Here is a 103,854-nt window from a genome sequence, read left to right on the forward strand (position 1 = left end):
AATCGACAGCCCCATGCCAATGCCATCCCGCTTGGTCGTGAAGAACGGATTGAAGATCATATCGAGATGATCGGGGTCGATACCCACCCCCGCATCTTCGACGGTGACGCAGACCTCTCCCAATGGATCCATCGCCGACACGACAGTCACACGCCGTTGTTGATTCTTCGATGAATTGATGGCATCGGCCGCGTTGGACACCAGGTTCAACATCACCTGTTGCAACTGCACCCGATCGCCAACGATCGACGGCTGGTCAGGCTGAAGATCAACGTCCAGCGCAATTTCCTGTCGCGACAGTTCCGGCTGCACGATCAAAAGAACGCCTTCGATCATCTCATTGAAGTCGAGCGGCTCGGACACCACTGGCGCGTTGCGCGCAATCGCGCGGACGCGCTGGATGATCGCTCCGGCGCGATGCCCCTCCGCGATGGCTCGCTCCGCGGCAGCGCGGGCTTCGCCGACATTGGCCTTCTCGCCCTTGAGCCATTGCACGCAGGCCTCGGCATTCATGACAACGGCCATCAGCGGCTGATTGACTTCATGCGCAATGGACGCGGTGAGCTGTCCCATCGTGGTGATCCGCGACATGCGCGCCAGTTCCGCCTGCGCGACCTGAAGCGCCGCCGTGCTCTCGCGCAGCTTGCGGTCGGCGCGGTCCTTGTACAAGGCCATTTCGATCACGGTGCGCAGTTGCAGATCCTCGAACGGCTTGAGCAGATAGCCGAATGGCTCGGCCTGACTGGCGCGCCTGACCGTCTCGTCATCGGCATAGGCCGTGAGGAACACTACCGGAATTTGGCATCTGGCGCGGATCTGCCGGGCGGCATCGATGCCGTCTATATCGCCTTCCAGACGGATGTCCATCAGCACCAGATCGGGGCGATTGCTGATCGCAAGCTCAACGGCCGCCTCGCCGCGGGCCGTCACCCCGATCACGGAATGACCGATCCGGCCGAGTTGCTCGCTGATATCGCGGGCAACTATGCGATCGTCCTCGACGACCATCACGCGGGCGCGCGTTGTCATGGCGCGAGCCTCGCGCGACGACCAGCCTGGAATGTAAGGGTACAAGTCGTGCCGCCGGTATCGTCGACAGAGAACGTGCCATGCAGCTGCTCGACGAGATCGCGCACCAGCTGCAGACCGAGTGATCTGGTTTCGATGAAGTCGAACTGCTCGGGCATTCCGATGCCGTCATCCGCGACGGTCAGAATGCATGTCCCGTCGTCGCGGCTGCCGAACCGAACCTTGATATATCCGCTGCGTTCACCGGGAAAGGCGTGTTTGAACGCATTGGAGACGAGCTCGTTGATGATAAGGCCGCAGGAGACAGCGCGATCCATATCCAGTGTGACGTCATCGCTTTCGGCCGTGATCTCGACGCGAGCCCGCCCATAGGCGCGGCGCAGATGCGTGCACAGACTGAGCACATGGGTCTGCATCTGGATCTCAGCGAAGTTGCCGGCACGATACAGATTTTCATGCACCAGCGCCATCGACCGCACGCGGTTGCGGCTATCTGCAAACAGCGCCGCGGTGATCGGGTCGGTGATGCGCGACGCCTGCAGGTTCAGGAGACTACTGATAAGCTGCAGGTTGTTCTTGACGCGGTGATGCACTTCCTTGAGCAGCGCTTCCTTTTCGTTCAGCGATGCTTCCAGTCTTTCCCGTGCAGCGTTTCCGGTTGTGATGTCCATCATCGCGCGGCGGAGCTCGAGCTGGTTCATGATCTGCCGCGCGAGCGCCTGCAGCGTGAAGCGCTGGCGTGTCGACAGACCATCCGGGCGCGGCGTGTGATCCAACACACAAACGGTACCGATCGGCAGTCCGTTCTGTGTTTCCAGCAGCGCGCTGGCATAGAAGCGGAGCCTGGGACCCCCGCTCACCAATGGATTATGCTGGAAGCGTGTATCCGAAGACAGATCGGGGATCACGAAAAGATCCGTCTGGCGGATCGCCTGCGCGCAGATCGAATGATCGAGCGGCAGTTCCCGATCGCCGTGCCCGATACCGGTAAGGGTCCAGTGCCGGTCGCCATCTATCAGATTGATGGCCGCGATCGGCGCATCGCAGATATCCGACGCGATCTGCACGAAGTCTGCGAAATCCACATCAGATGCAGAATCGAGAATATCGTATCGATGCAAGGCCGCGATGCGATCGCGTTCATTCCACATGTCAGGCACTTATGTCGGCGTCATCCGAACCATCACGCCAAAACGGGACCGATGGCGGGCGAGCGTGTAACCTATTCCGCCGCGGCACAAAATGAAACCACGCCCCATGGCCTCCGGAGGTCCGGTTACCACCCATATTTGAGCTCTAAACCCAGATAATTGCAGTCGTGCCCGCCGACGTTCCGCACCGTGTCGCCAATGGCGTAATGCACCGCCTCCACGGCTCCCGTCAGGTTGGCGTTGAAGACGTAATCCGCTCGAAGCTGCGAATAGACCCCCGTCCAGCGGCTGCCCTGCCCAGCCGTGCCCGCGACGGCAACGTTGGGCTGAACATAAACGGCATCGGCAACCGTCTGGCGCCACTGCATGCCGAGCCCGGCGGTCACCGTCAGATTGGCAATGGGCTTCACCGTCAGTGTCGGCTTGAGATGGATCAGGTTGGCGTAGCCGGTATAGCCTGCCAGCGAGAAATAGTAGCCGTTCGGGAACAGCGGATTGAACGTAGCGATCGTGTTGTCACCCGCACGCCCGTCACCTGACGCCGCATCCGCCTGCAAGCCGATCCTTGGCGTCCATGCGGCGTTAGAGAATGTGTAACCGGTGCGGCCGCCCAGTGCCCAGGCCTCGATCTCCTTAGGCCCGACATGCCCTGTCTGCCCCATCGCCTCGAGATCCCAATCGAAGCCATTGGCATTACCGGCAAAGCGGACGTCGAAGATGTGCCGCGTCTCTTCGCCCAAGGCGTCGAGATAACGCGCAGACGACCGCTCGAACAGGGAGTAGTAGCCGGAGAGTTCGTTGTCGCCGAACACCTTGCGTTCGATACGCGCAGTGCTGAAGCGGAAATTCTGGCCGGAGAAGTCGTCGAACACATCGCCAAAGCGATATTGCACCGGCTGGCTGACAAAGCCGATGAAACGCCACAACCCGGTCTCGTAATCCGCCCACACCGCATCGAAGGACTGCCGCACATTCGGCCCGTCGCGCGAGGACACAAAGCGTTGCAGATCGAAGGCAAAATCCTGCCGGCCGACGCGCGCCTTGAAGATGCCATCACCCAGCGCACCGCTATAGGCGATAAATGCCAGTCTCAGATCGAACTGGTTCTGGTCGCCCGGCGAGACGCTCGCCTTGTCAATGGTGCGGACATCCTCCAGCTGCGTGAAGATCTGCCAGTTCTCGTTCAGCCGGATGTCGACATGCATCTGCAGCCGTTGCAGCAGATAGGAATCGCCGCGCGTATTGCCGACGCCGAAATTCGGAGCGTCGTTGAACTCAAATCGCTCGCGCAGACTGGCACCTAGCGAGATATAGCTTTTCGGATCGGTGACAAAGAGCGGGATATATTTCAGAGCGTCGAATGGCTCGGTGCGCAACGCCGAAGTGGCGAGCGCAGACCAGTCTTCCTGCCAGCGATTGGTTAGAAGCTTCGGGCGCGCTGGCGTTAGCGCTGAATCGTCTGCATGCGCAGGCGGCAGCAGGACCGCGCTAAAGGCCAGCGCGGTCGCGGCTATCCAAGCCTTACTTGCCGACGGCAGAGTGAATCTCGGCAACATAGCCTCCGGGGAATTTTACCAGCGCTGCGCGGCGCGCATCCGCGACATAGGGCTCGACCAGCACCGTGGCACCGACCGTCTTCGCCTTGGCCAGCGTCTCGTCGAGCGACGGCACTTCATAGCCGGTCAGCTCATGGCCATAAGGATAAGGAAGCACGCCGTCGGTCACCAGCACAGTCATCTTGCCGAACTTCGACGTGATGCGAACCCGACGGTAGGTATCGTTGGGGCGGCCGATCTCGATGCCCGGCGCCTTCGCCGTGTCGGAGACAACGTTGCCTTTCGAGAAAGCGACAAAGCTCTTCACGAACTGGTCGGCCCGGCCGGCCGGAACGTAGACGCGATTTTCCGGGACCGTCTGCAGTTCCGGATAGGACGGCGCCGTCGTGTGCCAATAGAGCTGCATGTTGATGCCGCCCGGCCATTGCACAACGACGTCGCGGCCGATCGGATCGGGAAACGTCTTGACCAGCACGTCGGCGCCCGCGCCTTGCGCGGCTCTGACGGCGGCATCGATATCTGTAACGAGATAGCCGGTGCGCTCATGGCCGAATGGATAGGGAATCGGAGTCTTGAAGCCAAACACCGAGACCGACCCTGCCGGGGTCAGCAGAAGCTGCGACGTCGTGCTGCTCGGTGTCGGCGTCACTGTCGCAACTACCTGTTTGGTGCTCTTGCCACCAAAAGTCGCGATGAAGCTTTCGACAAAGCGATCGACCTCGTCCGGCGCAACATAGACGTGCGTCGTGTCATACTGCGCGCCGACGGCAAAGCCGACCTTCGCCGGCGCCTCGCGCGACCATGCATCTTGCGGCGCGGCCGATAGCAACGCGATGGAAAGAATGGCGGCGGTGAATTTGAACAAACGCATCACGGCAGTCCTTGTGGCGACTAGTGCTGATCGACCAGTTCGGGCTTCGACGTCGGGTTTTTCAGATCCAGCGTCAGAAAATGCCGGACCACGGGGGCGTCGGGCCCGATGTGATATTGCGTCATCTCGCGCTGCACATCGGCATCAGCCTTCGAGACGCGGTGATGCTGCCGCAGATGCTCCGCCCATGATTCCACCAGGAACCATTCGACGATCTTCTCCGGATCGGCGGCATCCTCGGTGATGCCCCAGCCATAAGCGCCGTCGCGACGACGCGCTTCGGAGAGGCGCTTGAGCCCGGTGAAGAACGGCGCGCGGTTTTGACGCGCGATTCGATATTCAATCAGGATCAGGACGGGCCCGCGGTCATGTTCGACCTCGTCCGACGTCAGCGGCTCCGGCCAGTAATTGGACGGCGCGAGATCGGCTTCGCCTGTCGGCAGCTTCACCCGGTGCATGATGAAGGCGGCGACAGCGAGACCGCATGCGCTAACCAGCAGCGTCGCCGGCAGGCTCAGCGCTTGGGCCACCGCGCCCCAGCCGAGGCTTCCAGCAGCCATGGCACCGTTGAACACCATCAGATAGACAGCGAGACCGCGACCACGCACCCAGTTCGGCAGCACCGCCTGCGCGACGCCACTGAACGTCGTCAGCGCCGTGATCCACGCAGAACCGAGCAGCAGCAGAACCGGCAGCCCAACCCATTTCGGCGGCGCGAAGGACAGTACAGCCATCACACACGCCGACAACAGCGCGGCGATCAGCAGCAGCGCGTCGGAGTCGAGCTTCGCGCGGAGCCGCGGCAGCACCAGCGCGCCACCGATCGCGCCTGCACCAACCGCACCAAGCAGCACGCCGTAAAAACTGGCATCGCCACGCAGCAGAATACGCGCCACCAGCGGCAGCAGAGCCCAGATCGAGCTGGAGAATGCAAAGAAGATCGTTGCCCGCAGCAGCACGATGTGCAGTTCACGGCTAGAGCGGGTGTAGCGCAATCCGGCCCGGAACGCGCCGAAGAACTTCTCTGACAACACGTCATTCTCGGCCTTGGCGCGCGGCCACCACAGCAGTGCTGCGATGACGAACATGTAGCTGATGACATCGGCGCCATAGGTGACGGCGGCGCCGAATGTCGCCAGCAGGATGCCGCCGGCGGCCGGGCCGATCGAGCGCGAGACATTGATGCCCAGTGAATTCAGCGCGACCGCGCTCTTGATGTCCTGCCGCGGCACGAGCTCCGGCACGATCGCCTGCCATGTCGGCCCGACCAGTGCGGCGCCGATGCCGCCGATGAAGGTCAGCCCGATCAGCAGATTGACCGTCAGCAGCCCGTAATAAGACAGCATCATCAGCGTCGCGCTCACCAAGGCGAGCAGCACCTGCACCGCGATCAGGAATTTACGGCGATCGAGAATATCGGACAGCACCCCGGCGGGGATCGCAAACAGGAAGATCGGAAGCGTGCCCGCGGCCTGGATCATGGTGACCGCTGCGGGCACCGCCGACAGGTCTGTGACGAGCCAGGAGCTCGCCACGTCGCGCATGAAGCTGCCGGTATTGCCCATCACCGTCGCGACCCAGATCACCGCGAAGATGGATTGGCGGAATGGCGCGAAGGCGCTGGTTGCCTTGGCCGGCTCGGCGGCTCCGCTCATGGTTTTGCCTTCCTGGCCCGGTCATTAAGGTCATGCCATGCGACGAGCAGGAAGCCGCCGCACAGGCCGATATGTTCGAAAAACGAATTGGCGCTCATAAAGCGCTCTGGCGGAGCCAGCTCCCAGAACCGATTCGCCAGAAATGTCGCGATCAGCGTAAAGCCTGCCAGCGAGAGTGCACCGAGCCAGCGCCACACGCCACCAAGAATCAATAGCGAGGCAACCAGTTCGAGCCCAATCGTCGCCAGCGCGAAGGGCGCCGCCGGCTGCAGTCCGAAATGGTTCATCTCGGCAATCGCCCCCGGAAGGTCGAACGCCTTGACGAGCCCGCCCTGCAGATAGGCCGCACACAGGCCGAGCAAACCCAGCCAATGCATAACGGGTGCCCCGATCACGCGACGTGCGAGATTCGTGATCATACCGCCCAGCACGCGCAGCCGAGTGCGCCCCAGAAACTTTTGAGATCGGCGATGGGCAGCCTGCTGGACCACGCTGTCGCGTGATCGTGGCCGTGCACGCCGCAGGAATTGGCGCAGCCGCAGGTCATCGCCATCTTCTGCGCGACGACCTGTCCATTCGCATCGGGTGCAGCCCATGCGCCGTAGCCGCCGAAGGTGCGTACAGGTGACCAGTCCGGCATCGCCGGCGGCGGCGCATTCTCGTCGAGCTTGGCAAAATCACCGACGGCATAGACAACCTTTCCGCCGACGATTGTCAGCACTGCGCTCGTGTCGGCAATCTCGTTCTCCGCGCAGGAGAAGAAGTCACGATCGGGTACGACGATATCGGCGAGCTGGCCAACCTGGATGCGGCCCTTCTTGCCTTCTTCGTTCGAGAACCACGTTACGTTTTCGGTCCACATGCGCAACGCCGTTTCGCGGTCGAGGCAGTTGCGCCGCGGATAGAGCTGCATGCCGCCGACGGTACGGCCGGTGACCAGCCAGGACAGCGACACCCACGGATTATAGGAGGCCACGCGCGTGGCATCGGTGCCGGCGGAAACCTTGACGCCCTTGGCGAGCATCTTCGACACCGGGGGCGTCGCTTCTGCGGCGCCATGGCCGTAGCGCTCGACGAAATATTCGCCCTGATAGGCCATGCGGTGCTGCACGGCGATGCCGCCACCAAGGGCGGCGATACGGTCGATCGACTGATCCGAAATCGTTTCAGCGTGGTCGAAGAACCAGTTTAGCCCTTCCAGCGGCATCTCCTGATTGACGCGCTCGAACACATCCAGCGCACGGCTGATGGTCTCGTCATAGGTCGCGTGCATACGCCACGGCCATTTGTTCTGGACCAGAACGCGCACAACATCCTCGAGCTCGCCTTCCATTTCCGGCTCCATATCCGGGCGCGGCTGGCGGAAATCCTCGAAATCGGCAGCAGAGAACACCAGCATTTCGCCAGCGCCGTTATGGCGGAAATAGTCGTCGCCCTGCTTGTATTTGGACGTCTTGGTCCAGTTCAGGAAGTCGTCCTTCTCGCCCTTCGGCTTTTGGGTGAAGAGGTTATAGGCGAGACGGATCGTCAACTGATTCTCGTCATGCAGCTTCTGGATGACGGCATAATCCTCGGGATAGTTCTGGAAACCGCCGCCGGCATCGATGGCGCCGGTGACACCGAGGCGGTTGAGCTCGCGCATGAAATGGCGGGTGGAGTTGACCTGATAGTCGAATGGCAGCTTCGGCCCCTTGGCCAGCGTCGCATAGAGAATGCCGGCATTGGGCTTGGCCAGCAGCAGCCCGTTCGGATTGCCGTTAGCGTCGCGAATGATCTCACCGCCTGGCGGGTTTGGCGTGTCCTTCGTATAGCCGACGGCGCGCAGCGCGGCGCCATTGAGCAGTGCGCGATCATAGAGATGCAGCAAGAATACCGGTGTATCCGGCGCGACGGCATTCAACTCGTCGATTGTCGGCAACCGCTTCTCGACGAACTGATGCTCGGTGAAGCCACCGACAACGCGCACCCATTGCGGCGGCGGGGTGATGGCGACCTGACGTTTCAGCATGTTCATGGCCTCGGAAAGCGAGCGCACGCCATCCCAGCGTAGCTCCATGTTGAAGTTCAGGCCGCCGCGAATGATGTGCAAGTGATTGTCGATCAGGCCGGGCAGCACGCGCTTGCCCTTGAGGTCGACGACCTTCGTCTTCGGTCCCGCCAGGGGCAGAATGTCCGCGTTATGGCCGACATGGGTGAAGCGACCATCCTTGATGGCCACCGCGCTGGCGACGGGATTGGAGCGATCGAGCGTCGTGAACAGGCCACGATGGAGAATGAGATCGGAGGTCTGCGGCTCGGTCATGGGGAGTTCCTTCGGCGATAGTGAATTGAACAGTCGATGTGATCGTGAGGCGGGTGCCGGAGACTAACCGCCGGCGGGCGGCTGCGGCGCCTTCTCGGCCACGACACGCGTATCGGAGCGCTGGCCCTTCGGCAGATGGCCGAACATGTGTGGCTTCACCTGTTCGAGCCAGGACTGCACCACCGGCTCCTTCTGCCAGAGGCTGCGTACCAACGGCGGCAATTGCTCGCCGACGAGAATGCCGAGCAGGCCGACCAGCGCCACCACCGGTGGCGCCGGAGAGCGCACATTGATCAGACTGTAGATGACGCCCACCAGCAGGCCTGCGCCCAGCGAGATCATGTGTGCTTTCATATCGTTGTCCTCGGTTGTGTGACGTGACGGCTTACTTGGCCGGGCCGCCTTCGGAAGCGTGCTCGCCGAGCGCCCACTTCGAGAAGCGGATCTGGATGCCGTAAGGCGAATGCGCGCGCTGGATGTCCATCATGCCCTCATAGGTCTCGCTGCGCGCCCAATCCTGCTGCAGCTCATAAGCGTATTGCGAAGACGTGATCGGCACCGCGCCAGCCTGGATGGCGCGCTGCATGGCGCGCTCATGCGCTTCCGGCGAGAGATCGCCGCAGGCGTCGGCAGCAATGTAGATTTCAAAGCCTTCGCGCAGCATGTCTAGGGTCGGGAAGATCACGCAGGCTTCTGTCCACAGACCGGCGATCACGAATTTCTTGCGGCCGGTGGCGGCGACGGCCTTGCGGAAGTTCGGATCGAGCCACGAATTCATTGAGGTGCGATCGATGATCTCCTGTCCTGGAAACAGCGACACCACCTCGGGGATGAACGGGCCGGAAAACGACTCTGCCGCAACGGTTGTCAGAACGGTCGGAATCTTGAAGAGCTTCGCGGCTTTTGCAAGAATCTGGACGTTGTTCAATGTGACAAGGCGATCGTGCGACTGGACGCCCTGGAACATCGCGGGCTGAAAATCGATCAGCGCGATGGCGCTATTCTGCGGGGTCAACATTTCCTGAAATGACATTCTGGTTCTCCGTGAAAGGATTGTGACGATTTCAAACTCGCGCACGCCGCAGGCGAATTTTCTTCAGCTGATGACGGGCGCTACTTCTGGTTTTACGAGCGACCGGTCTGGACCGCGAAGTCTCCACGCTATGTGCGCGAGAATGGCGGACAGCGTCTTGTCTGGAAGTCATCGACTTTGAATGATCGGTCACGGCACTATGTCGTAGACGACTTACTGCGGTCTATCGTGTCTCGCCAAACCGCGCGAACAATTACCACCAAAGTTGTGCCAACTCCAGGATAGCTCGAACCTCGCGCCGAGGCCTCCGCTTCCTTCAAATGAATTCAAGACGGATTGAGCTGCATCCCCGTCTTGATTCACAAGCGACTATTTCGTAGTGGCTGCTTCGCGCCAAAAAAGGCGCGTCACTGCATGATGCGCCTTAGATCCCTTTAGAGGTCCACCTGCTCAGACATGACAAGTGCATCATCTACCTCAATTCCAAGATACCGCACCGTACTTTCGAGTTTTGTGTGGCCTAAGAGCAATTGCGCCGCTCGAAGATTGGCGCGACAGCCGGTCGAGACGGCGCGCGAACGCCGCCTCGCGCCGATCCTCCCCATCCGGAGACAGAAACGAGGTGACCGCCGCTTCCATGATCGCCGATCGGGAAAGCTTCTTGCGGTCGGCAAGATCGGCGATCTGCTTCAGAAGGTCCGGCGGGAAATACACATTCATCCGGTCCCGCATGGTCTCACAACTCCATACCGTCATTCGGGTCGAGCGAGACCTGGCGGACGATGCCACGCATCTGCTGGTGCAGGATGCGAGCCTGACGGGCGGCATCGTCCGACTCGTCGTCGAGCACAGCGGCGAACTCTTCCGCAGGCCTCGGATCAGTCGCCTCCTTGGCAATGGCGACATGGTCGGGAAGCTCGGGTTCGCGACGCAAGCCGCGATTGGCGGCATCCTGTTCCGCCTTCTGGATCTCACCAAGCAACACGGCGTCCGGTGCCTGCGGCGTTAGAGCTGACCACCCATCCGTCCGTGACGACCGGCCAGACTTCGCCGGATCGGGCGGCGTCAGCACTCGTTCGGTGAAACGGTAATCCTCGTAATAGCGAGCTTTCTTCGCCCGGATCGGGGGCGTGCCGGCAACCATGACGATCTCGTCAGTGGGCGGGAGCTGCATCACCTCGCCCGGCGTGAGCAGCGGCCTTGCCGTCTCCTGCCGCGAGACCATGAGGTTACCAAGCCACGGATTCAGCCGGTGACCGGCATAGTTCTTCATGGCGCGCATCTCGGTTGCTGTCCCCAGCGCATCGGAGACACGCTTCGCCGTGCGCTCGTCGTTGGTGGCAAAGCTGACGCGGACATGGCAGTTGTCGAGGATCGCGTTGTTGGGCCCGTAGGCTTTCTCGATCTGGTTCAGCGACTGCGCGATCAGGAAGCTTTTGATGCCGTAACCTGCCATGAAGGCCAGCGCGGATTCTAAGAAGTCGAGCCGGCCGAGCGCGAGCCGGGTGCCGAGATCGACTTCCATTTGCCGGGCGAGATCGCGCGTGAAGGCTTTGAGATCGGTCATCTCGCCGGCGTCCTCGGGCGAGGCGATGAAGCGGAAATGATGCCGGTCGTCCTTGCAGCGATCCGCAAAGGCGGCATCGTCAGTGCGGTCATAGCCGGCATCGAACATCACCGCCTTCTCGCTACCGCGGGTGACGCCGTCGCGCTTCAGATAGGAAAGATGAGCGGTCAGCGGCGCGGAACGAAACGAAACGGCCCTGATGGCGGACGACGCGCGCCTTCACCACCACGCGCCGCGCCGGGCTGAACAGGCGGTTGCGGCCAAAATTGATCCGGCCGCGCCCGAAGGTCGAGCGCCCGTAGCTTGAGGAGCGCTTCCCCGCAGCCGCAAGACTGGAGGTGGGACCGGACTTCTTCGCCGCGCGCAGCACCTGGTTGATGAAGCTCTTGGGCTTTGCCGCTCGCGTGCCGCGGATGCGGCCAGGCCGGATGCGTAAATCGCTGTCGCCTACGCTCACAGCAATCGCTCCACGGGCAAGGAATGGGGAGCAGTGCCGAAAACACTTTTGAATTCATTAGCGAAAGCATCAGGCGCGGCACGCGCCCCGACCGACCGGCACGGCCGAACCCAAGCCATTCCAATGGCTTGTGGTTCGAGCGGCGAGCCGCTTTTATCTCGCCGTCCCGCTGTCGCGCTTCCCTGCTGCTCTCGCCTTCCCAGCCATTCTATCCCGGAGCACGCCATGGCGCGCCCGACTGCACATACCGTCATTGGGGATCTCCCACACTAGATCGAACAATAAACAAGCTGCGCGCTTGCGGCACGAGCGCAGAGATATTGCGCGTCGGATCGCTCGCCGGAACGTGGTTCGATCGACGTTCAGCCGACACACGATCGGCAGCGCTTGCCCCTTCGGGTCGCCCGATGAACAGCGGCGCCTCGGTCCATAACCTCGAATGACCAACTGCGACGGAGATCGGACCGGCGAATTCACCGCCACCGAACAAAGGAGCAAGCGCTGGCATCACCGGACGCGCTGGCGACGACGCGCTTAGCTTCCAGCTGGGTAGATTTTGGAAAAGTGAGGTTCTGGATGACATCCTGTCGGAAGGGACCAAAGGTCAACATCCCATCCCGGGCTGAGTGTCGAAAAAACTGCGGAAAACACCGCAAAGCCCCGATAACATGCTGATTTTATTACGGTAGGTGTCGCCATCACACGCGAGAGGTCCAAGGTTCGATCCCTTGTGCGCCCACCATTTAAGCCCGTGATTGCTGAGCTTTTTTCGCTCCCAACTTTTCCTGATAAATAACTCAGCACAGAACGATGCGCGGACGATGCGCAACGATCCGTGGAATGTGCTCCCCTCTCGTTCGCTCGGGGGCCGGGATGAAGATCGCGTGGGATGAATAGTGCGGCTCGTTTGCTGGCCGCCCGTCGATGTTGATCAAGCGCCTGCTGGATCGCTGGGGCTGGCGTGTGTGGGAACAGAGCACGTAGACAGATAAGGGCGGTGGAAGAAAGTCGGTGAACACCTCGCCCAGCGCGTTTTTCGGCGAGCTTGCCCAGGTAAGATCTCCGACATGCTCGGGAATATCCGCAATCCGCACGCGACCTCATAAGGCCAAGTGGCCAACCGGGATGGCACGTCGGAAAAGTGCGCTGACGCGACCCATTCAAGTCTGGATTACCGCAATTGCCGTGCGCGTCGCGTTGCAGCTTCATGTTAAAATATCGGTGTGGATTCGCGATGCAGCCTTTCACCCTGTACCTACGAACACTTAAGCAGACGAGCTCATGAGCCCGCTTGACAGCCCCAATTCCAGGCCAGCGCGTCTGGCAGCGCAGTCATCACCGCAAGGAATTGCGGCTGATCTTGTTGCGGTGCTGGTAGCCGTGACCTCGGGTGAGCCTCGTGTTCTAACGATCCAGGATCAGCGCGCCCTGCCCTCCGGGCCTTTCGAACTCGCCCATCGTTCGCTGCAATCGGGGCTGCGTGCCTGGGTCGAACGGCAGACACGGTTGCCGCTCGGTTATGTCGAACAGCTTTACACCTTTGCCGATCGTGATCGCGCTGGCGCCACTGGGCAGCATGTCATCTCGATCAGCTATCTTGGCCTGACACGAGAACAACCGGCATTCGGCGAACACGAGGCCAGATGGCGCGGCTGGTATGATTATTTCCCCTGGGAGGATCATCGTGACGGCCCACCGCCGCTGATGGAGAAAGCTCTGCAGCCAGGGCTCAAAGCCTGGGCTTCTGCAGCATCCGATCGGGCGGCACAGCGCGCTCGTCGGCAGCGCGCCGCAATGCTCTTCGGTTTCGAAGAACACAGCTGGAACGAGGAACTGGTTCTGCAGCGATACGAACTATTATACGAGGCAAAACTGATCCCCGAGGCGACACGCGGAAATTCCTCAACATCCACGTCGACCCATGCGGCTTTATCGAACACGCCGGGTCACCCCATGATCCTGGACCATCGCCGGATTCTGGCCACCGGGATCGCAAGACTCAGGGCCAAGATCAAATACCATCCTGTCGTGTTTGAATTGATGCCGGACACATTCACGCTGCTGCAATTGCAACGCTGTGTTGAGGCGCTGGCGGGACGGCAAGTGCACAAGCCGAATTTCCGCCGCCTGATCGAGCAGCAGGAACTCGTTGAGGAAACTGGCGAAACCAGCCAGGACACCGGCGGACGCCCTGCAAAACTCTTCCGCTTTCGCCGCGCCGTACTTGCGGAACGCGCCATCGCCGGAACCAAACTTCCCGTCTCGGGGGCTTGACAAGACTTATACTCGATTACAGTATAATATATGCTCAACGAGAGTATATGTCATGCTGTCGATACCTGAACTGCGTCCTTCGGAACATCTCTATGCGAAAGTGCGCCACGCGATCCCCGCGATCGAATGGTCGATGCTGTCAAAAGATATCGATGCGATCATCGCGTTGAAGAAAAGCCGCAACGCCGTCATCCTAGCCCACAATTATCAGACACCGGACATCTTCCACTGCGTCGCGGACATTGTCGGCGACAGCCTCGCTTTGGCGCGCGAAGCGATGCACGTGGAGGCCGACGTCATCGTTCTCGCCGGCGTTCACTTCATGGCCGAGACGGCCAAATTACTCAATCCGTCGAAGACCGTGCTGATTCCCGATCGCGGCGCCGGCTGCTCGCTTGCCGACTCCATCACGCCCGAGGACGTGAGGCTGCTGCGGCAAACTTATCCCGGCGTCCCGATCGTGACTTATGTGAACACCTCGGCCGCGGTGAAGGCCGAGTCGGATATCTGCTGCACCTCAGGCAACGCCAAGGCGGTGATCGAGTCGCTTGGCGTTGAACGCGTGATCATGCTGCCGGACGAATATCTGGCCAGGAACATCGCTGCCGAGAGCAATGTTAAAGTGATTACCTGGACCGGTCATTGCGAGGTGCACGAGCGCTTCAGTGCCGAAGAGGTGCGGCAATTGCGCGAGAACCACCCCGGTGTTGTCGTATTGGCGCACCCGGAATGCCCGCCGGACGTCCTGGCGGAGGCCGATTTCTCCGGCTCGACAGCCGCCATGTCGTCCTACGTCGCAAGCAAGCGACCACCGCGGGTCGTGCTTCTGACGGAATGCTCGATGAGCGACAATGTCGCCATCCAGTACCCGGACCTCGAATTCATTCGTCCGTGCAATCTTTGTCCACACATGAAGACAATCACGCTCGGCAACATCCGTCACGCGTTGGAGACGATGCAGCACAAGGTCACGATCGACGACAGTGTCGCAGCGCGCGCACGCCTCGCGGTCGAACGAATGCTGGCCGTCACATGACAGCATTACACGATACGAACGGCGCTCCCGTCATCGTCGGCGGCGGCATCGCCGGCCTCATGACTGCTCTGGCGCTAGCTCCGCAACCGGTACTGCTCCTGACCGGCGCGCCGCTGGGCTCGGAATCGTCGAGTGCGCTTGCGCAAGGTGGTATCGCTGCCAATATCGGGGCGGATGATAGTGCTTCGCTGCATCAGGCAGACACACTCGCCGCCGGTGACGGCTTATGCGATGAAACCATCGCGGCCTCAATCCTCGCTGCAGCGCCCGCCGCGATCGAACAGTTGGTGCGGTTCGGCGTCATGTTCGATCGGGATGCCAGCGGCAAGATCATCCTCGGCCTCGAGGCCGCGCATTCGCGCCGCCGGATCATTCATGCCGGAGGTGACGCAACAGGCCGCGACGTCATTCGAGCCCTGGTTCGCAAAGTCCGCGAGACGCCTTCGATCACGGTGATCGAAGGCGCTACGGCACAGCGCCTGGTCGTCGAAGACAATGCGGTGGTGGGTCTTCTTGGCCATACCGGCCCGGGACCCGTGCTCTTTGCCACCGATCGTGTCGTCATCGCGACCGGCGGCATCGGAGGTCTGTTTCTGCACGGGACGAATCCGGCTGGCTCCTTTGGCCAGGGCCTCGCGCTCGCAGCACGCGCCGGCGCCGTCATGGCCGATCTTGAATTTATCCAATTCCATCCGACGGCGCTCGACAGCAAGTCCTCTCCACTGAAGCTCATCAGTGAGGCCGTACGCGGAGAAGGCGCGATCCTGGTCGATGGAAATGGCGATCGCTTCATGGGCGGTGCCCCTGGCGCCGAGCTTGCGTCCCGCGATATCGTTGCACGTGCCGTCTGGCGGCACATCGCGGCAGGGCATCGGGTTTTTCTCGACGCAAGGGGCGTGAAGGGACTGGACTTTGCGCGGCGTTTCCCGGCCATCACGGCACTTTGTCGCGACGCAGGAATCGATCCGATTATGCAGCCGATCCCCGTCCGCCCCGCTGCGCACTACCACATGGGCGGCATACTGGTTGACCGGACCGGGCGGAGCTCCGTCGACGGTCTGTGGGCCTGCGGCGAGGCTGCCTGCACTGGCCTGCACGGCGCAAACCGGCTCGCCAGTAATTCACTCCTCGAGGCGGCCGTGTGTGGCGGCTGGGTTGCCCAGAATATTGCCGCAACGACCTCCATCCGGCGGCGGCAGCCACTGTTGCCCGGTGGAGTAACAGACAGCGACCCAAGTTTGGTGCGCCCTATTCTGTCGCGTGCCGCAGGCGTATTACGCGATGGCGAAGGCCTGCGTACCGCCGCTCGCGCGCTCTATCCCCTCGCGATCTCGCAGCAAGCTGCAAGCGACCCCGCAATTGTCGGCCTGATGATCGTGATCGCTGCCTTGCGCCGCCAAGAAAGCCGCGGCGCGCATGCACGCACTGACTTCCCGAAGCACACAAGTCTGGCACAGCGTTCGACGCTGCGCCTTGATGATGCGCTTCAAGCCGCGCGAGACGACATCCCGGAACTCGTCGCCTAACCTAAAGGATCGCCATGACGCCCTCGCCGCTCCCCCATGTCATGATCGAGCCATTGGTTCGCATGGCGTTGCTTGAAGATCTCGGACGAGCTGGAGATCTCACGACCGATGCGATCGTGCCAGCCGGCCGACGCGCCACGACACTTCTTGTTGCGCGCCAGCCCGGCGTGGTGGCCGGGCTCGACCTCGCTCGACTCGCCTTTCAACTGATCGATCCCGCGATCGAGATGCATATCGAGCGCAACGATGGCGCAGTTCTGGCGCCCGGTGACGTGATCGCTACGATCACCGGCCCCGCGCGAGGTATTTTAACTGCTGAACGGGTTGCATTGAATTTTCTGTGCCGCCTGAGCGGAATCGCAACGGCAACGGCATCTGTGGTTGCAGCGGTCCGCGACTACCAGACGAAAATTGTTTGCACGCGCAAGACAACGCCAGGGCTGCGCGCCATCGAAAAATATGCGATCCGCGTTGGCGGTGGCAGCAATCACCGGTTCGGCCTCGACGATGCCGTGCTCATCAAGGACAATCACGTCGCCATCGCCGGCGGCGTAACCGAGGCGTTGAAGCGGGCGAAAGCCGGCGTCGGCCACTTGGTCAAGATCGAACTCGAAGTCGATACGCTCGATCAGCTGCGCGAGGCGCTCGATCACGGTGTAGACGCGGTACTCCTTGACAATATAGATCCACCGACGCTCACGGAAGCCGTCGCGATGGTCGCAGGTCGGGCGGTCACCGAAGCCTCTGGCCGCATCACACCCGCGACAGCGCCGCACATCGCTGCGACCGGCGTCGATCTGATCTCAATCGGCTGGCTCACCCATAGCGTCGGCGTTCTCGACATCGGGCTCGATTTCAAACGGGATGATTTCAAGATGTGAGTCAGGTTGTTGACGTTGCTGCGGTCAAACTCAGTATCAATAGAAAGCCTCAGCAAATGAACGGCGGACTAGACGAGCGGCCCGATTGGGGACACTCGTCCAGGTCCGTTGCTCGCGAAGTGGGGCGTCATTCCTCGATCAGTTGTCGTCGCTGTTCGCCGTTCAGCGGGCCGGCTCCCACATACTGCACCGCGCTGTTCGGATTATAGCTTCGTCGATCCCGCAGCGCGCGGCCTCCGTCCTCTTCCTGGCGAGTTGAACCGCCGTCTCCCCCGTAGCCAAGCACCTCGACGATGATGACGGAAGTCTGCTGGGCTTTACCGGGCTGCGTTACATCCTTCGCCGCGTCGGTAGCTGCTTTGCTTGCGTCGCCGCCCTCGAGCTTCAAGGGAGTGATCGAACTTTCTTTCGGAGGCAAACCTTTGATCTCACCAGAGACCTGGAAGTTGTTTGCGTTCAGCACAAAGAGGGCCGCAATATTGAGGTTACCGCTAACCCGCACGCCGGCGTCGCCGGCATTGACCGTGCCCCGCGGCGCGATCAGGTTGACGTCGCCCTCCTCGACGCCCGTGAAGCCGACGATCGTGCCGATGCCGCTGCCGGAAATGTCCGCCTTCTCCAGTACTTTCGTCACCGCATTGACGTCGGTCAGGATCTCCGGCGCCGACGGCACGCGTGTCGTCTTGGCGCCGCGCCCGGCATCGATATCGCCCAGCGTCGACCAGATCGTCTCGTCGCCGCCGGCGAAGGTCAGGATGCGCGAGCGGTTCACAACGACATTGTTGCGGGTGAAGATGTTGATGTCGCCATAGCCGAGAGTGACCAGGCCGTAGCCGGCGCCTGCGTCCGTCCCCAGCGCCGCAACCTGCAAACCGCCCCCCGGCGTCAGCACCTCGATGTCACCACCGGCCATGGTGCGGAACAGCCCGTTACCCATGGTCACGTCACCCTTCCAGTCGTGGCCGGGGAACAACTTATCGATCGCCGCATAACCGCGGTTGTAACCTTGATTGCGCGGCTGACCATCTTCGCCGGGCGATTTCTGGTCTGACCCCGCCTCCCGCAACTCCTGCATATAGACCTGACGCAGGAAGCGTTCTTGCGTGAATTGCGGCAGCGTCCGGAACCGCGTCCAGGCGCCGAGCGGTGTCAGCTTTTCACCAGTAATCTCCTCAACAAAGGAGACGAGGCCATTGCGTACGGTCTTCACCGTACCGCTCTTGCGGGTCTCGGAGGCGTCGGTGAGATACAGCGGCACCACCGTGCCATCGGGCAGCGTCGTCTTGAGATAGTCCGGCATCGCGGCGACATTGGCGGGATCGAGATAGGCCGCCATGAACGCTGCATAGGACGGCTGCTTGCCCTTGAGCCCCGCCATCACGGTGATCGCCGCACCCTCGTCGGGAAGACCCGCGACCTTGGTACCGGGAATGACGCGGTTGTTGGTGTCGTAGCCCTGATTTCCACGGCTGTAGAGCGCAAGATCAGTGCCATAGACATCGCGTCCCGCCGAGAGCACGAGCGCGCCCGGCCCCAGGATCTCGGCCTGCCCGCCATAGCGCCCGCCGAGCATGGATGAGGTGTACGGATTGGTGCCGCCGATGATATCGTTGCCCGCTTCGAGCAAGGAGACGTCCGTCGCTCGAATATTGCGCAGCGCATAGTCGATGTTGCGGATATCCATGCCTGCCCGGAACCACGTTGCCTCGTTCGTTACGATGGCCGGCGGCGTCCCGCCCCCTTGCACAGGTCGCGGTGAGCCCATGATCGACCCGGACAGCGCATAGATGCGACTAGGTTCGTAGTCGTTCTCATTCGGCAGGTGTTCGGGATTGCGCAGGCCGTAGAGATGCAACTGGTGACCGGACAGATTGCTTGGGGGAGCGACGATGTCGTTGTAGAGAACGGTGTGGAAATCATACCAGTTCGGTAACTGGATCAGTGAACCGTCGCCCCCTACCGGCTCAAACGGAGACGGGATCATGGCCGGCGTCGCCCGGGACATGAGGATTGCCCCTGGATAGACGTCGTTTCCAGCCAGGATTCGCAGCTCCGGGCGACTACCTGGTAGAGTGTAGATCACACCGGCGTTGGCGACAGAGCCATTCAGCGCCGTGATGCGAACCCTGGACGGATAGAGGTTTCCGGCGAGACTGTTCACCTTGGAATAGTAACGTGCGGCGGTCGGGGAGGCCACCCAGTCCACATCCTTCGACAGATAGTCGACCTGACCGACAATCATGACATCGCCGCCGGTCGAGGTGAGGCTCAGCGCCGTGCGATCCGTCTGGCCGCTCATATAGGCCAATTCACTGGCCTCACCCTTGCCGACCAGCAACGGATCGAGCAAGGTTTGCAATATGAGATCCCCGGCCGTGTGCACATCAAGCGTTGCGTCGCCGAGAGACAGGATCGGTGCGATCGCATGGGTCGTCAGCTGGTTCTGCCCAATGCGGACGTTGACCGACCGGCCAAAATCGAATTCAGCCGCTTCGATCGTACCGGCGCCGCGCCCGACATAGTAATAGCCGGCGCGGATCGCCCCGCCTGCCTCGATTGACATCGATCCACCATTGCGCAGCTCCAGCAGTTTACGCTCGTCGACAGAGCGTCCGCCGCGCACGCGGCCATTGGTCGGAAGTGCAACCGTCAGATTGACCAGATCGCCGCCGGCGCTGACCGCGACGTTTCCGCCGCCAAGCGCCCCGACACCGCGCTCGAAATTGCCGTAATCGATCCACCAGGCACTTTGCCTGGCCGGCTGGTTACCCAATGCGGAATGCCTGTAGGGCCCAAATACGTAGGATGCATCGGTGGCCCCCTGCTTCTTCAGCCACTCGGTGTAGTGCTGCATCTGGGTGGGGTCGGCCGGAAGTGTCACCTCGATACTGCCGCCAGCCGCGACCTGAAGATGTCCGCCTCCGACGCCGAATGTCGCGCTGTCGGGTGCAGTGGTGAAATCGTCGAGCCGCGCGAGATCCCGCCGGCCGGCGGTATAGATCGACGCCGCGCCGTTCAGCCTGATGTCGCCGTTTGCGGCAACCGTGATGTCACCCGTTCCGGTGCGCACGGCCGTGATGGGCGTCATCGCGATCGTAGTCGTGCTGGGCTGAACCGACGAATAAAGGAGCGCGATGGCGCGCAGGTTGGGGAGAATCTGTGTCGTATAGAAATCGGCGAAGGTTGAGTACTTCGTTACGACATTGACCCGGCTGCTGGCCGTGATGAGCTTATAGTCGGTTACTCCCTTCGCTGCTGCGTAAGCCGTCCACAAGTTCATCAGATATGTGTAGCCCGCTTCGCCGGTCGTCCCCAGATTGATGACTGCGCTTGAATCGGCATTCAGGCGCGTGCCTGCCGCAGCCTCGAGGGTCGAGAGCCAGAACGTCGGGCTCACTGCGCCCGCTGCGTTCGGCTTCAAGAGAGCGCTGTAGCCCGGATCCACGTCCACGAGAGTTATGTCGGACACGGTCGTCCCACCGCTGACATAGGAGATGGGCGATTGGGCACTCAGGATGATGCTGCCGGCGGCGCCGGCGGCGCGACGCGTCGGGTCGGCGCTCTGGCCCACCGGTGCTGCGCCGGCGACAATAGTTTCGCTCCAGGACGTCGCGGCCACGGTGGTCCCGTCAACCCTTGTGATCGAGGGCAACAGCACCGCATTGCCGAGCGCATTGGGCGATGCGGCGGCGGGCGTATTCGCTGTTGGATCGAAGGGGACCGCGGTGCTCCCCGTCACCGGGGTCTGCGTCTTCAAAATGCCCTGCGTCGAGAAGTTGATGCCCGCATAGACGGCAGGAAGGGCCGTCAGCGCGTTGCTGTAGGCCGTAAGGTTGTTGCTCGTGTTGTTGCGCCCGCCGTTGAGAACGAGCGTCAGCGCCGAGCCAGTCGTTTTATTGATCTCGATGTATTTGCTGTCGAGTGTATTGCCGAACTGGAAGAAGCCGTCGCTGATACTGCCTTTGAGATCGATATTGCCTTCGGCACGCAATGTCAGCACGCCGGACTCGCCGAGGATACTGCCGCCGGTGCGATAGACCATCGTCGTGTAGTCGCGCAGGAGCGCGCCTTCCTGACCTGGAACAACGTAAGCCTTACCCAATAGCGGGTCGATGGCCATGACGCCGGCCGCCATCGCGGCGGCCTGATTGACGGTGCCAGCACCAAGGTTCCAGTTGGACTTGAGTACGATATCGCCGGCGTAATTGAGCTCCATCCCGGGGCGTGCGTGGAAGTTCGACTGGTTGGCTAGGCCGCCGAGACTGGCGTAGGCGGCGGAGATGTCAAAATCGCGCACGAACTCGACCAGCGTGCCGGCGCCGTAATCTGCCAGCACGTTGAGCTTGCCGGCGGCCGTCGCGGCAAGATCGAGCTCCGCCTGGCCGCTGCCGTTGATCTTCACACCAACGAAGTTGGGATTGCTTGCAAGGCTCGCGAGGTCGAACTGCCTGAATCCTTCGAGCACGATCTCGCGCGCGCCGGCGATGCTGCCGGCAAAAGCGACGTTCACAGTGTCGGCGCCCGGCTGCACGATCACCGGCGCCCGCAGGGTGACCTTGCCGCCCTCGCCGCCCGCCACGTCGATCAGGCCACCCTGAACTGCGAGTGTGCCGTTCGAGATGCCGAGGGTCACACGGCCGGAGCCGAGCTGATCCATGCTATTGGTCGCACCTGCCCGCAGCACGGCGGTGCTGGTCATGGTGAGACCGTTGCCGCCATAGATGGCGATCGAGCCGCCGTAGCGGGCACGCGCATCGATCGTGCCGGCGACGGTCACGCGGCCATGGTCTGCTGCCAGCGTGAACGATTCCGTCACCGTCGTGCCGTCCACCGTGATGTCCCCGGTGCGGATGCGGAACCCACGTGATCTGGAGAAGCCTGCCTCGTTCAGGCGCTGATTCAGCATCGCGAAGTTCGGCAGTTGCGCGACGTCGAGCGAGAACGCGCTGCCACGCTGGCCGGCCGCTGCTTGCGCCTTGATTGTGCCGTCGAGCACCACCTGGCTGCCATCCGATGTGATGGCGAGCGAACCCGCACCGCCACCGCCCGGCTGCGCAGCGAGGTCGAGCACAGCACCAGCGGCCATCCGCACAGAGCCCCCAGCAGCCGTCAGCGCAATGCGCCCTGCATCTGTATATTCCGCGACGTCGAAGAATTGCTTGCCAAAGCCGCCAACATCGATCAGCGCGCCCGCCGTGAGGGTCACATCGCCATGCGTGGCGGTCAGCTCGACAGCGCCGCCCAAAGCGTTGGCGCGTCCGCCGAAGAGAATAGAACTGCCCGCCAAGCTCCAGCGTGCGCCGAGGCTGCCCTGGTCACGCGCCGGTATTGTCGTCCCATGCGCCGCAACGGTGAGCCCACCAGTCGTGGTCAGCGATTGCGCAGCGCCGCCGCGGCCGGTCAGAAGCGGCGCGAACAATGTCAGTGCCGCGTTGCCGGCATCGAGCGATCCCTTGCCCTCACCGATGATGCGCGTCGTGCCGGTCAGCACTGCCGTATCGAATCCGCGCAGCGCCTTGGCACCCTGACCGAAAGCCAATTCCTCCGCGACGAGATTCAGGCGGCCATGACCGGCTCCGATCGGCTCGCTGAAGGCGCTCGTCGAATTCTCCAGCACCAGCCGGCTGGCGACGACATCGATATTGCCCGTGCCATAGCCGGCGAGAACTGCCGCATCGAATGTCACCGCGCGCAGGCCGGACAAGTCCACTGCATTGTAGAAGTCGATGCTTGTATAGCTGCGCAAGACGAGATTCTCAGTGTTGCGCAACATCGCCAACGCCGCCGGATCAAGCACCAGGCCGCTGCCGCCGCCAAAGCCGATGCGGCCGGACGCCACCGACAAGGTTGCGCCCGAAAGCTGCGCGCCAGGCCTCATATAGGTGTTGCGCGTAGCGTCAATCAGCAGGGCGTTGCCGCCCGCAAGCGTCGCACCCGCGCCGATTGTCACCACTCCGCCGGCAGCGAGGTCCACGTTCTCGCGGATTGCACGCACCGCATCACCGTTGGACAGCCGGATCAGTGCCCCCCAATCCCGCGATGGCGCCGCGGAAGCGTCGCCCGCCACTTGCGGCGCCACCACGAGGTCGCCCGCTCCGCGCGGGGCTTCGCCGTTCGCGGCGATGACACTGCCAGCGCCGATGTCGATCGTCTCGCTCGCGGCCAGGATGATCTCCGGTCCCGTCAACGCCGAGCCGCTGCTGTTGCGCACGACGATGTCGTCGGCGGTCACGTCCACCCGCAAACCGCGTGGATCGCCGCTGCGCATGCCGCCAAGCAAGAGACTGCCGGCGCCAAAGTTCGACAGACTGGTGGCGTCGAGCACAAGATATCCACTGGATCGCAGATCGCCTGCATCCTGGTCCGCCCCGACGACTGCGATCTTCGCCGCCGCGATATCCACCAACCCACCGCGACCCCCGGCCGCCGCCTGCGAGCGCAATTGCCCGTTCAGGATCAGGTCCCGCGTCGCCTTGAACACCACCGCGCCACCATCCATTGGCAGCCTTGGCGTGACGATTTCCTTTCCGGTCAGGCGATACTGCGTCAGCTTGAATGCGTTGGAAGCAAAGAACGTATTGGCGAAGGCTTCGTTGTATTCGCTGTACTTGCGGACGACGTCCCCCGACATCACGCGCCAGGACGACGGCAACTGATCGTGACTGCCGTCGAGCGCATTGCCGCGATAGCCGTTCATGATCGCGGAGCCGTCGGCCAGGCCCACGGATCCCCGAATCGACCCGCCTTGTGAGCCGCCCATCATCTGGACGGCGTAGGCGCCGGGCAGCAACGCGTAGCGTGCCGGCAGAAGCGTGTACCAGCCGGCGGGGATCCCGTTGCCGCCGGCGAGCCAGATGCGCTCACCGATCGCTGTCACCGCGCCCATTGCCGGCATGATCGCGTACATTCCCGGGCGCGCCAGCACGTCATGCGAACCACCGGGACCCGGTACATGCTCCCAGGCATACAGATCGCCGCCACCGCGGATATCGACAACCGATCCGGCCGCAAGATCGACGCTCGGCGCCTCGAGCGTGATGCGCTTCTCCGGTGGGGTCGTGATAATGGCCGGCGAGCTGCTACCGGTGGGCACGGTCCAGTTCTCGTTGTTGCTGAGATTGCCATAAGGCAACAGCAAACCGTCGCCGGTAACAGAGGTGACGCTGCCCGCGCCAAGGGTCAACTTGTCGGTGGCCTTCAGAACGATCTGGCCAAACGGTGCACGCAGCGTGCCGCCCTGCTCAATCACTGGCGCCTGCAGGGTCAAAGAGCCGCCCGCCGACAGCGCCACGCCAGCGGCGCCGTTCTGCTGCACGATGATCTTCTCGCTCGCCTTGATCGTCGCACTCGTTTGCGAGGCTGGATAGATTTGAGCAGCCCTCAAGACCAAAACGCCAGCCATGTCGAGCGACGCCGGCTGCGCGGCACTGTACGGGACGAGCTGAATATCGGTCGCTTCCAGCACCGCCTGCGCGAAGCCGCGGATGGCCGCCTGCTTCACGTCGATCACGGTGGCAGCGAGCGTCAGTGTGCCGTTCTGCGCGGGCGCGGCGGCAGATGTTCCGTACAGCGAAATGTAAGATGCCGACAGGCGCGAATCGGCGCCGTTACCATTGACCAGCGCGCCGCTGATCGAGATCGAGCCCCCCATCGTGAGGTTGACACCGTCGAGCCGAACGTTACCGGCTGCAGTGAGAGTGAGATCGGCGAAACCGGACGATTGAAGAATGGACGGACGGAAGACCAACCCCGCTTGCGTGGCCGCGCTGTCAGACAGGATCAAGGACGCCGTGGAGGACAACGATACGGCACCGCCGCGCGCGCCGCTGCCGCCGGCCTGGCCGCGCCATGTTCCATCAATCACTCCCTGGCCCTTGACAGAAATGGAGCCGCCATTGCTGGCGAGTGTGACCGGCACGCTCCTGCGCGATCCGAGCGCCTCCCTCACCGGTACGTCGATTTCCCCGCTGGCGCCCGAGACGTCGATCATCGAACCCAATTCCAGTACGACAGAACTCGCATCCAAGGTCACTGAGCCGCCGCCGAGCACAGCGCCACCGCGCGCTCCCCGGCTATCCATTTCGATGACCGGCACACCGCTCGCCACGAGCGCAGCCGTGCTGGCGACGGTGACCATCCCCGACCCCGCCAAAACGTTGATCTTTCCGGCCAGCGCCTCAAGCCGGCCGTCGATCTTGATCACGCCGCCGGCTGTACTACTCGGAACCGCGACGGTGATGCTGCCGCCGACATCGGTCGCAACCGTGGCCCCGGCTCCGATCGTCACATTGCGGCCCGTAAGCGAGAGCGACGTCGGCAAAAGGTCCGCGCGCTGCGACAACGGGAGCACGACAAGCGAGCCCATATCGGTAATCGATGTGCCCGAATCGAAGCGGGCGGTATCCGTCACCTCGACGCTGCGCGGGAGTTGCCTGATGGTGGCCCCGTCCGCAACGGTAATGTCGCCGCGCGACGTGACCTGAACCGAACGGAAACCAAGGTCGGAGTACAACGTCTCCGCCAGACGGACGGCGTCCACGGGCACCGAAGCCGCGCCCCCGATCTGGAGGGACGAATTCGTGGTCACGGAAAGACTGCCGCCCGAGCCAGCCGCATAGCCACGCAGGTCGGCCTTCAAGAGTTCCGCAGCGTCGATGCCGGCAAAGGTGATCGTACCTGCGTCGCCCACTCGCAACTCGCGCTTGCCCTTCTGCAGTCTGTACCAGCCGCCGCCGGAGACATCGAGGACGGCGCCCGGCTCGAACCGCGCATTCATGACCTCGATGCTGCCGCCGCCGATAATCGGCGCCACTACCGTTGCAGCGTCCGCCCGTTGATTGATCCATTGACCGCTGACGTCGATGGAGGCGCCGGCGCCAAAATAGACGTTCTCCGCCTGATTGAGCTTGACGGTGCCGCCGGCAGCACGGATCACTCCGTCGATCTTGAAGTTCTGGGTGTAGGCGTCCGTGGTGTTGGCTTGAACTATAAACGAGCTGCTTGGCGCCAACTCAAGCGTCGTGCCCTTCTCAAGCGTGAAGCTCTTCGAGACATAAAGTTCAGTCGTGCCGAAGCCCGCGGCAGCCAACACATCGGAATCGAGATAGGTCGTGCGGCGCAGGAACGAGTCGTCGTTAGGCGGCGAAATGACACCGCTGAGGCCGCTATACCAGAACGATGAGAGCGGCGTCGTCGCGCCGAAGTCTGCCGGTAACTGAACCGGGCTGTTCGATATGATCAGGTTGGCCAGCAGCCACTGCCGATCGTCATCTCCCGTGCCGCCGAACTTCATGCTACCAGCCTGCGCCAGCTTGCCCGAGGCCGCCTGGCGCTCGCCAACGACGACGCCGCCCCAATAACCGCCTTCGAGCACGACGCCTTCGGCCGCATAGAATTGGATGGAGCCGGCGTTGCGGCCCTCCATGTAGCCGCGCTCGTAGCGAGCGCCCCCCCTGTCGAGCGGGCTCGTCCAGATCTCCGTGACACCCGCGCGGCCGTGCGAACGGGTGAAGCCACCGGCGAACGCCACATAAGCCTGGTCTGGTCTTGCTTGTCCGATGTCGTAGACGCGCCCGTCGGCGCCGATCAGCTTGGTCGTTTTGATCCAGCCATCCGAATAGCGAATCGAGCCGCCCGAGACATCTAGGAGCGAGCCCGATCGCGTGATCAGTGAGCCGGCCGACTTCAGGGTGATAGAACCGCCCTGCGTCGATAGTTCGGCGATGGTCGTCTTACCCACGCCAAGCCATGCCGACACGTCGGCAAGCGGCGTTCCTTGCCAGACTCCCGGAATATCATTGCCGTTCTTGTCCTTCACCCACCGCACGCCGGACATCAGGCCGTCGGAAAACGTCCCGCTTGCGCGCCGATCAACATAGACCGTTTGTCCGCGCAGCCAGGAATCCCTGAAGAGCGGTGAATCGCGCAGCTCATTGATGCGCAACTCGGCTTTAACGACATTGCGCTCCATCGCGATCAAAATGTCTTGCAGTCCGGCAACGCTGAGATAGGCGTCCTCGCCGATATAGATGCGGCTGCCATCGCGCTTTCTCTCGCCGGTGGCGGGATCGTCGGTAGCCCATCCATCGGTGCTCGCCACCACGCTGATGGTGCCGGCAGGGACAATGACGTTCGCTTCACGCTCGATATTGATGAGATTGCCCCGCAATTCGACGCGGCCCGGGCTGTAGCGCGTGCCCGTCGATGTCAGCTCGATCTCGCTGGTGTCGGATAGATCCGGCATGGCTGCCGTCACGCTGCCCTGCGCCAATGTCACCGTGCCAGTCTTCCAAAACCACAAAATTCCAGCGGAAGGGTCGCAATACGAGCTCGAATAACATCCCATACCCTGACTGAAACCCTGCAGGCGGATCGAGCCATCGCGGTTGTTGAGGGCCGTCGAAGCCAGCAACGCACCGTTCTGCATGACATCGCGGCCGGTCAGGGTGATGTTGCCATGATTGGCCTGGACGACGCCATTGTTCACCACGCGATAGCCAACGGAGGCGGCGCGCAGCTCCATCTCGGGAAGAATAATATTCCTTACGTCGGTACTAAAGGCATCGTTCTCAAGCGCCGCTTGGGCATAAGAAAACATCCAGCGCATCGGCGACGACGCCGCAACATCAAGGCCGCGAAAGGTGCTCTTGTTGGTGACCGGGTCAGGCCAGGCGGTACTGGTCCTGAGATAGACCTGCTCACCGGCGGCCATGATCACCTGGCCCTCCGGCGCCAAAATCTGCCCCGAATTGACGACGTGCGGCGCGAACAGCATCGCCTTGCCACCACTCGCTGTCGTAATTTGCGCGCCCCCTTCCACCCGCACATCACCCGAAGCAGCGCCGATCACCGCTCCCGGTATCTGAGCGGGGTCATAGATGGATCTGCCGTTTACGGGTGTCTGTTGCCCGAGATAGCCGAATTGCGGCATCGCGATGCTATTGCCGGACGCGTCGTTGAAAACATAGAGCTCCTTGTTGATGCCCGCCATGAACTGAGCATTGGAAAGGCTCAAGCTCGACGCAACCAGTGTATTGACGTTGACCTGGCTCACGCCACCAAAGATGATGCCGTTGCGGTTGATCACATAGACCTGTCCCTCGGCCTTGATGGAGCCGAGGACCTGGCTCGGAGCGGCGCCGGAATCCACACGGTTCAGCGCGATCCAGTTCTTGGCGTCAGCACCGCCGGCGCGTTGGTCGAAATAAAGATCCGTCTCGCGACCGACGTTGAATTCCTTCCAGCTTAGGATCGCCTTCTGCTCGTTCTGCTTGACCGTGACCTGAGTGCGGCCACCATTTGCGGACTCAGTCGGCAAATTCGCGCCCTGCCACGATCCCGCACCGCCATCGGTCGCACTTGGTGTCGCGCCCGGCATCACCGCCAGACCACCGGCCTGCAGACCATTTTTCACCGTGTTCGGCGCGGTCCGCGCGAGATCACGGGCGGCCTGCTGCGCAGCCTGCATGGCCTGAAGAGACAGTGTCGCCCGCCTGAGCGAATTGCTCGCCTGCTGCGCAGCCTGCGAGGCTCCCTGTGCGGCCGCCATAGCCGCCGCCGACGGAGTTGGCGCCACCCCACCCAACGGACGGGAGAGCGCGTTGTCACTCGCCACAAAAAGCGCGACCGCGCTTACACCAGCGAACAGCACGGCGTGCTTCGACAGACGACGAACTGAAAAGGATCGCGGTGCGGCGTCAACAACGAGCAGAAACATGAATTGGCACTCTCTGGTAAATTGTCGGCCTTCACCCCCACGGCTTCAGCCAACCGTCGGACTTATCCGACGACCATAGACGAGTGAGCACCGGCAAGTGCGCAACGTACCGCGCCGATTTTTTCCAAACGAGCTCCGATCCGAACGAGTCAGCTCACGAGGACCACGCCGCCCGGAAGTGACACCACCCGCGCTCCGAATGTCGCTTTCAGCTGGGTGATCACCACCTCAAGCCGATCTAGCCGGAACTGCGCGGTGAAGCGCCTTTGCCCGAGCGCCTCATTCACCAGAATGATCCGGCCCGGCCGGTAGCGATTGATTTCTTCGACAACCCGCGCTAGCGGCTCGTTCTGAAACAACAGCTCTCCTTCGCGCCACGCAGTCACCGTAACGGGATCGACACTCTGGACGTGACCCAAATTGCGATCGTCATAGACGACCTGTTGCCTCTTCTGCAGTGTCGCAGAACGTCCTTCCTGCTGGACATCAACAAAGCCTTCAAGGCATGTCACACAGGTCTCGGAGCCATTGTGACGGATACTGAACTGGGCATCGTCGGCCCGAGCCCGGCCGTTGCCTGCAATCACTTCAACGGGCCTGGATCGTGTCGCGAATGCGGCCTCTCCCCCGATCAACTCGATCTGATCGCCTCCGCCGCTCGCAGCCCGGACGTTGAGGCTGGTTCGGGTATTCATGTCCACCGATGCGCGCTCCGCAAGCGCGATATGGCGACGTTCGCCCGTCACGGTCCGGTAGTCGGCAGCGAACTCGCCAGCTGATGGCCACAGTCCCATCGGCGGGCGAATGACCATGACAGCTGCCCCAGCCGCCGATGCGCCGAGAGCGCCGACCAAAAACGCACGACGTCCAATCGGCGTTCTCGCATGCGCTCCTGTGCCCATGGGACGCCCGGTTTGTGCGACATTCTCGATGGCCGTCCCCAACACGCGCCATCGCCCGCTCACCAGGGCAAAGGCCTCGGCATGGTGGGGGCTTTGCGCGCACCATACTCTCAGCGCCGCGACGTCTGCCTTGCTGGCGTGGCCCGACGTGATATGCAAGAGCTTGGTCCAGGCTTCGCGTCTCAGCGACTCAAGCTCGTCGTTTGAGCGGTCGGCAGCCATCATTGCTCCAGCGTTCTCATTGGCGAATGCGATCAAACTTGCGTCCTCTATGCTTCCTAAGACGCATCAGTGGAATCGGATGCGCAATCGGAGGACGAATAGCCTTCACGGGCGAGTTGTGCATCCAGATATTCCACGGCGCGCTTCAGCTCATAGAGGACGGTACGTCTGGAAATTCCAAGCTGCTTGGCAATGGCTTGGTGGGTGAGCCCCTCAAGCCGAGAGGCAATAAGTATCATCCGCGACCGATCGGGCAATCCGCGGATCGCCCGTTCAACAATCTGAAGCTCGAGCCGCGCCTGTAACTCCAATGTCGGGTCAGTATACTCCCCGCCCGTTCCGAGCAAGGCATCGATTTCGGACCGACGCGCGCGACTGTTTTCGGCGCGCAAGCGATCCGTCGCAATATTGATGGCAATGCGCAACAGATACGCTGAAGGACGTTCGAGCGAGCCAACATGTCCTGGGCGATGCAGCCGCAGCCACGTCTCGTGCAGACTCTCGCTGGCGAGTTCCTCGGAGCCCAGCCGCCGTGTCAGCTTGGCCTTGAACTCCGCGTATCTGTCGGTGAGCAGATCACGTAGCAATGCCCACGTCGTTTCTGCCATAATCGGTAGCCTCGTCTGACAAATCAAGAACTCGAGTCCGCCAGATCAGGTACCGGCGCAAGCCATCCCGGTACGACAAATGCCAGATGGAGCGATTTTGACTATCAAGACTGCATGACAAATTGGCTACAGTCCGGGTCGCCTATCTGGTGGTCTGGGATGACCCGGCACAATCCCCCGTTTCGGACGGGGGGCGCGGCGCAACGGTGAGAATGAACGGTTGGGCCATTTCGGCAGGTGGAGCTGTGTTGATGCTGCCGCCCCGAAGCGCCTGGAGCAACGCAGTATCGAGGACCACGTCTCCGGTGGAAGCCACGAGCGCGCTATGCTGAATGACGCCGGTCGGGGCAATCCAGAATTCGAGCGCTACCTTGTATCGACCAGGGCGGGTCTGACTGTTTCGGCACAGCAGATCCAGAACGCCGTTCTGCAGCGCGCTTACGAAACCTCCATCGGGGTGGCTTGCTGGCACCTGTGCGCGATCTGGCTCTGCGCGCCCAGGAAGGATGGCGAATGCATCAACGTCCGTGCGGCGAACTAGGAGCCCTGTCTCTCCGAGCAACGTCTGCAGCGCGCGCCCCGGAGTAAGGCTGCCTTTAACCCCCCGCGATTGCCGGCCGGCCGTCAGCGCGGTCTCGTAGAAGATATGAACTCTAGCAGCGGAGCGGAAGGCATTCAGCGCCTGGTCCAGCGCCTGCGCCGGAATATCAAATTCCATGCTCCGTTCATCTGCGGCCGCAAATGGCGACAAGATCGCTAACACCACGCAGAAGATAAGCGCGTGCAGGCACCGCCTTAAAAACAGAGCGCGTAGCAGTCGCGGATTGAGCAAAATTCGAATATTTCGAACATCGGCAAAGGACATGAAAGCGGCAAATCGCTTGCTGGACTGCGGACCGAAGTCGTCAGCGGACCAATGCAGATTTGATAAAGTACTGGCAACACCGAGCCCCTAAGCTCATACGACCGGAATGTGACAGCTGTGTGTGCCGGGCAGAAACGATTCCATATCCATAGTGCGCCGCATCCGCTTGAGTTCGTTCTATGCCGCGTGTCTGTCTGGAATGGAGTGTCCGCTTCCTGTCCCCAAAGCTCTCTCACCGGATATTGGCCGATCGTCAAACAATGCAAGGCGCTATTCTGCTCGTCACGCGCGCTAGTTGTTGATCGCTTCCTTCTCCCTCCGCTGCCGTGAGGCTGGTCATTTCGGACGGCGAAAGCGTCGAGTAATCGAGAACGCGGACATCGCTGTTCTTATCGTAAGTCTGCCGATCGCTCTCTTTGCGGCGCAGATATTTTCACCGCTCCGCATTAAAATGCACGCCCGATTGGTAAAGGCATCGTCACGTTCTAACTTCGCGTGGCGATGTTTCTCAACGCCTGAGCATTGAGAAGGACAAGTGTACGATTCTTGACCAGAACCCAGCCGCGATCGGCCCAGGCGGATATGATTTTATTTGCGCGCTCCCGCGAAATGCCCACCATCTCGCTGACGCTCTGTTGCGTCATATTCACCACAAGGGATCCATCCATTTGCACATTCGGCTCCGCAAATTTTACGACGATATGGGCAAGACGAGCCTCGAGGCCGTGAAGGATCACCTCTTCCAGATGCTCGCTCGTCCATCTCAGGCGGGCGCATAACAAATCAATGAACTTAGCAGCCAAAGCAGGCTCGGTTCTAACCAAGGGGATTAGATCGCGCCGCGCAATTCCCCAGATTTCACAATCGCTGTTCGCGATTGCATCCGTTGTTCGGTCGAGGCCATCCAAAACAGCAATCTCGCCAAATGTCTGACCGGCACCGATCAGATTTAACACCGCGCTCTTACCGTCAGGAGAGGATGCACACATCCTCACCGAGCCTTCCACAACTCCGAACAGGCACGTCCCAGGGTCGCCGCGTCGAAAAATGTAGTCTCCCCGTGCGAAGGTCTGGAAAGACGCGCGATGAAACAGCTGGGCAACCGCCTCGGGCGCGAGGTCGCTGAAGATCGCGTTCATACGTATGGCCGCCTGACGGCCTGCTGATCTCGCTGGCTTCGCTTTCGACACCGCGATGTTCCCTGTACTCCGCACCGGTCCCAAATCAAGGTCTGTTTGGACGTCCGCACCGATCCAGCCGGCCAGCCCCAATCCGTACAGCCAATGGTGAGCCGGGACCTGGCGCCTTTGTGTCTCCTGTTTTCGCGATGCGCTGTACGTCCGGACGATCGCAAGCAAGCTGCGCGATCATCAATTCCGAGATCAATCGCGTCACCTGCGGAGCTGCGACACTAGTCCCATTCATCGTCACAACGGATCCGCTACGCGTACCGGCGGCAAGTAGATTCCTGTGCACTGGCGACTCGTCTCCAACTGCCGACACATCGGGGCTTCGGATGGGGGACGTGCCATCTGATGTCGCGCGCCCTCCGGCCCCCGAATATTCACTGACGGTCTTGTCGCTGCGAAGATAAGCACCCACGACGATTGCGCGCGTCCCTGTCGCCAATGCGTTGATCGTACTTTCCCTCCGGACCGGGCTGGAGCCCTTGTCATCTTGCTCCAGTCGCCCGGCAAGATCGAAGCGCACGTAATTCTCGTCTTCAAGCCGAGATTGCCGCCCTGACAACGGATAGCCAAATGGCGTGTCGCCGCGCTGAACCCAGACATCGACTGTCGTGGCTACGCCCTTGTTTTTGAGTTCGATCAGCCAGGTCCCGGACGGAGCGGTCAGCGAGGGCATTCCGAGATCAGCCGTGGGGGCCATAGCAAGGAATATCTGCGATCGCTCCCCGACTGCAATATAGTATTTCGCGAAAAACCGGAGCTGGCCTGATATGCGCCACTGCCAGTTCTGGTTAGCCCCAATCCAAGGACTGCGCTGGTTCGTCGGGGTGGTAATCCTTATGGCGATTTCGGGCTGGGACTTCTCTGTTGCCTGTTTGGGTAGCCACAGTTCCATGAAGCTGTTGGCCTTATCGTCGGGCTGCACGCGCCACCGCAAGCGCTTGGGCGATTGGCCGGGGATTGATGCCTGAGACAGTTCGACCAAGGCATGACATCGCGCCAGATAGTGATTTCCGGCTGGCAGAACGACCCTGAGCGGTGCGGTGCGTGACGCTATCAACTGATCGATCGCAGCTTCCAGCTGTGACGTGCCATCGTGCGGGCCGGCAATGGTCCCATAACTCAAATTGATGACCACAGGGATCGGCCCCGTTCCTTCGGCGGCCGAGATCTGATCCGCACGACTGAGCACATAGGAGATGGCGGCGTAGACATTCGGAGTCAGGAATGCGCCCGACGTCTCTTCTGTCACCCACTTCGGCAATTGAACGCCGATGATGTAGGGAAGGTTGGGATCTTCGGGAACCGCATGTTTCGGATCGAGTCCGCAAGCAATGTCCATGACGTGCGTACCGTGCTTGGCGCGGCGAGCAGCCAGCTTCTGACCGGCCAACCGATAGAACTCATCCTCATCCAGCAATCCAGTATGCGTGCAGGACGCCAGAAACTGATTGATCTCGTTCTCCTGCAGCTCCCGCCCCCAGCCGAATCCGGCCGGCCGGCCTGTATTTGTGTGATCGTCCTGGTTCCAGAAATACTTCACCCGCGATCGGCCATCCTGAAAGCGGAATCTCTCATGGGCGAACGCCAATCCGTCATCGATGATCGCGACAATTGCCCGCCGCGACGGACTCGCGGCAAGCGATGGCTGCTCGATCGGTTGAGTCTTCTCGAACAGATTTGTCGTCGGCGTTCCAAGTTCGATTCGATTGATCGAGGACAGCAGGGGCGCAAACTGTCTGGCGTCACCGCGCGATACCTTGCCGGAAACAAATGCGGAAAGAACCTCGCGTCTCGCAATCGCCATACAGCATGTTAGATCGGCACCTCTCAGAGAGGGTGGCGCCTCCTGATAGACCGCGGGAATTCGAATGAACTGATCCAGCCCCGAGCGCACGACGGAACGGGCAAGGGCTTCTGCTGGTCCACCAAGCTCCAGCAAGACCCAGAACCACTCACCCGGGAGATAAGCGAACTCGGTCAGCACTGCCCATTCGAGATAAGGTGAAATCCGCTTCCGTCCTTCTGCCATAACGCACACCTCGCGAATGCGATTGCCCTACCGTCATGCCCCAGCAGCTACTTCACCTCTGCAAGCGCAGCATCCCACAGCCACTTCATAATCGGCGATACAACTGGCGGCGTGGAGGCGAGAAAATCGACATAGGGCGGATCAATCAGGGGGCTCAGCTTTTCCTGTCCGTTTGCTGGATTGTAGAAATCATGGAAATTGAAGTCCTGAGTAGCTCCGTATCGCCCGCCGTCAAAACGCCAGGCGTTGAACCTCGGCCCACCTTTCGCCCGCAGAATGAAATAGCGGGCAAGTGACAGTCCAAGCACCTGACCGGCCGCAGTGTCGACCGGGAAATGGACACCTGCCACTGTGCGGTTGACCGCGATCCGCGCCGCCTGTCGCATCAACTGCTCACCAAGTTTAGGCTCGCGCCCGTACAGCTCCCACAGGATGCGCGCAATCATGTGATTTTCGGTGGAATGACCGCTCGGAAATGTCCCGTGGCCCGGTGTCAGAATGATCGGTTGAACCTGAGACGACAGTTCATATGGTCGCCAGCACGCCAGAGCATGCTTGATGCGCATTTCCACCGCGGTCGCAAACCGAAGCGCAGCATCGAGCAGCTCGATCGTCTTCTTGGTACGATCCGGATGGAGGTTCACGACCGAACTCCAGAACGCATATTGAGGGCCGAGCTGGGTCACGATTTCCGAAACACGATCCTCGCGAAGATCGGAATATTGATCCAGAAAATCCAGCTGGCCTTTGAAAGTCTCGGCCGGCGGGCGGATCAAAGTCGCTATCCGGCTCGATTTCGCTTTGGGGGACGGATCTGTCGTTGTGGTTTGAACGTGGAACTGCCAGACCGTGACCGACTTCTCGCTCGGTGTCCGGGAGACGTTCTTGCCCTGATGCTTGTAGCTGAATCTCTCTGAGTGGCTCGTAAAATGGAGGTGCGACAGCAGTTCGAAGTCGATGACCGCCGCCCGCACCCACGGCTCCCAGAGCGCGAGGTTCTTCTTGTCGTCCAGCGCACGTGGCGACCGATTGACGGTCTGACCGAGCCAGCTTCCAACGATACCGTCGCGGTGCTTGACGAGTGCATCGGCAACCAGCGGCGATCCATAACTGCCGTAGGGCCCAGCGCCAGCACCGCCCGCGCCGCCTGCCCCTCCGGCACCGCCCGCTCCCCCAGCACCACCGGCGCCCCCCGCACCTCCTGCGCCGCCTTCAGGACCCATCGTGCACATGTTTTTGCTCCCGTTCTGCTAATTCGGTACGCCAGCTCCCTGCAATGCGCTCGACCAAATGCGGCCGGTTTCATATCCCCCACTGGGGTGACGCTCGCGATATTTCGCGACGGTCAAGCCCGGCTCGAGTTTCATCAATTCGGTCACCGTCTTGCGTGCCTCTTGATGAAGGCCGAGTTGCCATTGCGCGATGGCCAGCGCGCGAAACGTGGATGTATGCGTGCGATTTGCGCGCAACGAACGGTTGGCAAGATCGATGGCGCGCTTGTATTGCCCGGCGGAGAGAGCAGCCGTTGCGGCCAGGGAATCGTAGAAATATCTGTGAGGGTCGAGCGGCGACAGTTTCAGCGCGTGCTCGGTGTGCTCGACTGCCGACTTTCCTGCATCCTTGAAGGCGAGAAGCGTTCCCTTTAGCAGCCACGCCATCGCATCGTTGGGATTGACGCGCAGCGCGAGGTCATACTGCTCCTGCGCGACGTCAAATTGTTTCAGCAGATTGGTATGAGCAAAGCCCATAACCACCAGCGCGAGGGAACAGCGCGGATCGGCACTCAGCGCTCGCCGCCCGCAATCGAGCGCCAGTTGCGTATCCGCACTCCAGTCATCGGTCCATCCCTGCTGGACCCGCAATATGTGCCACTTGGCCATCCATGCCCATGGTACGGCCTGGCGGGGCATACGCTCGGTCAGGACCTGGAGCATCTGACGCGACCTGTCAAAATCCTGCACCGAAAGGCGATGCATGAGCGCGATCGCTCCCATCAACAGCGTGTAGCTCTCGACGGTCGGAAGTGATTGCGACTGTGCACGTTCAAGCTCGCGCGCCATGATCGCCAAGCTGACCGCCGTCACAATGCCCGCGACAGCACCGTCCTTTCCGCTGATCAAGGCTGTCGCGCTACAAACGAACGAGTCAGACCAAACGATCGTCAGATTCGACGAAGATGCCAGTTCGAGATTCACCCGCAGCTTGCTCCCGGCCTTGCGGTAAGAGCCCGACAGAACGTAGTTCGCCGTCAAATAGCTGCTGATCTCCTCGACCGAACTATCCCGCCCGCGAAAGACAGACGTCGACAGGCGCGAGATGACGTTCAGCTCCGATGAACGCGAAAGCGCGGATATGACTTCGTCGGCGAGCACTTCGCCAATGACCCGATGTTCCGGACCATCATCCAGCCCGGCAAAAGGCACGACCGCGACAGTGGCGCGCAACTTCGGCATTGATACAGCACCTGGCTCGATCACGGGTCGCGGCCCTGGTGGGCCGACACGATACGCTCGAACGGGTTCATGCACATGTTTAAGGTAACAAGCTCCCAAATCCTCGACGTCGGCATCCAATACAGGCACGAGTTGGTCGCGAACATCGGCCGATACAACAATTTCTCCCGGCCCCGCTAAACCTGTGAGTCGGGCTGCAAGGTTAACGTCAGCCCCGTAAACATCGTGCTCGTCGGCAAGAAGATGACCGACGTGAGCTCCTTCACGGACGAGGATATACTGATCTTGCGGAACGCCTTCATTGATAACCGCACACGCATTCTGGACTGCAAAGGCAGCTTTCACCGCGAGGGGAGATTGAGGGAATTCCATCAGGAGCCCATCCCCAAGGCTCTTTACAAGCCGCCCCTCGAACCGCGGCAGGATATCTTCATCTATCGTTTTAACGAGTTTACGCCATCGCTGTACGGTGCTGGCCTCGTTCTCTTCCATCAAGCGCACGGACTCGACCACGTCCACGAAGAGCAGTGTGCGCACCACCCATTCCGGATTCTCGAATGCGAGTGAAGCGCTTGATCTAGCCATCAGCCTCGCTGGTCACTGTTCTGATCCACATTCTTGTGCACTAATGCGCACAAACTCGGTATCACGGGCGGATCACACTCAATTTTGCCCGCCAAGAACTTGTTAGCTAGACTTGAACAACGGCGATTTCAGGACGCCGCTCCTGACGACTAGATTGCAACCACGTCGCCACGCGACTCGACTTTGATACGCCAGCCGTTGTCATCGATACCTACCGCCGGACCGAATGGTACTATCCCGATCATAGACCAGGAGTTCTTCAGCCGACAACTGCGACCTGCGCGTGGCGACGGCGCCTCCGCCCCTGACGACGGATGTACATCGTTAAAGCCTGAAACGGTTTGCTTCATGATGGCGGGGACTGCGGCGGTTTGCCCAACCACGATCGCACACATGAGGACGGCGCAAATCACTCCGGCCCCGATCATCAAGCGATGGTATAATCGACGATAGGACTGCTCCAGTTTATCTTCCGATGCACTCATGATTGCCTCCAGATAAGGCACATAGCCTTACTGCGTCCCGCTGGAGGTGGATGTGACGAGCGTCACATCCCGGGATGATTTTGTCTGATTGCCGACACTCTTTGTCCCGGCCTGGCCGCCCCTTGAACCAAAGATAGCGTATCAGGCTACGCGCGGCTTCGAGGAAGCGCAGCGAATTCTTGGTCGTAGCTGGCGTAGGATTCCTTGAGCGTCGCCAGATTGAGCAGCATCGTCGCGACCAGCACGTTCGAGCTATTGAAGACTTCGGTGCGCACCCACAGACTCTCGGTGCGTTTGCTGCCGGACATCGCGACGACCTTTCGGTCTATGCGGTAGTTTTCTCCAACAAACAGCGGACCTCGTAGCAACCGAATTTCCTGATCAGCGAACAGGCCGACTGCCGGCCCCTTGACCGGCAGACGATCCTTCTTGCTGCCGTGCTGAAATAACACACTGAGCATTTCCATCGGAATGATCGCGCGTCCCCATGGCGAGTTGCCAGCGCTCTCTGGCGCGTAATAGGGCGACGGCTCGGTGATGACCTTGAGCTTCTGTTCAAGCGAGAATGGATAGAGCTCGCCCATGTTCTGATCGAAACCCATCCGGACAATCTGCGGTGCTGTGGTCATGCCGACCGCGATGTCGCGCAGGATCACTGCATCTGTCAGCGGCTTCAGTTCGGTCAGCCGTATGTCGAGGGCGGAGGCTGGCGCATCGCCGCCGATTGAGGCACTGCCGCGCAACACTTCGGTGCCATCACGCTTCGCCATCCTGATCGTGCAATAATGCCCACCATCGATCGGCTTTTCGACAACGGCCTGTACCTCCTCGCCCTCAAAGGCGGCAGCACGATAATGCGCCGAGATGCAGCCCGTCTCGAACCAGTCCTTGCCCCACAGTCGTTTGCAGAGCGGCGCAAACTGGCTGAAATGGGTCGGGCCCTCGATGGTCCCGCCCTTGAAGCCGAGCTTCTGCGCGGTGGCATCGTCGTGGATGGATGCGTGAGAGTCGTAAGTCTGCGCATGGAGCATCTGTCGGGGCTGTCGCCACGGGCCGATCAGTGCATTTCCGGCGTCCTCAATCACAGTATCGAATGCTTTTGATATCATTGGAAACTCCTCCGGGAATGTGGGCCGTCGGTTCGTTGTGGCTACCAGGTATCGACACAGGGGCGCTTGCGACCCTCGCGTTGCGGTGGCTTCGGCACCGAACGCAGGCCGGCCATCACCCAGCGGCGCGTCTCGGCGGGGTCGATGACATTGTCGATCTCGAACACCGACGCGATCGAGGTCGCCTTGCCGTTGGCATAGAGCTCAGCGACCTTATTCTTGTAATAGGTCTCGCGCTCCAACGGATCGGCGATCGCCTCCATTTCCTTGCGGAAGCCGAGCCGCACGTAGCCTTCCAGCCCCATACCGCCGAATTCTCCGGTTGGCCACGCCGCCGTGAAGAACGAGGCGTGGAAACCGCCGCCGATCATCGACTGCGCGCCGAGTCCATAGCCCTTGCGCAGCACGATGCCGAACAACGGCACCGTGATGCTCGCGCCAGTGACGAACATACGCGCGACATGGCGCACGATCGCAGTCTTCTCCGCTTCCGGCCCGACCATGAAGCCCGGCGTGTCGCAGAGCGACACGATCGGAATGTCGAATGCATCGCAGAGCTGCAGAAAGCGCGCCGCCTTGTCTCCGGCCGCGGCGTCGATGGCACCGCCGAGATGTTTGGGATTGTTGGCAATCAGGCCGAATGGCTTGCCCTCGATACGAATGAACGCGGTGATCATGCCGACGCCAAAATCGCGCCGGATTTCGAGCACGGATTCCTCATCAGCGATCAGATCGATCACCGCGCGGATGTCATAGACGCGCAACCGGTTCTCCGGGATCGCACGTCGCAGCAGCCGCTGGTCAGGCGCACGCCATTCGGTGACGCCGCCTTGGAAGTAGGACAGATATTTCTGCGCGGCCCGTGTCGCTTCCTCTTCGTCCTCGACGAGAATATCGACGACGCCGTTCGGTGACTGGAAAGAGACGGGTCCGACTTCGGCCGGATGATAAACGCCGAGACCCCCGCCTTCGATCATCGCAGGACCCCCCATGCCGATCGAGGCGTTCTTCGTGGCGATGATAACGTCACAACAACCGAGCATCGCAGCATTGCCCGCGAAGCAATAGCCAGACACCACGCCGACCACCGGGACGAGACCCGAAAGTTTCGCGAATTGCACGAAAGACGGCCCGTCGAGACCCGTCATGCCGAGCCGATCGGTATCGCCGGGACGACCACCGCCGCCTTCGGCATAGAACACCAGCGGCATTTTCCACTGCTCGACCAGCGACAGCATGCGGTCGATCTTCTTGTGGTTCATATGGCCCTGGGTGCCGGCTAGCACGGTATAGTCATAGGAGATCACCATACAGCGTGCTTCGTGCTCGCCGAATTTGGTGGCATTGACCGTGGCCGTACCGGCGACCAGACCATCGGCCGGCGTGTTCTTGATGAGATCATCGACCGCGCGGCGGCGCCGTTGGCCGGCGATGGCGAGGCTGCCGTATTCCATGAACGAGCCGTCATCGACCAGTTGCGCAATATTCTCGCGCGCGGTGCGCTGATTGGTCTTGCGCCGGCGCTCGACCGAAGAGGGCCGGTTTTCATCGAGCGTGATCCCCTGGCGAGCGATCAGTTCGGCAAGGTCGGGACGAATGTGGTCGAGATCGATATCGGCTTCTTCCGTGGCGAGGTCGCCGGCCACGTCCTGAGGTTCGATATACAGAATGGGCTCGCCCTGCATCAACGTGACGCCATCGGATGCCGCGATCCGGGTGACGCGACCGCCCTGCTCCGCAGTCACCAGATGCTCCATCTTCATGGATTCGATGATGGCGAGTTGCTGGCCGGGCCTGACAACATCGCCTTCGGCCACCGGAATGGACACGACCGTGCCCTGCAGCGGCGCCGCGACCGGGATCGATCCTTCCGGCGCGGGCTGTACGACGCCGGCGGAGGTCCGTGCATCACCGGTTGATCCGCTGGCGGCGAATAGCGGCTTGCCCGCTGTCAGTGTGGCAGCGACCAGATCGGCGACGTTGCGATCGATGAAGCTGGTGTTGATCCGATTGGCCTGGAAATCGGCGTTGGCCAGGATCGCCCGCATCAACGGGATATTGGTGGCGACGCCCTCGATGCGGAATTCGCGCAGGGCTCGCGTGCCCTTGGCTATGGCGTCGGACCATTTCGACGACGGCGTGTGGACGATCACCTTGGCCAGCAACGAGTCGAAGGCAGCACTGGTCTTGTAACCGGCATAACCGAACGTATCGACACGCACGCCCGGGCCTGACGGTGGCTCGAAAATCGCGAGCGTGCCGCCGGTCGGTTTTGTGGCGCCGGTGGCATCCATGGTCTCCATATTGATGCGGAGCTGCATGGCGAAACCGCGCGGGCTCGGCACCGAGGCCTGATCGAGGCCGAGCGACGCCAGCGTGGCGCCGCCGGCAACGGCGAGCTGCGACCGCACCAGATCGACCGACAGCACTTCCTCGGTCACGGTGTGCTCGACTTGCAGCCGCGGATTGGCCTCGATAAAGGCGAAGGCGCCATCGCCCTCGCCAACCTCGCCATCGACCAGGAATTCGAACGTACCGAGGCTGTCATACTTCGCCTCCGCCGCAAGATTTTTGGCGGCTTCAACGATGCGGCTGCGCAATTTGTGTGACAGCGACGGACTCGGCGCTACTTCGACCAGCTTCTGATTGCGGCGCTGGATCGTGCATTCACGCTCCCAGAGCTGGCTGATATCGCCGTGACGATCGCCGATGATCTGCACTTCGATATGACGGGCATTGCGAATGAGACGCTCGACATAGACGCCGTCGCTGCCGAAGGCCGCCTTGGCCTCAGACTGACAACGCGCATAGGCGTCGTCGAGATCTACGGCGCGTTCGACCACGCGCATGCCGCGGCCGCCGCCGCCAGCCATGGCCTTGATCATCACGGCGGCATTGCTCCCGAGCGATGTGAAGAACGCTTTCACCTCATCAAGCGTCGAGGGGCCCGTGGTGCCCGCGATGATCGGCACACCACAGCGCTTGGCGAGTTGCTTGGCCGCAACCTTGTCGCCAAACAGCTGCAATGCCGCGGGTGACGGGCCGACAAAGGTGATGCCCTCTTCGGCGCAGCGGCGGGCCAGATCGGCGTTCTCGCTGAGAAAGCCGTAGCCCGGATGCAGCGCATCACAGCCGGTGGCTTTCGCTGCACCAATCACACCTTCGATGTCGAGATAAGCACGCGCACCACGGCCGGGGATTTCCGTAGACTCGTCGGCGATCCGTACATGCAGCGACAGCGCGTCATCGGCTGGATATATGGCAACGGTGGCAAGGCCGGCGTCCGCCGCGGCGCGCGCGATACGAATGGCGATCTCGCCGCGATTGGCAATCAGCAACTTGCGAAAGGGCATCAAAACTCTCCGTGAACAACAGACGCGATCCGGGGTGGCATCATCCACACCCAGGGCCATGTAACGTTTCGATTTACTGCGGCGCGTTTGCGTCGAGTTCCTGCTTCTTCACCTTGCCGGTGGCGGTCATCGGCAGCGCGTCGATGATGCGGATCTCAGGCACCTTGTAGACGGCCATCCGTTCGGCACACCACGCCTGCAGTTCCGCTGGCGTGATGGTGCCTCTCTCTTCCGGCTTGAGCTGGATGAATGCGACCGGCACTTGCCCCTTGCTAGCATCTTCACGGCCGACCACGCCCGATCCGAGAACCTTCGGATGCTGCCCGAGCAGCGCCTCGATCTCCGGCGGGAATACACTCATGCCCTTGACCTTCAGCATCTCTTTGCGACGACCGAGAAAGTGCAGGAAGCCGTCGGTATCGATGGTGCCGATATCGCCGGTGCGCAGCCAGCCATCGATCAACGACTCCGCTGTTGCTTCCGGCTTATTCCAGTAGCTCTTCAGCAGCGATGGTGTCCGCACGCGAATCTCGCCCTCGCCGCCGAGTGGCACGAGGTCACCTGTCTCGAAATCGGTGATCTTGAACTCGGCGCCGGGCACCGGGAGCCCAACGAAGATCGGCTGCGACAGAAGATCGAAATCATCATCCTGGAAACCCGCCGTGAGGGTGTTGGATGTATGGGTCTCGGTCATTCCCCACGACGCTTCTGTCAAGATCGTGCCGGTGAGATCCTTCCAGCGCTTGCGATAGGCCGGATTGAGCTTCTTCACGAAGGACACGACGCGCACCTGATTGAGCGACGACAGGTCGAATTCCTTGAACCGCGGATGATCCATCAGCTCGACGGCACCATCGACCGGCATCGCAGTGACATTGACCTTGTAGCGATCGATGGCCGACAGTGCCCCGATCGCATCCCAGCGCGCCAACAGTACGAGCGTTGCGCCGGTAAACATCGGAAAGATCAGGCCGAAATTCTCGCCGGCAATCCAGAACTCCGGGAAGAACGACAGAAAGACGCTGTCTTCATTGGCGACGACGGAGATGCCGTGATTGGCGGCGGCCGTATAGACCATATCGCGCTGGGTGTGCACGCAGCCCTTCGGCATGCCGGTGGTGCCACCGGTGTAATTCAGCGCAGCGATATCATCGAGCCCGGCGGGCGGCAGCGGCTTTGGCGCGGGCAACGCAGCCAGCGCCGACAACAGATCGGTCGCACCCGAGATGGCAATGCGCGGCGCACTGATCGAGTCTGGAACGGGGATAGTTGGCTTGGCCGGAAGCACATCCGCAAAACTGGTAACGATCACTTCGCGCAGCTTGGACTCGCTCCGCACCTGGTCGACCACAGGCGCCAATTGATCTAGTGCCACCATGACTTCGGCGTCGGTATCATTCAATTCGTAGGACAATTCGAACGCGCGTGACAGCGGACTGACGGGGACGTGGATAGCACCAAGCTTGAGGATGCCGAAGAATACGATATGGAATTGCGGGCAGTTCGGTAGGAACACCGCGACACGGTCGCCCTTGTGGACGCCCTTCTCCATCAGCAACGCCGCGAAGCGATCACTCTGCGCGTCCAGTTCGGCATAGGTGGTGACGTGACCATAAAAGATCACCGCGGGCTTTTCGGGATTGCGCTTGGCCCACGCGCGCAAATATTCGGTCAGCGCGATTTCGCCATGCAGATATTGCGGCTTGTTCGGCGTGCCCTTCGGCCAGGCCTTAGCCCACAGCTCGTGCAGCCTGGCGAGATATTCAGTTTCTTCGGCGCTTGCGGTCATCACCGTCTTCCTTGTTCTTGGTCTTGGTCAATTGCGTTTCATGGTCGGGTCGAGCGCGACGCGCAGCGATTCACCCAATGTGTTGAAGGCCAGTGCGGTAAACAGGATGGCGAGGCCGGGCGGATACATCTGCTCGGGCGCGATTTCCATGTTCTGATAGGCGCGCGCCAGCATCGAGCCCCAGCTCGGATCCGGCGGCTGGATGCCGAGGCCGAGAAAGCTGAGGCTCGCTTCCGCCAGCAGCGCCGCGGCCAGCAACAGTGTGACCTGCACGATAACGGGCTGGATCGCGTTCGGCAGCACGTGGCGCCACAGGATGCGTGGCGTTGATCCGCCAAAGCAACGCGCGGCATCGACATAAAGCTCATTGCGCACCACCAGCGTGCGCGCACGGACCAGTCGCGCCAGTTGCGGCGAAAACACGATGCCAACCGAGATCATGCCGTTCGTGAGGCCGATGCCGAGCGCACCTGTCACGGCGATCGCCAGCACGATGGCCGGGAACGACAGGAAGCTGTCGATAACACGGCTGATCACCGTGTCGACCCAGCCGCCGAGATAGCCAGCGAGAATGCCGACTGGCACGCCGATCAAAACGGCGATCGTGACCGCAAGGAAACTCGCATAGAGCGACGCCATCCCGCCATAGATCAGGCGGCTGAGCGTATCGCGACCGAGATCGTCGGCGCCCAGCCAATGTTGAGTCGACATGGTCGCCAGCGCCGCGTCGAGATCCTGTGCGGCCGGCGCGTATGGCGAGATCCACGGGCCGAGGACCGAGATCACGAACAGCGCGACGAGGAAAGTCAGGCTGAAAGCACCGCGTAGATCACTGACGAACCAGCGTACAAAACCCGAGAAAGGTCCCGGCCGACGCTCGGGAGCCATCACAGCATCCGTCATGACGAAATCCTCGGATCGAGGACGCTGTACAGAATATCCGTGAGCAGATTGAGCGTGACGACAATCAGGACCATGGTGAACACCACGCCCTGCACCACCGGGAAATCGCGGTTCATCGCGCCGTTGACGATCAACCCGCCCATGCCGGGAATCGCGAACACGGCCTCGACCACGACGGTCGCCGCGAGCAGGCGGTTCGCGAGCAGGCTGACGACGGTGAGCAGGTTGACGCTGACATTCTTCAAACCATGACGCCACAGGATCGCCGATGGCGGCAAACCCTTGGCGTGCAGCGTGCGAACCTGTTGCGACGACAGTATCTCGACGAGTGACGACCGCAATTGCCGCGCCACCTCGGCAATGCCGCCGGACGCAAGCGCCACCGCCGGCAGGATGGCATGACTGAGTGACGCCCACGGATCTTTCATGAGCGATACTGCACCCGTGGCCGGCAGCCAGTTCAGCTGCAGCGAGAAGAACGCCACCAGCAGCATGCCGAGCCAGAAATTCGGCACCGCGACACCGAGTGAGGCAATCGCCATGACGAAGCCGTCGATCCACGAGCCGGGCTTGGTTGCCGCGGCAATGCCCAGGGGGATGCCGACCAACATCGCCATGAACAGCGCGAATGCGACGATCAGCAGCGTATGCGGCAAGCAGCGCTGGATCGAGGTCAGCACCGCTTCGTTGGAAATCAGCGAGCTGGAGAGATCGCCATGCGCTGCCTTCCAGAGCCATGAGCCATATTGCAGCAGGAACGGCTGGTTCAGGCCATAGAGCTCGCGGATTTCGGCGATCCGCTGCTCCGACGCATTGTCGCCAGCAAGCGTCACCGCAACATCACCCGGCACCAGTTTGAGCAGGCCGAACACGATGAAGGTCGACAGCACCACCACCGGGATTGCCTGCAGCAGGCGACGACCGATGATGCGGAGACGTCCGGAATTCAACATGCGCAATTCACACCAGTTAAGGACGGCGATGATCGCAGCGCCGGTTGCTGTGTCGGACGAATTAGCCGAGCGAGATGTTTTCGAATTTCGGCTTGCCGAGCAGATTGGGCTTGAAGCCCTTCACCTTGGCGGACAGCGCATCGAGTTCGAACTGGAATGCGAGCGGTGCCGACAGAGCGTTCTCCACCGTGAATTTCTGGATCTTGGCGAACACTTCAGCGCGCTTGGCGAGGTCTTCGCTGATGCGGCTCTCCTGGATCAACTTCGACAACTCCGGCTCGCCGCTGCGGCCCGCATTGTAATAGGCGCCTTTGTCGAAGCTCAGCCCGTAGGTCATGCTCGGATCTGGACGCCCGGTCCATGCCGAGACAAGCAGGTCGAACTTTTTCTCGGTGGCAAAGAACTGCGCGCTGATTTCGGCGATGGTGCCGCGGGTGAATTTCAGGCGGATACCAGCCTTGCCGAGCTGATCCTGAATCACCTCGCCACGCCGCACGGAATCCTGATCCATATAGCCGCCTATGGTCAGTTCGAGACCATCCTTGTAGCCGGCCTCGGCGAGCAGCTGCTTCGCTTTCTCCGTATTGTTGGGATACATCCCCGCGACGTCCTTGTTGAACGCCCAGTGCGAGCTCGGCAGCGTCATGCGCGCCGGTTCGCCAAGGCCGTTGAGCGCCGCCTTGACGAAAGCATCGCGGTCGAGCGCGAAGTTGATCGCCTGACGGACCTTGACGTTGTCGAGCGGTGCGCGGCCGTAATTGAAGTAGACCTGAATGCAATACAACGTCGGCGAGCTGACGGTTTCCAGATTCTTGGCGCGCTCGATTACCGGCTTCAATCGCGCCGGCAGCTGGAACGCCATATCGTTCTGGCCAGCGACGACCGAACGCAAGGCGGTGGCATTTTCCGGAATGATGTTGAATTCGATGCCGTCGAGATACGGGCGGCCCGGGCGCCAGTAATCTGCGTGGCGCGTCACGACGATGATCTCGTTATCGTTCCAGCGTACGAATTTCCACGGCCCTGCGCCCACCGGTTTGCGGTCGGTCTCGTTGCCGAGCGCCTTGATATTGGTCGGCGAAACCATCATGCCGGCACGATCCGACAGGATCGCCGGTAGCGCGGTGTCAGGGTTCTTCAGTTTCAACGTGACCTGCAGCGGGCCAGTGACCTCTACCGAATCCACACTGGAGAGATCGGGTTTCACGTTGGAGCGCTGATCGGTGCGGTTGCGTTCGAGATTGAATTTGACGGCTTCGGCATCCATCGGCGTGCCGTCGTGGAATTTGATGCCGGCGCTCATGTCGAGCACCATGGTCTTCGGATCGGGGAACGCCCATTTCGCCATGCCCGGCTTCGGCTTCAGCGTCTCGTAATCCCACTCCACCAGCGTGTCATACATGGTCCAGAGGATGCTGTGGTCGGAGCCGGCGCCGCCGGTGGCGGGATCGAGCGACGACGGATTGGCCGGCGCGGCGACCTTCAGCACGCCGCCTTTCTTGGCCTCCTGCGCCCAGGCTGGCAGGCCCAGCGCGCCCGTAGCGGCGGCGCCACCCATCAGCGCGAGAATGTCACGACGGCGTAGCGTCCGCTTGCTGAGGTCGATGGTGGTCATTCGAAAATCCTCCCGTTGATTATGATGCGCGTTGCGCTTTTTGATTGTCTGGCGGTGGACCGTCCGCAGTGGCGAAATGGCAGGCCACGCGGTGTCCCGGCTTGACGTCGCGCCAAGCTGGCACTTCTTTGGCGCAACGCGGTTGCACCGACGGGCAGCGCGTGCGGAAACGGCAACCCGACGGCGGCGCCACCGGGCTCGGAATTTCACCTTCGAGAATGATGCGGCGGTCGACCCGCAAATGCGACGGCAATGGGATCGGCTCGGCCGACAACAGCGCACGCGTATAGGGATGCAGTGGCCGCTCGACCACATCCTCGGCCGGACCGAGCTCCATCAGCTTGCCGAGATAGGTGACGGCGATGCGGTCGGAGATGTGCGAGACCACCGAGATATCGTGGGTGATGAACACATAGGTCAGGCCGAATTCGCGCTGCAGATCGGCAAACAGATTGAGCACATCGCCGCGGATGGAGACGTCGAGTGCCGCCACCACCTCGTCGCAAACGATGACCTTGGGCCGCAACGTCAGCACGCGCGCGATGTTGACACGCTGCTTCTGGCCGCCGGACAGCTGATGCGGATAGCGATCGGCGGCTTCGGCGGCAAGGCCGACGCGCTCCAGCACCTCGATGCCACGGCGATGGCGCGAGGCATGATCGCCTTCGCCCATGATCTCCAGCGGCTCGACCACGCTGTCGATGATCGTCATGCGCGGATTGAGCGCGGCATTCGGATCCTGGAAGATAATCTGGTAATCGCGGCGGTGCTTGCGGAATGCGCTTGTGCTGAGGGCCGCCGGATCGGTGCCGTCATGCAGAATCTGGCCATGACTCGGCGGCAGCAGCGACACCAGCGCACGGCCGAGCGTGGTCTTGCCCGAGCCAGACTCGCCGATAATGCCGAAGGTCTCGCCAGCGCGGACCTCGAAATCCATGCCGTCGATCGCCTTGACTGTGTCGCGGCCATCGCGGGTCGGAAACAGGATCCGCAAGTCACGCACTGCGAGAATCCCGCCGCTGTCCCGCTTGTGGCTCCGCATGCCTGACATCAATTCACCGCTCCCGGCAGCACGAGTTCGGGAGCACGCCAGCAGCGCGCAGTACGACCGCTTTCGATCTCGACCATCGGCTGGCTCTGCTCGCAGCCTGCCACGGCATGCGTGCAACGTGATCGGAAGCGGCAGCCGGCCGGCATCGCATTCGGCGATGGCACACGACCTGGGATCGAGGCCAGCACGCCGCGGCGCGGGCTGAGGCTAGGCAGCGAGCGCAACAGTCCGGATGTATAGGGATGACGTGGCCGCGTCAGCACGTCATCCACCGGCGCGTCCTCGACGACCTCACCGGCATACATGGTGATCATGCGGGTGCAGGTTTCGGCGACGACGCCGAGATCATGGGTAATGAAGATCAATGCCGTGCCGGTGCGCTCGCTCAACGAACGCAAGAGATCGGTGATCTGCGCCTGCACCGTGACATCGAGCGCCGTGGTCGGCTCGTCGGCGACCAGCAGCTTCGGCTTGCAGATCAACGCCATCGCGATCATCACGCGCTGGCGCATACCGCCCGAGAGTTGATGCGGATATTCGTCGCAGCGGCGTTCCGGCGCGGGGATACCGACTTCACGCAACGCAGCGATGGCGCGCTCGCGCCCCTCCGCGCGACTGACCGGAAAATGGATGCGATAGGCTTCGCTGATCTGGTCGCCAACCGTGAAGACAGGATCAAGCGCGCTCATAGGCTCCTGGAAGATCATCGCGATCTCACGGCCGCGCACGGCGCGCATGCGTCGCGGCGACAGCGTGGCCAGATTAGTCCCGTTGAACAGGATATCGCCTTGGATCCGCGCCGATTGCGGCGGCAGCAGGCGCAGCAGCGACAGACCAGTGACGGTCTTGCCACAGCCGCTCTCACCGACCAGACCAACGCGCTCGCCCGGCGCGATGGTGAAATTTACGTTCCGGGTGATCGGCAAAGCGCCGCGCGCCGTCACGAATGACAGCGAGAGATCGCGCACTTCGAGCAAAGGCGGCTGCGGCGAAACGCCCGCGTCGGGCATTCCAGCAACGCGCGTTGCCGTGGGAGCGGAGATGTCGATCGCACCTGTCATCGCGCTTCGCCAGCAGCAACACGGCCAGTGACGCCACGCATCATCCACTGCTGCAGGGTTTGCCGGTGCTGCACTTGCACATACGGATGAAAGCCGCAGACCCGTGTCTGTTGGGGTGTTGTCAGTCGGACATGCGCCGACGCGAACAGAGCCGCCATGTTCACCTCCCTTGCCATCCCTGTTCTGCAGATCTTGCATCGGGACGTTCCATCGCGGTCCGGCTTGTGCCGGTATGTATTGAAGCGACAGTAACCCAATGAAGGGGCATCGACTGTCAATTGTCAACAATTGACTTCTGCGGTAGACAGGACCGTATGACGCGGCAAGCGTGCATCGACAGGAGGCGGCCATGGCAGCGACACTTCGCAAGCCATTCAATGATAACCAGCACGACGTCGAACGGAGATTTGCGCCGCGTACGATCCCCGATCAGGTTGCGGAGGAACTCGGTGCCGAGATCGTCTCCGGCCGCCGCAAAGCGGGCGAGCGTCTTGTCGAACTCGACCTGGCGCGCGATTTCGGCGTCAGCCGTGGCCCGATCCGTGAAGCGATCCGCATTCTCGAGCGCCGTCGCCTGGTCGACATCTTTCCGCGGCGCGGCGCCTATATCAGGCCGCTGTCACTCAAATCGGTGGCTGACCTGTTCAATGTTCGCACTGCACTGTCGATGCTGGCAGTGCGCACCATGGCGGCCACGCCGGTCGAAAGCTTCATCGACACATTGGCGCGCCGTTGCGACGAGTTGAGAGTCGCAGTCGAGGTCGATGATCCAATGGCTTTCGCGCACACCACGACGCGCGCGGTAAAGACCATTGCGCGCGGCTCGGGCAACGAACTGCTCGTCGAACTGCTCACCGACCTTGCCAATCAAACCGTATGGGAAACCATCTGGAAGACACCGCTGGACTATCAGACCCGTGACATCCGCCGACTTAGCGCCGATCTGATGGCGTCGACATTGAAGGCGATCCGGCAGCGCAAGCCGAATGCCGCTGTCACACATCTCGGTCAGCTTCTGGAAAGTGATCGCGACCGCGCCTTGTCCACCCTATCGCGCATTCGCGGAGAGACATTCGACCTGAGTGCGCTAACACATAGCGATGGGCACGATAATATGCCGGCGGACATTGCGCCCGCTCCGCGCGGATGAATTCAACGGGGCTGCAGGCTCAGACGGTAGCGACCGCAACTCATCAACGCAAAAACGTAAGGTGCACACGGGGCGTCAGTAACGCCCCGTGTGCATGTCCGTCGCTAGACGAAGCGGAAGTCGTCAGCGGTGAGCGACGCCAAGCTGGTGTTGGCGAGCGTAACTGCGTGGTTTTCATCCAGCGTCACCACGATGCTGCTGCCGACCTGGGCGGTGTGAGACATCACATCGGCATAGTCGGAGAACAGATCACTGGAGAACTGGATGAAGTCCTTGGACGCTCCGCTCGCGGCGAAGTCGGTGATCATATCCTTTCCGAACCCGGCGGCGAACACGAACACGTCGGAGCCAGAACCGCCGGTCAGGATATCGTCGCCGGTTCCACCGCCGATGATGTCGTTGCCGGAGCCGGCATTCACCTTGTCCGCGCCCGCACCGGCCACGACGATGTCGTCGCCCGAGCCAGCATCGATGATATCGTTGCCGTCGCCGCCATCGACGCTGTCATCGCCGGAGCCGGCCTTCAGTGTATCGTTGCCGATGCCGCCGGACACCACGTCGTCGCCGGAACCACCGTCGATCGCGTCGTCACCAACGCCGCCGCTGAGCGCATCGTCACCCGCACCGCCATTGATGGTGTCGTTGCCGGCACCGCCATCGAAGGTGTCGTCACCGTTGCCGCCGGTGATTTGATCATTGCCCGCACCGAACAGGATCTCCTCGATGCCGGTGAAATGATCGGTCCCGATCCCGGCACCCGTCACCGTTCCAGCCGCGTAGTTGACCGTCAACGCTCCGGTCGCATCCGACAGGTCGAGCACATCGTAGCCCGCTCCGCCGTCGATCGTGTCGTTGCCGGCACCGCCGCGTAGGATGTCGTCGCCGTCACCGCCGTTCAGAACGTCGTTGCCCGCGCCCCCGATCAACGTGTTGGCACCGCTGGTTCCGATCAGAAGATCGTCATAGCCGGTCCCGATCGCATTCTCGATATTGCTGAAGTGATCCGCGCCGGCGAGATAGCCGGGGTAGTAAGCGAGCCCGGAGGCAAGATCGACCGTCACCTTGAATGTGATCTGGCTGTAGTCGATTGTGTCGGTTCCGTCGCCGCCGTCATAGGTATCCAGCCCGCCGGTGCCGAGGAAAGTATCATTTCCGCTGCCGCCAAACACCAGATCATTGCCGGCAGAACCGGTGATCGCGTCGTCGCCGTTGGTGCCGACCACTAGCTTCCAGGCCCCATCGACAAAATTGAGCTGCTCGACATTACGCAGCGTGTCGATCCCGTCCGGCGCACCATTGCGCAGGTCGGTGACCTTGACGGAGCCATCACCGTTCAACGCGTAGCCGTGGTTATTGAACGTTCCCGTGTAGAAGACGGTATCGTTCCCTTCGCCACCATCGATGCTGTCATTGCCGCCATCACCATGAATGGTGTCAGCTCCAATGCCGCCGGCGATATCGTCATTGCCGGATCCGCCCTTGATCAGGTCATCGCCGTCATTGCCATAGAGCGTATCGTCGTCAGCCCCGCCATCGACCTGATCGTTGCCTGCACCGGCATAGATGTAGTCGTTGCCGTTTCCGCCGCTGAGGATGTCAGCACCGCCATATGCGTAGTCCATGGCCATCGTATCGCTGCCGTCGCCGCCATCGATCTCGAAGCCACCAGCCGAGGTGGAGAGAGCGACGTCGTCGCCGGTTCCGAGCAGGATCTTGCCGGTCACCGTCGCACCGACATAGAGGTTCACCTGGTCGTTGCCGGCGCCCATGTCGATGGCCGATCCACCGGTCGCGATGATCGAGCCGGAGTTGTTCAGGGTGTCCCTGGCTCCGCCCATCGATATGCCGCCGATGATCCGGCCCGTGCTGTTGTTGCCGACGAAATCCTCATAGTCGCCAACCAGATTGATCGCCTCATTGCCGCGTAGGTCGAAGCGGGCAGCGTCTTCCGCAGAGACGCCTTCCGGACCGTGACCATCGCCCTGGATCAGGCCATCATTCACGATCGTGGACACACCCAGCGCGTTGCTGTTGCTGGAATTATCCACCTGGATAGCACGACCGTAACCGTAGATCTCGCCAGTAGCACTGTTGACGACGGAGCCTCCACCGATGGCGATACCCTCGGAGACGTTAGGTTCGCCATCATGGTAGCCCTCGGCGCCGAGGCCGGCGATACGGCCGTAGTTCAGGACCTGCACCAGACCATCGACGTCGATGGCATCGCCATCGGAGTCGGACAGTTCCGCCGAGCGACCTTCCATCGTGCCGTGGTTGGTGATGAAGACCTTCTCGGCTTCAGAACCGCCATTGTCGATGTTCATCGCCGAGCCGTTGCGGCCGATCATCGTGCCTGAATTGACGACGGTCACGGCATTGTCGCCGGTCACGGCATGGCGCGAACCTTCCATCCAGCCGCCGGCATAGTTGTTGACCTTGCCGCCGGTATCGCTCTGGAAGTCGATCAGGTCACCTCCGCCGACGAAGCCAGGATCGGTAGTGATGGTACCCCAGTTGTTAACAATCCCGTCATTGCCGGGGCGGATCACGTCGGTGTCGCTCCCGTACTGGCGGATAATGCCGCCGGCGAGATTGTTGATCACCGCCGAAGCGCCGGCTCCATCGAAGCTGCGGAAGTCGATGACGCGACCGCCCGCTTCCATCACGCCAGCATTGTTGATCGTGATGGTCGCATCAGCGTGTCCCGCCTGTTGTGGGCTCAGCGCACCGCGAAGAATGCCGCCTGCTTCGTTGTTGAAGGTCAACGAGCCCGTCACACCGCTCGTGGTGTTGAGCACGCGGCTCGATCCTTCGATCAGGCCGGCATTGTCGACCACGGCGGCTCCGCCGCCCGACCAGAGGATGGCGGTGCCGGCGATCAGCTTGCCGCCAGCGTGGACCGAAAGCAGATCGCCGTTGTTGACAGCCACGTTGCTGATGAGTGTGGCGCCGCCCTCGACTGTAACCGTGGAGTAGTCGCTGCCGGTGACCGACCAGGTACCTTCACTGACCACGAGATTTTCGACGTTGATGACAATGTTGCTGGTGTCGATGACGCCGGTACCGGAACCCACCAGTTTCAGGATGTCATTGCCGTCACCGCCATCGATCAACGCCGGCGCGTAATCGTCGGTCGAGACCACGATAATGTCGTCACCATCGCCGCCGGATGCGCTATCGCCGGCTCCGGCAACGAGCCGGTCGTTGCCAGCACCGCCGTCGAGGGTGTCGTAGCCTTCGCCGCCATCGAGCTCATCGTCACCGGCGCCGCCGGAGAGCGTGTCGTCACCTTCGCCGCCGGCCAGGACGTCGTTGCCGGCATCGCCGCTGAGAGCGTCGTCACCTTCGCCACCGGTGAGATTGTCGTTTCCGGCACCGCCGAGCAACGTATCATCGCCCTCGCCGCCGTCGAGTTCGTCATTGCCGCCAAGACCCGTCAGCGTGTCATCGCCCTCGCCGCCGGAGATCGTATCGTTGCCGAGTGCGCCAGTGAGGATGTTGTCATCATCGTCGCCGACCAGCACGATCGGCTGCACGGAGAGCACCGTATCCGACCGATAGTCGAGGTTCTGGATTCGAGTGTCATGCGCGCGGTCGGTGTCGAGGACATCGTAAGCCGTTTCGGAATAGTGCGCCGCGAGATATTCGGCGAACGCGTCCTGTTCGGTGCCTTCGGCCGCAAAGTTAGCCACCTGACCAGCATCGGGAACGAGATTCGGAGACAGGTTCACAACATTTGCAAAGGCCGGATTGGCCGCAATGAAGCTCGCGAACGGATAGCCGTCGCCGCCGGTGAGCAGGAAGCTCAGCGTCACGACCCGGATCGCCATATTGGCATCGACAACGAGCTCACCGTTCTCGACCAGGGCAAGAACGGGATTGCCGTTCTCGTCGATCAGCGCCGCCGACTGAATACGGTTGCCGGCCGGACTATCCTTGTCGAAGGAGTAAGCGATGCCGCCAACCTGAGCGAACTGACCGGGGGTGGCGCCATTCGCGGTCGCGGCCACCGCATGCTCCAGCACCGTCAGCAACTGTGTTGCCGTCACGGTGACCATGGACAAAGCATTGTTGAAGCGCAGCGAGTTGGCGATGTCGAGCTGCGAGATGTCGCCCTCTTCCTTGCCGACACCGGGATCGGCCGATGGCGGGTTTTCCTGGGCGACGCCGCCCACTGCGGAGACGCTGCCGATCGAATCGCGGACACCGCCGCCATTCTTGATCGAGACCATCACCGTCGCATCGGCCTTCTGGGCGTACCAGAGATTGGCGTCGGCCGTGAGGTCGCCCAGATTGGTCTCCTCGGTGCGGACCTCGCCGCGACGGCCTTCCAGATAGACATTGGTGCTGCCGAACAGATTGCCGTCCTGAGCGTCGATCACATTACCGACCCCCTGGGCGATGTCGTTGACGAGATCCCCCTTGCTGCCTTCGGCGAACGGATTGGCATCCGCCGCATCGATATCGCCGTCACCGTCGACGTCGATGACGTCGTCATAAAGATCGGCGACCTCTTCGTCGGTGGTCGCATAAGCACCGCTGACATTAGGATCGACACTTCCCGCGATAACGTTGCCATTGGCGTCGAAATCGACCACCAGCCGACCGACATAGGAGTATTCACCGTCAGTATTGACGATCAGCGTGGTGTTGCCGTCGGCATTGTGGGTCACGATCGGGTAAGTGCCATCGGCGGTGTCACCCGGACGCAGCGTATCCTGCGCATCGGCAAGCAGCGTGTTCGATCCGCCCGAGATGATGATGTCGACGCCATGCAGCAACGGTGCAAGCGCCTGCTCGAACGCGATCTGCTGGAGATGGCTGACCAGGATGATCTTGTTGATACCCTGAGCGATCAGGCTATCGATAGTTGGCTGCAGGATCGCAGCAAGTGCGGCCATGTCGTCAACATCGTCGCCGATCACCTCGACGCCGCCGGTCGAGGAAATGCTTTCGACGATTTGGGTGGTGGCGCCCACCACACCGATCTTTTCGCCGCCCTCCTCGATGATGGTCGCAGGCGCGATCTTCTTGCCGATGCCGGCGGCCGGCGGGAATCCGGAATAGTTGTCAGCGTTCTGGATGAGGCTGGTGTAGAGGCCGGCAAGATTGGGATCGCCTGAGAAATCCAGATTGGCAGATAGGAAGGGGAACTGTGCGCCCGGGAAGCCGGCAGTTTGCCGAATGATTGCTGCGAGCGGATTTGTGCCCGCGTCGAATTCGTGATTTCCGATCGCCGAAGCCTGCACGCCGATGATGTTCAGCATCGAGATGTCAGCACTGCCGAAGCCGGGCGTGATGTTCAGCGTGCCGCTGGCAAGACCGTAATAGGTCTCTAGCGCAGTCTCATAGACTTCCTTCAACGAGGCGTCGCTGCCGGCGCTGAAGAACGGGCTAGGGATGAAGTTGTCGCCCGACGACAGCGTGATCGAATTCGCCTGTGTTTCTTCGAGGTAATCGACGATGGCGGCGAAATTGCCGGCGCGATCGACCGCATCGAGACCGGCCTCGAAATCCGACGCATGCAGGATCTGCAGCCTGTAGGTCGACTGCGTCTGGTTCTGGTTCAGATCGAGACCAACGATGACCGGATCGTGGTCGGAAACGCGGACATTCGTATCGGCATCGAAGATCGCCGGATCGCGCGAAAAGTCCGTGTTGTAATCGAGGGCATCGGCCTCATCGGCATTGATGTGCCAGGTGGTGACGCCAGTAACCTGCGACGACAGGCTGTCATTCGCGAATGCGTAATCGAGGGTGCCGGTTTGACCATCGAAGACGTAAGAATAAGCACCGTCCTCCCGGCCATGCAGGTTTTCATAGCCTGCGTTCTCGATGATGCCCGTTGCCTGCTCCTTGGCGTAGCTGTTGAAATCGCCGAGCATCAGCACGTCGCTGTCGCCGGAACCGGTCGGGTCGCTGTTGGCCCAAGCGGTGAGCGCAGTCGCCGCGAGTTCGCGCTGGTTCTGCCAGTTACCCTGACCGTCACCCTGGTCAGCATCGAGGCCGGTGCCGGTGCCGCTCTTGGATTTGAGGTGGTTGGCGATTGCGGTGAAAGTTTCTCCGGTGGCGATTTGTTCGAACGTTACTGCCAGCGCGTTGCGGCTGGTGTTCGCGCCGTCGAAGATGTGCCCAACAGTGCTCTGGCTCAGCAGGCCGGAAAGCCCGAGGCCAGGCAGATCGGCATCGTTGAGGATCGCGACCGTTGTCCCGTCCGCGATTTTCACATCCGCGGTCTTGTAGATGAAGCCAACCGCGATGGCATCACCACCAACGAACTGCTGACCGGGATTGACCCAGGCATAGGTACCGGGACCCGCAGCGGCATTGAGCTGGCCGACCAGATATTCGATGGCATTGCCAGACGAACCCGGCAGAAAATCATTCTCCAGTTCGGTCAGTGCAAGCACGTCGGCATCCATTGCAAGAATGGTATCGACCAGCTTGCCGGTCTGGCGCGAGAGCTCGACGGAGTCGTTGGCGCCGCGCGGCTCCTGGCCGATGGCGGTGCTGGCGCCATTGTCCAGCGTCTTGAAGAAATTCAGGACGTTGAAGCTTGCGACCTGGAGCGTACCTCCGACATCGTCGGGTGCAGTAGTCCGCGGCGCGGCGCCGTCTTCAAACGTATTGGTGCCGTTCTCGACGGAGCGGACCCGCCAGGTCGCGCCCGATGCGGCATTGCCAGCCCACTGATAGTCCAGCACGCCCGTCAGCCCAGTGATCGTGTCCCCCATCCGCGGCGCCGTCGCCGTGTTGTAGGTCGGGCCGAAGCCGTCGAGATTGCTGATGGCCGCGTTCTGGGCGTTCAGGCCATCATCATAGGTGATGGTGCGCGAGCCGAGTTCGGCCAGATAGGCCTGGTAGGCTGTAGCGTCCGGCGCATTTTCCTGAGTGAATTGGGCCGGGCGATCGCCTGCCACGAGCTTGATTTCATTGAAGCGATCGAGGTTGAACTGCTCGGTAATCACGAGTGTTTCTGGCAGCGTGACCAGCATGCCCTCATAGGCTTCGAGGTTCGGCTGATAGTCGCCGTCCTGGCTCAGCGTGGTGCCGGCACCCGGCAGATCGATCACGGTCGCCATCGTGTTGATATCGGCAACTGCTCCCGCTTCAACCACGGAAATGTTGGTCGCGGTGAGTTCGGTGAGACCGAAATACTCGCTGATCGAACCGGTGACACGGACACGGTCGCCGACGGCCACGTCACCGTTGCCGCCGAATACGAAGATGGCTTCAGAGGTCAGGACATTACCGTCGGAGTCGGTCACCTCTTCCTGAACATAGAAGCCGTTCAGGTTGCGGCTGTTGTCGCCGTCCCCATTCTGGAAATCACCGACGACGATGGCTTCGACAGTGACCGTCTGGCCGACCATTCCGCTGGTGGCGCCCGTACCCTGGATGGCGCTGATCTTGGTGATCGCGACGTCATCATTGACGATGGTGCCGGTGGCTTGCGCGGTGCCGATCGTGGTCGCCACGGCGGTGGAATTGGAAGCGCTCTGAAGCGTCAGCGTGAAATTTTCATTCGGCTCGCTGGTGGTGTCACCGGCGACCATAACGGTCACCGTTGCCGAGCCCTGCCCAGCCGGGATCACGCCGCTAAAGCTGCTCGGCACGCTTCCAACAAAATCCGATGCGTCGGTCTGCGCAGAGGCAATGGTTCCGGAGAATGAGACATCGCCATCGGTGCCACCACTGCGCTCCACGGTGAATTGATAGACCGTCGAGCCGCTATTGCCCTCGTCATGCGAGACCGACACCGTGCCTGCAGAAAAGCCGACAGTCTGACCTACGACCGGGGTGCTGGCATTGCTCGTGACGCGGATATCGTCGATCCCGACCCACTCGTCATTGCCACCGGCATTGGTGGTGAGAATCCGGACCTGCAAGTCCGCGTGACCATCGACTTCGGACGGCAGCAGTAAATTGAAAGGCGTCACTTGAGTTGCGGCATTCGCGGTGGTCACGTCGGCAGCGTAGCCACCCGGCACATTCGTCCAGGACCCGGCGGAACCGACCCGGTACTGCACGGCAATTGGCTGGGACGCATCGTCTGCGCTGCCGTCGAGATCGCGCGCATTGAAGGTCAGTCGCACATTATCGCGGCCGCTCGCATCGAGATAAAGCACGAGGCTCGGTGCGTCGGCAGTACCCGAGCCGTTCAGCGCAATGGTCGGATTGGCAACAGCGAATTCCGCAACGCCGCCATTGGTAAGAGAATTCGGGGCAGTCTGATTGGCGATCACATCGACGGCGCCGAGCCCAGCGCCGGTCAATGTCCGCGGATCGGTGCCAGTTGGCGAACCAGCATTGATGTCACCGAGATAGCCGACGATCGATGGAACGGAAGACCAATTATCATCGGCGTTGATTGCGCCGGCATTGGACCAATCCTGGACGAGATCGCTAACGGCAAGGGCGTGATATGTCGTTGACATGAAATCGGCTTCCATCGTTGAGGCGTGCGTCGAACATCGCTCGCTTCGCAGAATGCGAAGACGCGCGACCGACTGCCTTTGGTTAACGAAAAGTTAATGCGCCGGATGTAGCCACGTCGATTTAACAGCCGCGTGACTGGTTTCTAACGCCGCAGTGAAGCCACGCGCCGACCGCTCTTTTTGCTCGACTATACAAAGGCGACACAGCAAATCGCGACATCGTGCCACACCCGCAAAAGTGCAAAGCGTTGCGGGTTGCTCCACCGCGGATTGGTCGCAGTTCGCATCGTAGAACGATGAAACTGATCGAACTACACTGAATTACTTCGAGCTCCCGATCGATCGCGCGGCAAAACAGCGGCCGAGGTTCGCGCACGTAATGCGCAAGAAAGAATGTGTTTGCTGTTGCAATGTCTTGTCGCGCACATCGCTCACCATTCACATGGCCGATCGCGCGACAGAAAAATTGCACGCGCACGCAATTCACACGCTGTCACGCAGTTGACGCTGAAGCCAGATAACGAACTCGATCGGCGCGCATCGCTGTCGCTTACTGGCCCAGGTGAAATATGACCGCAGCAATTTCGGCAGACAGAACAGCCGGATCGAAGCACCAAGATCTTCCGAGTGCCGCTCTCGCATCATGTCGCAGCGCGTTCCTGTCTGTCGGGTTGTTCTCCGCCGTGGTCAACATCCTGATGCTGACCGGATCCATTTACATGCTGCAGGTCTATGACCGCGTCATTCCCTCGCGCAGCATTCCTACTCTCGTATCGCTCTCGATTATCGTAATTGCGATCTACGCTGTGCAGGGTGTTTTCGACTGGTTGCGCCAGCGGATCCTGACGCGCATCGGAGCTGCACTTGATGGCGCGTTGTGGGAGCCAGTGAATTCCGCCATTCTGCGATCGCCTTTGAAGTCCAGCCGCGGCGGCGGTGTTCAACTCGCTCATGATCTGGATTCAGTGCGCGGGTTCCTGTCCGGCCTCGGGCCGACAACGCTGTTCGATCTGCCGTGGATGCCGCTGTATCTCGCCGGGTGCTTCCTGCTGCATCCGTATCTTGGATGGACCTTGGTCGGTGGCGCAACCATTCTGTTCGGCATTGCTCTTGTTACGGAAATTCTGACACGGAAGCCCACGCGAGAAGCATCCCGCCATGCCGCCATACGCAACATCCAGCTGGAGGCAGGACGCCGCAATGCCGAGGTCGTCGCCGCCCTCGGCATGGAGCGACGAGTCATCTCACGCATCGGCGCAGCCAATGCCGATCAGATTGCTGCTCAGCAGCACGGTTCCGATATTGCCGGTGCACTTGGCACGCTGTCGAAGACCCTTCGGTTCATCTTGCAATCGGCATTGCTCGGATTAGGCGCTTGGCTGGTAATCGAAGGACAGGCCAGCAGTGGTGTCATGATTGCCTCCTCGATCATGGGCAGCCGTGCGCTGGCTCCCGTCGAACTGGCGATCTCGGTTTGGCGTCCTTTCGTCGGCGCCCGCCAGGCCTGGCAGCGGTTACGCGATGCGCTATCGTCTCAAGACGAAAGCCCTTCTGCCGTTGCGCCAGAACGTGCTCAGCACATTCTCACGGTCGATCAGGTTTTCATTGTCGCGCCGGGTGGCACCAAGGCCATCGTTCAGAATGCCACGTTCCAACTCAAAGCCGGCCAGGCTGTTGGAATCATCGGACCGTCGGCGTCGGGCAAATCCACATTGGCGCGTGCGCTGGTCGGGATCTGGCCTGCAGCGCGCGGCGAGATCCGCCTCGATGGAGCAACCCTCGACCAGTGGCCCGCCGAAATTCGGGGCGGCTTGATGGGCTATTTGCCGCAAGACGTCGAACTGTTCGACGGCACGGTGGCTGAGAACATTGCCCGCTTCGATCCGGAGATGGATGGACCGACCGTCATTGCCGCCGCAAAAGCCGCCGGTGCCTATGACATGATCCTCAACCTGCCAAAGGGCTTCGAAATGCGGATCGGGGAAGCCGGCGCTGCCCTCTCGGGTGGGCAGCGGCAACGGGTAGCGCTTGCACGCGCGCTTTATAGGGACCCGTTCATGGTGGTGCTCGACGAACCGAATGCCAATCTCGACGTCGAAGGCGACGCTGCATTGACTCAGGCAATCAAGGGCGTACGTGAACGCGGCGGAATCGCCATCATCGTCGCGCACCGTCCCGCCGCTCTCGCAGGGGTAGATCTCGTGATGACGCTCGCCAATGGCCAGGTCCAGGCATTTGGTCCGAAAGATGAAGTCCTGCGCAAGGCGCTTGCCTCGCAACACCCTGCAAACCAGGTGGCGCCACAGCCGGTGCACGAAGTCCGCATGACCGCTGACGGCCGAAGCTGAGGAAACCTGATGCCAAATTCTGCAACGCCCAACTCAAGCCGCCCTGATCCCTTCCGCGATATCCGGCGAACTGCGTATGCGGGACTAGCTATACTCGCCGTGGCGATCTCCACCGCTGGCGTCTGGGCGGCAACCGCGCCACTCGCGAGCGCGGTGATAGCGCCGGCACAGATCGTCGTCGATAGCAACGTGCGCAGGATTCAGCATCCGACCGGCGGGGTGGTCGCCGAAATTCTCGTCAACGACGGGGACCGCGTGCGCGCAGGCGACGTTCTGGTCCGGCTTGACGAGACCATGACACGAGCCAACCTAGCGCTGATCGAAAATCAGCTCAACCAGTTCTGGACGCGTCGAGCGCGGCTGCGCGCGGAACAGGATGGTCGCGACGCTTTCGTGATACCGGGCGAACTTGCGGACCGTATCGAGTTGCCCGCGATTGCCGACATCATCGCCGGTGAGACGAGCCTGTTGCTCAGACGACGCGAAGCCGTCAGCGGCCAACAGTCGCAACTGCGCGAGCGCACGTCGCAGATCGGTGAGGAGATCCACGGCCTCGCCGCTCAAATCGAGTCAAAGCGCGAACAGATTCGACTGATTCAGCGCGAACTCGAAGGGGTTCGCCAGCTCTTCGAGAAAAATCTAATTCCCTACGCACGGCTGACCACACTCGAACGCGAAGCCGCGCGACTGACCGGCGAGGAAGGACAATTGATCGCCGAAACGGCGCGGGCCAAAGGCCGCATCACCGAGACAGAACTACAGACGCTTCAGGTCGTGCAGGATCAGCGACGCGAGATCGCGACCGAGCTGCGCGAGGTGGAGATCAAGATGGCCGATCTCTCCGAGCGCCGGATCGCAGCAGTCGATCAACTCGCGCGCGTGATGCTGCGGGCGCCGCAGGACGGGATGGTTCACCAGAAGACGATCCATACGGTGGGCGGCGTTATTACTGCGGGCGAACAGTTGATGCTTATCGTCCCGGAGAAGGATTCTCTCGTGGTCGAGGCGCGGGTCGATCCGCAGATGATTGACCGTCTCCGACTAGGTCAATCCGCGAAGCTGCGCTTCACGGCTTTCGATTCCGCGATCACACCGGATCTCAACGGAAGGCTTACCCGCATAGCGGCCGATCTCACAAAAGACCAGCAGTCCGGCGCGTCCTATTATGTAGCGCGCATTAGCCTCATCGACGGAGAACTCGCCAAGCTCGGCGGGAAGGCACTTGTGCCGGGCATGCCGGTCGAAGCCTATATTCAGAATGGCTCCCGTACCGCGTTCGCCTATCTCCGCAAGCCGATCGAGGACCAACTGGCTCGCTCGTTCCGTCACGACTGAATCGAGTCGCGCCGGCCTCAACCTCCGCATTGATGACCCCATCAATCTGCGCAAGGTTTTCCGTGACTATTCATTACCCATACCGCGGCACCCTTCCCTCAGCGTCAACCTAAGCGAATCGGCGGCGACATCATGAACAGGCATGAGGGACGCGAACTGTTGCTCGCAGATACGATAGCATTCCTGCAGCAGGCGATCGGAGAAGGACTGGTGCTCGCCGTCAAGCTGAAGGCGCCGCTTTCGCCGGAGATCGTCGCCGCGGCTAGGTATTTGCGGGGATATCACGAGGGACCGAGACCGACGCAGATCGAAGAGCTGCGCAGGGAGCTCCGTACTGTCGTCGAGGTGTTCGGCAAGATGCAGTCCGCCCTGCGTCGCAGGCAACTGGGTGACGATCAGATCGCTGCCGACTGCACAACTGGAAACGATAAACCGACAATGATGAAGGCCGCCTGACAGCCCAATCCACTGCTCTTGCTGCTCCACTGAACCCGAGCCGCGCTATCTGCGACTAATCGGTATGCCACATGCCCTGACACGCGCCTGGACGAGATTGATGGACTGGATCGAGAATGCCGTCCACTTCGTGGACTGGCTGACGGACGACCCATCCCCGACCAACAAATTTCTGGAAGAGCCGCCAATTAAGGAACGAGCCACGCCGGACAAACGCTCGACACGCTAGCGCGCGACGTCACACGGATTTCAGTTGACCGAGACCGATCGCCGGCCCCGGGAGCCGCGCCAGCTTGCTGGCGCATAGGGCAACGCCGTATATGCCGATGAGCGCCTCACCGCTGCGGCGCCACGCGACACGCGGTTCTTCGGCGCAAACATCCATCCGATCAGGCCAAGCGTCGTTTTGCACGCCGTCGCGGGCGTCGACGCTGCAATCGATGTCGCCTTCAATCCAAATTGTCTGGGCATTCAAACCTCCATCCCGGAATTCCGATTACGCCAAAAGGGCGCTCCGAATCCCAGCCGAGATTGAATTTATACACCGCGAATCTTGTGGCGCACTTGCGCTGCATCAAGTCACCAATCAGTGCAGAACGGCGTGCGCCATCTGCTCATCGAACGGCCGTGCGGCCATCTGCGCACGCAGCTCGGCCAGTTCGGTCTCGAGTTGCTGATTGACGAGAATGAGTGCTGCCACGGTACCGCGGGTGTCGCCGTGGCAGGCGGCGATGAGATCGTCGACTTCCGCGTCTAACTTGGTCATTGAAAAAATCTCCTGCCGCGCTTTCGGTTGCCTTCAATAATCGGCTGAGCGTTGCATCAATATTAAACGATACCGGAGTCGTTGGCGTCATCGCCAACGTGCATGAATACCGGTTAAGAGCGCCTTTCCGGGTTCAAAGAATCCACAAGCGACTTTCTGCAATCGGTTTAGGCGACCCGTTTCAATCGCCGCGCTGCAACCGCGCGTTGATCGCAAAATCACTTGTTTCTGATTAGTCATAGTCCGCCGAACCGGCTACCGCCGTCAGGCCGATCACGATGCAAATTCAAGGACATGCCAATGATGAACGATGGTCGCCCGTTCGGGCTTTATATCAATGGCCGGTTTCAGCCAGCCTCGACCGGCCGCACCATCAAGATCGAGAACCCGAAGGACTGCAGCCATCTGGCCGATGTCGCCGAGGGGGACGAAAAGGATATCGATCTGGCCATCGACGCCGCCGAACGCGCCGGCAAAATCTGGGCGGCGACACCGGGCGCGGTCCGCGGCGACATCATGCACCGGGCTGGCGAACTTCTGGCCAAAAAGCTCCCCGAACTGGTGACCATCGAGGTCGATCAGATCGGCCGCGCCCGCCGCGAAATGACCGCCCAGCTCGGCCGGCTGCCGGAATGGTTTCGCTATTTCGGCGCTCTGGCGCGCACTCATGAGGACACCGTGCCGCCGTTCGGCGGCAACTTCCTGAATTATACCCGCCGTGTCCCGCTCGGCGTCGTCGGCCATGTGACGCCATGGAATCATCCGCTCCTGATCCTCACCAAGAAGATCGCGCCGTCGATGGCGGCCGGCAATACGATGGTGGTGAAGCCGAGCGAATTGGCGCCGATCACGCCGCTGCTGCTCGGCGATATCTTCAAGGAAGCCGGCGTGCCCGACGGCGTCTACAATGTCGTCCCCGGCTACGGTGCCACCGCCGGCAAGGCGCTGACCACCAGCAAGCGCATCAAGAAGATCGACCTCACCGGTGGCACCGAGACCGGCAAGATGGTGGCGTCCATGGCTGGCGCCAACCTCACCAAGGTCGCAGCCGAGCTTGGCGGCAAGGCCGCGGTCATCCTGTTCGACGATACGCCGATCGAGCGCGGCATCGCGGCGGCCCTGTTCGCCTCGTTCATCGCAACCGGTCAGACCTGCGTCCAGGGTGCGCGACTGCTGGTGCAACGCTCCGTGCATGACGCCGTCGTCGCCGAACTGGTGAAGCGCACCAATGCGATCCGGATCGGCGATCCGCAGGACATGGCGACGCAGATGGGCCCGCTGGTCTCGGCGAAGCAGCGCGAGCTGACCGAACGCTACGTCAAGATCGGACTCGAGGAAGGTGCGACGCTCGCCGCCGGCGGCAAGCGTCCTGACGGTAAGGCCTTCGAGAACGGCTATTATCATCAGCCGACGATCTTCACGAACGTGACCGGCAGCATGCGCATTGCGCAGGAAGAGATCTTCGGGCCGGTCGTCGTCGTGATCCCGTTCGACACCGAAGAGAAAGCCATCGCGCTGTCCAACGGCACCGAGTTCGGGTTGGCCACCTCGATCTGGACCCGCGACGTCACCCGCGCGCACCGCGTTGCGCATCGGCTGGAGAGCGGCATCGTCTGGATCAACGACCACCACCGCATCGATCCCTGCTCGCCCTGGGGCGGCTTCAAGATGAGCGGCATCGGCCGCGAGAACGGCATTGTCGCCTATGAGGAATACACCCAGATCCAGAACGTGATCGTCAATCTCTCGGACGAACCGTTCGACTGGTATGCGGACGATGGTCAGGAGAAGCGGTACAGCTGAGACGAACGTCGTTTCAGTCGAACACTCCGTCCTCATCCTGACGAGCGCGCACTTCGCGCGCGTCTCGACGGATGCACGACACACTCATGGTTCGAGACGCGCGCCAAGCGGCGCGCTCCTCACCATGAGGACAGTGAATGGGCGCTAACCAAACCCCGCCACCGCATGCGGCACATACGGCGCTTCGAGCGAGGCGATCTCCTCACTCGTCAGCTTCAACGACAGCGCCGCCACCGCATCCGTCAGATGCGCCGGCTTCGATGCACCGATGATCGGTGACGTGATGCCTTTTTTCTGCAGCAGCCAGGCCATCGCGACCTGTGCCTGCGGAACGCCGCGCGCCTTGGCGACGGCAGCAACCTGCTCGACGATCTTGCGATCGGACTCCTCGGACTGCACATAGAGCGTCTTGCCGAATTCATCGGTATTTTGACGCGCGCTGGTCTCGTCCCAGGCCCGCGTCAGGCGCCCGCGCGCCAGCGGGCTCCACGGCATGACCGCGATCTTCTGGTCGGCGCAGAGCGGCAGCATCTCGCGCTCTTCCTCGCGGTTCAGCAGATTGACATGGTTCTGCATGCTGACAAATTCGGTCCAGCCGTTCAGCCGCGAGGTATAGAGCGCCTTGGAGAATTGCCATGCATACATGCTGGACGCGCCGATATAGCGGACCTTGCCGGCTTTCACGACGTCGTGCAGCGCTTCAAGCGTCTCCTCGATGGGCGTGTTCTTGTCGAGGCGATGGATCTGGTAGAGATCGATATAATCGGTGCCGAGCCGGCGCAGGCTGTGATCGACCTCGGTCATGATCGCCTTGCGCGACAGGCCTGCCCCGTTCGGTCCCGGCCGCATCCGGTTGAAGACCTTGGTCGCCAGCACCACATCGTCACGGCGCGTGAAGTCCTTCAGCGCGCGACCGACGATCTCTTCCGAGGTGCCATCCGAATAGACATTCGCCGTGTCGAAGAAATTGATGCCGAGCTCAATAGCATGCTTGATCAGCGGCCGGCTCTTGTCCTCGTCCAGCGTCCATGCATGCGCGCCGCGATCGGAGACGCCATAGGTCATGCACCCCAGACACAGACGTGAGACATCCAGGCCTGTATTTCCAAATTTGACATAGTCCACGGCGTTTCTCCTTTGTTGTTTTATTTGCGTTTGACGAAGTCCGCAAAGGCGTCGGCATAGCCGGGATGCCAGCGCGACAGCGCCGGTCGATTTTCCACGACGTCGCCGATGGCCCACAACATGCGGCGTTCGTCGAGCGCGCGCGGCACATCGTTGTCTGGGCAGAGAATATAGAAGTCGCTGGCTTCGAGCCGTTGCATCATGAAGTCCACGGTCTGCTCGGCTGTCCACGCTGCATCCGGCTTCTCGCTGCGCCCGCCAGCTGCGAGCGGCGTGAAGACAAAGCCGGGGATCAGCAGATGTGCGGAGACCTGACATCCCTCGGTGTTGCGCAGCTCGTGCGCCAGCGCTTCGGTATAGGCTTTCACGCCGGCCTTGGAGACATTGTAGGCGGGATTGCCGGGCGGCGTTGTGATGCCCTGCTTGGAGCCCGTATTGATGATCAGGCCCGGCCGCTTGCGCGCGATCATGTCCGCAGCGAAGGCCTGACAACCATTGACGATGCCCCACAGATTGACGCCGAGCAGCCGCTCCCAATTCTCGCGCGGACCGAGCGCCGAGGTCGGCACCTGAATGCCGGCATTGTTCATCAGCACATCGCAGCCGCCGAAGCGGGCCTGCACATCGGCCGTGAGTCTGGTCATCGCGCCGACGTCACTGACATCGACAGCGGCCGTCATCACATCGTCACGCCCGCCGCGCCCCACACCGGCGATCTTGCCAGCCGCCTCAGCCAAACGATCCTCGCCAAGATCCACGATGCAGATGTGCATTCCCAGTCGCGCAAAGGCCGTCGCTGCGGCCAAGCCGATGCCTGACGCACCGCCAGTAATGACGGCAACAGAGCCTGCGGACAGAGCGGGATGGGACATGATGTTCTCCAGAACTGGGAGGTTTGCGCAAATGCGTATAGCATCAACGCGCGCCTTGGCATCTCACAACAGCGCTAACGCATGGACAGGCGTCCGTTCGCGCATGGCTATGACTTCTTCCCGTGAAACACCTCGTTCACGGTCTTGATCGCGCCGGTATCGGACGCGGCATAGCCCGGCAGCTTCACCAATGCGTCACGGAACTCGGCGCCGCGCAGCACCGCGAGAATGTGCTGCATCGGGGCCTGATCGAGCAGCGTCTCGCGGCACACGAAATAATAGTCCTCGGTCAGCAGCCGCACGAAATCCAGCCCGAATTGCCGCGCCGCAGCCTCGACGCCGAAGGCGACGTCGGCCATGTCGCTGGCGACATAAGCGGCGACGGCCGCATGGGTGAACTCCACCTGCTGATAACCGTTGATCTGCTCGGGATCGATCTTGTGTTGACGAAGCAGCTGATCGAACAGCAATCCCGTGCCGGAATCCTGATCGCGATTGACGAAGCGGATCGCAGGATTGATCAGCGCTTCCATGGAGGTGATGCGCAGCGGATTGCCCGGCTTCACCATCAGCCCCATTTCGCGGGTCGCGAAACCGACAACGCGATGGACGCGGTTGTCGACCCACTCCTTGCAGGCATTGACGCTGCGCTTGCGCAGTTCGCCGCGCGGCAGATGCACGCCGGCGAGATCGCAGGTGTTATGCGCCAGCGACACCAGCGAGGTCTGGTTGCTGACATAGCGCAGATCGATACCCGTGCCCGCCGTGGTGTTCAGCATCTCGCGCAGTTTCGACACGGCAAAACCGTGACTGGCATGAACGCGGATGACCGCGGGATGATTGGGCAGCAGCTCCTTGAGTTCGGTCGCCAGTTCCTGCGCCAGATTGTCGAGCTGCGGTCCGAGCCGCGCTTCCAGCCGCTCGCCGGCCCAGACCAATTTCTCGCCGAACGCCGTCAGCTTGGTGCCCTTGCCCTTGCTGCGCTCGACCACCGGCACGCCGAAGAAGGCCGACCAGTCATTCACCAGGCTCCACGCATGGCGGTAGGACAGCTGGTTGCGGCTGGCCGCGAGCGTCAGCTTGCCGGTCTCGTTGATGTCCTTGAGAAAGCCGAGCATCACTGATGTCGGCTGCCGCGAACCCGGCTTGCAGAATCGCCAGATAGTTTCGATATCGATGCGCATCGTGCTTCCTATCGCCCTGCCACCTATGTTCACGATTGCATATGTGCCGCCGCGCCGTGACTCACGTTCTCATATTTACTGTCGATGCCCCTCCTGATCCGATCGTCGAAACATCGGGAGGTATACACCATGCCAGAGATCTCACATGCTGATCTTGCCATTTCTGCATCGTCGAAACTGACGCGCAAACGTCTCCTCATCGACGGCCAGCAGGTCGAGCCGTTGTCCGGCCGATATTTCGATGTCCTCAATCCCGCGACGGGCGAGATCATCGCCGTCGTCGCCGAAGCCGATGCCAGCGACATCGACCGCGCCGTCCGCGCGGCGCGCAAGGCGCTTGAGGGTCCGTGGGGCCGCATGCGCGCGGCCGATCGCGGTCTTGTCCTGCAGCGCTTTGCACAACTGCTGGAAGATCACGCGCAGGAACTGATCGCGCTGGAAAGTCTCGACACCGGCAAGCCGCTCGCCGCCGTGCAGCGCCAGGACCTGCCTGCCGCCATCGACACGCTGCGCTACTATGCGGGCTGGGCCGACAAGATCAACGGACAGGTGATCCCGGCGCGCCATGACGCACTGACCTATACGGTGCGTGAGCCGATCGGCGTCGTCGGCGCCATCGTGCCATGGAATTTCCCGCTGATGATCGGGATGTGGAAGATCGCACCGGCGCTGGCCTGTGGCTGCACCGTCGTGCTGAAGCCGGCCGAGATCACGCCGCTTTCGGCACTGCGGATTGGCGAACTGGCACTGGACGCCGGCCTGCCGCCCGGCACGCTGAATATCGTGCCGGGATTTGGCAAGACCGCCGGCCGTGCCATGGTCGATCACCCCGACATTGACAAGATCACCTTCACGGGATCGCCGACCGTCGGCCGCGAAATCCTCGCCGGCGCCGCCGGCAATCTGAAACGCGTCACGCTCGAACTCGGCGGCAAATCGGCCAATGTGATCTTCGACGACGCCGATCTGGATTCCGCCGCCAAGGCCGCCGCTTCCGGCATCTTCTTCAATTCCGGCCAGGTCTGCTCGGCCGGTTCGCGCATTCTCGCGCATGCGTCGGTCTATGACGAGGTCGTGGAGCGCATGACGACCCGCGCCAAGGCCATCCGCGTCGGCGATCCCGCGCTGTCCGGTACGACAATGGGACCTATCGTCTCCGAATTGCAGATGAAGCGGGTGCTGGAATATGTCGATATCGGCACCAAGGAAGGCGCGACTGTGACGACCGGCGGCACCCGGATCGGCGACCGCGGCTATTTCGTCGCCCCCACAGTGTTCGGCAATGTCGACCACGAGATGCGCGTCTCGCAGGAGGAGATCTTCGGCCCGGTCGTCAGCATCATCAGGTTCTTCGACGAGGCCGATGCCATCAGCAAGGCCAATGGCACCAAATACAGCCTCGCCGCCGGTGTCTGGAGCTCGGATATCGGCCGCGTGCAGCGCTTCGCCAAACAGGTGAAAGCCGGCACCGTGTGGATCAACACCTATGGCTATACGGATGTCCGGCTCCCCTGGGGCGGCTCGCGCGATTCCGGCTTCGGCCGCGAACACGGCGATGCGGCGCTTGAGAACTTTACCGAGCCGAAGGCCGTCTGGATGAATCTCAACGTCTGAGGCACCCAGCGCATCCGTACGTCGCGCAAATGGTTGTTGATCGTTATATTCTTATGGATATAACGATTGCCGGTCAATTGCGCGTGAGCTCTCCTTCATGAACCGTCACCGGCGTTCTGCCGTCGCCCTGCGTCATGTCGCTTTCGAGGACCTGGGCCTGCTCTCGTCGGTACTGGATCGTGAGGGATGGGACGTCTCGTTCTGCGATGCCGCCATCGATGATGTCTCCCACCGCTCCATCGAAGATGCCGATCTGCTCGTCGTCCTCGGCGGACCCATCGGCGTCTATGAGGCCGACGCCTACCCGTTCCTGACACGTGAGATCGCCCTGCTGGAACGGCGCCTCGCGCAGGGACGCCCTACGCTCGGCATCTGCCTTGGCGCACAATTGATGGCCCGCGCGCTCGGCGCCCGCGTTTATGCCGGCGGCATCAAGGAGATCGGCTGGGGCCAGGTATCCCCGACCAAGCAGGGCGCAGCCTCATGCCTCGCGCCGCTGGCAGAGGATGGCGCCAGCGTTCTGCATTGGCATGGCGACACCTTCGATCTGCCGGAGGGTGCCATCCGTCTGGCCTCGAACGATGCCTATGACAATCAGGCCTTTGCCTATGGTCGCCATGCACTGGCGCTGCAGTTCCATCTCGAAGCCGATCCACGGCAGCTCGAGGAATGGTATGTCGGTCACGCGGTCGAACTGGCCGCCGCCGGCATTCCCATCGCGCAACTGCGTTCAAGCACCGCTGCCGTCGCCAACCGACTGCCAGCCCAGGCCGATCGCATTTTCACGCGCTGGATCCACGAGATCAGCTGAACGATTCCAGACGTAAATTCACGATCATGAATTGGTCGCGAAGACCTCCCATGCAAGTCGAGTCGGGTTCCCCGCCTTTACCCGTTTCGCGAAAACGATATATTCCGCGCGCTACAACGGCACTTCAAACAAACGTCCGGGAGGATCACATTATGGGCTTGATGCAGCCAATCTCTGCCACCGCGCACCCTTACGCGAACGGCTCCTACAAGCAGATGCTGATCGACGGCAAATGGCAGGACGCCCAATCCGGCAAGAAGTTCGAGACGCATAATCCGGCCACCGGCGAACTGCTCGCCACCGTCGCCGAAGGCGATGCTGGGGATATCGACCTTGCGGTCGCCGCCGCCCGCCGCGCCTTCGAAGGCCCATGGAGCAAGGCCAAGCCCTACGAGCGCCAGGCGCTGCTGCTGAAATTCGCCGAGCTTGTCGAGAAGCATTTCGATGAACTCGCGATGCTCGATACACTCGATATGGGCGCGCCTGTCATGCGCACTTTCGCTGGCAAGCAGCGCATCCTCGGCATGCTGCGCTTCTATGCCGGCCAGGCCACGCTGATCTACGGCGAGACCATCGAGAACTCGCTGCCGGGCGAGATCTTCTCCTACACGCTGAAGGAGCCCGTCGGCGTCGTCGGCGCGATCATTCCGTGGAACTCGCCGCTGTCAGCCAGCATCTGGAAGATCGGCCCTGCCATCGCCACCGGCTGCACCATTGTGCTGAAGCCGGCGGAAGAAGCCCCGCTGACCTCGCTACGCCTCGGAGAGCTGGCCTTGGAAGCCGGCTTCCCGGCTGGCGTCATCAACGTCGTGCCGGGCTATGGCGAAACCGCCGGCGCCGCGCTGGCCTCGCATATGGACGTCAACAAGGTCGCCTTCACCGGCTCCCACTTCACCGGCCAGTCGATCATCCGCGCCTCGGCCGGCAACCTCAAGCGCGTGTCGCTCGAGCTCGGCGGCAAGTCGCCGAACATCGTGTTCTCGGATGCCGACCTCGATGCCGCTGTTCCTGGTGCTGCCATGGCGGTGTTCGCGAATTCAGGCCAGATCTGCAGCGCCGGTACGCGTTTGTTCGTCGAAAAGAAGATCTATGACGAATTCGTTGGCCGCGTCGCCGAATTCGCCAAGAAGCTGAAGGTCGGTAATGGTGCCAACCCCGACACCCAGCTCGGGCCATTGGTCTCCAAGGAACAGCTCGACCGCGTCACCGGCTATCTCACCACCGGAAGCGGCGAAGGCGCCAAGGCGCTGTCCGGCGGTGGCCGCCTGATGGACGGCGAACTGTCGAAGGGCTTCTTCGTGCAGCCGACCGTGTTCGCCAACGTCCAGGACAGCATGAAGATCGCGCAGGAAGAGATCTTCGGGCCGGTGATTTCGGCGATCTCCTTCACCGACATGGACGAACTGGTGCAGCGCGCCAACAACACCACCTTCGGCCTCGGCAGCGGCGTCTGGACCAGGGATGTCAGCAAGGCGCATCGCCTCGCGAAGTCCCTGCAGGCCGGCTCGGTCTGGATCAATTGCTATCAGGCGATGGATCCTGCCGTGCCGTTTGGCGGCTACAAGATGAGTGGCTACGGACGCGAGTCCGGCGTCCACCACGTCGACGAATATCTGAACATCAAGGCGGTCTGGATCAACACCTGATCGCCGCTGTCCTCGAAAGAGAAAAGGCGCCGAGCAACGAGCCGCCGTCATTGCAAGGAGCCCTTGCGACGAACATTGGCGATTAAGCAGCCGGCGCGGCACCGTATCGATCGCGCAGCTTGCGCTTGAAGATCTTGCCGGTCGACTCGCGCGGCAGCGCCGTGTGGAAGTGGATTTCCTTCGGCACCTTGAAGTTGGCAAGCCGCTGCTTGAGATAGGCTTGGATCTCGGACGAGGAGAGTTGCGTATCATCTTCGAGTTCGACGCAGCCCACCAGTCGTTCGCCGAATTCGTCGTCGGGCACGCCGAACACCGCGCAGTCCCGCACGCCGTCCATGCCGATCAGCGTGTTCTCGATCTCGGCGGGATAGATGTTGACGCCGCCGGAGATGACCATGTCGCGCTTGCGATCACACATGAAGAGATAGCCGTCCCCGTCGAGATAGCCGACGTCACCGACGCTGATCAGGCCCTCGCGGCCGGCTTCGGCCCGTGCGTCGGGGCGGCCCTGATAGTCGAAATCCGGCACCGAGGTCTGCCGCATGAAGATTTCACCGGGCACATTGACCGGACATTCCTTGCCGTCCGCATCGAAGATCTTGACCACGCCCCCCTCGATGGTGCGACCGACGGTGCCCGGCTTCCTCAGCGCCTCCTCCGATGAATGCCAGATCGGTACCCCGGTTTCGGTGGAACCGAGATATTCGTTGATCACCGGTCCCCACCACGCAATCATCGCCTGCTTGACATGGATCGGGCACGGCGCTGCGCCATGGATGATGAAGCGCAGCGACGACAGGTCGTAGCGCGACTTCACCTCGTCCGGCAGACGCAGCAGCCGCACGAACATAGTCGGCACCATATGCATGTTGGTGATGCGGTGCTTCTCGGTGAGCTGCAGCAGATCCTCGGGATCGAAACGCGGTTCGAGCACGATCGTGCTGCCATGACGGAATGCCATCAGCCCGTAGGAGCTTGGCGCCGAGTGATACATCGGCCCGTTCATCAGGATGATCTGATCCTCGTTCGGCTTCAGCCCATAGGCGATGCCGCCGACGCGCTCGGATGCCGCAGCCTGTTCCGGCGTCATGGCCGCGCGGGTCACGCCCTTGGGACGGCCCGTGGTGCCCGACGTGTAGAACATGGTCAGCGCGCGCTTGGGAACGTTCTCCATCGGCGCATGCAACTCGCGCCAGACATCGAAGTCCGTGGCGCCTGCAGGCACCTCGGTCGCAGCTTCGGCAACACCATAGGCGACTGCGATCTCCGGCGGCGTGCGGACGATCAGGATCGGAAATCCCGCGGGCAAATTATCTTTGATCTGCGGCAAAAGATCAGCGTGGCAGACCAGCAGTTTCGCACCGCTGTCGGCGAGGATGTAGCTGACCTCCTCACCTTTAAGGTGCCAGTTGATCGGGACCACACGCGCGCCGAGCGCACCTGCGCCGAACGCCGTCTCGAACAGCGCGAAATCGTTGCGCAGCATCATGCCGACCGGCGCATCGGCGCCTGCGCCGAGGCTCTTGAACCCGGTCGCCACCTTGGCAATGCGCTGCATGATGTCCGGATAGCTGATCGCCCGGTCGCCGCTGATAATCATTGTCCGCCCTTATATTGTTCTTGAATCGATCGAAGCCATCGCTGGCTTCGATCCTTGTTCTGTCGATGTGATGGTACAGATGCTCACTGGTCGTCGAGCAATTCGCCAAAGCCTTCCCAGTTCTTGCCGTTGAAACGGCGCAGCCGCAGTTGCTGGAACGAAAGATAGTCATCCTTGTCGGTATTGACCGTGACGCCCGACAGCAACAGCGGCAGCTTGACGTTCTTCATCGACGTCGCCTGACGCAGGATATTCTCCCGGCTGACGTCATCGCCGCACGCTTTCAGGATATGCGTGATGAGATGCGCATTCAGGAAGCCGGTCGCATAATTGGTGTTGCGCGGATCGGCTGACGGCAGGCTCTCTTTCATGAAAGCGAAATAGGCCTTCACGTCCTCGTCGTTGGCCCATGACGCGTCATTGATGTCTTTCTGATAACTCGACGTGATCAGGCCGGTGGCGTTGTCCAGACCTGCCGGCTCCAGAAAGGTGATCGACGAAGCGGACGTGGGGACGAACATCAGGTCCGGCTTCCAGCCGATTTCCGCAGCGCCCTTGATCATCTGCGACGAGAATTTGCCGACCACCGCGCCAAACAGCACATTCGCGCCGGACGATTTGAGCGCCGCAAGCTGCGACGAGATCGTCGGCGCACTGGTCTCATAGGTCGCCTCGGATACGATCATACTGGCGGCCTTGTCGCCCAGCGCACGTTTAAAGCCAGCCACATAGTCTTTGCCGAGATCGTCGTTCTGCGCGAGAATGGCGATCTTGGCACCCGGCTTGGTCTTCAACACGTGCTTGGCGTAGACAACGCCTTCCGATTCATAGGCGGCCATGCCCGGCATGGTCCACGGAAAACCTTTCGGATCCGCCCATTTGGTCGCGCCTGATAGCACGAACAGCTGCGGAATTTTCTTGCTGTTCAAATAGCGATGCACCGCGTTGTTGGTCGCGGTGCCGAGCGTCCCGAACATCATCAGAACCTCATCCTGCTCCACCAGTTTGCGGGTCTGCTCCACGGTCTTCGGCGGCGAATAGGCGTCATCGAGACTGATGAACTTGATCTTGCGCCCGTTAATGCCGCCTTCGGCGTTGAGCTTGGCAAAATAGGCTTCCTGCGCGCGGCCGATCACGCCGAAGCCCGAGAGCGGCCCGCTATAGGGAAGCGTCTGCCCGATCTTGATCTCTTCCTTGCTGTTGGCCGCAGCTTGCGTCGGCGCATTCACGCAGACGGCAAAAGCGAACAGCCCAAGCGTCCTCAGCATGACTGATGTCATGATTGTCTTCTCCCCGTTATATTTTTATCGGGCCGCGCTTATGCGCGTGCCCGTCTCGCAAAGTCTCCGGTCGCTTCCGCATATTCGCGCTTCAGGCGATCCACGAGTTCTGCCACCGGGGGAGCATCAACGATCTGGCCGATACCCTGGCCGCAACCCCAGATGTCCTTCCAGGCCTTGACCTTCATGTTACCGCCGGAGCCGAAGTTCATCTTGGTCTTGTCAGCCACCGGAAGATTGTCGGGATCGAGGCCGGCGGCTGCGATGGACGGGCCGAGATAGTTGCCGTGAATACCGGTGAACAGGTTGGTGTAGACCGTGTCATGCGCGGCGAATTCGGTCAGCGCCTTCTTGTAGGCCGGGTCGGCATTAGCTTCTTCGGTCGCAATGAAGCGCGTGCCCATATAAGCGAGATCTGCGCCGAGCGCGAGCGCCGACGCAATCCCGTAGCCGTCGGAGATTGCACCAGATACCAGCACAGTCCCCTTGAACCACTGCTTCACTTCGCGCACCAGCGCGAAGGGTGACAACGTACCGGCATGACCCCCGGCACCGGCGCAGACCAGGATCAGGCCATCGACGCCCTGCTCGGCTGCCTTGCGCGCATGCTTGACGTTGATAACGTCATGAAACACGACGCCGCCATAGGAATGCGCGGCCTCGACGATCTCCGAGGGCGGGCGCAACGAGGTGATGATGATCGGAACCTTGTGCTTCACACAGGTTTCCATGTCCTTCATCAACCGGTCGTTGGACGCGTGGCAGATCTGGTTGACCGCATAGGGCGCGACCTTCTTGCCGGGATTCTTCGCTTTGTATTCGCCGAGCTCATCCTCGATGCGCGTCAGCCACTGATCGAGCACTTCCACCGGCCGCGCATTCAGCGCTGGAAACGAACCGACGATACCGGCCTTGCATTGCGCAATGACGAGTTCAGGACCGGAGACGATGAACAGCGGGGAACCGAGCACAGGCAGCTCGAGGGTGCCATCGAGAGCTTTGGGGAGCGACATAAGCGTTTCCTTATATTTTTTATAACCGAACTATAGGGGTTGACCGCCCGTGCGTGTTGTTCGAATTTGAACAATAGGCCTTCCGGATTTGATCACATGGACTGGGATCTCTGTCGCACCTTCAATGCCGTGGTCGACGCCGGAAGCTATCTCGGCGCGTCCAGGCAGTTGCGCACCAGCCACCCGACCGTCAGCCGCGAGGTCGCGGCGCTGGAGAAGCAACTTGGCACCAAGCTGTTCGTGCGCTCCGACGAAGGGCTGGTGCTGACTGCCCGCGGGCGGCGGTTTCACGAGAGCACCAAAGCGATGGCCGAGGCCGCGCTGAAAGCAGAAGCTGCCGCCGGCGCGTCGGGCCAGAGCGCACGCGGCGTGGTCAAGGTGTCGATCGGACCGACGCTGGCGAACTTCTGGTTGATGCCGCATATCGGTGCTTTCATCCGCCAGCATCCGCATGTCGAGATCCAGCTGGTGACGCATCCCTTCCCGGTCAGCGTGCGCAAGCGCGAAGCTGATATCGTGCTGCGCCTCTATCAGACCGGCGACGAAAATCTCACGGGACGGAAAATAGCCAAGCTCGGCGTCGGCTTCTATGCCTCGCGCGACTATGCGGCGCGATACCCGCTGCCGGAGCAGCGCGCTGCGTGGAAAGACCATACGGTCATCGGCTTCGCCGACAAATCGTCGAATTCCGAACTGGGGCGCTGGAGCGACCACATCACCAAGGATGCGACCGTCGCCATCCGCTGCTCGTCGCAAGCGGATATGCTCGCAGCGGTCCGCGCAGGGATCGGCATCTGCGTGCTGTCATGCATCGTCGGCGACGCCCATCCGGATCTGGTCCGCGTCGCACCGCAGAAGCTGGCCAGCCTCTCAGACATCTGGCTGCTGGCCCATCCCGACCTCGTCGATCAGCCGTCGGTGCGCGCCGTGCTGGAATTCATCACTGCCTGCGCGCGCGACGACCGCGCGCTGTTACGCGGCCGTTGATGTCGCACCCTTGCCGGGAAATGGCGGACGGCAATCGCGAAAGCGGCCATTGCCGAAAATTCGCCGGCGAGTGACATCAGTCACAAGATGCGACAAGCTCAGGCTGCGTCAAATTATTGCTTCCGACTGCCACTCAACTGTGCGCCACACGCCTGCAAAACGTGCTTGGGGCATCGAGCGCGATGGTCCAAAGAGGGGCAAAGGACCGCCCCGCGGTTCATAGGCTGATCGATGAAGATTCTCGTTTTTGGCGGCACCGGCTTTGTCGGGCTGAATATCGCGGAAGCCCTGTTGAAGCGCGGCCATGTGGTGACCCTGTTCGACCGCGCAGGCCTGCCACCGGCGGCGCAGCTTGCCTTCGCTGATCATGGCGACAGGCTTTCAGTGATCGACGGCGATGTGCTTGACCGAGCACTGATCGACAGTGTCATCGCGGCCGGCTTCGATGCCATCATTCTCGGCGCTGCGATCACGGCAAGCACAGAGCGCGATGCCGCCGATCCGGAAAGCATCCTGCAAGTCAACCTGATGGCGCAAACGCCGATCCTCGCGGCAGCACGCCGCAATGGCGTCAAACGCGTGATCAATCTGTCATCTGCTGGTGCATACGGCGCCTCCGCGTTCAAATATCCTGTTCTCGACGAAGAATTGCCCTGCGATCCCGTCTCGCTCTATGCCATCACCAAATTCGCATCCGAGAAGGTCGCATCGCGTCTTGCCGCGCTGTGGCAGACCGATTTCATTAGCGTGCGGCTCAGCGCCGTGTTTGGATCATGGGAGCGTGCAACAGGCGTACGGGATACGCTCAGCCCGCTGATGCAGATTTTCACGGCGCAGGCCAAACAGCGCGAAGCCATTCTGGCGCGCTCGGGTGTGCGGGACTGGATCTACGCGCCTGATGTCGCCGATGCCATGACTTTGCTGATCGAGGCGCCGAAGACGCAGCATCGCCTCTACAACATCTCAACCGCCGCGCCGTGGTCAGCGCTGGAGTGGGGGCAGCAATTGGCGGAATCCCATCCGGGCTTTGTTTGCCGCCTGGCCAGCGTCGGCGAAACCCCAACCATCGATCTGCACAGTGACAGCGACAGGGCACCGCTATCGGTCGCGCGATTGGAGCAGGAATTCGGATGGCGCGCCAAATTCGGCTGCGCCGACTCAGCCGCGGATCTGATCGACTGGTCGGCGCGGCACAGCATAGGGTGATGACATGAGACTTCAGGGACGTACAGCAATCATCACCGGCGGGGGCTCCGGCATCGGCCAGGCCAGTGCCGTGCTGTTCGCACAGGAAGGCGCGTTTGTCTCACTGGTCGATCGCGACGAGGCCGGCCTGAAAGAAACACTGGCGATGCTGCCTAATGCAAACGAGGCATCGATGCATGTCGGCGATGTCGGCGACGGCGATTTTGCGCAGACCGTGGTCGGAGAGATCGTCGCGCGGCGCGGTCAGCTCGACGTGTTGATGACCTCGGCCGGCTTTTCCTGCGGCGGCACCGTGGTGACCACAGCGCGAGAAGATTGGGACGCCGTGTTTCGCACCAATGTCGGCGGCACCTGGCTGTGGGCGCGTGCGGCCGTCCCGCAAATGCAGAAGCAAGGCAAGGGCTCGATCATTACGCTGGCTTCGCAGCTCGCGATCGCCGGCGGCAAGGGCAACAGCGCCTATATCGCGGCGAAAGGCGCGATCATCAGCCTGACGCGCACCATGGCGGTGGATTTCGCGACTGATGGCATTCGCGTCAATGCGATCGCGCCGGGCGCTATCGACACGCCGCTGCTGCGCCGCAGTTTCGCGCGCCATGCGGACCCCGCCCCCGTGCGCGATGCTTCGCGCAATCGTCACGCCATGAAGCGGTTCGGTCTGGCCGAGGAAGTCGCGCAGACCGCGCTGCATCTGGCGAGCGATGCATCCTCGTTCACGACCGGCACGGTCATGCCGGTCGATGGCGGATGGCTCGCAGCATGAGCGACGCTCTCGCAGCGCTGGAAGCGCAGGTCCGCGCCGATCTCCACAAGATCGCCCATCCGAACATGCCGTGGCTGCAGCCGAAATCCGCGCCGGACGGCACAGCCGCGCTGGACGTGCTGATCGTCGGCGCCGGCCAGGGCGGCGTCACAGCGGCCTTTGGCCTGCTGCGGTCGCAGGTCACCAATATACTCGTTGTCGACAAAAGCGCCGAAGGCCGCGAAGGCCCCTGGCTCACCTACGCCCGCATGCCAACGCTGCGCAGCCCCAAACACTTCACCGGCCCTGATCTCGATATTCCCGCTCTCACCTATCAGTCATGGCACGAAGCCATGTTCGGGAAGGATCACTGGCAGGCGCTCGATCGCATCCAGCGCGGACACTGGGCGGACTATCTGCTCTGGTTCAGGCGCATCACCGGCGTTCCTGTACGCAATGGCTGCGAGGTCCTGGACATTGGGCCTGCCGCCAACGGCTTGCTTGCAGCAACCGTACAAAGCGCCGGCGGCATCGAAATCATCCATGCGCGCAAGGTGCTGCTGGCGACCGGACAGGAAGGCATGGGCGACTGGATGATCCCGGAGCAACTCCAGCACCTGCCATCATCGCTTTGCGTGAATGCATCCGCGGATATCGATTTCGAAGCTCTGCGCGGCAAGACCGTCGCCGTGATCGGCGCCGGCGCATCCGCCTTCGACAATGCGGCAACCGCACTCGAAGCCGGCGCTGAGGTGCACCTGTTGTGCCGCCGCGCGGAAATCCAGATCGTGCAGCCCTATCACTGGCTGACGTTCCGCGGGTTGCTGCGTCACTTCAGCGAGCTCGACGATGCCTGGCGCTGGCGCTTCATGCGCCGGCTGATGGATTTGCGCGAAGGCTTTCCACAACCGACCTGGGATCGCTGTGCGCGGCATGCCGGCTTCCATCTCCACGAGAACGCGCCCGTTCAGTCGGCACAAAAAATAGGCAACCAAGTTGCATTACAGACGCCACAGGGTACCTTCACCGCAGACTTCGTGATCTGCGGAACCGGAATCGACATGGATTTCGCAGGCCGTCGTGAGCTACAGAGCTGCGCCGGCAATATCGCGATCTGGTCTGATCGCTACCAGCCGCCGGATACCGAGTTCAGCCCGCGCCTCGGCCGTTTTCCATATCTCGGCGATGATTACGCGCTGATGGAACGCGTTCCCGGCACCACGCCGTGGATCGCCGACATCCATCTTTTCGCAATTGCGTCCACCATGAGCTTCGGCCCGTCGGGGTCATCGATCAATGCGATGACCACCGCGATCCCGAAACTGGTGCATGGCCTGACGCGCGGCTTGTTCCGCGCGGATATCGAGCGATACTGGACCGCGTTCGAGGCCTACGACGTTCCACAAGTGACCATTGCAAGGACGACGGAAGCTGCGGCAAAAAGCTAAAGGACCAAATTATTCCGACGGGGAAAGTTCTCCGCTTGGCACCTATCGACCATCGTTTGGCGCGTTCCTTGCTTCAGTGGATGGGTCGCTCGACAGGTCAGGCACTGACGAGTCCGTTCAGAGTTTCCGTCGAATTCAGAGGATAGGGTTATGGGACTGATCTATTCCAAGCAGATGCTCGGCGCCGCCGCAGCGCTGGCATTTTTCACCGCTGCCGTTCCTGCCAAGGCGCAGACCCGCGCCGAGACGCTGCGTTACGTGACCGGCGCCGCCGTCAACACGCTCGATCCCAATATTCCCGGCTCGACCCGCGAAGCCTTCGCCGTCAGCCTCTCGACCTATGACCGTCTCGTCTCGTTCGGCCGCAAGCAGCTGAATGGCAAATGGGTGTTCGATCTCGACACGATCCGCGGCGAACTCGCAGAGTCCTACTCTGTCAGCCCGGATGGCCTGAAGATCACCTTCAAGCTGCGCAACGACGCGAAATTCCAGGACGGCTCGCCGGTCACGGCCGAGGACGTGAAGTGGTCGCTCGACCGCGCCGTCACAGCCAAGATCCTCGGCAAGGCGCAGCTGCTGACCGGTTCGCTCACCGATGCCAGCCAGTTCAAGGTGATCGATCCCACGACATTCGAAGTAACACTGCCGCAGCCGGACAAACTGGCCCTGCCAAACCTCGCAACCGTCTATCCAATCATCATCAATTCGAAACTCGCCAAGGCCCACGCCACCGAGGAAGATCCGTGGGCACAGGCCTGGCTCAAGGAAAACACTGCCGGATCCGGCGCCTATATCGTCGAGACCTTCAAGCCCGGCGAGCAGGTCATCCTCAAGCGCAACGACGCCTGGAATCGTGCCGCCGGCGACAAGCAGGCTTTCTTCAAGCGCCTGATCATCCAGTCGGTGCCGGAACCGGCAACGCGCGCCAACCTGGTTGAAAAAGGTGACGCTGATATCGTCATCGACCTGCAGGCCAGCGACGCGCAGGCGTTAGAGGCCAAGGGCAAGCTGCAGGTGATCTCGACGCCGCAGTATAACGCCATCACCTTCATCTCGATGAACAACCAGATGGCGCCCTTCGACAAGCCGGACGTGCGCCGTGCCGTGGCCTATGCGCTACCTTATGACGATATGTTCAAGGCGGCGCTCTTCAGCCGCGGTGATTTGCTGGCCGGCGCGACCTGGGCCGATGGCAAGCCGCCATCGGGCGCATTCCCGATCAAGCAGCCGATCAAACTCGATATCGAAAAAGCCAAGGCCTATCTGAAGGCCGCAGGCTATCCGGACGGTTTCTCGACCACGTTCAGCTTCAATGTGGGCCAGTCGGCAACTGCTGAGCCGATGGCTGCGCTGCTGAAGGAATCGCTCGCCAAGATCGGCATCAAGGTCGATATCCAGAAGCTGCCGGATGCGCAGATGTCGACTCAGATCACCGAGAAGAAGCTGCCCTTCTTCACCGAGGGCATCGTCGCCTGGCTGCCGTCGACCGACTACTTCTACCGCAACTTCTACACCGGCAATCAACGCTGGAACTACAGCTCTATCGACAATGCCGAGCTGACCGCGGTCGCGCAGAAGGCTCGTTTCGAGGCTGACAAGGCCAAGTACGAAGCCGACGGCAAGGTGCTGAACGCGATGAACTTCGACCTGATGCCCCAGATTCCGCTGTGGCAGCCGAGCCAGGACGCGGTGATGGCCTCGAACCTGACGGGCTACACCTATCAGTTCCATCGCCAGGTCGATTACCGCGACCTCAGCCGGAAGTGATTTTCCGAGCACCATGCGAGCGAATCCCGAAGCGCCCCTCAGCGGCGCTTCGGATCTACGCAGCTTGCGAACTTAACTTCAGCGAGCTGCCCATGACTACGAGTAACCGATCATGACGACTCTCGGCGCAACGGCCATCCGTGCAGCGCGACGCTTCGCATCCTCCTTGCCTGCGTTGTTCGGCGTGCTGATCTTCACCTTCCTGTTGATGCGCGTCTTGCCGGGTGATCCCGCCGTGTTCTTTGCCTCGGGACCCAACTCCGGCAAAGAAGAGATCGAGACCATCCGCAAACAGATGGGTCTCGACAAGCCCGTGCCACAGCAACTGTTCCTTTATCTGTATGATGTCGGCCGCGGCAATCTTGGCCGTTCGCTGATGACAGGCCAGAACGTCACAAAGGACTTGCGTGAGCGCCTGCCCGCCTCCCTCGAACTCACCTTCTCGGCACTTCTGATCGCACTTGTTCTCGCAATCCCGCTGGGTGTCCTTGCAGCGCTGAAACCAGGATCGCTGGTCGATCACGGCGTGAGGCTCTTCTGCGCGCTCGGGGTCTGTGTCCCGACCTTCGTGTCGGGCCTGCTGCTGATCTATATCTTCTATTATCTGTTCGGCGTGTCGCCCGATCCGACCGGGCGCGTCGATATCTTCACGACGCTGCCGCCAGCACATACCGGCTTCCTGTTGATCGACTTTGCGCTCGCCGGCGACTTCGATGGCTGGTGGGCCGCGTTCAAACAATTGATCCTGCCGGCCTGCACCATGGCGCTGTTTGTGATCGCCCCGTTGGCGCGTATCACCCGCGCCTCGATGCTGGCCTCGCTCGGCAGCGACTTCGTTCGCACCGCGCGTTCTGTCGGCCTGTCATGGTGGCGCATCATCGTCACCTATGCGCTGCGTAATGCGATCCTGCCTGTCATCACCATTGCCGGCATCGTGTTCTCGACCATGCTCGGCGCCAATGTGCTGGTGGAGAAAGTGTTCTCCTGGCCTGGCGTCGCCTCCTACGCGCTCGACGCGCTGCTGTCGTCGGACTATGCACCGGTGCAAGGCTTCGTGCTGCTGATGGCTTCGGTCTTCGTTATCGTCAATCTCGTCGTCGATGTGCTTTATGGCATCGCCGATCCCAGGATTTCCATCGGATGAGCAGCGCAACACTTCAACACGCCGCGTTCATCCTCCGCGGCAACCCCATTACCGGCATCGCCGCTATCGGCGCGTCTCTGCTGATCTTTGTCGGCATCTTCGGTCCGTGGATCGTTCCCTATGATCCCATCGCGTCGAACGTTCAGAACGCGCTGATGCCACCGAGTGCTGCGCATTGGGCTGGCACCGACCAGCTCGGCCGCGATGTGTTCAGCCGCATCATTGTCGCCGCACAGCTCGACCTCGCCATCGCCGTCTCTGCGGTCGGCATCTCCTTCGCGCTGGGCGCTGTCATCGGCGCCCTCTGCGGCTATTCGGGCGGCAAGCTGGATCGCGCTGTTGGCCGCTTCGTCGACGTGCTGATGGCGTTCCCGCTATTCGTGCTGGCCATGGCCATGGTCGCCGCCCTCGGCAATCGCGTCGAGAACATCGTGATCGCCACCGCAATCATCAACCTGCCGTTCTATATCCGCTTTGCACGCGCAGAAGTGAACGTGCGCCGCAACCTGGGCTGGGTCGAGGCCGCTCGCGCTTGCGGCGACAGCCATGTCTCGGTGGTGCTGCGCTTTCTGTTGCCCAATGTGCTGCCTGCGATGGTAGTGCAGATGTCGCTCAATCTCGGCTGGGCCATCATCAATGCTGCCGGCCTCTCGTTCATCGGGCTCGGCGTCAAGCCGCCGACGCCTGAATGGGGCATTATGGTCGCTGAAGGCGCGCGTTTCATCTCTACCGGCAAATGGTGGCTGGTCGCGTTTCCCGGCCTGGCGCTGATGCTCGCCGTGCTGTGCTTCAATCTGCTCGGCGACGGGCTGCGTGATATTCTTGATCCGAGACAGCGAACGTGATGACGACACCAAAACCGCTGCTCGATATCGAGAATCTTCAGGTCACCTTTTCAACGCGCCGCGGCCCGGTTGAGGCCGTGCGCGGAATTTCGTTGTCGCTTGCCGAGGGCGAAACGCTGGGGATCGTCGGTGAGAGCGGCTCCGGAAAATCCGTCACGGGTTTTGCGATGACGCGCCTGCTGGATGCGTCGGGTAAAATTTCCGGCGGCCGCATCGGTTTCCGTGATCGCGACATCACCAAGATGACCAGCGCCAGCCTGCGCGAGATGCACGGCTCGGCGATGGCCATGATCTTCCAGAATCCGCGCGGCGCGCTGAACCCGATCCGCGCCATCGGCCAGCAGATCGCCGATGCCATTCTCGCGCATCGCAAGATCTCCGCCTCCGAGGCCCGCGCAGAGTCCCTCGAACTGCTGCGGGCGGTGAAAATCCGCGATCCAGAGAAGCGGATGAACGCGTATCCGCACGAACTCTCTGGCGGCATGTGCCAACGCGTCATGATCGCCATGGCGATCTCCAGCAATCCGGCGCTGCTGATCGCCGACGAGCCGACCACCGGCCTCGATGTCACCACGCAAAAGGTAGTGATGGATCTCCTCGCCAGCATCGCCGCCGAGCGGGGCATGGCGACGATCCTCATCACCCACGATCTCGGCCTCGCCGCCCGCTATTGCCGCCGCGTCGTGGTGATGGAACAGGGCAGACTGGTCGAGGAAGCCGACGCCCTGACGCTGTTCCGGTCGCCGCAGCATCCCTACACCAAGCGGCTCGTCGCAGCATCGCCGACCGCAACCTCGCGGGTCGAGGATCTCGTGACCGATGACGAGAAGCTGCTGGTACCGGCGGTGCCCGTCCCACAGCCGCCGAAGCCGGCGCATGGCACGCCGCCGCTGCTGGAAGTTCTCGATCTCGTCAAACGTTTCGACGACGGTACCGTCGGCGTTGCGAATTTCTCGATGGCCATCGCACCCGGCGAAAGCGTCGGCCTGGTCGGCGAGTCCGGCTCCGGCAAGAGCACGACCTCGCGCATGATCTGCCGCCTGCTCGATCAGAGCGAAGGCACCATCAATTTCAACGGCCAGTCGATCAGCCATATTTCCGCGCGCGAATTCCACCGGGCGCCGCAGCGCCGCGAGATCCAGATCGTCTTCCAGGACCCGAACGACAGCCTTAATCCGCGCTTCAACGCCTTCGACTGTATCGCGCATCCGCTGATCCGCCTGCTCGGCATGCGCAATGGAGCGGCGTTGCGCCAGCGCGTCGGCGAATGCGCTCACCGCGTCGGCCTGCCTGCCAATCTGCTGGAACGGTTTCCGCACCAGCTGTCGGGCGGCCAGAAAGCCCGCATCGGCATCGCGCGCGCGATTGCCTGCCGGCCGAAGCTTCTGGTGCTGGACGAGCCGACGGCCGCGCTCGACGTCTCCGTTCAGGCCGTGGTGTTGCAGCTCCTCGACCGGTTGCGCCGCGAAGACAATCTCGCCTTCCTGTTCGTCAGCCACGATCTCAACGTCGTGCGCATGATGTGTCAGCGGACCATCGTGCTGCGCAACGGCGCCATCGTCGAAGAAGGCGAGAGTCATCAGTTGTTCGATAGCCCGAAGACCGACTACACCCGCGAGCTCGTCGATGCAGTTCCGCACATCGAGATGATCGCCGCAGAAAAAATGGCCGCCGGCGCTTAGCCGCGGGTGGCCAGCGGCGAAAGGCCTCAACTTTCGGCCTTGTCCGGTTCCATTGGCGTAACCATACCGACTATAGTGTGAGTTGTACCGGCGCCGGATACCTTGCATCCGCGCCTTATCTCGCAGAACATAAGACCAAGCGTCCCCAATGACGCAATAAAATCGGGAGGATTCCGTGCGGATCAAAGCCGTTCACGTCGCCTTGCTCGCCGTTATGGCGAGCTGTTCGGCCATGACGTCAGGTGCTCACGCCCAGGCGTGGCCTCAGAAACAAGTCACCTTCATCGTGCCCTTCGCAGCCGGCGGCGGCACCGACGCCTTTGCGCGGCCATTGGCGGCGCAGCTCGACACCCAGCTCGGCAAGCGCGTCATCATCGAAAACCGCGCCGGCGCCGGGGGCACGGTCGGCGCTTCGGCCGCTGCCAAGGCGGCGCCTGACGGCTACACCTTCTTCATGGGTGCCGCGCATCACGCGATCGCCCCGTCGCTCTATCCCACCCTCGATTATGACATCGAGAAAGACTTCATCCCGGTGGCGCTGATCGCACGACCACCGCAGGTTATCGTGGTCAATCCAGACAAGGTCGCCGCCAAGACACTGGGTGAATTCATCGCCTATGCGAAGGCCAACCCGGACAAGCTCTCTTATGGATCGGCCGGCGCCGGCACGACGCATCACCTGGCCGGCGAGCTGTTCAAGATCCTGACCCAGACCAAGATCCAGCACGTGCCCTATCGCGGCGCCGGACCGGCAATGCAGGACCTGATCGCCGGTCACGTGCCCGTCGTGTTCGACGGTCTCGGGTCGTCCGCCGCGCCAATCCGCGCGGGGCAACTCCGCGCGCTGGCGATTGCCGCTCCGAAGCGCGTGGCAGCCTTCCCCGATCTGCCGACCGCGGCGGAAGCCGGTTTGCCGAATTATGAAGTCGCCACCTGGTACGGGCTGTTCGCCCCCAAGGGCACGCCGCCCGACGTGGTCGAGCGCATGGCGAAGGAATTGAAAGCTGCATTGCAGGTGCCGGCGATCAAGGAGGCGTGGGAGCGCAACGGCTCCGATGTGCCCGATGTCGCCGGCGCTGACTTCGGCAAGATGGTGTCGGCTGAAGTGGCGCGTTGGCGCAAGGTCGTGACCGAGGCCAACGTCAAGCTGGACTGACCTGGTAGAATTACAAAGCCCGCCAGACGCAGAGTCTGGCGGGCCTAATTTTATGCGGAAGCGACTTCTGCCTGCCTGGCACCTGGACCAGCAAACATCGCACGGCCGGGAATCGCATCCAGCAGCGCACGCGTATAAGCGTCGCTCGGATTCTGGAAGATCTTCTGCGTTTCGCCCTGCTCGACGATCTCGCCGCGCCGCATCACCACGATGCGGTCGGCGATTTCAGCGGCGACACGCAAGTCATGAGTGATGAAGATCATGGCGAGGTTCATCTCCTCGCGCAGTTCGGCGAGAAGCTGCAGCACCTGCGCCTGCACCGACACGTCGAGCGCCGAGACGGCTTCATCTGCGACCAGCACCGAAGGCTTCAGGGCCAGCGCACGCGCGATACAGATGCGCTGCCGCTGACCGCCGGAGAATTCGTGCGGATAGCGGTTGGCTGCGCTCTCCTGTAGGCCAACGCGGGCCAGCAGGCGCTTGGCATCGGCCATGGCTTCCTTGGAGGGCGTGCCATAGGCAATCGGGCCGCCGGCAATCGCGTCGCCGACCTTCTGCCGCGGATCGAGCGCAGCGAAGGGATCCTGGAACACAATCTGAATCTTGCGGCGCATCTGACGCAGCCGCTCGCCGCGCTGTGATAACAGATCCTTGCCATCGAAATGAACCGAGCCCGTGTCAGGCTCGATCAGCCGCATGATCAGCCGACCCAGCGTGGACTTGCCCGAGCCGGACTCGCCGACGATGGCCACCGTCTCGCGCGCCTTCAGGCCGAGCGAGATATTCTGTACTGCATCGGTCCGGCGCGGCGGCAGGAACATGCCCTGCTTGGTGATGAAGGTCTTGTTCAGCCCGACCGCATCGAGCAACGGCTCACCGGTGATCTTGCGATCGGCTTTGGTCAGCGAGCGCGCGCCGGGGACGGCGGCGATCAGGCTCTTGGTGTAATCGTCCTTCGGATTACGCAGCACCTCGTCGACGGTGCCCTGCTCAACGACACGGCCGTTGCGCATGACCACGACGCGATCAGCGACATCGGCAACGACGCCAAAATCGTGGGTGATCAGCAGCACGCCCATGCCGCGCTCCGACTGCAGCTTCTTCACCAGCGCGAGAATCTGCTTCTGCGTGGTGACGTCAAGCGCCGTGGTCGGCTCGTCGGCCAGGAGCAACGCCGGATTGTTGGCCATCGCCATGGCGATCATGATGCGCTGGCGCTGGCCACCCGAGAGCTGGAACGGAAAGCTGCGCGCAAGCGCCACCGGATCCGGCAGACCGACGTCGCGGATCAGTTCCTGCACGCGCGCATCCACCGCCTCCTTGGACGGCGTCGGCTTGGTGTGTGTGATGATCGATTCCGCAATCTGCTGGCCGACACGGGCCAGCGGATTGAGCGCGCTGAGCGGCTCCTGGAAGATCATCGAAATGGCGCCGCCGCGTAGCTTGCGCATCGTGGGCTCATCGGCCTTGGCGATGTCATTGCCGTTGAAGCTGATGCTGCCCTGCGCAACCCCCGTCCGGTCCGGCAGCAGTCGCAGGATCGCATGTGCGGTCATCGACTTGCCGGAGCCGGACTCGCCGACGAGACAGACGATTTCGTTGCGGTTGACGGTGAGCGACACGTCTTCGATTGCGAAAGGACGATCAGCACCCGGCGGCAGGCTGATGGAGACGTTCTCAATGGCAAGCAGTGTTTTGTCGGTCATGAATACTATCGCTTGCGTGAGATGCGGGGGTTCAGCGTGTCGTTTAGGCCTTCACCCACGAGATTGATGGCGAGCACCGTGAGCAGGATGGCGAGACCGGGAAACACGCTCATCCACCACGCCTGCCGGATCACGGTGCGCGCGGCGCCGATCATGAAGCCCCAGGACATCAGATTGGGATCGCCGAGACCCATGAAGCTCAAGGCGCTCTCGATCAGGATGGCGCTAGCGACCGCAAGCGATCCGGTGACGATAATCGGCGAGATCGCGTTCGGCAGGATGCGGCGCAGCACCACGGTCAGCGGACGCTGGCCCTGGCAGACCGCAGCCTGAACGAACTCACGCCCGCGCAGCCGCATGAACTCGGCGCGCGTCAGGCGTGCCAGCGGCGGCCAGCTGACAATGCCGATGGCAAAGATGATGTTGGAGATCTTCGGCCCGATGGTCGCGACCAGCAAGATGGCGAGAATGAAGCCCGGGATGGTCTGGAACAGTTCGGTGATGCGCATCATCACCTCATCGACCTTGCCGCCGAAATAGCCGGCGATGGCGCCGATGGTGACGCCGATAACCAGGGAGGTCAGTGTCGAAATGACGCCGATGATCAGCGAGATGCGCGCACCATGCGCGATGCCGGCAGCGACGTCACGGCCGAGCATATCGGAGCCGAGCCAGAGCCCTTCGCTGAACGGCGGCTGGAACGGCGCGCCGACCATGTCCCAGGGGTCGTCAGGAAACAGCCACGGAGCCGTCACCGCGAGGAGGACCACCGCGAGGAGGACGATCAGACCAATCATCCCGGTGGGATGGCGGAGAAACGATTTGAGCGTAGACATCATATAATCCCGTTCACGATGCAGCACGCACGGAGACGCGTGGATCGATCACCCGGTAGATCGCATCGGTGAGAAGATTGAGCGCAATCACAATCACCGACATCACCAGGAATACGCCCAGCAACACCGGATAATCGCGCTGCAACAGCGCATCATAGATGAGACGGCCGAGACCCGGCCACGCAAACACAGTCTCGATCACTACCGCACCGCCAACCAGCGCACCGGCCTGCATGCCGGCGACAGTCACGATGGGCAGCATCGCATTGCGCAGGATATGTCGAATGATGATACGGCCCTGCTTCAGGCCCTTGGCCTTGGCGGTCTTGATGAAATCCTGATGGGTTACGTCCAGCACCGACGAGCGCATCAGGCGGGTGTAGATCGCGAGATAGACGGCCGCGAGTGACACCGCCGGCAGGATCAAATGCCAACCGATGTCGACCATGCGCTGCAGTGCGGTCATCGGCACACCGATGGTCACGTAACCAAACGCCGGCAACCAGTCGAGTTGCACCGAAAACAGCAAAACCAGCATCAGGCCAAGCCAGAACACCGGCGTTGCATAAAGCAGCAGCGACACGACGGTCAGCACCGTGTCGGACCACTTACCGGCGCGGACACCGGCCAGCGTGCCGAGAATGATGCCTGACAGAAGCGCGAGGCTGAAAGCCGTCGCCGTCAGCAGCAGTGTTGCCGGCAGACGCTCGAGAATGAGCGACGCCACGGTCCGCTGCTGGCGATAGGAATAGCCGAGGTCCAGCGTCACGACGCGCTTCAGATAGGTGGCGAGCTGAATCGGATAGGGCTTGTCGAGCCCGTATTCAGCGCGCAGCTGCGCCAGAAGCTTTTCGTCGGATGCGCCGCTCTGGCCGGCAATCACCTGCGCGGGATCGCCAGGTGCGGCATGAACGAGAATAAAGTTGAAGGTCGCAATGACCAAAACGACGGCTACGAATTTGACAAACCACCCCGCAAGCGCGAGGGCGATCGCGAACACGCGACCGCCTTTTGCATTGACCGATACCGCCGTCATCCGAAGCTCACGTCGCTGAACGATTCGTGCACGCCGATCGCTGTTGTAGTCACGTTCTTGAGGCGCTTGTCGATGAAGGTGGGATAGGCCTGCTCGAACATCCAGACCACCGGCACATCCTCGACCAGGATCTTCTGCACCTGGCTGTAGAGTTCCTGACGCTTGGCCTCGGAGGTCGAGGTTGCAGCCTCTTCGAACAGACGGTCGACTTCCGGATTGGAATAGCCTGCCGTGTTAGAGAATAGGATGCCCTTCTTGATATTCGACGAGATGTAGGTGCGCGACACGCCGAGTGCGGGATCGCCGAACTGATAGACCAGGTTGCCCGTCATCTCGTAGTCCCAGTTGCTGAACTTCTCGGCCCAGCCACCGACATCGGTGTTCTCGATCTGCACGTCGATGCCGACGCGGCCGAGCGACTGGCGAATGAATTCGGCCGCGCGCTGATAGATTTCGCCGTAAGGCGGGGTCAAATACTTGATCGTCACCCGCTTGCCGCCGGCACCCGGCTTCAGGCCCATCTCGTCGAGCAGCGCCTTCGCCTTATCGAGCGAGTAGTCGTAACGCTTGACGTCCTTCTCGTAGAACCTGGTCGCTGATGACACCGGACCGGTCGCAACCTTGGGCAGACCAAAGTAAACGCGCTGTGCCATCGATTTCAGATCGAGCGCATAGGCAACAGCCTGACGGAAACGCTTGTCGTCCATCGGCTTGATGCGGTTGTTGAGCTCGAGCCACTGGTGCGGGGCGAAATATTCGTAGCCCTTGGTGGTCATCTCGAAATTCGGCAGCTTCGACAGCCGCGCGACATCGAACATTTCGATGTCGTTCCACTGCGTCAGCTGGATCTTGCCCTGTTCCAGCGCGACAGCGCGCGAAGCTGAGTCGGGAATGATGCGATAGATGATTTCGTCGAGATACGGCTGATCCTTGCGGTAATAGCCTTCGTGCTTGATGAGATGAACATGCGAGCCCTTCACCCATTCCTTGAGCTTGAACGGGCCTGAGCCGATCGCCTGTGCATTGGCCGGGTTCTTGCGATATTCGGTGCCGTCATAGATATGCTTGGGCACGATTGGACCGGTGGTGCAGTCGAGCGCGGTCAGGAACGGTGCAAAGGTCGACTTCAACTTGAACACCACGGTGAGCGGATCCGGCGCGTCTGCTTTTTCGATACGCGAGTAAATCCCGCGCGCACGCGCATGGGTCTCCGGCAGCAGCTTGGTCATCGAGAAGATGACGTCGTCCGCCGTCAGCGGCTTGCCGTCGTGGAAGGTGATGCCCGGAAACAGCTTGAACGTATAGGTCAGGCCGTCCGGCGACACTTCCCACGACTGTGCGAGACCGGGAAGCGGCTTGAGATCGGGGCTGTAACGCAGCAGGCTCTCATAGATCTTGCCGCCCAGGGTCAGCGTTGGCTGCTGCTGGTTCAGTGCAGTGACGAGAATCGGAGGCTCTGGCTGAATGATCGTGTTCAACGTGCCGCCCTTGGTCTGGCCAGCGGCACGGGTGATGCCGAGGGGGATACCCGAGAGCGCAACCGCGCTCACGCCCATCAGCTTCGCGAATTCACGTCTATTCATAGCCTCTTCCTTTAAACATTGACGCCTGACAGTGGCTGTAGCCGGACGCTTGCACGTCCGGCTACAGCCAAGCCATCAAGCGACTTTCAGTAACTTCGGCTTCAACCGAGCGTCACGGCTCCAAAAGTCTCGTGCACACCGATGCCGGTGGTGATGACGTTCTTCAACCGCTTGTCGATGAAGTTGGGGAAGTCTTGCTCGACCATCCATGCGATCGGGACTTCTTCTACGACAATTTTCTGCACGGCCGTGTAGAGTTCCTGACGTTTTGCGTCAGAGGTCGCCACGGCGGCTTCCTCGAATAGCCGGTCTACTTCCGGATTGGAATAGCCCGCGATATTTGAGAACAGAATACCCTTGCGGATATTCGCCGTGATGTAACTGCGCGACACGCCCAGCGCCGGATCGCCGAATTGGTAAAGCAGATTACAGGTCATCTCGTAATTCCAGTTGCTGGTGCGCTCGGCCCAGCCGGCGAGATCGAGATTTTCCAGTTGCAGATCGATGCCGACACGACCGAGCGATTGCTTGAAGAATTCGGCCGAGCGCTGCCAGATTTCGCCATAGGGCGGAACCAGGAATTTGATGCTGACACGCTTGCCGTCAGCACCGGGCTTCAGGCCCATCTCGTCGAGCAGGGCTTTCGCCTTGTCCAGCGAGTAGTCGTACTGCTTGACATCTTTTTCGTAGAACCGGGTCTTCGACGAAACGGGTCCGGTCGCCACCTTCCCGAGATTGAAGAACACGCGTTGCAGCAGCGCCTTGCGATCGACCGCGAACAGGACAGCCTGACGGAAGCGCTTGTCGTCCATCGGCTTGACGCGAAGATTGAACTCCAGCCAGAAATGCGGCGCGAAGAACTCGTAGCCCTTGGTGGTCATTTCGACATTGGGCAGCTTCGAAAGACGCGCAACGTCGAACAGCTCGACGTCAGTCCACTGCGTCAGCTGGACCTTGCCCTGTTCGAGCGCAACGGCGCGCGATGCGCCGTCCGGAATCACGCGATAGATGATCTCGTCGAGATGCGGCTCGCCCTTGCGGTAATAGCCCTCGTGTTTGACGAGATGGACATGCGAGCCCTTGACCCATTCCTTGAGCTTGAACGGGCCCGAGCCGATCGCCTGCGCATTGGCAGGGTTCTTGCGGAAATCGGTGCCGTCATAGATGTGTTTCGGCACGATCGGCGCGGTGGTGCAATCGAACGAATTGAGGAACGGCGCGAACGGCGCCTTCAGCGTGAACACCACTGTGAGTGGATCGGGCGCTTCAACCTTTTCGATGCGCAGGAAGGTGCCGCGCGCACGCGCATGGGTTTCGACGAGGACCTTGGTCACCGAGAACACCACGTCTTCCGACGTCAACGGCTTGCCGTCATGGAAGGTGATGCCTGGAAACAGCTTGAACGTATAGACGAGGCCATCGGGTGAAACGGTCCAGGACTCAGCGAGACCAGGCAGCGGCTTGAGATCGGCGCCGTAGCGGAGCAGGCTCTCATAGATCTTGCCGCCCAGCGTCAGTGTCGGCTGCTGCTGGTTGAGCGCCGTCACCAGGATCGGCGGCTCGGGCTGGATGATCGTATTGAGCGTGCCGCCCTTGGTCTGACCGACGGCGCGGGTGACGCCGAGAGGAATTCCCGAAAGCGCCGTCGCACTCAAACCCAATAGCTTCGCGAATTCACGTCTGTTCATCTTAATTCCTTTGTAGCAAAGATATTTGAAACCTTCAACGTCATCCGAAGCTCACCGCCCCGAACGTCTCGTGCACCCCGATCGCCGTCGACAACACGTTCTTCAGCCGCTTGTCGATGAAGTTCGGATAGTCCTGCTCGAACGTCCAGACCACTGGAACGTCCTCAACGAGAATTCTCTGGACCTGGCTATAGAGCTCCTGCCGCTTGTCATCGGATGTCGCCACGGCTGCTTCTTCGAACAGGCGATCAACTTCCGGATTGGAATAGCCGGCAGTGTTCGAGAACAGGATGCCCTTCTTGATATTCGATGTGATGTAGGTGCGCGCGACGCCGAGCGCGGGATCGCCGAACTGGTAGACCAGGTTGGCGGTCATATCGTAATCCCAATCGGCGAACTTTTGCGCCCAGCCGGCGATATCGGTTGTCTGCAATTGCAGATCGATGCCGACGCGCCCGAGTGACTGGCGCAGGAACTCGGCGGCGCGCGTATTGGCCTCGCTGACTGGCGAGATCAGATAGCGCAGCGTAACGCGCTTGCCATCCGGACCCGGCTTCAGCCCCATCTCGTCGAGCAGCGCCTTCGCCTTGTCGAGGGAGTAGTCATACGTCTTGACGTTCTTGTCGTAGAACCGTGTCTTCGACGAGATCGGGCCGGTCGCCAGCTTGCCAAGCCCGAAATAGATTCGCTGCAGCATCGCCTTGCGGTCGATCGCATGCATCACGGCCTGACGAAAACGCTTGTCGTCCATCGGCTTGATGCGATTATTGAGTTCGATCCATTGATGCGGCGCAAAGAACTCGTAGCCCTTGGTGGACACCTCGTAATTCGGCAGTTTCGACAGCCGCGGCACCTCGAAGAATTCGATATCGCCCCACTGCGTCAGCTGCACCTTGCCCTGCTCGACCGCCACGGTACGCGACGCACCATCGGGGATCGCGCGATAGATGATTTCGTCGAGATAGGGCTCGCCCGGCCGATGATAACCTTCGTGCCGGACAAAATGGATGTGCGATCCCTTGACCCACTCCTTGAGCTTGAACGGACCGCAGCCGATTGCCTGCGCATTGGCGGGATTCTTGCGATAGTCGGTCCCCTCATAGATGTGCTTCGGCAGGATCGGCGCCGTGGTGCAATCCAGCGACGTCAGGAACGGCGCGAAAGGCGACTTCAGCGTGAAGATCACCGTCAGTGGATCGGGCGCTTCCGCCTTCGCGATACGCGCAAATGTCACGCGACCGCGCGCATGGGTTTCCATCAGCACCTTGGTCATGGTGAAGATCACGTCTTCCGACGTCAGCGGCTTGCCGTCGTGAAACGTAATGTTCGGAAACAGCTTGAACGTGTAGGTCAGCCCGTCCGGCGAAACCTCCCAGGATTTGGCGAGGCCGGGAATCGGTTTGAGATCGAAATCGTAACGCAGCAGGCTCTCATAGAGTTTGCCGCCGACGGTGAGGGTCGGCTGTTGCTGATTGATCGCCGTGACCAAGATCGGCGGTTCGGGCTGGATGATCGTATTGAGCGTACCGCCTCTGGTCTGCCCCGTGGCGCGGGTAATGCCGAGCGGGATGCCTGACAGCGCCGTAGCGCTCAAACCCAGCAATTTCGCAAACTCACGTCGATTCATTCAGCTCTCCCGATGGACACAGAGGGTTGAACGTCAGGGTTGTACTGACGCGCAAGGATGAGCTTGCAAAATTCAAGCCGCCGCCGTCGCCGGGCCGATCATCATCGCGATCGGGCCGGCGTTGTCCGAGAACCGAACATGTTCCGTGAATGAGCAGGCATTCAGTATCCCAGTGCCGGATCGACGCGGTTGAGTAAAATCTCTCCAGTCTTGAGACGGCGGATATTCTCGGCGATCTGGTCGGCAATGACGCGTGGCTTGGCCAATCCGGCCATGTGCGGCGTCACCAGAATACCCGGCTCCGTCCAGAGAGGATTGTCAGGCCGCAACGGCTCCTTGTCGAACACGTCGAGAATTGCGCCGCGCAGATGGCCCGATCGCAATGAGGCAACGAGGTCTGGAACGTTCAGATGCTCGCCTCGGCTGCAGAGGATAAGTGCCGCCCCTTTCGGCAGGCGGGCAAAGCGGTCAGCATTCAGGATTCCCACCGTGCTTGGCGTCAGCGGCAGCAAGCAGACCAGAATGTCGGTCTGCGCCAGGAAATCGTCGAGCGCGGCGTCGCCGGCGAAGACCTCCACACCCTCGACCTGTTTTGCGGAGCGCGACCAGCCGGAGACCTTGTAGCCGACCGATTTCAGCAGAGTGGCAGCCTGGATTCCGAGGGTGCCGAGACCGAGGATACCGACGCGCTTGTCGGCGGCAGCGACCTGGTCGTAGCGATGCCAGTGCCCATTGCGGGCATTGGTAGAGACCCGATCAAATTCGCGATGAAAATACAGCGTGCCCCACAGCACATATTCGGCCATCGCCTTGCCCAGCAGCGGATCCACGATCCGGCAAAGCGGCCGGTCCGGCAGCGCCGTGTCGGACAACACATTGTCCACACCAGCGGCAATGGAGTGGATCAGCCGCAAATTCGGCATGGTCGCCATCACGCCCGCTGGCGGTTTCCAGCAGACCACAACCTCCCCATCCAGCGCGCCCTCTTCCGGCCAAGTGGTCACGACCGCGCCGGGAACCGACCGTTTCAAGTGGTCTTCGAGAAAGCCCATGGTGTTGGACAGGGTTGTCATGAGAGTAATGCGGGTCATCGAATTCCTGCGTTTGTTTCTGCCCGAGCCTTTTCCGTTCCGATTGAATCGGAACGGGGCTCAGGATTGTTGTTTTACGCGTTTTCTTAATGCGAACCGGTACCCACTTCGCTGGAAAACGCGCTAGTGGCATGAAGCCTGCTTTGAGAATGGCAACGTCCGGAACGATGCGCCCAAAACCTCTATCCTAGGGTACGATGTCAGCGCATCATCTCCGTCTTCACAGGGTCAGGATTTGTCGCGTATGGGCCATATCTCTTCAATTTCGTGCAACACGCCGCGCCAGCGCGTCGCGCCGCCGGCCATGGTGAGTTTTTCCGGGTTCGAGGCCAGCGGTCGCCGCGCCGATGCACTCCAGGCCGCACAGCGGCCGGTAGTTGCGATGGCCGCTGAATTCTCCTCGGGCGGCGTCGGCGTCCGGCACAGCCACCGCCGCGCGCAGTTCCTGCACGGCCTGACTGGGGTCATGACCGTGATCACGGAAACCGGCAGTTGGACAGTATCGCCGCAGCACGCGCTGTGGATTCCGCCAGGCGTCGTCCATCAAAGCCGCTGCTGGGGCACCGTGCAGCTCCGCACGCTTTACGTCGAACCCGACGCGACGGTCGGCCTGCCGACCTCGTGTCAGTTGATGGAAGTCTCCTCGCTGGTGCGCGCATTGCTCAACGAAGCCGTCACCTTCCCAACCGAATACGACATGGATGGCCGCGAAGGGCAGATCATGAATTTGATGCTCGCGGAAATCGGCCGCATGCCCGCCGTACCGCTGCGCGCGCCGATGCCGCAGGACCGCCGCCTCGCACGGATCTGCGAAGCGATCCTGCGCGAGCCCGGCAACAATCAGGATCTGGAATCCTGGTCGCAGATCGGCGGCCTCGGCCGACGGACGCTGACACGGCTGTTTCGCCGCGAGACCGGCATGAGCTTCGCCGAATGGCGCCAGCAGGTGCGATTGATGGAAGCGTTGTCGCGCCTGACCATGCGCGAGCCGGTGACCAATGTGGCGCTCGATCTTGGCTATGATAGTCCAAGTGCATTCAGCGCCATGTTCCGTCGCTCGATGGGGATTTCACCACGCGACTATCTGCGCTGGAGCGAACAAACGGAGGACTTGGCACCGTAACCGACGCGCACCAGCTTAGGACTCGACCGCTGGCCGCGCTTCCATCGAAGCACGCAATCGGCGAATACCGGCTTCGATTTCGCGGATGTCGTCGTCGAGCTGCCCGAGCAGTACGCCGAAATTGAAGTCCATTCTGTTGCGGACGGACGCCGCCAGCGTCTCGCGATGCACCTTGAGATCTTGCAACGCACTTAGCTGGTTCGTATCGACATAGGCGGCAACCACAAGCTCAATCGCGCTTTTCACCGCAACGCTTTCTTCTCGGCTTCATCGATTTGCGCCTTCAACCGCGCCTTGGTCGCGCGAACACCAGGGAATGGTGCTCCGAGCTGGCGTGCCTGGATCTGAACGGAACTCTGCGGTCGTTTCATGATCACTGCGGCTCTGGCCAGCGATACTTTACGCGCGATAAGCCCTTTCAAAATTTCAATCTGTTCGTCGTCCCAACGATTTTTTGCCATCTGATCTTATGAGTGCGCTGAAATAACTTGTCTGTACGGTAGCTGTCCCTTTGCAACGCGATGTTCACAACTATTGTTCCCGATGCGCCCAGGTTGCAGAGCACAATCCCTGCCAGAGAAAGCGCTGCGTGGAGTTGCGCCGAAAAATCGGAACGTGTTTCAATTGATATCGTTTCGCCAGCAGGGAACAGTACTGAAAAGGCTCCGGAGTGATCCGGAGCCTTTCTCTATTTGGCGGGCACCCCGTTTGGTAGCGGGGTATTTGTCAGCTGCGGCGATCCCCGCTGCTCACATCACCACTTCGATCAGCTTCGGACCCTTCGCGGCGATCGCGTTGGCGAGCGCTTTGTTGAAGTCGTCGACGTTCGATACCGAAACGCCGGGGACGCCCATGCCCTTGGCGAGCGACACCCAGTCGAGCGTCGGACGGTCGAGGTTGAGCATATCGAGGGCGCGCTGGCCGGGCTCGCCGGCATCGACGCCGGCGAATTCACCGAGCAGGATTTGATACTTGCGGTTGGCGAACACGATGGTGGTGATGTCGAGCTCTTCGCGGGCCTGCGTCCACAGCGACTGCAGCGTGTACATCGCGCTGCCGTCACCGACCATGCAGATCACCTTGCGGTCCGGGCAGGCCACGGCGGCGCCGGTGGCGACCGGGGTCGAGAAGCCGATCGAGCCGCCCATGTTCTGCAGCCAGTCATGCGGCGCAGCCGCTGCGGTCGGCGGGAAGAATCCGCGACCGGTGGTCAACGACTCATCGACCATGATGGCGTTTTCCGGGATCGCATAGGCAATCGCCTGCGCAATCGTGGTGTGGTTCAGCGCGCCGGTCGGCTTCACCAGTTCGGCGAGCTTCTGCGGCTTCACATCCGACGGCTTGGCGCCGAGCGCGCCAGCCAGTGCTTCGAGCGCAGCGATCGAGTTCTCGCCGCCGGCGGTGATGCGATGCACTTCGCAGCCTTCCGGCTTCAGCATGCTCGGCTTGTTCGGATAGGCGAAGAAGGCGACGGGATCGTTGGCTTCCACCAGCACGATGTTCTTGAAGTCCTTCAGCAGCGGAAGTGCGGCTTCGATCACATAGGGAATGCGATCGATGGAGAAGCGGCCACGGCCGCGCGCCATGCGCGGATTGTAGGTCTGGCCCATCACCTTGCAGCCGGTCTTGCCGGCGATCTGCTCGGCCAGCGCCAGGCCCTTTTCGGTCAGCCCCTGGCCGGTCATCAGCAGCAGGGTCGAGGCGCCACCGTCCTTCATGATCCTGGCGGCAGTCTCGACGGCCTGTGCCGAATAGCCGGCGCTCTGCTTCTCGGCAGGCACCGGCGCCACACCATCGGCCGCGCCCCATGCGGTGTCAGCGGGCAGGATCAGCGTCGCGATCTGGCGATCCTTGGCGGCGGCAATTGCTGCGGCGCCGTCCTTGGCCACCGACTTGGAATCCGGCGAGGTGTGCACCCACTGCGACATCGGACGGGCGAGGCCCTCGATGTCCGAGGTCAGCGGCGCGTTGTATTCGATGTGATAGACGGCATGCTGGCCGACGATGTTGACGATACCCGAATTGGCCTTCTTGGCATTGTGCAGGTTGGCGAGGCCATTGGCGAGGCCGGGACCGAGATGCAGCAGCGTCGAGGCCGGGGTGCCCTTCATGCGGAAGTAGCCATCCGCCGCGCCGGTGACGACGCCTTCGAACAGGCCGAGCACGCAGCGCATGCCTTCGACGCGGTCGAGCGCCGCAACGAAATGCATTTCCGACGTTCCCGGATTGGCAAAGCAGACATCCACATTGCCCGCCACCAATGTCCGCACCAGGCTTTCCGCACCGTTCATCGTCTCACTCCGTTTGATTCAGGGTCGTATCTCGGTTTCTTGATCTCGGGGGCTGATGAACCATTGTTCGGAGGGCCCGTCAAAGGGTCGGAACGCAAGGCTTCGTTGTGAGGGCCGCGGGGCGGGCTGAACGCCGGTTATTATCGCTCCATCCGGGCTGTCCTCACACGGCCGTGGGTTGCGGATCGGGGCGATTTATGGCCTGTCTTGGGCCTCAATTTTTTCTGGCGAGGACCATGATGAAGCGCCTTTTTGCTCTCTTTTTTGCCGCAGCCGCGTTCACCACAATTGCGTTTCCTGCCGATGCACGCGTCCGCAACCAGCCACCAGCGCAGGACTTCGAGGTCGACGACGGCCCGTCGCTCTCCAACTTCTTCTCCAATTTCGGCAATGGCGGCGGCAACAGCTCCGGCCCGATCCAGCGCCAGACCGTCGGCTTCCACAGCAATTACGCCCCGGGGACCATCGTCGTGAACACCGCCGAGCGCCGGCTGTATCTGGTGCAGCCGGGCGGCCAGGCGCTGCGCTACGGCATCGGCGTCGGCCGCGACGGCTTCCGCTGGGGCGGTGTCCACCGCGTCACCGCCAAGAAGGAATGGCCGAGCTGGACCCCGCCGGCCCAGATGCTCGCCCGCCGGCCCGACCTGCCCCGCCACATGCCCGGCGGCATCGACAACCCGCTCGGCGCCCGCGCCATGTATCTCGGCTCGACGCTGTACCGCATTCACGGCTCCAACGAGCCGGAGACCATCGGGCAGGCCGTGTCCTCGGGCTGCTTCCGCATGACCAACGACGATGTCACCGATCTCTATAACCGCGTCTCGGTCGGCGCGACGGTGATCGTCAAGAACTGAGCTTGAGCTGAGAACGAAGGCTTCCTGCGGGAAGCCTTCGAATAGTCCGCGGGGGCGGCACTGAACGCTTGCGCAAATACGCGCATTGCGAGAACTTGAGTAATAATGCCCGCCCCGACACCAGATCGATTCATCGTCCGGACGATTGCCGCGCTGCTGGCGCTAGCGTCTTTGACCGCCTTTGTGCCGCAGCCGTCGTATGCCGGCGCGAGTGAGCCGCCCGCCGTTACCGCACGCCAGCGCACCGAGAAGAAGACCTTTACCGACAGCGAGATCATCGACGGTTTTTTCAAGACCGCCTTTGGCGCCGAGTATCACCTCGCCGGCCGCGTCGACCGCATCCGCAAATATGAGCTTCCGGTGCGGGTCTTCGCCGAGGGCCGTGCCGACCGCAAGGCTCAAATCGCCAAGGTTGTGACCGACATCGCGCGCCGGGTGCAGCATCTCAACATCGCCATGGCGGACAACCGCGACGACGCCAATGTGCTGGTGAAGCTGGTGCGCGACCGCGATCTCTATCGCACCATCTCGACCTTCTATGGCACCGACCGGGCCAACGAGATCCGCGACTCCCTGGACCCGCAATGCCTGTCCGGCTTCCGCAAGAACGAGGCCTTCGAGATCGAACGCTCCGACGTGATCCTCACCGTCGACAATGGCGACTTCGTCTTTCTCGATTGCGCCTATGAGGAATTGCTGCAGTCGCTGGGCCCGATCAACGATACCAGTACGGTGCCGTGGACGATGTTCAACGACAACGTCCAGATGGGCTTCTTCGACGTCTACGACCAGTACATCCTCAACATCCTCTACGATCCCCGCATCAAGGCCGGCATGACCGTGCAGGAGGTCAAGGACGTGCTGCCGCAGGTGCTCACTGACGTGCGTATCTGGGTGAGCAAGGTGAACGAGCTGCAGGATTAGCGGCGCTTCTCTTATCCCTCCCCCCGCGCGAAGCGAAGCTTCGCCAGGCGGGGGGATTCCACGAACGCCTGCGCGTCTCAGCTTCTTCGAATTTCAAATAGCCACCGCTCTTCAGACATGCGTCATCGCCCCCATTGTTTGCGGCGCGGGGGCGCCGTCGTCGCTTGCATTCCCGCCCCCTTGTGAGAGGGCGTGCGGAACGCCAGGTGCCCGTTGCACCCTTGGGCCTGATGCGAATGCGGTCTTCCGCAATTGAGAGTGCATCAGGACTTTCGGAGGCGCCGAGCAAGTGCCCGACGTTCCGCCTGCGGTGTTTTTTCGGTTGCTTGCACATCTGCCATGGCGAACGCTCCCATCACCAAAATTAATGTCCCAGGGCGGAGGGACAGGGTAGCCGCAAAGCACTTGGCCGAACGCGTTTCGAATTGGTCGTCCGTCACACTGTCCAGG

Annotated in this window: 73 protein-coding genes and 2 pseudogenes; 25 read left to right on the plus strand and 50 right to left on the minus strand. The window is 61.5% G+C overall.

The window, feature by feature from the left end; genetic code table 11:
- The 13 genes and pseudogenes from CHC01_RS29800 to CHC01_RS33540 all read right to left on the minus strand — a co-directional run.
- Positions 1–1,029 (minus strand): sensor histidine kinase (locus tag CHC01_RS29800; RefSeq protein ID WP_141137203.1); only part of this gene is annotated, 1,029 nt, incomplete at its 3' end.
- A complete protein-coding gene (locus tag CHC01_RS32805; protein WP_089267968.1) occupies positions 1,026–2,180 on the minus strand; it encodes a sensor histidine kinase in 1,155 nt (384 codons plus the stop codon). The genes CHC01_RS32805 and CHC01_RS29800, both read right to left, overlap by 4 nt.
- Positions 2,181–2,305: 125 nt before the next feature.
- Complete coding sequence (locus CHC01_RS29810; protein WP_089267969.1) at positions 2,306–3,736, minus strand: alginate export family protein; 1,431 nt, start codon at positions 3,734–3,736, stop codon at positions 2,306–2,308.
- Positions 3,702–4,607, minus strand: coding sequence for a glyoxalase (locus CHC01_RS29815; RefSeq protein ID WP_089267970.1), 906 nt, complete (start codon positions 4,605–4,607; stop codon positions 3,702–3,704). Before CHC01_RS29815 ends, CHC01_RS29810 begins: the two co-directional genes overlap by 35 nt.
- Positions 4,608–4,627: 20 nt before the next feature.
- Positions 4,628–6,262, minus strand: coding sequence for an MFS transporter (locus tag CHC01_RS29820; RefSeq protein WP_089267971.1), 1,635 nt, complete (start codon positions 6,260–6,262; stop codon positions 4,628–4,630).
- On the minus strand, positions 6,259–6,681 hold the full coding sequence (locus CHC01_RS29825; protein WP_089267972.1) for a DoxX family protein: 423 nt from the start codon (positions 6,679–6,681) through the stop codon (positions 6,259–6,261). Before CHC01_RS29825 ends, CHC01_RS29820 begins: the two co-directional genes overlap by 4 nt.
- Entirely contained in the window at positions 6,678–8,564 is a 1,887-nt protein-coding gene (locus CHC01_RS29830; protein ID WP_089267973.1) for an amidohydrolase, read from the minus strand. Before CHC01_RS29830 ends, CHC01_RS29825 begins: the two co-directional genes overlap by 4 nt.
- A 63-nt stretch (positions 8,565–8,627) precedes the next feature.
- Positions 8,628–8,918, minus strand: a complete 291-nt coding sequence (locus tag CHC01_RS29835) for a XapX domain-containing protein (RefSeq protein WP_089267974.1) — start codon at positions 8,916–8,918, stop codon at positions 8,628–8,630.
- Between the two features lie 31 nt (positions 8,919–8,949).
- Positions 8,950–9,597 carry a hydrolase gene (locus tag CHC01_RS29840; RefSeq protein WP_089267975.1) on the minus strand — a complete coding sequence of 216 codons (648 nt, stop codon included), beginning with the start codon at positions 9,595–9,597 and terminating at the stop codon, positions 8,950–8,952.
- Between the two features lie 434 nt (positions 9,598–10,031).
- Positions 10,032–10,145: pseudogene (locus CHC01_RS33245) on the minus strand (integrase); the annotation flags it as partial.
- Positions 10,144–10,329 (minus strand): annotated as a pseudogene (locus tag CHC01_RS29850) (CopG family transcriptional regulator); the annotation flags it as partial. The pseudogenes CHC01_RS33245 and CHC01_RS29850, both read right to left, overlap by 2 nt.
- A gap of 4 nt (positions 10,330–10,333) precedes the next feature.
- The gene (locus CHC01_RS29855) at positions 10,334–11,275 is read right to left on the minus strand and encodes a type IV secretory system conjugative DNA transfer family protein (protein ID WP_502695690.1); all 942 of its coding nucleotides are present in this window, start codon (positions 11,273–11,275) and stop codon (positions 10,334–10,336) included.
- Between the two features lie 10 nt (positions 11,276–11,285).
- Complete coding sequence (locus CHC01_RS33540; RefSeq protein ID WP_502695691.1) at positions 11,286–11,621, minus strand: hypothetical protein; 336 nt, start codon at positions 11,619–11,621, stop codon at positions 11,286–11,288.
- Positions 11,622–12,902: 1,281 nt separating this feature from the next.
- Here CHC01_RS33540 and CHC01_RS29865 point away from each other — a divergent pair.
- Genes CHC01_RS29865 through nadC form a run of 4 tightly spaced genes read left to right on the plus strand, consistent with a single transcriptional unit; the run spans position 12,903 to position 17,338 of the window.
- Positions 12,903–13,895 (plus strand): NUDIX hydrolase, encoded by a 993-nt coding sequence (locus CHC01_RS29865; protein ID WP_089267976.1) that lies wholly within the window; start codon positions 12,903–12,905, stop codon positions 13,893–13,895.
- Between the two features lie 52 nt (positions 13,896–13,947).
- Complete coding sequence (gene nadA, locus CHC01_RS29870; protein WP_089267977.1) at positions 13,948–14,931, plus strand: quinolinate synthase NadA; 984 nt, start codon at positions 13,948–13,950, stop codon at positions 14,929–14,931.
- Positions 14,928–16,457, plus strand: coding sequence for an L-aspartate oxidase (locus CHC01_RS29875; RefSeq protein WP_089267978.1), 1,530 nt, complete (start codon positions 14,928–14,930; stop codon positions 16,455–16,457). Before nadA ends, CHC01_RS29875 begins: the two co-directional genes overlap by 4 nt.
- Before the next feature lie 14 nt (positions 16,458–16,471).
- Positions 16,472–17,338: a carboxylating nicotinate-nucleotide diphosphorylase gene (gene nadC, locus CHC01_RS29880; protein ID WP_089267979.1), complete on the plus strand. Its 867-nt coding sequence runs from the start codon at positions 16,472–16,474 to the stop codon at positions 17,336–17,338.
- Positions 17,339–17,465: 127 nt separating this feature from the next.
- On the opposite strand, the gene CHC01_RS29885 is transcribed toward nadC, so the two are convergent.
- The 17 genes from CHC01_RS29885 to CHC01_RS29965 all read right to left on the minus strand — a co-directional run bounded on the left by CHC01_RS29885 (position 17,466) and on the right by CHC01_RS29965 (position 50,227).
- The gene (locus CHC01_RS29885; protein WP_176454749.1) at positions 17,466–28,886 is read right to left on the minus strand and encodes a filamentous hemagglutinin family protein; all 11,421 of its coding nucleotides are present in this window, start codon (positions 28,884–28,886) and stop codon (positions 17,466–17,468) included.
- 317 nt (positions 28,887–29,203) lie between these two features.
- On the minus strand, positions 29,204–30,214 hold the full coding sequence (locus tag CHC01_RS29890) for a FecR family protein (RefSeq protein ID WP_141137204.1): 1,011 nt from the start codon (positions 30,212–30,214) through the stop codon (positions 29,204–29,206).
- A gap of 20 nt (positions 30,215–30,234) precedes the next feature.
- Complete coding sequence (locus tag CHC01_RS29895) at positions 30,235–30,786, minus strand: RNA polymerase sigma factor (protein WP_089267982.1); 552 nt, start codon at positions 30,784–30,786, stop codon at positions 30,235–30,237.
- Between the two features lie 142 nt (positions 30,787–30,928).
- Positions 30,929–31,651, minus strand: coding sequence for a hypothetical protein (locus tag CHC01_RS29900; RefSeq protein ID WP_089267983.1), 723 nt, complete (start codon positions 31,649–31,651; stop codon positions 30,929–30,931).
- Positions 31,652–32,136: 485 nt separating this feature from the next.
- Positions 32,137–32,790, minus strand: a complete 654-nt coding sequence (locus tag CHC01_RS29905) for a Crp/Fnr family transcriptional regulator (protein ID WP_089267984.1) — start codon at positions 32,788–32,790, stop codon at positions 32,137–32,139.
- Positions 32,791–32,875: 85 nt separating this feature from the next.
- A complete protein-coding gene (locus CHC01_RS29910) occupies positions 32,876–34,870 on the minus strand; it encodes a S8 family serine peptidase (protein ID WP_089267985.1) in 1,995 nt (664 codons plus the stop codon).
- Positions 34,871–34,917: 47 nt separating this feature from the next.
- Positions 34,918–35,844 carry a phosphatase PAP2 family protein gene (locus tag CHC01_RS29915; protein ID WP_210421722.1) on the minus strand — a complete coding sequence of 309 codons (927 nt, stop codon included), beginning with the start codon at positions 35,842–35,844 and terminating at the stop codon, positions 34,918–34,920.
- Positions 35,845–36,120: 276 nt separating this feature from the next.
- Complete coding sequence (locus CHC01_RS29920) at positions 36,121–37,860, minus strand: adenylate/guanylate cyclase domain-containing protein (protein ID WP_210421723.1); 1,740 nt, start codon at positions 37,858–37,860, stop codon at positions 36,121–36,123.
- Between the two features lie 197 nt (positions 37,861–38,057).
- On the minus strand, positions 38,058–38,393 hold the full coding sequence (locus CHC01_RS29925) for a hypothetical protein (protein ID WP_089267988.1): 336 nt from the start codon (positions 38,391–38,393) through the stop codon (positions 38,058–38,060).
- Positions 38,394–38,539: 146 nt separating this feature from the next.
- Positions 38,540–39,502: a hypothetical protein gene (locus tag CHC01_RS29930; RefSeq protein WP_089267989.1), complete on the minus strand. Its 963-nt coding sequence runs from the start codon at positions 39,500–39,502 to the stop codon at positions 38,540–38,542.
- A 41-nt stretch (positions 39,503–39,543) separates the two neighbouring features.
- Positions 39,544–42,855, minus strand: coding sequence for an acetyl-CoA carboxylase family protein (locus CHC01_RS29935; RefSeq protein ID WP_089267990.1), 3,312 nt, complete (start codon positions 42,853–42,855; stop codon positions 39,544–39,546).
- 73 nt (positions 42,856–42,928) lie between these two features.
- The gene (locus tag CHC01_RS29940) at positions 42,929–44,644 is read right to left on the minus strand and encodes an AMP-binding protein (protein ID WP_089267991.1); all 1,716 of its coding nucleotides are present in this window, start codon (positions 44,642–44,644) and stop codon (positions 42,929–42,931) included.
- Between the two features lie 27 nt (positions 44,645–44,671).
- Entirely contained in the window at positions 44,672–45,547 is an 876-nt protein-coding gene (locus CHC01_RS29945) for an ABC transporter permease (RefSeq protein WP_089267992.1), read from the minus strand.
- Positions 45,544–46,500: an ABC transporter permease gene (locus tag CHC01_RS29950; RefSeq protein ID WP_089267993.1), complete on the minus strand. Its 957-nt coding sequence runs from the start codon at positions 46,498–46,500 to the stop codon at positions 45,544–45,546. The genes CHC01_RS29945 and CHC01_RS29950 overlap by 4 nt, the downstream gene beginning before the upstream one ends.
- A gap of 61 nt (positions 46,501–46,561) precedes the next feature.
- Entirely contained in the window at positions 46,562–48,115 is a 1,554-nt protein-coding gene (locus CHC01_RS29955; RefSeq protein ID WP_089267994.1) for an ABC transporter substrate-binding protein, read from the minus strand.
- A gap of 19 nt (positions 48,116–48,134) precedes the next feature.
- A complete protein-coding gene (locus tag CHC01_RS29960) occupies positions 48,135–49,157 on the minus strand; it encodes an ABC transporter ATP-binding protein (RefSeq protein ID WP_089268030.1) in 1,023 nt (340 codons plus the stop codon).
- Between the two features lie 8 nt (positions 49,158–49,165).
- A complete protein-coding gene (locus tag CHC01_RS29965; protein ID WP_176454750.1) occupies positions 49,166–50,227 on the minus strand; it encodes an ABC transporter ATP-binding protein in 1,062 nt (353 codons plus the stop codon).
- A 349-nt stretch (positions 50,228–50,576) separates the two neighbouring features.
- On the opposite strand from CHC01_RS29965, the gene CHC01_RS29970 reads away from it, so the two are divergent.
- Positions 50,577–51,377: a GntR family transcriptional regulator gene (locus tag CHC01_RS29970; RefSeq protein WP_089267996.1), complete on the plus strand. Its 801-nt coding sequence runs from the start codon at positions 50,577–50,579 to the stop codon at positions 51,375–51,377.
- Positions 51,378–51,481: 104 nt separating this feature from the next.
- On the opposite strand, the gene CHC01_RS29975 is transcribed toward CHC01_RS29970, so the two are convergent.
- On the minus strand, positions 51,482–59,815 hold the full coding sequence (locus CHC01_RS29975; protein ID WP_089268031.1) for an ExeM/NucH family extracellular endonuclease: 8,334 nt from the start codon (positions 59,813–59,815) through the stop codon (positions 51,482–51,484).
- A 569-nt stretch (positions 59,816–60,384) separates the two neighbouring features.
- Between CHC01_RS29975 and CHC01_RS29980 the strand changes: the two genes are divergently transcribed.
- From CHC01_RS29980 to CHC01_RS33365, 4 genes are all read left to right on the plus strand, one after another.
- The gene (locus CHC01_RS29980) at positions 60,385–62,163 is read left to right on the plus strand and encodes a type I secretion system permease/ATPase (RefSeq protein WP_089267997.1); all 1,779 of its coding nucleotides are present in this window, start codon (positions 60,385–60,387) and stop codon (positions 62,161–62,163) included.
- Between the two features lie 9 nt (positions 62,164–62,172).
- On the plus strand, positions 62,173–63,498 hold the full coding sequence (locus tag CHC01_RS29985) for an HlyD family type I secretion periplasmic adaptor subunit (protein ID WP_089267998.1): 1,326 nt from the start codon (positions 62,173–62,175) through the stop codon (positions 63,496–63,498).
- Positions 63,499–63,630: 132 nt separating this feature from the next.
- Entirely contained in the window at positions 63,631–63,954 is a 324-nt protein-coding gene (locus tag CHC01_RS29990; RefSeq protein ID WP_089267999.1) for a hypothetical protein, read from the plus strand.
- 100 nt (positions 63,955–64,054) lie between these two features.
- Positions 64,055–64,183 (plus strand): hypothetical protein, encoded by a 129-nt coding sequence (locus CHC01_RS33365; protein WP_283805469.1) that lies wholly within the window; start codon positions 64,055–64,057, stop codon positions 64,181–64,183.
- A gap of 9 nt (positions 64,184–64,192) precedes the next feature.
- On the opposite strand, the gene CHC01_RS29995 is transcribed toward CHC01_RS33365, so the two are convergent.
- Both CHC01_RS29995 and CHC01_RS30000 read right to left on the minus strand, forming a co-directional pair.
- On the minus strand, positions 64,193–64,429 hold the full coding sequence (locus CHC01_RS29995) for a hypothetical protein (protein WP_089268000.1): 237 nt from the start codon (positions 64,427–64,429) through the stop codon (positions 64,193–64,195).
- Between the two features lie 111 nt (positions 64,430–64,540).
- Positions 64,541–64,720 (minus strand): hypothetical protein, encoded by a 180-nt coding sequence (locus CHC01_RS30000; RefSeq protein WP_089268001.1) that lies wholly within the window; start codon positions 64,718–64,720, stop codon positions 64,541–64,543.
- Positions 64,721–65,020: 300 nt separating this feature from the next.
- Between CHC01_RS30000 and CHC01_RS30005 the strand changes: the two genes are divergently transcribed.
- On the plus strand, positions 65,021–66,523 hold the full coding sequence (locus CHC01_RS30005) for an aldehyde dehydrogenase (protein WP_176454752.1): 1,503 nt from the start codon (positions 65,021–65,023) through the stop codon (positions 66,521–66,523).
- A 144-nt stretch (positions 66,524–66,667) separates the two neighbouring features.
- On the opposite strand, the gene CHC01_RS30010 is transcribed toward CHC01_RS30005, so the two are convergent.
- The 3 genes from CHC01_RS30010 to CHC01_RS30020 all read right to left on the minus strand — a co-directional run bounded on the left by CHC01_RS30010 (position 66,668) and on the right by CHC01_RS30020 (position 69,704).
- A complete protein-coding gene (locus tag CHC01_RS30010) occupies positions 66,668–67,648 on the minus strand; it encodes an aldo/keto reductase (RefSeq protein ID WP_089268003.1) in 981 nt (326 codons plus the stop codon).
- A 20-nt stretch (positions 67,649–67,668) separates the two neighbouring features.
- Positions 67,669–68,520 (minus strand): SDR family NAD(P)-dependent oxidoreductase, encoded by an 852-nt coding sequence (locus tag CHC01_RS30015; protein ID WP_089268004.1) that lies wholly within the window; start codon positions 68,518–68,520, stop codon positions 67,669–67,671.
- A gap of 107 nt (positions 68,521–68,627) precedes the next feature.
- Positions 68,628–69,704 carry a substrate-binding domain-containing protein gene (locus CHC01_RS30020; RefSeq protein WP_089268005.1) on the minus strand — a complete coding sequence of 359 codons (1,077 nt, stop codon included), beginning with the start codon at positions 69,702–69,704 and terminating at the stop codon, positions 68,628–68,630.
- Between the two features lie 129 nt (positions 69,705–69,833).
- Here CHC01_RS30020 and CHC01_RS30025 point away from each other — a divergent pair, with 129 nt between their 5' ends.
- From CHC01_RS30025 to CHC01_RS30035, 3 genes are all read left to right on the plus strand, one after another.
- Positions 69,834–71,318, plus strand: coding sequence for an aldehyde dehydrogenase family protein (locus tag CHC01_RS30025; protein WP_089268006.1), 1,485 nt, complete (start codon positions 69,834–69,836; stop codon positions 71,316–71,318).
- 97 nt (positions 71,319–71,415) lie between these two features.
- Positions 71,416–72,129, plus strand: coding sequence for a glutamine amidotransferase (locus tag CHC01_RS30030; protein WP_089268007.1), 714 nt, complete (start codon positions 71,416–71,418; stop codon positions 72,127–72,129).
- 152 nt (positions 72,130–72,281) lie between these two features.
- Complete coding sequence (locus tag CHC01_RS30035) at positions 72,282–73,775, plus strand: aldehyde dehydrogenase family protein (RefSeq protein WP_089268008.1); 1,494 nt, start codon at positions 72,282–72,284, stop codon at positions 73,773–73,775.
- A gap of 82 nt (positions 73,776–73,857) precedes the next feature.
- Here the strand turns inward: CHC01_RS30035 and CHC01_RS30040 are convergent, their stop codons facing one another.
- The 3 genes from CHC01_RS30040 to CHC01_RS30050 form a co-directional block, all read right to left on the minus strand.
- Positions 73,858–75,375, minus strand: a complete 1,518-nt coding sequence (locus tag CHC01_RS30040; RefSeq protein WP_089268009.1) for an acyl-CoA synthetase — start codon at positions 75,373–75,375, stop codon at positions 73,858–73,860.
- A gap of 83 nt (positions 75,376–75,458) precedes the next feature.
- Entirely contained in the window at positions 75,459–76,643 is a 1,185-nt protein-coding gene (locus CHC01_RS30045; protein ID WP_439084196.1) for an ABC transporter substrate-binding protein, read from the minus strand.
- Positions 76,644–76,693: 50 nt separating this feature from the next.
- Positions 76,694–77,668, minus strand: coding sequence for an NAD(P)H-dependent flavin oxidoreductase (locus tag CHC01_RS30050; RefSeq protein ID WP_089268011.1), 975 nt, complete (start codon positions 77,666–77,668; stop codon positions 76,694–76,696).
- A 96-nt stretch (positions 77,669–77,764) separates the two neighbouring features.
- Between CHC01_RS30050 and CHC01_RS30055 the strand changes: the two genes are divergently transcribed.
- From CHC01_RS30055 to CHC01_RS30095, 9 genes are all read left to right on the plus strand, one after another.
- Entirely contained in the window at positions 77,765–78,655 is an 891-nt protein-coding gene (locus CHC01_RS30055; RefSeq protein ID WP_089268012.1) for a LysR family transcriptional regulator, read from the plus strand.
- Between the two features lie 231 nt (positions 78,656–78,886).
- Positions 78,887–79,861, plus strand: coding sequence for an NAD-dependent epimerase/dehydratase family protein (locus tag CHC01_RS30060; RefSeq protein ID WP_089268013.1), 975 nt, complete (start codon positions 78,887–78,889; stop codon positions 79,859–79,861).
- Between the two features lie 4 nt (positions 79,862–79,865).
- Positions 79,866–80,624 carry an SDR family oxidoreductase gene (locus CHC01_RS30065; RefSeq protein WP_089268014.1) on the plus strand — a complete coding sequence of 253 codons (759 nt, stop codon included), beginning with the start codon at positions 79,866–79,868 and terminating at the stop codon, positions 80,622–80,624.
- Complete coding sequence (locus CHC01_RS30070) at positions 80,621–82,051, plus strand: NAD(P)-binding domain-containing protein (protein ID WP_089268015.1); 1,431 nt, start codon at positions 80,621–80,623, stop codon at positions 82,049–82,051. The genes CHC01_RS30065 and CHC01_RS30070 overlap by 4 nt, the downstream gene beginning before the upstream one ends.
- Before the next feature lie 150 nt (positions 82,052–82,201).
- Positions 82,202–83,818 carry an ABC transporter substrate-binding protein gene (locus tag CHC01_RS30075; RefSeq protein WP_089268016.1) on the plus strand — a complete coding sequence of 539 codons (1,617 nt, stop codon included), beginning with the start codon at positions 82,202–82,204 and terminating at the stop codon, positions 83,816–83,818.
- Between the two features lie 112 nt (positions 83,819–83,930).
- A complete protein-coding gene (locus CHC01_RS30080; RefSeq protein WP_170849808.1) occupies positions 83,931–84,962 on the plus strand; it encodes an ABC transporter permease in 1,032 nt (343 codons plus the stop codon).
- Complete coding sequence (locus CHC01_RS30085) at positions 84,959–85,807, plus strand: ABC transporter permease (RefSeq protein ID WP_089268018.1); 849 nt, start codon at positions 84,959–84,961, stop codon at positions 85,805–85,807. The genes CHC01_RS30080 and CHC01_RS30085 overlap by 4 nt, the downstream gene beginning before the upstream one ends.
- Positions 85,807–87,489, plus strand: a complete 1,683-nt coding sequence (nikE, locus tag CHC01_RS30090; protein ID WP_089268019.1) for a nickel ABC transporter ATP-binding protein NikE — start codon at positions 85,807–85,809, stop codon at positions 87,487–87,489. The genes CHC01_RS30085 and nikE overlap by 1 nt, the downstream gene beginning before the upstream one ends.
- 175 nt (positions 87,490–87,664) lie before the next feature.
- Entirely contained in the window at positions 87,665–88,645 is a 981-nt protein-coding gene (locus CHC01_RS30095) for a Bug family tripartite tricarboxylate transporter substrate binding protein (protein WP_244558573.1), read from the plus strand.
- Between the two features lie 50 nt (positions 88,646–88,695).
- Here CHC01_RS30095 and CHC01_RS30100 read toward each other — a convergent pair whose 3' ends face one another.
- From CHC01_RS30100 to CHC01_RS30130, 7 genes are all read right to left on the minus strand, one after another.
- Positions 88,696–90,351, minus strand: coding sequence for a dipeptide ABC transporter ATP-binding protein (locus CHC01_RS30100; RefSeq protein WP_089268020.1), 1,656 nt, complete (start codon positions 90,349–90,351; stop codon positions 88,696–88,698).
- Between the two features lie 5 nt (positions 90,352–90,356).
- Entirely contained in the window at positions 90,357–91,187 is an 831-nt protein-coding gene (locus CHC01_RS30105; RefSeq protein ID WP_089268033.1) for an ABC transporter permease, read from the minus strand.
- A gap of 13 nt (positions 91,188–91,200) precedes the next feature.
- Positions 91,201–92,223 carry an ABC transporter permease gene (locus CHC01_RS30110; protein WP_089268021.1) on the minus strand — a complete coding sequence of 341 codons (1,023 nt, stop codon included), beginning with the start codon at positions 92,221–92,223 and terminating at the stop codon, positions 91,201–91,203.
- Complete coding sequence (locus CHC01_RS30115; protein ID WP_089268022.1) at positions 92,220–93,806, minus strand: ABC transporter substrate-binding protein; 1,587 nt, start codon at positions 93,804–93,806, stop codon at positions 92,220–92,222. Before CHC01_RS30115 ends, CHC01_RS30110 begins: the two co-directional genes overlap by 4 nt.
- Positions 93,807–93,907: 101 nt before the next feature.
- Positions 93,908–95,494, minus strand: coding sequence for an ABC transporter substrate-binding protein (locus tag CHC01_RS30120; protein ID WP_089268023.1), 1,587 nt, complete (start codon positions 95,492–95,494; stop codon positions 93,908–93,910).
- A gap of 40 nt (positions 95,495–95,534) precedes the next feature.
- Positions 95,535–97,121 (minus strand): ABC transporter substrate-binding protein, encoded by a 1,587-nt coding sequence (locus tag CHC01_RS30125; RefSeq protein WP_089268024.1) that lies wholly within the window; start codon positions 97,119–97,121, stop codon positions 95,535–95,537.
- A gap of 161 nt (positions 97,122–97,282) precedes the next feature.
- Positions 97,283–98,194, minus strand: coding sequence for a 2-hydroxyacid dehydrogenase (locus CHC01_RS30130; protein WP_244558574.1), 912 nt, complete (start codon positions 98,192–98,194; stop codon positions 97,283–97,285).
- A 262-nt stretch (positions 98,195–98,456) separates the two neighbouring features.
- On the opposite strand from CHC01_RS30130, the gene CHC01_RS30135 reads away from it, so the two are divergent.
- Positions 98,457–99,335 carry an AraC family transcriptional regulator gene (locus CHC01_RS30135; protein WP_210421724.1) on the plus strand — a complete coding sequence of 293 codons (879 nt, stop codon included), beginning with the start codon at positions 98,457–98,459 and terminating at the stop codon, positions 99,333–99,335.
- A gap of 15 nt (positions 99,336–99,350) precedes the next feature.
- On the opposite strand, the gene CHC01_RS30140 is transcribed toward CHC01_RS30135, so the two are convergent.
- The 3 genes from CHC01_RS30140 to CHC01_RS30150 all read right to left on the minus strand — a co-directional run bounded on the left by CHC01_RS30140 (position 99,351) and on the right by CHC01_RS30150 (position 101,626).
- Entirely contained in the window at positions 99,351–99,581 is a 231-nt protein-coding gene (locus tag CHC01_RS30140) for a hypothetical protein (protein WP_089268026.1), read from the minus strand.
- A complete protein-coding gene (locus CHC01_RS30145; RefSeq protein ID WP_089268027.1) occupies positions 99,578–99,796 on the minus strand; it encodes a hypothetical protein in 219 nt (72 codons plus the stop codon). The genes CHC01_RS30140 and CHC01_RS30145 overlap by 4 nt, the downstream gene beginning before the upstream one ends.
- A gap of 288 nt (positions 99,797–100,084) precedes the next feature.
- Positions 100,085–101,626 (minus strand): acetolactate synthase large subunit, encoded by a 1,542-nt coding sequence (locus CHC01_RS30150; RefSeq protein WP_089268028.1) that lies wholly within the window; start codon positions 101,624–101,626, stop codon positions 100,085–100,087.
- 239 nt (positions 101,627–101,865) lie between these two features.
- Between CHC01_RS30150 and CHC01_RS30155 the strand changes: the two genes are divergently transcribed.
- Together CHC01_RS30155 and CHC01_RS30160 are read left to right on the plus strand one after the other, a co-directional pair.
- Positions 101,866–102,480, plus strand: a complete 615-nt coding sequence (locus tag CHC01_RS30155; protein ID WP_081422064.1) for a L,D-transpeptidase — start codon at positions 101,866–101,868, stop codon at positions 102,478–102,480.
- 105 nt (positions 102,481–102,585) lie between these two features.
- A complete protein-coding gene (locus CHC01_RS30160; protein WP_089268029.1) occupies positions 102,586–103,404 on the plus strand; it encodes a DUF2927 domain-containing protein in 819 nt (272 codons plus the stop codon).
- Between the two features lie 263 nt (positions 103,405–103,667).
- Here the strand turns inward: CHC01_RS30160 and CHC01_RS32890 are convergent.
- The coding region (locus CHC01_RS32890; RefSeq protein ID WP_210421725.1) for a hypothetical protein at positions 103,668–103,854 on the minus strand (187 nt) is incomplete at its 5' end.

Origin of the sequence: Tardiphaga sp. OK246 (genome assembly GCF_900188215.1) — a bacterium.
Lineage (GTDB): Bacteria > Pseudomonadota > Alphaproteobacteria > Rhizobiales > Xanthobacteraceae > Tardiphaga > Tardiphaga robiniae.

Excerpts from the sequence above, each read along its gene's own strand:
- CHC01_RS32805 (WP_089267968.1), bottom strand. The coding sequence starts at position 2,180 with ATGTGGAATGAACGCGATCGCATCGCGGCCTTGCATCGATACGATATT.
- CHC01_RS29810 (WP_089267969.1), bottom strand. The coding sequence starts at position 3,736 with ATGTTGCCGAGATTCACTCTGCCGTCGGCAAGTAAGGCTTGGATAGCC.
- CHC01_RS29815 (WP_089267970.1), bottom strand. The coding sequence starts at position 4,607 with ATGCGTTTGTTCAAATTCACCGCCGCCATTCTTTCCATCGCGTTGCTA.
- CHC01_RS29820 (WP_089267971.1), bottom strand. The coding sequence starts at position 6,262 with ATGAGCGGAGCCGCCGAGCCGGCCAAGGCAACCAGCGCCTTCGCGCCA.
- CHC01_RS29825 (WP_089267972.1), bottom strand. The coding sequence starts at position 6,681 with ATGATCACGAATCTCGCACGTCGCGTGATCGGGGCACCCGTTATGCAT.
- CHC01_RS29830 (WP_089267973.1), bottom strand. The coding sequence starts at position 8,564 with ATGACCGAGCCGCAGACCTCCGATCTCATTCTCCATCGTGGCCTGTTC.
- CHC01_RS29835 (WP_089267974.1), bottom strand. The coding sequence starts at position 8,918 with ATGAAAGCACACATGATCTCGCTGGGCGCAGGCCTGCTGGTGGGCGTC.
- CHC01_RS29840 (WP_089267975.1), bottom strand. The coding sequence starts at position 9,597 with ATGTCATTTCAGGAAATGTTGACCCCGCAGAATAGCGCCATCGCGCTG.
- CHC01_RS29865 (WP_089267976.1), top strand. The coding sequence starts at position 12,903 with ATGAGCCCGCTTGACAGCCCCAATTCCAGGCCAGCGCGTCTGGCAGCG.
- nadA (WP_089267977.1), top strand. The coding sequence starts at position 13,948 with ATGCTGTCGATACCTGAACTGCGTCCTTCGGAACATCTCTATGCGAAA.
- CHC01_RS29875 (WP_089267978.1), top strand. The coding sequence starts at position 14,928 with ATGACAGCATTACACGATACGAACGGCGCTCCCGTCATCGTCGGCGGC.
- nadC (WP_089267979.1), top strand. The coding sequence starts at position 16,472 with ATGACGCCCTCGCCGCTCCCCCATGTCATGATCGAGCCATTGGTTCGC.
- CHC01_RS29885 (WP_176454749.1), bottom strand. The coding sequence starts at position 28,886 with ATGGCGGCCGCACAGGGAGCCTCGCAGGCTGCGCAGCAGGCGAGCAAT.
- CHC01_RS29895 (WP_089267982.1), bottom strand. The coding sequence starts at position 30,786 with ATGGCAGAAACGACGTGGGCATTGCTACGTGATCTGCTCACCGACAGA.
- CHC01_RS29900 (WP_089267983.1), bottom strand. The coding sequence starts at position 31,651 with ATGTCCTTTGCCGATGTTCGAAATATTCGAATTTTGCTCAATCCGCGA.
- CHC01_RS29905 (WP_089267984.1), bottom strand. The coding sequence starts at position 32,790 with ATGAACGCGATCTTCAGCGACCTCGCGCCCGAGGCGGTTGCCCAGCTG.
- CHC01_RS29910 (WP_089267985.1), bottom strand. The coding sequence starts at position 34,870 with ATGGCAGAAGGACGGAAGCGGATTTCACCTTATCTCGAATGGGCAGTG.
- CHC01_RS29925 (WP_089267988.1), bottom strand. The coding sequence starts at position 38,393 with ATGAGTGCATCGGAAGATAAACTGGAGCAGTCCTATCGTCGATTATAC.
- CHC01_RS29930 (WP_089267989.1), bottom strand. The coding sequence starts at position 39,502 with ATGATATCAAAAGCATTCGATACTGTGATTGAGGACGCCGGAAATGCA.
- CHC01_RS29935 (WP_089267990.1), bottom strand. The coding sequence starts at position 42,855 with ATGCCCTTTCGCAAGTTGCTGATTGCCAATCGCGGCGAGATCGCCATT.
- CHC01_RS29940 (WP_089267991.1), bottom strand. The coding sequence starts at position 44,644 with ATGACCGCAAGCGCCGAAGAAACTGAATATCTCGCCAGGCTGCACGAG.
- CHC01_RS29945 (WP_089267992.1), bottom strand. The coding sequence starts at position 45,547 with ATGACGGATGCTGTGATGGCTCCCGAGCGTCGGCCGGGACCTTTCTCG.
- CHC01_RS29950 (WP_089267993.1), bottom strand. The coding sequence starts at position 46,500 with ATGTTGAATTCCGGACGTCTCCGCATCATCGGTCGTCGCCTGCTGCAG.
- CHC01_RS29955 (WP_089267994.1), bottom strand. The coding sequence starts at position 48,115 with ATGACCACCATCGACCTCAGCAAGCGGACGCTACGCCGTCGTGACATT.
- CHC01_RS29960 (WP_089268030.1), bottom strand. The coding sequence starts at position 49,157 with ATGCGGAGCCACAAGCGGGACAGCGGCGGGATTCTCGCAGTGCGTGAC.
- CHC01_RS29965 (WP_176454750.1), bottom strand. The coding sequence starts at position 50,227 with ATGACAGGTGCGATCGACATCTCCGCTCCCACGGCAACGCGCGTTGCT.
- CHC01_RS29970 (WP_089267996.1), top strand. The coding sequence starts at position 50,577 with ATGGCAGCGACACTTCGCAAGCCATTCAATGATAACCAGCACGACGTC.
- CHC01_RS29975 (WP_089268031.1), bottom strand. The coding sequence starts at position 59,815 with ATGTCAACGACATATCACGCCCTTGCCGTTAGCGATCTCGTCCAGGAT.
- CHC01_RS29980 (WP_089267997.1), top strand. The coding sequence starts at position 60,385 with ATGACCGCAGCAATTTCGGCAGACAGAACAGCCGGATCGAAGCACCAA.
- CHC01_RS29985 (WP_089267998.1), top strand. The coding sequence starts at position 62,173 with ATGCCAAATTCTGCAACGCCCAACTCAAGCCGCCCTGATCCCTTCCGC.
- CHC01_RS29990 (WP_089267999.1), top strand. The coding sequence starts at position 63,631 with ATGAACAGGCATGAGGGACGCGAACTGTTGCTCGCAGATACGATAGCA.
- CHC01_RS33365 (WP_283805469.1), top strand. The coding sequence starts at position 64,055 with ATGGACTGGATCGAGAATGCCGTCCACTTCGTGGACTGGCTGACGGAC.
- CHC01_RS30000 (WP_089268001.1), bottom strand. The coding sequence starts at position 64,720 with ATGACCAAGTTAGACGCGGAAGTCGACGATCTCATCGCCGCCTGCCAC.
- CHC01_RS30005 (WP_176454752.1), top strand. The coding sequence starts at position 65,021 with ATGATGAACGATGGTCGCCCGTTCGGGCTTTATATCAATGGCCGGTTT.
- CHC01_RS30015 (WP_089268004.1), bottom strand. The coding sequence starts at position 68,520 with ATGTCCCATCCCGCTCTGTCCGCAGGCTCTGTTGCCGTCATTACTGGC.
- CHC01_RS30020 (WP_089268005.1), bottom strand. The coding sequence starts at position 69,704 with ATGCGCATCGATATCGAAACTATCTGGCGATTCTGCAAGCCGGGTTCG.
- CHC01_RS30025 (WP_089268006.1), top strand. The coding sequence starts at position 69,834 with ATGCCAGAGATCTCACATGCTGATCTTGCCATTTCTGCATCGTCGAAA.
- CHC01_RS30030 (WP_089268007.1), top strand. The coding sequence starts at position 71,416 with ATGAACCGTCACCGGCGTTCTGCCGTCGCCCTGCGTCATGTCGCTTTC.
- CHC01_RS30035 (WP_089268008.1), top strand. The coding sequence starts at position 72,282 with ATGGGCTTGATGCAGCCAATCTCTGCCACCGCGCACCCTTACGCGAAC.
- CHC01_RS30040 (WP_089268009.1), bottom strand. The coding sequence starts at position 75,375 with ATGATTATCAGCGGCGACCGGGCGATCAGCTATCCGGACATCATGCAG.
- CHC01_RS30045 (WP_439084196.1), bottom strand. The coding sequence starts at position 76,643 with ATGCTGAGGACGCTTGGGCTGTTCGCTTTTGCCGTCTGCGTGAATGCG.
- CHC01_RS30050 (WP_089268011.1), bottom strand. The coding sequence starts at position 77,668 with ATGTCGCTCCCCAAAGCTCTCGATGGCACCCTCGAGCTGCCTGTGCTC.
- CHC01_RS30055 (WP_089268012.1), top strand. The coding sequence starts at position 77,765 with ATGGACTGGGATCTCTGTCGCACCTTCAATGCCGTGGTCGACGCCGGA.
- CHC01_RS30060 (WP_089268013.1), top strand. The coding sequence starts at position 78,887 with ATGAAGATTCTCGTTTTTGGCGGCACCGGCTTTGTCGGGCTGAATATC.
- CHC01_RS30065 (WP_089268014.1), top strand. The coding sequence starts at position 79,866 with ATGAGACTTCAGGGACGTACAGCAATCATCACCGGCGGGGGCTCCGGC.
- CHC01_RS30070 (WP_089268015.1), top strand. The coding sequence starts at position 80,621 with ATGAGCGACGCTCTCGCAGCGCTGGAAGCGCAGGTCCGCGCCGATCTC.
- CHC01_RS30075 (WP_089268016.1), top strand. The coding sequence starts at position 82,202 with ATGGGACTGATCTATTCCAAGCAGATGCTCGGCGCCGCCGCAGCGCTG.
- CHC01_RS30080 (WP_170849808.1), top strand. The coding sequence starts at position 83,931 with ATGACGACTCTCGGCGCAACGGCCATCCGTGCAGCGCGACGCTTCGCA.
- CHC01_RS30085 (WP_089268018.1), top strand. The coding sequence starts at position 84,959 with ATGAGCAGCGCAACACTTCAACACGCCGCGTTCATCCTCCGCGGCAAC.
- nikE (WP_089268019.1), top strand. The coding sequence starts at position 85,807 with ATGACGACACCAAAACCGCTGCTCGATATCGAGAATCTTCAGGTCACC.
- CHC01_RS30100 (WP_089268020.1), bottom strand. The coding sequence starts at position 90,351 with ATGACCGACAAAACACTGCTTGCCATTGAGAACGTCTCCATCAGCCTG.
- CHC01_RS30105 (WP_089268033.1), bottom strand. The coding sequence starts at position 91,187 with ATGTCTACGCTCAAATCGTTTCTCCGCCATCCCACCGGGATGATTGGT.
- CHC01_RS30110 (WP_089268021.1), bottom strand. The coding sequence starts at position 92,223 with ATGACGGCGGTATCGGTCAATGCAAAAGGCGGTCGCGTGTTCGCGATC.
- CHC01_RS30115 (WP_089268022.1), bottom strand. The coding sequence starts at position 93,806 with ATGAATAGACGTGAATTCGCGAAGCTGATGGGCGTGAGCGCGGTTGCG.
- CHC01_RS30120 (WP_089268023.1), bottom strand. The coding sequence starts at position 95,494 with ATGAACAGACGTGAATTCGCGAAGCTATTGGGTTTGAGTGCGACGGCG.
- CHC01_RS30125 (WP_089268024.1), bottom strand. The coding sequence starts at position 97,121 with ATGAATCGACGTGAGTTTGCGAAATTGCTGGGTTTGAGCGCTACGGCG.
- CHC01_RS30130 (WP_244558574.1), bottom strand. The coding sequence starts at position 98,194 with ATGACAACCCTGTCCAACACCATGGGCTTTCTCGAAGACCACTTGAAA.
- CHC01_RS30135 (WP_210421724.1), top strand. The coding sequence starts at position 98,457 with ATGGGCCATATCTCTTCAATTTCGTGCAACACGCCGCGCCAGCGCGTC.
- CHC01_RS30145 (WP_089268027.1), bottom strand. The coding sequence starts at position 99,796 with ATGGCAAAAAATCGTTGGGACGACGAACAGATTGAAATTTTGAAAGGG.
- CHC01_RS30150 (WP_089268028.1), bottom strand. The coding sequence starts at position 101,626 with ATGAACGGTGCGGAAAGCCTGGTGCGGACATTGGTGGCGGGCAATGTG.
- CHC01_RS30155 (WP_081422064.1), top strand. The coding sequence starts at position 101,866 with ATGAAGCGCCTTTTTGCTCTCTTTTTTGCCGCAGCCGCGTTCACCACA.
- CHC01_RS30160 (WP_089268029.1), top strand. The coding sequence starts at position 102,586 with ATGCCCGCCCCGACACCAGATCGATTCATCGTCCGGACGATTGCCGCG.